Origin of the sequence: Petrimonas mucosa (assembly GCF_900095795.1) — a bacterium.
GTDB classification, from domain to species: Bacteria; Bacteroidota; Bacteroidia; order Bacteroidales; family Dysgonomonadaceae; genus Petrimonas; species Petrimonas mucosa.
In genome coordinates this window covers 1,482,398-1,597,740 of sequence record NZ_LT608328.1, presented here as the reverse complement: position 1 = coordinate 1,597,740, position 115,343 = coordinate 1,482,398, and the positions used below count along the sequence as shown (strand labels likewise).

At 46.1% G+C, this 115,343-nt stretch carries 98 protein-coding genes and 6 pseudogenes (2 of these 104 running past the window's edge); 37 read left to right on the top strand and 67 right to left on the bottom strand.

The window, feature by feature from the left end; translation table 11 throughout:
- The 4 genes from ING2E5A_RS06375 to ING2E5A_RS06360 all read left to right on the top strand — a co-directional run.
- Positions 1-20 carry the final stretch of an RrF2 family transcriptional regulator gene (locus ING2E5A_RS06375; protein WP_071136697.1) on the top strand. Its footprint begins 412 nt before the window's first position, so only the last 20 of its 432 coding nucleotides appear in the window; its start codon lies off the left edge, out of view; its stop codon occupies positions 18-20.
- A 331-nt stretch (positions 21-351) separates the two neighbouring features.
- Positions 352-942, top strand: coding sequence for a YceI family protein (locus tag ING2E5A_RS06370; RefSeq protein WP_083373224.1), 591 nt, complete (start codon positions 352-354; stop codon positions 940-942).
- Positions 943-991: 49 nt separating this feature from the next.
- Positions 992-2,332, top strand: a complete 1,341-nt coding sequence (locus ING2E5A_RS06365) for a hypothetical protein (protein WP_071136695.1) — start codon at positions 992-994, stop codon at positions 2,330-2,332.
- 73 nt (positions 2,333-2,405) lie between these two features.
- Complete coding sequence (locus ING2E5A_RS06360) at positions 2,406-3,038, top strand: YceI family protein (RefSeq protein WP_071136694.1); 633 nt, start codon at positions 2,406-2,408, stop codon at positions 3,036-3,038.
- A gap of 3 nt (positions 3,039-3,041) precedes the next feature.
- Here the strand turns inward: ING2E5A_RS06360 and ING2E5A_RS06355 are convergent, their stop codons facing one another.
- The 3 genes and pseudogenes from ING2E5A_RS06355 to holB all read right to left on the bottom strand — a co-directional run bounded on the left by ING2E5A_RS06355 (position 3,042) and on the right by holB (position 5,918).
- Positions 3,042-3,506, bottom strand: coding sequence for a gliding motility lipoprotein GldH (locus ING2E5A_RS06355; protein WP_071136693.1), 465 nt, complete (start codon positions 3,504-3,506; stop codon positions 3,042-3,044).
- 25 nt (positions 3,507-3,531) lie between these two features.
- Positions 3,532-4,668, bottom strand: a pseudogene (locus ING2E5A_RS06350) (PSP1 domain-containing protein); the annotation flags it as partial.
- A gap of 140 nt (positions 4,669-4,808) precedes the next feature.
- On the bottom strand, positions 4,809-5,918 hold the full coding sequence (gene holB / locus ING2E5A_RS06345) for a DNA polymerase III subunit delta' (protein WP_071138230.1): 1,110 nt from the start codon (positions 5,916-5,918) through the stop codon (positions 4,809-4,811).
- Positions 5,919-6,117: 199 nt separating this feature from the next.
- On the opposite strand from holB, the gene ING2E5A_RS06340 reads away from it, so the two are divergent.
- Together ING2E5A_RS06340 and ING2E5A_RS06335 are read left to right on the top strand one after the other, a co-directional pair.
- Positions 6,118-6,765 (top strand): DUF47 domain-containing protein, encoded by a 648-nt coding sequence (locus ING2E5A_RS06340; RefSeq protein WP_071136691.1) that lies wholly within the window; start codon positions 6,118-6,120, stop codon positions 6,763-6,765.
- Between the two features lie 26 nt (positions 6,766-6,791).
- Positions 6,792-7,820, top strand: a complete 1,029-nt coding sequence (locus ING2E5A_RS06335; protein ID WP_071136690.1) for an inorganic phosphate transporter — start codon at positions 6,792-6,794, stop codon at positions 7,818-7,820.
- Here the strand turns inward: ING2E5A_RS06335 and ING2E5A_RS06330 are convergent.
- The 6 genes from ING2E5A_RS06330 to ING2E5A_RS06305 form a co-directional block, all read right to left on the bottom strand.
- Positions 7,817-8,767, bottom strand: coding sequence for a methylenetetrahydrofolate reductase (locus ING2E5A_RS06330; RefSeq protein ID WP_071138229.1), 951 nt, complete (start codon positions 8,765-8,767; stop codon positions 7,817-7,819). The two genes, ING2E5A_RS06335 and ING2E5A_RS06330, sit on opposite strands and share 4 nt — an antisense overlap.
- A 45-nt stretch (positions 8,768-8,812) precedes the next feature.
- Entirely contained in the window at positions 8,813-10,135 is a 1,323-nt protein-coding gene (rseP, locus tag ING2E5A_RS06325) for an RIP metalloprotease RseP (RefSeq protein ID WP_071136689.1), read from the bottom strand.
- A gap of 21 nt (positions 10,136-10,156) precedes the next feature.
- A complete protein-coding gene (locus ING2E5A_RS06320) occupies positions 10,157-11,335 on the bottom strand; it encodes a 1-deoxy-D-xylulose-5-phosphate reductoisomerase (protein WP_071136688.1) in 1,179 nt (392 codons plus the stop codon).
- Positions 11,336-11,415: 80 nt separating this feature from the next.
- Complete coding sequence (gene rimM / locus ING2E5A_RS06315) at positions 11,416-11,940, bottom strand: ribosome maturation factor RimM (protein ID WP_071136687.1); 525 nt, start codon at positions 11,938-11,940, stop codon at positions 11,416-11,418.
- A 4-nt stretch (positions 11,941-11,944) separates the two neighbouring features.
- Complete coding sequence (locus ING2E5A_RS06310; protein ID WP_071136686.1) at positions 11,945-12,538, bottom strand: DUF4290 domain-containing protein; 594 nt, start codon at positions 12,536-12,538, stop codon at positions 11,945-11,947.
- Between the two features lie 51 nt (positions 12,539-12,589).
- Positions 12,590-13,534 (bottom strand): glucosaminidase domain-containing protein, encoded by a 945-nt coding sequence (locus ING2E5A_RS06305; protein WP_071136685.1) that lies wholly within the window; start codon positions 13,532-13,534, stop codon positions 12,590-12,592.
- A gap of 36 nt (positions 13,535-13,570) precedes the next feature.
- Between ING2E5A_RS06305 and cdd the strand changes: the two genes are divergently transcribed.
- A complete protein-coding gene (gene cdd, locus ING2E5A_RS06300) occupies positions 13,571-14,053 on the top strand; it encodes a cytidine deaminase (RefSeq protein WP_071136684.1) in 483 nt (160 codons plus the stop codon).
- An 18-nt stretch (positions 14,054-14,071) separates the two neighbouring features.
- Here the strand turns inward: cdd and ING2E5A_RS06295 are convergent, their stop codons facing one another.
- The 4 genes from ING2E5A_RS06295 to prmA all read right to left on the bottom strand — a co-directional run bounded on the left by ING2E5A_RS06295 (position 14,072) and on the right by prmA (position 20,014).
- The gene (locus ING2E5A_RS06295) at positions 14,072-14,542 is read right to left on the bottom strand and encodes a DUF4348 domain-containing protein (RefSeq protein WP_071136683.1); all 471 of its coding nucleotides are present in this window, start codon (positions 14,540-14,542) and stop codon (positions 14,072-14,074) included.
- 26 nt (positions 14,543-14,568) lie between these two features.
- Entirely contained in the window at positions 14,569-17,238 is a 2,670-nt protein-coding gene (locus tag ING2E5A_RS06290) for a 4-alpha-glucanotransferase (protein ID WP_071136682.1), read from the bottom strand.
- Positions 17,239-17,412: 174 nt separating this feature from the next.
- Complete coding sequence (locus ING2E5A_RS06285; RefSeq protein ID WP_071136681.1) at positions 17,413-19,083, bottom strand: putative transporter; 1,671 nt, start codon at positions 19,081-19,083, stop codon at positions 17,413-17,415.
- Between the two features lie 94 nt (positions 19,084-19,177).
- Entirely contained in the window at positions 19,178-20,014 is an 837-nt protein-coding gene (prmA, locus tag ING2E5A_RS06280) for a 50S ribosomal protein L11 methyltransferase (RefSeq protein WP_071136680.1), read from the bottom strand.
- A 225-nt stretch (positions 20,015-20,239) separates the two neighbouring features.
- Between prmA and ING2E5A_RS06275 the strand changes: the two genes are divergently transcribed.
- From ING2E5A_RS06275 to ING2E5A_RS06250, 6 genes are all read left to right on the top strand, one after another.
- Positions 20,240-21,331, top strand: a complete 1,092-nt coding sequence (locus ING2E5A_RS06275) for a tetratricopeptide repeat protein (protein ID WP_071136679.1) — start codon at positions 20,240-20,242, stop codon at positions 21,329-21,331.
- 40 nt (positions 21,332-21,371) lie between these two features.
- Entirely contained in the window at positions 21,372-21,923 is a 552-nt protein-coding gene (locus ING2E5A_RS06270) for an RNA polymerase sigma factor (RefSeq protein ID WP_071136678.1), read from the top strand.
- A 67-nt stretch (positions 21,924-21,990) separates the two neighbouring features.
- A complete protein-coding gene (locus tag ING2E5A_RS06265; RefSeq protein WP_177223613.1) occupies positions 21,991-22,365 on the top strand; it encodes a hypothetical protein in 375 nt (124 codons plus the stop codon).
- A 17-nt stretch (positions 22,366-22,382) separates the two neighbouring features.
- Positions 22,383-22,826, top strand: a complete 444-nt coding sequence (locus ING2E5A_RS06260) for a hypothetical protein (RefSeq protein ID WP_071136676.1) — start codon at positions 22,383-22,385, stop codon at positions 22,824-22,826.
- 221 nt (positions 22,827-23,047) lie between these two features.
- Entirely contained in the window at positions 23,048-24,241 is a 1,194-nt protein-coding gene (locus ING2E5A_RS06255; RefSeq protein WP_071136675.1) for a pyridoxal phosphate-dependent aminotransferase, read from the top strand.
- A complete protein-coding gene (locus ING2E5A_RS06250; RefSeq protein ID WP_071136674.1) occupies positions 24,238-25,485 on the top strand; it encodes an ABC transporter permease in 1,248 nt (415 codons plus the stop codon). The genes ING2E5A_RS06255 and ING2E5A_RS06250 overlap by 4 nt, the downstream gene beginning before the upstream one ends.
- Positions 25,486-26,253: 768 nt before the next feature.
- Here the strand turns inward: ING2E5A_RS06250 and ING2E5A_RS06245 are convergent.
- The 4 genes from ING2E5A_RS06245 to ING2E5A_RS06230 all read right to left on the bottom strand — a co-directional run bounded on the left by ING2E5A_RS06245 (position 26,254) and on the right by ING2E5A_RS06230 (position 30,653).
- Complete coding sequence (locus ING2E5A_RS06245; protein ID WP_071136673.1) at positions 26,254-26,847, bottom strand: sigma-70 family RNA polymerase sigma factor; 594 nt, start codon at positions 26,845-26,847, stop codon at positions 26,254-26,256.
- Between the two features lie 184 nt (positions 26,848-27,031).
- Complete coding sequence (locus ING2E5A_RS06240) at positions 27,032-28,750, bottom strand: acyl-CoA dehydrogenase family protein (RefSeq protein ID WP_071136672.1); 1,719 nt, start codon at positions 28,748-28,750, stop codon at positions 27,032-27,034.
- A gap of 6 nt (positions 28,751-28,756) precedes the next feature.
- Positions 28,757-29,776: an electron transfer flavoprotein subunit alpha/FixB family protein gene (locus ING2E5A_RS06235; protein ID WP_071136671.1), complete on the bottom strand. Its 1,020-nt coding sequence runs from the start codon at positions 29,774-29,776 to the stop codon at positions 28,757-28,759.
- Positions 29,777-29,780: 4 nt separating this feature from the next.
- Entirely contained in the window at positions 29,781-30,653 is an 873-nt protein-coding gene (locus ING2E5A_RS06230) for an electron transfer flavoprotein subunit beta/FixA family protein (RefSeq protein WP_071136670.1), read from the bottom strand.
- 288 nt (positions 30,654-30,941) lie between these two features.
- Between ING2E5A_RS06230 and ING2E5A_RS06225 the strand changes: the two genes are divergently transcribed.
- The 10 genes from ING2E5A_RS06225 to ING2E5A_RS06185 all read left to right on the top strand — a co-directional run bounded on the left by ING2E5A_RS06225 (position 30,942) and on the right by ING2E5A_RS06185 (position 42,049).
- Positions 30,942-31,991, top strand: a complete 1,050-nt coding sequence (locus ING2E5A_RS06225; RefSeq protein ID WP_071136669.1) for a DUF6340 family protein — start codon at positions 30,942-30,944, stop codon at positions 31,989-31,991.
- A 277-nt stretch (positions 31,992-32,268) separates the two neighbouring features.
- Positions 32,269-34,338, top strand: a complete 2,070-nt coding sequence (gene rho, locus ING2E5A_RS06220) for a transcription termination factor Rho (protein WP_071136668.1) — start codon at positions 32,269-32,271, stop codon at positions 34,336-34,338.
- Between the two features lie 83 nt (positions 34,339-34,421).
- A complete protein-coding gene (locus tag ING2E5A_RS06215; RefSeq protein WP_071136667.1) occupies positions 34,422-35,033 on the top strand; it encodes a DUF3267 domain-containing protein in 612 nt (203 codons plus the stop codon).
- Positions 35,034-35,036: 3 nt separating this feature from the next.
- Complete coding sequence (locus ING2E5A_RS15290; RefSeq protein ID WP_154670049.1) at positions 35,037-35,186, top strand: hypothetical protein; 150 nt, start codon at positions 35,037-35,039, stop codon at positions 35,184-35,186.
- A 64-nt stretch (positions 35,187-35,250) separates the two neighbouring features.
- Complete coding sequence (locus ING2E5A_RS06210; protein WP_317039819.1) at positions 35,251-36,183, top strand: glutaminase; 933 nt, start codon at positions 35,251-35,253, stop codon at positions 36,181-36,183.
- Between the two features lie 131 nt (positions 36,184-36,314).
- Positions 36,315-37,205: a hypothetical protein gene (locus ING2E5A_RS06205; RefSeq protein WP_071136666.1), complete on the top strand. Its 891-nt coding sequence runs from the start codon at positions 36,315-36,317 to the stop codon at positions 37,203-37,205.
- Between the two features lie 164 nt (positions 37,206-37,369).
- Positions 37,370-38,776: a glucuronate isomerase gene (gene uxaC / locus ING2E5A_RS06200; RefSeq protein ID WP_071136665.1), complete on the top strand. Its 1,407-nt coding sequence runs from the start codon at positions 37,370-37,372 to the stop codon at positions 38,774-38,776.
- 52 nt (positions 38,777-38,828) lie between these two features.
- On the top strand, positions 38,829-39,866 hold the full coding sequence (locus tag ING2E5A_RS06195; protein ID WP_071136664.1) for a sugar kinase: 1,038 nt from the start codon (positions 38,829-38,831) through the stop codon (positions 39,864-39,866).
- A gap of 26 nt (positions 39,867-39,892) precedes the next feature.
- Entirely contained in the window at positions 39,893-40,567 is a 675-nt protein-coding gene (locus ING2E5A_RS06190) for a bifunctional 4-hydroxy-2-oxoglutarate aldolase/2-dehydro-3-deoxy-phosphogluconate aldolase (RefSeq protein ID WP_071136663.1), read from the top strand.
- Positions 40,568-40,588: 21 nt separating this feature from the next.
- Entirely contained in the window at positions 40,589-42,049 is a 1,461-nt protein-coding gene (locus ING2E5A_RS06185) for an MFS transporter (RefSeq protein ID WP_071136662.1), read from the top strand.
- A gap of 61 nt (positions 42,050-42,110) precedes the next feature.
- Here the strand turns inward: ING2E5A_RS06185 and ING2E5A_RS06180 are convergent, their stop codons facing one another.
- The 3 genes from ING2E5A_RS06180 to ING2E5A_RS06170 all read right to left on the bottom strand — a co-directional run bounded on the left by ING2E5A_RS06180 (position 42,111) and on the right by ING2E5A_RS06170 (position 45,946).
- Positions 42,111-43,490, bottom strand: a complete 1,380-nt coding sequence (locus ING2E5A_RS06180; RefSeq protein ID WP_071136661.1) for an MFS transporter — start codon at positions 43,488-43,490, stop codon at positions 42,111-42,113.
- A 4-nt stretch (positions 43,491-43,494) separates the two neighbouring features.
- Positions 43,495-44,016, bottom strand: coding sequence for a gamma carbonic anhydrase family protein (locus tag ING2E5A_RS06175; RefSeq protein WP_071136660.1), 522 nt, complete (start codon positions 44,014-44,016; stop codon positions 43,495-43,497).
- Positions 44,017-44,155: 139 nt separating this feature from the next.
- Entirely contained in the window at positions 44,156-45,946 is a 1,791-nt protein-coding gene (locus ING2E5A_RS06170) for an aminopeptidase P family protein (RefSeq protein WP_071136659.1), read from the bottom strand.
- Positions 45,947-46,027: 81 nt separating this feature from the next.
- On the opposite strand from ING2E5A_RS06170, the gene folB reads away from it, so the two are divergent.
- The 4 genes from folB to def all read left to right on the top strand — a co-directional run bounded on the left by folB (position 46,028) and on the right by def (position 48,272).
- Positions 46,028-46,399 carry a dihydroneopterin aldolase gene (folB, locus tag ING2E5A_RS06165; protein WP_071136658.1) on the top strand — a complete coding sequence of 124 codons (372 nt, stop codon included), beginning with the start codon at positions 46,028-46,030 and terminating at the stop codon, positions 46,397-46,399.
- Positions 46,400-46,473: 74 nt separating this feature from the next.
- Positions 46,474-47,262, top strand: a complete 789-nt coding sequence (gene lptB / locus ING2E5A_RS06160) for an LPS export ABC transporter ATP-binding protein (protein WP_071136657.1) — start codon at positions 46,474-46,476, stop codon at positions 47,260-47,262.
- Complete coding sequence (gene ruvX / locus ING2E5A_RS06155; RefSeq protein WP_071136656.1) at positions 47,259-47,705, top strand: Holliday junction resolvase RuvX; 447 nt, start codon at positions 47,259-47,261, stop codon at positions 47,703-47,705. Before lptB ends, ruvX begins: the two co-directional genes overlap by 4 nt.
- 9 nt (positions 47,706-47,714) lie before the next feature.
- Positions 47,715-48,272, top strand: a complete 558-nt coding sequence (gene def / locus ING2E5A_RS06150; protein WP_071136655.1) for a peptide deformylase — start codon at positions 47,715-47,717, stop codon at positions 48,270-48,272.
- Positions 48,273-48,277: 5 nt separating this feature from the next.
- Here the strand turns inward: def and pgl are convergent, their stop codons facing one another.
- The 4 genes from pgl to ING2E5A_RS06130 all read right to left on the bottom strand — a co-directional run bounded on the left by pgl (position 48,278) and on the right by ING2E5A_RS06130 (position 52,097).
- Complete coding sequence (gene pgl / locus ING2E5A_RS06145) at positions 48,278-48,997, bottom strand: 6-phosphogluconolactonase (RefSeq protein ID WP_071136654.1); 720 nt, start codon at positions 48,995-48,997, stop codon at positions 48,278-48,280.
- Between the two features lie 38 nt (positions 48,998-49,035).
- Positions 49,036-50,562 (bottom strand): glucose-6-phosphate dehydrogenase, encoded by a 1,527-nt coding sequence (gene zwf / locus ING2E5A_RS06140; protein WP_071136653.1) that lies wholly within the window; start codon positions 50,560-50,562, stop codon positions 49,036-49,038.
- A 72-nt stretch (positions 50,563-50,634) separates the two neighbouring features.
- Positions 50,635-51,402, bottom strand: coding sequence for a carboxylesterase family protein (locus ING2E5A_RS06135; protein WP_071136652.1), 768 nt, complete (start codon positions 51,400-51,402; stop codon positions 50,635-50,637).
- Positions 51,403-51,413: 11 nt separating this feature from the next.
- Entirely contained in the window at positions 51,414-52,097 is a 684-nt protein-coding gene (locus ING2E5A_RS06130) for a Crp/Fnr family transcriptional regulator (protein WP_071136651.1), read from the bottom strand.
- Positions 52,098-52,293: 196 nt separating this feature from the next.
- Between ING2E5A_RS06130 and ING2E5A_RS06125 the strand changes: the two genes are divergently transcribed.
- Together ING2E5A_RS06125 and ING2E5A_RS06120 are read left to right on the top strand one after the other, a co-directional pair.
- The gene (locus tag ING2E5A_RS06125) at positions 52,294-52,725 is read left to right on the top strand and encodes a DUF4372 domain-containing protein (protein ID WP_071136650.1); all 432 of its coding nucleotides are present in this window, start codon (positions 52,294-52,296) and stop codon (positions 52,723-52,725) included.
- Positions 52,722-53,579: an IS4 family transposase gene (locus ING2E5A_RS06120; protein WP_071136649.1), complete on the top strand. Its 858-nt coding sequence runs from the start codon at positions 52,722-52,724 to the stop codon at positions 53,577-53,579. Before ING2E5A_RS06125 ends, ING2E5A_RS06120 begins: the two co-directional genes overlap by 4 nt.
- Positions 53,580-53,704: 125 nt before the next feature.
- Here ING2E5A_RS06120 and ING2E5A_RS06115 read toward each other — a convergent pair.
- The 33 genes and pseudogenes from ING2E5A_RS06115 to tnpC (ING2E5A_RS05955) all read right to left on the bottom strand — a co-directional run.
- Positions 53,705-54,778: pseudogene (locus tag ING2E5A_RS06115) on the bottom strand (IS256 family transposase); the annotation flags it as partial.
- Positions 54,779-54,786: 8 nt separating this feature from the next.
- On the bottom strand, positions 54,787-55,503 hold the full coding sequence (locus ING2E5A_RS06110) for a transposase (protein WP_154670048.1): 717 nt from the start codon (positions 55,501-55,503) through the stop codon (positions 54,787-54,789).
- Between the two features lie 198 nt (positions 55,504-55,701).
- Entirely contained in the window at positions 55,702-57,219 is a 1,518-nt protein-coding gene (gene tnpC / locus ING2E5A_RS06105; RefSeq protein ID WP_071136646.1) for an IS66 family transposase, read from the bottom strand.
- Positions 57,220-57,270: 51 nt separating this feature from the next.
- Positions 57,271-57,633: an IS66 family insertion sequence element accessory protein TnpB gene (tnpB, locus tag ING2E5A_RS06100; RefSeq protein ID WP_071136645.1), complete on the bottom strand. Its 363-nt coding sequence runs from the start codon at positions 57,631-57,633 to the stop codon at positions 57,271-57,273.
- Between the two features lie 11 nt (positions 57,634-57,644).
- A complete protein-coding gene (gene tnpA / locus ING2E5A_RS06095; protein WP_083373258.1) occupies positions 57,645-57,995 on the bottom strand; it encodes an IS66 family insertion sequence element accessory protein TnpA in 351 nt (116 codons plus the stop codon).
- A 63-nt stretch (positions 57,996-58,058) separates the two neighbouring features.
- A pseudogene (locus ING2E5A_RS06090) lies at positions 58,059-58,673 on the bottom strand (IS5 family transposase); the annotation flags it as partial.
- A 252-nt stretch (positions 58,674-58,925) separates the two neighbouring features.
- The gene (locus tag ING2E5A_RS06085) at positions 58,926-59,837 is read right to left on the bottom strand and encodes an IS982 family transposase (RefSeq protein WP_071135762.1); all 912 of its coding nucleotides are present in this window, start codon (positions 59,835-59,837) and stop codon (positions 58,926-58,928) included.
- A 340-nt stretch (positions 59,838-60,177) separates the two neighbouring features.
- Positions 60,178-62,166 carry a carbohydrate binding domain-containing protein gene (locus ING2E5A_RS06080; protein WP_071136642.1) on the bottom strand — a complete coding sequence of 663 codons (1,989 nt, stop codon included), beginning with the start codon at positions 62,164-62,166 and terminating at the stop codon, positions 60,178-60,180.
- Positions 62,167-62,469: 303 nt separating this feature from the next.
- Positions 62,470-63,732, bottom strand: a complete 1,263-nt coding sequence (locus tag ING2E5A_RS06075; RefSeq protein ID WP_071136641.1) for an IS110 family RNA-guided transposase — start codon at positions 63,730-63,732, stop codon at positions 62,470-62,472.
- Between the two features lie 263 nt (positions 63,733-63,995).
- Positions 63,996-65,594 carry a beta-N-acetylhexosaminidase gene (locus tag ING2E5A_RS06070; RefSeq protein WP_071138226.1) on the bottom strand — a complete coding sequence of 533 codons (1,599 nt, stop codon included), beginning with the start codon at positions 65,592-65,594 and terminating at the stop codon, positions 63,996-63,998.
- 4 nt (positions 65,595-65,598) lie between these two features.
- A complete protein-coding gene (locus ING2E5A_RS06065) occupies positions 65,599-66,927 on the bottom strand; it encodes a glucuronyl esterase domain-containing protein (RefSeq protein WP_071138227.1) in 1,329 nt (442 codons plus the stop codon).
- Between the two features lie 169 nt (positions 66,928-67,096).
- Complete coding sequence (locus ING2E5A_RS06060) at positions 67,097-68,242, bottom strand: Gfo/Idh/MocA family protein (protein WP_231960453.1); 1,146 nt, start codon at positions 68,240-68,242, stop codon at positions 67,097-67,099.
- Between the two features lie 97 nt (positions 68,243-68,339).
- The gene (locus tag ING2E5A_RS06055) at positions 68,340-70,799 is read right to left on the bottom strand and encodes an alpha-ketoacid dehydrogenase subunit alpha/beta (RefSeq protein WP_071136640.1); all 2,460 of its coding nucleotides are present in this window, start codon (positions 70,797-70,799) and stop codon (positions 68,340-68,342) included.
- 115 nt (positions 70,800-70,914) lie between these two features.
- Positions 70,915-72,274, bottom strand: a pseudogene (gene lpdA / locus ING2E5A_RS06050) (dihydrolipoyl dehydrogenase).
- Between the two features lie 135 nt (positions 72,275-72,409).
- Positions 72,410-73,765: a dihydrolipoamide acetyltransferase family protein gene (locus tag ING2E5A_RS06045; protein WP_071136639.1), complete on the bottom strand. Its 1,356-nt coding sequence runs from the start codon at positions 73,763-73,765 to the stop codon at positions 72,410-72,412.
- Between the two features lie 84 nt (positions 73,766-73,849).
- Entirely contained in the window at positions 73,850-74,350 is a 501-nt protein-coding gene (locus ING2E5A_RS06040; protein ID WP_071136638.1) for a secondary thiamine-phosphate synthase enzyme YjbQ, read from the bottom strand.
- A 34-nt stretch (positions 74,351-74,384) separates the two neighbouring features.
- Positions 74,385-75,083 carry a triose-phosphate isomerase gene (locus ING2E5A_RS06035; protein WP_071136637.1) on the bottom strand — a complete coding sequence of 233 codons (699 nt, stop codon included), beginning with the start codon at positions 75,081-75,083 and terminating at the stop codon, positions 74,385-74,387.
- Between the two features lie 13 nt (positions 75,084-75,096).
- Complete coding sequence (locus ING2E5A_RS06030; protein ID WP_071136636.1) at positions 75,097-75,702, bottom strand: KpsF/GutQ family sugar-phosphate isomerase; 606 nt, start codon at positions 75,700-75,702, stop codon at positions 75,097-75,099.
- Between the two features lie 38 nt (positions 75,703-75,740).
- Positions 75,741-76,556 (bottom strand): class I fructose-bisphosphate aldolase, encoded by an 816-nt coding sequence (locus ING2E5A_RS06025; protein WP_071136635.1) that lies wholly within the window; start codon positions 76,554-76,556, stop codon positions 75,741-75,743.
- A 35-nt stretch (positions 76,557-76,591) separates the two neighbouring features.
- On the bottom strand, positions 76,592-77,635 hold the full coding sequence (locus tag ING2E5A_RS06020) for an amidohydrolase family protein (RefSeq protein WP_071136634.1): 1,044 nt from the start codon (positions 77,633-77,635) through the stop codon (positions 76,592-76,594).
- A gap of 6 nt (positions 77,636-77,641) precedes the next feature.
- A complete protein-coding gene (locus ING2E5A_RS06015; RefSeq protein ID WP_071136633.1) occupies positions 77,642-79,042 on the bottom strand; it encodes an L-arabinose isomerase family protein in 1,401 nt (466 codons plus the stop codon).
- 16 nt (positions 79,043-79,058) lie between these two features.
- Positions 79,059-80,780 carry an SLC5 family protein gene (locus ING2E5A_RS06010; RefSeq protein ID WP_071136632.1) on the bottom strand — a complete coding sequence of 574 codons (1,722 nt, stop codon included), beginning with the start codon at positions 80,778-80,780 and terminating at the stop codon, positions 79,059-79,061.
- Between the two features lie 4 nt (positions 80,781-80,784).
- Complete coding sequence (locus ING2E5A_RS06005) at positions 80,785-82,173, bottom strand: FGGY-family carbohydrate kinase (protein WP_083373221.1); 1,389 nt, start codon at positions 82,171-82,173, stop codon at positions 80,785-80,787.
- 11 nt (positions 82,174-82,184) lie between these two features.
- Positions 82,185-84,104 carry a calcineurin-like phosphoesterase C-terminal domain-containing protein gene (locus ING2E5A_RS06000; RefSeq protein ID WP_071136630.1) on the bottom strand — a complete coding sequence of 640 codons (1,920 nt, stop codon included), beginning with the start codon at positions 84,102-84,104 and terminating at the stop codon, positions 82,185-82,187.
- A gap of 311 nt (positions 84,105-84,415) precedes the next feature.
- Positions 84,416-86,149, bottom strand: coding sequence for a hypothetical protein (locus tag ING2E5A_RS05995; protein ID WP_231960452.1), 1,734 nt, complete (start codon positions 86,147-86,149; stop codon positions 84,416-84,418).
- A gap of 9 nt (positions 86,150-86,158) precedes the next feature.
- Positions 86,159-87,361 carry a Gfo/Idh/MocA family protein gene (locus tag ING2E5A_RS05990; RefSeq protein ID WP_071136628.1) on the bottom strand — a complete coding sequence of 401 codons (1,203 nt, stop codon included), beginning with the start codon at positions 87,359-87,361 and terminating at the stop codon, positions 86,159-86,161.
- A gap of 44 nt (positions 87,362-87,405) precedes the next feature.
- Positions 87,406-88,596: a DUF4998 domain-containing protein gene (locus ING2E5A_RS05985; protein WP_071136627.1), complete on the bottom strand. Its 1,191-nt coding sequence runs from the start codon at positions 88,594-88,596 to the stop codon at positions 87,406-87,408.
- Between the two features lie 11 nt (positions 88,597-88,607).
- Positions 88,608-89,786: a DUF5000 domain-containing lipoprotein gene (locus tag ING2E5A_RS05980; protein WP_071136626.1), complete on the bottom strand. Its 1,179-nt coding sequence runs from the start codon at positions 89,784-89,786 to the stop codon at positions 88,608-88,610.
- 35 nt (positions 89,787-89,821) lie between these two features.
- The gene (locus ING2E5A_RS05975) at positions 89,822-91,708 is read right to left on the bottom strand and encodes a RagB/SusD family nutrient uptake outer membrane protein (protein WP_071136625.1); all 1,887 of its coding nucleotides are present in this window, start codon (positions 91,706-91,708) and stop codon (positions 89,822-89,824) included.
- Between the two features lie 11 nt (positions 91,709-91,719).
- Positions 91,720-92,070, bottom strand: a pseudogene (locus ING2E5A_RS05970) (SusC/RagA family TonB-linked outer membrane protein); the annotation flags it as partial.
- Positions 92,071-92,082: 12 nt separating this feature from the next.
- Complete coding sequence (locus ING2E5A_RS05965) at positions 92,083-93,591, bottom strand: IS5 family transposase (protein WP_071136623.1); 1,509 nt, start codon at positions 93,589-93,591, stop codon at positions 92,083-92,085.
- A gap of 98 nt (positions 93,592-93,689) precedes the next feature.
- The gene (locus ING2E5A_RS05960; protein WP_071136622.1) at positions 93,690-96,527 is read right to left on the bottom strand and encodes a SusC/RagA family TonB-linked outer membrane protein; all 2,838 of its coding nucleotides are present in this window, start codon (positions 96,525-96,527) and stop codon (positions 93,690-93,692) included.
- Positions 96,528-96,973: 446 nt separating this feature from the next.
- Entirely contained in the window at positions 96,974-98,551 is a 1,578-nt protein-coding gene (gene tnpC, locus ING2E5A_RS05955) for an IS66 family transposase (protein ID WP_071136621.1), read from the bottom strand.
- Between the two features lie 374 nt (positions 98,552-98,925).
- Between tnpC (ING2E5A_RS05955) and ING2E5A_RS05945 the strand changes: the two genes are divergently transcribed.
- Entirely contained in the window at positions 98,926-99,687 is a 762-nt protein-coding gene (locus tag ING2E5A_RS05945) for a DeoR/GlpR family DNA-binding transcription regulator (protein ID WP_071136619.1), read from the top strand.
- 140 nt (positions 99,688-99,827) lie between these two features.
- Positions 99,828-100,037: pseudogene (locus ING2E5A_RS05940) on the top strand (IS982 family transposase); the annotation flags it as partial.
- Between the two features lie 103 nt (positions 100,038-100,140).
- Here the strand turns inward: ING2E5A_RS05940 and ING2E5A_RS05935 are convergent.
- The 3 genes from ING2E5A_RS05935 to ING2E5A_RS05925 all read right to left on the bottom strand — a co-directional run bounded on the left by ING2E5A_RS05935 (position 100,141) and on the right by ING2E5A_RS05925 (position 101,929).
- Complete coding sequence (locus ING2E5A_RS05935; protein ID WP_071135758.1) at positions 100,141-101,067, bottom strand: IS1595-like element ISPemu1 family transposase; 927 nt, start codon at positions 101,065-101,067, stop codon at positions 100,141-100,143.
- 46 nt (positions 101,068-101,113) lie between these two features.
- Positions 101,114-101,398, bottom strand: coding sequence for a hypothetical protein (locus ING2E5A_RS05930; RefSeq protein ID WP_154670046.1), 285 nt, complete (start codon positions 101,396-101,398; stop codon positions 101,114-101,116).
- A 93-nt stretch (positions 101,399-101,491) separates the two neighbouring features.
- Positions 101,492-101,929, bottom strand: coding sequence for a hypothetical protein (locus ING2E5A_RS05925; protein WP_154670045.1), 438 nt, complete (start codon positions 101,927-101,929; stop codon positions 101,492-101,494).
- A 293-nt stretch (positions 101,930-102,222) separates the two neighbouring features.
- Here ING2E5A_RS05925 and ING2E5A_RS05920 point away from each other — a divergent pair, with 293 nt between their 5' ends.
- From ING2E5A_RS05920 to ccsA, 6 genes are all read left to right on the top strand, one after another.
- Positions 102,223-103,428, top strand: coding sequence for an IS256 family transposase (locus ING2E5A_RS05920; protein ID WP_071136615.1), 1,206 nt, complete (start codon positions 102,223-102,225; stop codon positions 103,426-103,428).
- 229 nt (positions 103,429-103,657) lie between these two features.
- A complete protein-coding gene (locus ING2E5A_RS05915) occupies positions 103,658-104,611 on the top strand; it encodes an IS1595 family transposase (RefSeq protein ID WP_071136336.1) in 954 nt (317 codons plus the stop codon).
- 45 nt (positions 104,612-104,656) lie between these two features.
- On the top strand, positions 104,657-105,262 hold the full coding sequence (nrfH, locus tag ING2E5A_RS05910; RefSeq protein WP_071136614.1) for a cytochrome c nitrite reductase small subunit: 606 nt from the start codon (positions 104,657-104,659) through the stop codon (positions 105,260-105,262).
- A gap of 21 nt (positions 105,263-105,283) precedes the next feature.
- Positions 105,284-106,783, top strand: a complete 1,500-nt coding sequence (nrfA, locus tag ING2E5A_RS05905) for an ammonia-forming cytochrome c nitrite reductase (protein ID WP_071136613.1) — start codon at positions 105,284-105,286, stop codon at positions 106,781-106,783.
- Complete coding sequence (locus ING2E5A_RS05900; RefSeq protein ID WP_083373218.1) at positions 106,784-108,031, top strand: cytochrome c biogenesis protein ResB; 1,248 nt, start codon at positions 106,784-106,786, stop codon at positions 108,029-108,031.
- A gap of 2 nt (positions 108,032-108,033) precedes the next feature.
- Positions 108,034-108,828 (top strand): cytochrome c biogenesis protein CcsA, encoded by a 795-nt coding sequence (ccsA, locus tag ING2E5A_RS05895; RefSeq protein WP_071136612.1) that lies wholly within the window; start codon positions 108,034-108,036, stop codon positions 108,826-108,828.
- Here the strand turns inward: ccsA and trhO are convergent.
- From trhO to ING2E5A_RS05860, 7 genes are all read right to left on the bottom strand, one after another.
- A complete protein-coding gene (trhO, locus tag ING2E5A_RS05890; protein ID WP_071136611.1) occupies positions 108,813-109,820 on the bottom strand; it encodes an oxygen-dependent tRNA uridine(34) hydroxylase TrhO in 1,008 nt (335 codons plus the stop codon). The two genes, ccsA and trhO, sit on opposite strands and share 16 nt — an antisense overlap.
- Positions 109,821-109,899: 79 nt before the next feature.
- On the bottom strand, positions 109,900-110,655 hold the full coding sequence (gene truA, locus ING2E5A_RS05885) for a tRNA pseudouridine(38-40) synthase TruA (RefSeq protein WP_071136610.1): 756 nt from the start codon (positions 110,653-110,655) through the stop codon (positions 109,900-109,902).
- A 9-nt stretch (positions 110,656-110,664) separates the two neighbouring features.
- Positions 110,665-111,360, bottom strand: coding sequence for a DUF5715 family protein (locus ING2E5A_RS05880; protein WP_071138223.1), 696 nt, complete (start codon positions 111,358-111,360; stop codon positions 110,665-110,667).
- Between the two features lie 10 nt (positions 111,361-111,370).
- Positions 111,371-112,141: a 3'-5' exonuclease gene (locus ING2E5A_RS05875; protein ID WP_071136609.1), complete on the bottom strand. Its 771-nt coding sequence runs from the start codon at positions 112,139-112,141 to the stop codon at positions 111,371-111,373.
- 3 nt (positions 112,142-112,144) lie between these two features.
- On the bottom strand, positions 112,145-113,269 hold the full coding sequence (gene dnaN, locus ING2E5A_RS05870) for a DNA polymerase III subunit beta (protein ID WP_071136608.1): 1,125 nt from the start codon (positions 113,267-113,269) through the stop codon (positions 112,145-112,147).
- 142 nt (positions 113,270-113,411) lie between these two features.
- Positions 113,412-114,314, bottom strand: coding sequence for a site-specific tyrosine recombinase XerD (gene xerD, locus ING2E5A_RS05865; RefSeq protein WP_071136607.1), 903 nt, complete (start codon positions 114,312-114,314; stop codon positions 113,412-113,414).
- A protein-coding gene (locus ING2E5A_RS05860; protein ID WP_083373217.1) for a hybrid sensor histidine kinase/response regulator crosses the window boundary here: on the bottom strand, positions 114,311-115,343 show its final stretch. It continues 1,469 nt past the right edge of the window; 1,033 of the gene's 2,502 nt are visible here — the last part of the coding sequence; the start codon falls outside the window, past its right edge; its stop codon occupies positions 114,311-114,313. The genes xerD and ING2E5A_RS05860 overlap by 4 nt, the downstream gene beginning before the upstream one ends.

The window sequence follows — 115,343 nt, the reverse complement described above, 5'->3', positions numbered from 1 at the left end:
GTCCTGAAATATGTGAATAGTTTTTTCAATATCAACCCTACTAAACCTATAGGATATAAATGATATATCAGAGCTTCCTACTAATGTTATAGGATTAGTTTATATAACCTGATTAATTGAAAGAGTAACCGAGAATGCATACAATTCATTCCTACCAATGTTATAGGATTAGTTTATACAATTCAAGCAACTGAAACAGAAATTACAGCAGATCATCTAAAAACATAATGAGCTATCGGGCAACAATATCTATCGAAAGAGAAGTGGCAAAGGGCATTCCTACTAATGTTATAGGATTACTAATTATTAATATGCAACAACCTAACTTTTAAAACAATAAACGCAGAAGCAATGAAGAGTAACTTTTTATTCCGTTTTTCAACCATGTTGATGGCATCCGCCCTAATTCTATCGGCGGCAACAATTAACGCACAGACTTTAAAGATCAAGTCATCAACCATCACCATTTCGGGAACCACAAACGTTCACCCCTACACAACCACATCTACACAGGCATCGGGGGAGTTGACCGTCTCCAACAACCAACCCACCGCACTCAGTGTAACAATCCCGGTAAAGTCGATTATTAACGGGGAGAGACTGATGGATAAAAAGACGCACGAAACATTCAATGAACCCAAAAACCCGCTGATCAGCTTCACCATGTCTGAAGTGAAGTCGATCACAACCAGCGATGCCGGGATCAATGTAACGGTAAGCGGAGTACTGGCAATGGCCGGTGCGTCGAAGACGGTTACCCTCGAGGCAAAGGGCAAGGAGGTAAAACCGGGCACCTATACATTTGAAGGGAGCCTGCCCATCAAAATGAGCGACTACAAAATGAAAGCCCCGACAGCAATGATGGGGGTAATGAAAGTCGGCGACCAGGTTACGGTCAACTACAACGTAACCTTCGAGGGGCCGGCCGTCAGGTTCGACTAAAACTGAAACACCAGATAACGACAATTTAAACAAAATCAATTAGAAAAAAATGAAACAGAGAGGTTTACTTCTGGCAGCTGCCCTGTTAGCTTCAGGGATGATGTTTGCCCAATTGCGTCAGACTAATAAAGACGGAATCAATGTTTTTGAGACGCCCAAAACCGAAACCGAATACGAAGGTTTCAAGGTACAGTTGGGTGGCGCCCTTACACTTCCCTTCACCATGCTCGACCACAGCAATACCGTGACACGGGCGGATGGATACCAGTATGATTACGACAATCCTGCGCCAAACTCGCTGGTACCGTTAACCAGTGGCTTCGGTTTACCTCAAGCCAACCTCTACATCAAGTCGAACCTGTCGGACGGCATCTTCCTCAATTTTGAACTTTACCTAGCCTCAAGACATCACAACGAGACGTGGGTAAAGGGCGGTTTTCTGCAATTTGAAAAGATGGAATTCCTGCCGTGGGATTTCGTGGATGAGATCATGAAGTATACCACCATCAAAATGGGGCAATTCGATGTGAATTACGGCGATGCCCATTTCCGTCGTTCAGATGGCGGAATGACATTCTACAACCCCTTTATGGAGAACAACATCATGGATGAATTTGCCACCGAGATCGGTGCTGAAGTCGACGTTCATCTGGGCGATTTCATCCTTGTGGGAGCGGTAACCAATGGCAAATTGAACAACGATCTGACCAAAATTGACACCACCCGTGCACAGAACAGGTATTCAAACGGTGCACACAATCCTGCCTGGATCGGAAAACTGGCTTACGACAACCAGATCAACAACCAGTTCAGATTACGTGCAAGCGCCTCGGGATATTATACAGCCGGCTCAATGAGAAACACCCTTTTCGGGGGTGACCGTACCGGATCCAACTACTATGGAGTGATGTACAATGCGCCGCTCTCCAACTCCAACTTCACCAACGGACGTTTTAATCCCGGTTTTGGCGACAAGGTCGCTACCGTTATGGGCAATCTCTTCCTGAAGTACTCCCCCGTTGAAGGGGTGGCGCTCGAGTCATTTACCACACTGGAAAATGCTGGCGGTAGAGGGGCTAACGAACCCGACATGAGAAAGGCCAATCAGTTTGCTACCGACCTGGTTGTACGTTTCGGCAGCGATGAAAATTTCTACGTGGGTGGCCGTTACAACACCGTAAAAGCAGAGATGGGGGCAGCAGCGGGCGAACCCGGTCATTACGAGGCGGAGATCAACCGCGTAGCGATTGCAGCTGGGTGGTATATGACCAAGAATGTCATGACCAAGGTGGAATATGTAAACCAGAAATACAACGGCTTTCCGGCCGGTTCCATCCAGGACGGTGCAAGATTCAACGGCGTAATGCTGCAGGGATCCATCGCTTTCTGACAACAATGTTGAACAAGAAAACCGGGCCGGCAGCGGTTAGTCGGCTCCGGTTTTTCAAAAATCTGTGTTGATAATGAAAAGAGTAGTCACATATTTGATCATCGGAATTCTCTATACAGGGGTTCTTGTCGCCCAGACATCATCGGCAGTGGTGGAGGTAGAGGTGGACAGAAGCAGCATCCTATCCATAAACGGCAGCTCAAACGTTGTTGACTTCACGCTCAGCCAGGGGAGCGAAAACTTTATTCAAAAGAAACTGATTGTCACCGCATCGCAGCATAACCGGAAACTCTACCTGAGTGAAAACCGGCTGACAGTACCCGTAAAAAAATTCACCTCAAGTAACAAAATGGCCCTCAGGGATTTCAATAAACTGTTGCAATCCGACAAATTTCCGACGATGGATATCCGGCTGAACCATGTCGATCTGCCTGAAGCCGGCTCGACGACAGGTCTGGCGGTAGTGGATGTTACAATTACCGGGATCACTAAAAAATATCAATTTCCCATTAAAACCGAGAGGAGTGGTAAAGGGTATATTTTTGATGTAGAGAAGAGTATCAATATCCGTGATTTTGGGCTGGAACCTCCGGTGCAGATGATGGGCATGCTCAAGGTTAACGAGATGATCAACATTAACCTGAGGGTAAAATGCAACATCCAACCGGCGGAAAGTGCACAACTTAACCAGTTGCACAACAAATAAAAACTATTTTATCAGAATCCCCACTTTTTCAATCCCCTTTATCGTCCTCTCTTTCATTGCGTGAGTGACAATCAATTGGTAACTGCGCGCACTATCCAACGGAAGTGATCTCTTGTAAGGGAGAGAGAGCTGATAAAGCCCCGAACTCCCCCTGCCCAGCCATTTCCCTTGCGGGTCGGCCAAGGTTATCTCAACCGTGTCGGTGACAAACAGAGTGTCCGTCAGGTTCTGTTGAACGATAAACCAGATGTTCCGGTAGGGATACTGGCTGTTGTGAACAAGCTCCAGTACGATATCGCAACTTCTCCCGCTACCTGCAGGAAGAGAGTCGATCGAGAATTCAACCGGTACCTCTTTTGCCCAACTGTTGTTCCTGATCGGATAAAAACGGTGGTAAACCTCCCCCTTGCTGCATGCAAGCAGAAATAGAAAAACGACGAAGGAACCGATAAGCCGTTTAATTCTCATTTTGCTTTGGTGGTCTTCCTTTCTTGTTCCTGTTATCCGGTCGTCGACCTTTCCTCGATTTTCTCCTTTTCGTGGCTCCTCCTGCCTCTTTCTTGTCGAAACGGGTGATGCTTTGATCCCCCAGAAGGTCATTGTGGATATCCCCCTCCTTCACATCGCTGGTTTCTGTCTCGGGAGCCAGACGAGGCGGTTTCTTCCCTTTCTTGTTCCATTCGATGATCTGAAATGCTCTCTCTTTCGAGATTGTTTCAAGGTTCACCGGATTGTTCTTGTCGGTGGAATAGGTGATCTGACCCGACAGTATATCGGTCTTGAAGTGGTAATAATCGCAATCCCTGGTTTGCAACACGATCTCACGCGACGGCAACTTTCTGCTGGCTTCTACATATGCGTCCACCTCGTAGTTCATGCAGCACTTCAGCTTTCCACATTGTCCCGCCAGTTTTTGCGGGTTAAACGAGATATCCTGGTATCTGGCTGCCGATGTGGATACGGAGACGAAACTCGACATCCAGCTGCTGCAACACAACTCGCGACCACAGGGACCAACTCCTCCTATCCTGCCAGCCTCCTGACGCGCACCTATCTGCTTCATCTCGATCTTCACCCTGAACTCAGCCGCAAAATCCTTGATCAGCTGACGAAAGTCGACCCGCTCATCGGCAATATAGTAAAAGATCGCCTTACTACCATCACCTTGATATTCAACATCTCCGATCTTCATATTCAAGCCAAGTCCTTCGGCTATCTCCCGTGCTCGAATCATGGTGGGCTCCTCCTTGGCCTTGGCCAACTCATACTTCTCCATATCGGCCGGGCGCGCGATCCGGTAGACCCGCTTAGGTCCGCTGATGCTATCCTCGCGATAGTTGTTTTTCCGCATCTGAATCTCCACCAGTTTACCGGTGAGCGTCACCGTTCCGATATCGTGTCCCGGTGAGGCTTCGACAGCCACGATATCTCCTTTATTCAAATCGATCTTATTGCTGTTCAGGTAATACCCTTTCCGGGTATTCTTGAATTGAACCTCCACCATATTGGTCAGATCCTGCATCTCGGGATAGTCGTGCAGCCAATCGTAAACGTGCAGTTTGGTGGAGTGCCTGGGGCATCCCTTGCAAGAACCGTTGTTTCGTACGGTTGTTACTTTTTCGGGAACAATGTCCGCCAGTTTATCTGATAATTTTTCTCTGTCCATAATACAATTATTGTTTTTCGCTCAACTACGCATAGCCAAAAAGTTCGTCATTACGAGAAGCATTTTCCACCATTCATTAATTGGGTTGAGCTACTGATGAATCACTATTTTTTCAAGAGCATGGTGCTTTTTAAACATAGATCCAGGAAAATAATCCTGGCGTTTCCATTCTGTTCTATCTGCCGGTAAGCGAGCTGAAACTCATCGTCAAACGACTGGATATTCCCGGCATTGATAAACGGGGCAAAACGGTCGCCGAAACCCTTCTCCTCTTCGCGGAGATAGATCAGTTCCGGCTCGTTCAGGTTGCTGATGAAATACTCGCGGAAGAGGCGGAGGCAATAGAGCAGATAGCTTTTCTGCATCTCCCTGCCGATAGCGGCCAGCTCGCCGGCAACCGACTTGATTGCCTTGATGTTTCTCGATACCGACGCCCGCATCATCTCCTTAAACAACGAAAAGAAATAATTGTTGTCGTCGGCGGCCTTGATGATGCTCACAGCTTTTGCATAGCTTCCGTTTGCAATGTGGGCCACCTGTCGAGCCTCCGTCTCCTGCAGGCCGTGAACCGCCTGAAGGGAAGCGACCATCTCCTCTGGCTCTACCGCACGGATATTGAGCAGCTGGCAACGCGACCGGATGGTGAGCAACACCTGTTCCAGATCTTCGGAGACCAGCAGAAACAGGGTGTTTTCAGGCGGTTCCTCGATCAGTTTCAGCAACTTGTTGGCACAGGCATCGTGCATCTTTTCGGGCAGCCATATCACCATTATCTTGTAAGGAGCCTCGTAAACCTTCAGACTCAATTTGCGGATAATTTCATCGCTCTCTTTCGAATAGATGGTTCCCTGTGCATTCTCGGCATGGATGAAATTGAGCCAGTCGTTCAGACCGAAATAGGTCTGCCCGTTCAAGAACTCGCGCCATTCGGGCAAGTACTCATCGCTCACTTTCGATTTAACCACCGGAAAGACAAAGTGCAGGTCGGGATGCATCAGCTTGTCGAACTTTCTGCATGAGGCACACTCACCGCAGGAATCTTCTTCCCCCCTTTTCTCACAATTGAGGTAACGGGCATATGCAATTGCCAGTGGCAATTTTCCCACACCCTCCGGACCGTGAAACAGCCGGGCATGTGGAATGAAACCCCGCTGTACCGATTCTATCAGGTGTTTCTTAACATCGTGAAGACCTATGATGTCGCGAAAATACATGCGTTCTTCCTCTTGATTATACAAAAGTAATGAAAAAGAGCGAAACTGGAAAGTCTCTTTTTTTTCTTTTCCATCGTATACCCGTTTAAAAAAATTGGAGTAATTTTGCACAGTTTTTTGCAAACGATGATGCGCTGAACTAAAGAACCGTGACTGTTCCTCGGCCGTTTTCTGAAATTCATAAATATACAAAAGGACAATGAACAACCTATTCTTCAGTAGATTCACTCCGAAAGAACCCAAATTTTTTCCACTCCTGAAAGGGATTGTAGACGTAATGAAATCAGCATCGGAATTAATGCTGGAGTTTGTCGAAAAGGGCAATCACGCCAATGCGGCCGACTATTACAAGATGATCAAGGATGAGGAGCGCAAGGGTGATACCCTCTCCAACAAGATTTTTGACGAGTTAAATGCCACCTTTATCACACCTTTTGATCGGGAGGATATCCATAACCTGGCAACAAAAATGGACGATGTTACTGATTACATCAACAGTGCCGCAAAGAAGTACTTCCTATACAACCCGAATGAGATGCCGGCGGCAGCCAGGGAGATGGTCGGTCTGATTATCGAGGCAACCGTACAGATAGAAAATGCGGTGAATGAACTGGATGTGTTGAAGAAAAGCAGAAAACGGATATCTGAATATTGTCAGAAACTGCATCTGATCGAAAACCGGGCCGATGACGTATACGATCATTTCCTTATCGAACTCTTTGAAAACCAAAAGGATGGCATTGAGCTGATTAAATTGAAAGAGATCATGTTCGAGCTTGAAAAAGCGGTCGATACCACAGAAGGTGTCGGGAAAATCATTAAAACGATCATCGTTAAATACGCCTAAAAGAGTTACCCAGTTACATCAAGCTTATGACGTTATTGATCGTTATCATCATCCTCGCGCTGGTTTTTGACTATATAAACGGCTTCCACGATGCGGCCAACTCAATTGCCACCATCGTCTCCACCAAGGTGTTGACACCCTTTCAGGCCGTTTTGTGGGCAGCCACATTCAACTTCGTAGCCTTCTTCATTGCCAAATACCTTATCGGGGGGTTCGGAATTGCCGATACCGTTTCAAAAACGGTGATCGCAGAGTTCATCACTCTTCCCATCATTTTTTCAGGACTGGTTGCTGCCATCACATGGAACCTGTTGACCTGGTGGCTCGGAATACCTTCATCCTCCTCCCATACCCTCATCGGAGGATTCGCCGGAGCGGCCATTGCAAAATGGGCCTCTTTCACAGTCATCAAGCTCTCCGTGATCACAAAAATTGCCGCTTTCATATTTGTGGCCCCTTTGGTGGGCATGGTGGTTGCCATGATTCTTACGATAGGGCTTCAATGGTCGGCTAGACGGGCAAATCCCCACAAGGCGGATTCCTGGTTCAAACATTTCCAGCTGGTCTCGTCGGCGCTCTTCAGCATAGGGCACGGACTGAACGACTCCCAGAAGGTGATGGGAATCATTGCAGCGGCACTGATCGCCACCCACATCCAGCATCCGGAGATCGGAGCAGGTATCGAATCGGTAAGCGATCTGCCCAGCTGGGTAGCCTTTGCCTGCTTTACAGCCATATCGTTGGGTACAATGTCGGGGGGATGGAAGATCGTAAAGACCATGGGTACACGTATCACTAAAGTAACTCCGTTCGAAGGGGTCGTTGCGGAGACGGCAGGGGCCCTTACGCTCTACCTGACCGAGTTTCTGAAAATCCCGGTCAGCACCACCCATACCATCACCGGTGCAATCATCGGCGTCGGTTCGGTAAAACGGCTCTCGGCCGTCAGGTGGGGGGTTACCCAGAAGTTACTGGTGGCCTGGATACTGACCATTCCGGTCAGTGCACTGATTGCGGCGGCAGTCTATTTTACCGCGGGTAAACTGCTCTACTAATAGATCTCCCTGGCCACCCGATAGATGCTTTCGGTTGCGCCCAACGCATAGAAGTGGATTCCCGGCACGCCCCTCCGTACCAGCTCCCTGCACTGCAAGAGGCACCACTCTACCCCAACCTCAACGGCATCGGCGTCGGAATTGCATTGGCGCAGTTCCCGCGCAAGCTCTTCGGGAATTTCGGTTCTGAATATCTTGGGAAGGACATTCAACTGATTTTTCAGGTGGATGGGCTTGATTCCCGGTATGATGGGCACCCCAATCCCTTCGGCCCGGCAACGGTCGACAAACTCGAAATATTTCCGGTTATCGAAAAACATCTGCGTCACCAGATAGTCGGCCCCGTTCTGCACCTTCATCTTTGTGTAGAAGATCTCCGACTCCATATTGGGCGACTCCTCATGTTTCTCCGGATAACAGGCCATTCCATAGGAAAATGGAACTTCGGGAGGGGGGAATGAAGAGCCGTCGAGGGCAATTCCCTTGTTAAAATTATTCACCTGTTCCTGCAACCCTGTCGCATACTGGTGACAATCGAGCTTGCGCTGATCGGCATCGAGCTTCTTGGTATCGCCGCGCAACAGCAACAGGTCGGTAACGCCCAGAAAGGAGAGATCGATCAGCGCATACTCCGTCTCCTCCTTCGAAAAGCCCTGGGAGATGATGTGCGGTACCGCCCGGATGCCATACTTGTTCTGGATGGCTGCCGCGATGGCTACCGAACCGGGACGTCTTCTCACATTCATCTTTCTGATTATTCCCTTTTCGTCCTCCTTGTAGATATTCTCGCTATGATGCGTGGTGATGTTGATGTACTTCGGTCCAAACTCTTTCAGCCGGTCAATCGTATCAAACACCTGCCTGATACTGTTTCCCTTAAGCGGGGGAAGCAGCTCAAAAGAGAAAACCGGCTTCGGGTCTTGATATATGAGTTCTGAAATTTTCAACTTGTCAGACAATTTGAATGGTTAAAGACACAAACGGGGTAAACACTATTTGAAGATTGCCCTGACGATATCCATCCCATTGGCATAGAGGACCAGTCCGATGAGCAGAAACATTCCTGCAAGCTGGGCATACTCCAGGAACTTGTCACTCGGTTTCCTTCCGGAGATGGCCTCTACCAGCAAGAAGAGCACATGTCCGCCATCCAGTCCCGGAATGGGCAGGATATTCATGAAAGCAAGGATTACCGAAAGAAAGGCAGTCATCATCCAGAAAGAGTACCAGCTCCATTTCGCAGGGAAAAGGTTCCCGATGGTACCGAAACCGCCCAATGACGATGCTCCCTCCTTGGTAAAGATGTGTTTGAACTGGGCTACATATCCCTTCAGTGTACGCAGGCCATATTTCACGCCAGCCGGGAAGGAGCCGAAAAATGAGTAGTGGTCGGTCACCAGGTAGGTTGCAATGGTAAATCCAAGCACCGCAGTGCTGTCCAGCTTCGCCGAAGCAGTCTGGAGCATGCCATCCCTATAAAAGTCGATCTGGATCTCGCTTCCCCTGTTCTTTTGCAGTTCACCCCTGAAATCCTGGAAGGTGGGTGTCGGCACGCTGTTCACACTTACCAGGCTATCTCCTTTAGCCAACCCTATCTTTTCAGCTTCGGAGCCTCTCTGCACCATATCCACTACAGTGGGGAGATCATCCTTGTAACCGGCAAAGCCTTTCTTGTCGCGCATCAGCTGCTGGACGAAATCTGAAGGGATCACAATATCGATCTGCTCACCATCACGCAGCACCGTTACACTCCTGGCATCGATAACCTGCGCCGCAAAATTGTCCACAATGCCACCCCTGTCGATGATCTCCTTTCCGTCGGCCAACAAGAGGATGTCGCCATCCCTGAAACCTACCCTTTCGGCTGTTTCGCTGAACTCCATTCCCTGTTTCACATGGCTCATCGGGATATATGAATCGCCCCACCTGAAAACAATCATCGAGTAGATGAAGAAGGCCAGGATGATGTTGAAGAGTACCCCACCAATCATCACCAGTAACCGCTGCCAGCTTGGTTTTGAACGAAACTCCCAAGGTTTTACGGGCTGAGCCAGCTGCTCCTTGTCCATCGATTCATCGATCATACCCGCGATCTTCACATAGCCGCCCAACGGCAACCAGCCCACGCCATATTCCGTCTCGCTGTTTTTGGGTTTATACCGGAACAGTGCGAACCATGGATCGAAGAAAAGGTAAAACTTCTCAACACGAATCTTGAAGATCCGGGCAAAGATAAAATGTCCAAATTCGTGAATAACAACGAGAATAGACAGGCTTAATATCAGTTGTAATGCTTTAATAAAAAAAGTCTCCATTAATTTCTCAGCTAAAGTAGTTTAGTTTATACTGTTATAGTTTTTTGATCTCTCCCGCGCAACATTTCTGGCTTCGGCATCGGTTTGTATATAATCTTCAAGTGATGGGTGCCGGATAAAACCGGTTTTCGCCATTGTCTCTTCAATGAGGTCGCTCATTTGCAGGAACCCGATCTTGTCCTGCAGAAACAACTCAACAGCCACCTCATTTGCCGCGTTCATGATACAGGGCATGTTGCCTCCCGCTTCTATGGACCTGTAGGCCAGACCAAGATTCCGGAACTTTCCAGTATCCGGCTTCTCGAAGGTCAACGTGGAGAGTTCAAAGAAATCGATCGGCTTCACCTCCGACGGAATCCTCTCCGGATATGAGAAGGCATACTGGATAGGCATCCGCATGTCTGGCATGCTGAGTTGTGCCATAACCGACCTGTCCCTGAACTGCACCATGGAATGGATAATGGATTGAGGATGAACAACAACCTCTATTCCCGAGGGAACCACATCAAAAAGCCAACGCGCCTCGATCATCTCCAACCCCTTGTTCATGAGTGTGGAGGAGTCGATAGTCACCTTTGCACCCATGCTCCAGTTGGGGTGACATAGCGCCTGCTCCTTGGTCACCTGCTGCAGCTCTTTTATCGAACAGTTCCGAAAAGGGCCGCCCGATGCAGTCAGCAGTATCTTCTCTATTTCGTTGTCACCTTCGCCGTTCAGACACTGAAAGATGGCCGAATGTTCCGAATCGACCGGTAAAACGGCTGTCCTGTTTTCAAGTGCCAGCCTGGTAATCAACTCCCCGGCAATAACCAGTGTCTCCTTGTTGGCCAATGCTATTGTCTTTCGCGATTTGATGGCAGAAACGGTGGGCTTCAATCCGGAAAAACCGACCATCGCCGTCAACACGATATCGATCTCTGTATCCTGGACCACCTGCTCGATTGCATCGGCTCCCGCCCAAACCTTTACCGGCAGGTCAGACAGAGCAGCCTTCAATCCGGCATATTTCTCCTCATTGGCAATTACCACCACCTCAGGATTGAACCGGCGAACCTGCTCCTCCAGCCGCTCCACCTGGTTATTGGCAACCAGGGCATACGCTTCAAAACGGTCCGGGTGTCGGGCCACCACATCCAGTGCCTGGGTCCCGATGGAGCCGGTGGAGCCTAGAATGGCTATTTTTCGTTTTCGATAATTCATGAAATACAGAGATTGCAAAGTCGTACGCAAAGATAGGAAAAATTGGGGATCTGACAACCCGATCGGGATATGCGGACCGGCTACCCTACCCCGATCAGTCCTTCGGGGAGATCCATATGGATAATGCGTTGCCGCTCATCGATCCGGACTATGAAGTCCTCCGTGGCAGGTATCAGGTGCTCGCCCTCCTCCCCCTTAACGATAAAAAGCACGTTGATGGTTGCAAAATCAACACTCTCTATGATGCCCAGATCCTGTTCGTGCTGGTCGACAATCCTGTAACCGATAAAGAAGTCCCAATCGGCACTGCCATCCTCCAGACCCTCCTCCACCTGTTTGCGGAGCAGAAAAACCTGCAGGTTAGCATATCTTGACGCCCTGGATTCATCATCCAGATCCTCGAACTTTACCCGCGCCGCCGTATCTGAAATGTAGGTGATCTCCTCCACATGAAAGGGGACCAGAATGTGGTCGATATCGAGAAAGTAGAACTCGGTATCGATATCGGCATAAACCGGCTTATCGAACAGGATAGATATCTCGCCCCTTATTCCGTAGGGTTTCTGCAACCGTCCTACCTTGATGACTTCCTCCGGCCTGATCATTCTCCTATTTTCTCCGTTGCGACTTGATCGTTTTCAGCCGGCGTTTTGAGGCCGGATTTTTCACATCCGCAATCGAATAGTTTTCATAGTCCAACTGGATCTTGCCTCCCGAGAGTTCAACCAGGTCGGCAAGAATCTTCTCGTCGTCCACCTCCTTGTTCCACTGTGAGTAGGATTTTTTCATCTGTGTGGTCAACTGCGAGATCAGCAGATCCCTCTTCTCCCCATCTTCCATGTCGGCTGCAATGGCAATCATCCTTTCCAGCAATTTCCCGTAATGCCTGAATCTCATCGTCGGCCGGCTGTAGTTCAGTTTTTCGGGCGCAGTGGTCAGATCCTCCCGGGTTACCACCTCATAGGGATAATCGATATCGAGTTTAAAATCGGACATTATGGCCAGATGATCCCACAGGATGTGCTTGAAATCGTTCACGTCGCGCAGGTGCGGGAACATGCTTCCCATAATATCGACAACGGCATATGCACACCGTTTCCTCTCTTCCCTGTCCTCAAGCATGACACAGTGATCGACCATATTTTGGATATTTCTCCCGTATTCGGGCATGATCAGTTTTTTCTTCTGCGTGTTGTATATCATAATCGTTATGCTATTTTATTCTATTTTTGCTTTCTCTCTTTTCAATTCCCTCTACCTTAGTCTGAGCACATCTCCCTCCTCAGGAACATATTCGTAACTCTTCTTGTTCAACCGGTAGAGATTCCGGAGCTGGATTCCATATTTCTGGGAGATGCTGTACATCGACTCCCCAATCTGGACCACATGTTCAAAATAGGGCTTGTCGGCCCGCGCCTTTTTCTTCTGAAAATAGACAATATCGCCTTCACTCAGCGGAAAACCTTCCGGAACCTCGTTGAATTTAAGCAGGTCGCTCTCCTTGAAGCCAAATTCGCGGGCAATCCCGGCAAAGGTGTCTCCATTTACTGCTATCACATAGACAAGACCATGTGTTTTATAGGGCTGATGTGTCCAATTGGCCTGGGCTACCTCCCTATTGATGTTCTCCTCGCGCTGGCTCCGTGTAACCCCCTTGCGATAGTTCTTGTTATCGAACCGGTAGAGCTCATAATCCTCGATCAGCTTGATAAGCTTATTGGCATAGGCCTTGTCGGTTGCATAGCCCGTTTTCTGCAATCCCCGCGCCCATCCCTTGTAATCGGTTGCCGGCAGATCAAAAAGCTCCCGGTAACGCGCTCCGGTAGAAAGAAACTGCGCATGATCCTCATACGAATCCTCCACCCTGCGGTATTTCCTGAAACAGTCGTTGGGCGTATCGTCGGCCGCATATACACTCTCCCCGCGCCATCCGCGGTGACATTTAATTCCAAAGTGGTTGTTCGACCGCCTTGCCAGTTCGCTCATTCCTGCGCCCGACTCCAGCAACCCCTGTGCCAATGTGATAGAGGCAGGAATATTGTAATCGTTCATGTGACGTACGGCAATATCAGAGTAGTTCTCGATATATTCCTCATACACCCTCAAGCGGTTTTGTCCCCAGGCCCGTCCGGAAACAAATAAACAAATCAATAAGAGAGAAAGAACCGAAATATATCTATATTTGCAATGAAAATTCATTAAAGAGAACAATTTTCATGTTTCAATCAAAACAGGATGAAAGAAATTAATTTAACCACAAAGATAAGCGTTTATCTTTTAGAAGAATGTACCGAAACCGAAAAAAAACTGATTGATGCGGCAAAACAGGCTGCAGGGAATGCCTATGCACGTTATTCCGGCTTCAAGGTAGGGGCTGCACTGCTTCTGGAAAATGGAGAAGTCATCACGGGCAACAACCAGGAAAACGCAGCCTACCCGTCGGGGTTATGCGCGGAACGCACAGCCGTCTTTTTCGCCAATGCCAATTATCCCGACCGGAAGATCGTCGCCATTGCCATTGCCGCATGCCAAAACGGGAAATTCACCACCGAGGTCGTTACACCATGCGGGGCGTGCCGTCAGGTTCTGCTTGAAACTGAAAACCGGTACGCCAGTCCCATGAAAATCTTGATGTATAGCGAGAAGGGCATCTACGTAGTGTACGGGATAAAAAGCCTGTTGCCATTAAGTTTTGGAGACGAAATGCTAAAACGCTGAGGAAAGGGCAACTACCAATCACTCCATCAGCGTTACCAGGTACCATTTCCCGTCGATCAGCCTGAAATAATAGTCGGCATATATTCCGTTATCTACCCCCCGCAACGCAACGTGGGCGGTATCTTTCACAAACTCAACAGTCTGGGTATATTTGTCGTAATCGCGGGAAACAAAGGTACTGTCGTAACTGAGGTCGAGCAATTCCCAATCCTTTTTTTCGATCACCCCCTCGGTCGGAGCCAACGTAATCTGACTGGCATCGGTAGCCGAAACGGTAATGGGGAAGATAATCCGCTCCATCTGAAAGATTCTTTCCCGATTGAACTTGTCCAAAAACTGATAAAAGTCCTCCTCTTCCGCCTGATTTCTACTCTCCTGAGCGGTTGTACCAATCTCTCCCGCCTGTTCACGGTTACCGTTACCGTTACCGGAACAGTTCACAAAGAGAAAAAAGGGAATAATAAAGAGAACAACTGGGTCTATTTTCATCTTGCCAGAAAATTATAACATGAATACTATATTCTATTGACCATCGTTTTTATGGCCATATTTAACTCACTCTCCTTCAACAGGTCGTCCAGCGAAATATGCATCCGGTACCGCCAGTAGTGGTGTGGATTGGCCGGCACGTTGATACGCTCTTCGGCGGGATTTCCCCTGGAGAGTTTCTCCGAGATCGACATCCAGTCCTGCCAGGGCAGGATCACCCACATGGCAGATGCGTCGAGGTGCTGTTGAATAATCTGCCTGCACAATTCCGGTGAAGAGTCGCCCGGGGCATCACCTGCCCGATGCAGCACCTCGTTGAAAAATCGTTGGGTGGTCTTCCGGTCCTCCCTCCACCATAAGCGTACTGGCGACATGTCGTGGGTCGATGTGGTCGCGACCGAAAGGTAAGGCAAGGATCCGAGATCGGCAAATGTAAGGTTCGACACCTTCGGCATCCGCTGAATCTCCAGACTGAGTATCTGCAACTCCTCCATCACCGTGTGGACACAATCGGGAACCATACCCAGATCCTCACCGCATACCAGCATCGAAGTGGAGGAGATCAGCCGTGGCAGCTTCCTCATCGCCTGTTCCCTCCAGAAATCGTTGTGGCGCCGGTAGTAAAAATCGTCGTAAAGCCTGTTCAATGCAACTTTTACATTCTCGTCCAGATGGCTGTATGAATAGCTATGCTGCAGGGCTATACGCGGATGAAAGAGATTGTGATTCATCCGGTCCCTCACAAACAGCACCTCGTTGCATAACGCATAGAGTCCGTCGCGGATCTTCAAGCTTTTGGCGTCGCTCTCTCCTGAGAAAAGATGTTCAATCTTTCGTTGCGTATCCACCTCCCTCTTCAGGGAGAACTGCCGCCAACCGGATAGATCGAGGTACTTCCCTATCACCTCCGATGTAAATTCACCAAAAATCTCAGGCAAATAGGATTCATGGATGAATGGCTTTGTCATCCGCTCCTCGTCGAAAGGGATTCCGGCCCGGATCAACTCCTCCCGGGCGTAGGGCAATGCGGGACTGAAATGGCCCAACAACCCCTGGACAGAATGTGCCGGAATCTCCCAGATGCGGAAGAATCCCAGGATATGGTCGATACGGTAAGCAGCAAAATAGTCGGCCATCTTACGGAGCCTGCCCTTCCACCAGGCAAAACCATCCTGCTCCATCGCCTTCCAATTGTAGGTAGGAAATCCCCAGTTCTGTCCGGAAGGGGAAAAATCATCAGGAGGTGCACCTGTCTGGGTATCCATGTGAAAGAGGTATCCTGCCGTCCATGCCTCAACGCTGTAACGGTTTACCCCGATGGGGATGTCCCCCTTGAGCACTATCCCCTTGCCATATGCATACTCCCTCGCTTCGCACAGCTGTTTATCGAGCAGATATTGTACGAAACCGGTAAAGTCGACGCTCCTTCTCGCCTCGGGGTTATCGTTGACCAGCCGTAACGCCTTATCTTCATTGTAGACGGCAAATTGGCCCCATTCAGAAAATCGCGGAGTTTCATACCTGTCTCTCAGATAGCAGTATACCGAATAGGGGAAAAGCCAATTCCGGTTCTTTTCGTAGAAAGCCTGATATGAAGCCGACGAGAGCACCTCTCTCCTCTCCTGTTCGAACAGCTCTTCAAGATAACGCTGCTTCAGGCTCAACACCTTTTCATAATCGACCTCACTCAACAGGTTCAGTCTCCCGGCCTCCTCGAGGAGTGCGTCCATCAAAGCCCGATTCCTTAGCGGGAAGGCTGCAAGACCCAGGTAAACGGGATGTAATGCGTAGCTCGAAATGGCACTGTAGGGATAGGAGTCACGCCACGTCCGGGTGGCGGTGGTATCGTTGACAGGCAGTAACTGCACAAGCTGCTGACCGGTCAATCCAACCCAGTCGATCATCTTCTTCAGATCGAGAAAATCGCCAATTCCAAAACTACTGTCGCTTCGGAGGGAAAAGAGTGGAATTGCGGTTCCCGTTCCTTTAAACGAGAACCTGTCGTAACGGAATTGCAACCCCATCTCAACCTGCACGCAATTGTCGTTTTTTGCCGGCCAGGTGCAGAGACACCTGTTATCACCCTCCTCCCACGCTACAGGTTGACGGGAATCTCCATCCACAATTACAAACTTATATTGTATCATGTCGGGAAGGGTTGTGGCATCAAGAGCTATCTGCCATTCACACTTCCCAAGATAGTCGATCGGAAGAGCCCTCTTCAGGTCCCAGTTCCCCAACTGCTCCGCATCGCCCGAGAGGACCAGCGTCTCCCCCTTCTTCACAAAAGGAGCATGCACATTCAACATAAGGGTGTTGGGAGTAGTGTGGGGTACAATATCTGCCGTTGGGTGAAAAAAGATACTGTCGGTAAAGGCTGTAGCGTAGAGATAACTGTGCCGGGGCCTCTCTCTCCAGTAGTCCTGGACAAGGAATGTGGCAGAACCATCAACATGCAGCCGCCTGAGTCGGCCCCACTCCCGCCGGATTGTCCGCCCTTGCTCCTTCAGCAGATAGCAGTATTCAATCTCTCCGGCCATTCCCATCTCGATCGTGGTCGACCAGACATCTCCCTTGCAGGTTAATCTCAATGCGTCGGTTTCAGTCAGATTACCCAGTTCTGGAACCGATCCGGAGAGATAGAGCTCCTGACCCAGCCTGGTGTGATAATTGATCTGAAATGTTATGAAACACATGACACAACCTATTTAATCATTTACTCAACTCTGGTAACCAGCCGTCAGCACACCTTATGTTCCAACAGCAAGATAATCATCAGCTGTTTGGATGGAGAGATTCCGGGTAGCTCTGCGTCACTTCTCTTCTGGTAAACAGGCTGCAGCCTGGTCGCGAAAAGAGGCCGCGAACATCTACAGAAACAGCAGGATCATCAATTGCGCCGAAATCACCCTCAGGAACATGGTAAGCGGATAGACGGTAGCATAGCTTACCGCAGGAAAATCGTTTCCGGCTATGCCATTGGCATATGAGAGAGCCGGAGGATCGGTCATGCTCCCCGCAATCAGACCCATCAGCGTAAAGAAGTTGAGCTTATACACTTTTCTTCCGACAATACCCACGATAAGGAGCGGTACGACCGTGATGACGGCTCCATATGCGATCCATCTGTACCCGCCATTGACAACGGTTTCCACAAAGCCCTCACCGGCACCAAGGCCGACACATGCCAGAAATAGCGCGATACCTACTTCACGGAGCATCAGGTTTGCACTCATCGTGGTATAGGTGACCAGTCCATATTTTGGGCCGAACTTGCTAACCAGGATCGCCACAATCAGAGGACCGCCGGCCAATCCAAGCTTTACCGGTTGTGGAATACCTGGGAACATGAAGGGTATGCTTCCCACCAATACTCCCAGTGCGATTCCTATAAAAATGGATATCAGGTTGGGCTCACGCAGCCTTTTCAACGAGTTGCCGAGGAATTTCTCCACATTGGCGATAGATGCCTCGGATCCCACAACCGTTACCCGGTCGCCCAGCTGCAATTGCAGTCTCGGGTCTGCAACCAGGTCAACACCGGCCCGGTTGACACGGGTGATGTTTACCCCGAACAGATTTCTTAACCTCAGCTGGCCTACCGATTTACCGTTTATCCCCGATTTGGTCACATTGATCCTTCTCGAAACCAGAAGAGAGTCCAGTTTGTTCCAGGCCTCCCTGTCCATATCGATCTTCTGACCGATCAGGGCTTCGATCAGTTCAATGTTCTGCAGGTTCGAAACCACCAGGATCTTGTCGTTTTCATTCAAGAGGGTGTCGGGAAGCGGCACCGTTAATGTTCCGGAATCGTGTTGAAGCAACCTGGATATGACAAACTCCTTGTCCGTCAAGTTTTTTATCTCGTGAATGGTTTTTCCGAAAATCGCCGGATTGAGAACCTGGAGCGAAAACATCTGAGCTTCGGTCATTTTTGAAGCATCTCTATTGCTGATTGCTTCATTCTCCTTGGCAAAGTTGATTCTGAAAATCGTCCTGAAAAGGATAAGACTGAGAATAATACCCACAACACCAAGCGGATATGCCACTGCATACCCCATCGGGATAGATGGATCCTGGGAGCCGGTAACTTCATAATAGGTCTGCTGTGCCGCTCCCAGTCCAGGCGTGTTGGTCACCGCTCCCGACAATATCCCCACCATGGTGGAGATAGGCAGTCCGGTCACCACGTGGATCACATATGTGGTGATCACACCGAGCAATACCACCGACGAGGCCAGCAGGTTCAGGGTAATCCCCCCCTGCTTGAATGAGGAGAAGAAACTGGGACCAACCTGCATACCGATGGAGTAAATAAAAAGGATGAGACCAAATTCCTTTATGAAATGGAGGATGTGCTCATCAATACCCAACCCCAAATGACCCAAAAATATTCCGACAAAGAGGATCCACGTTATTCCAAGAGAAACACCGAAGACTTTGATTTTCCCCAGCAGTATTCCTGAGGAAATTACCAGCGCAAGCACGAAAATCGCGTGCGCTACACCCGATCCGAAGATCAAATCATTAATCCATTCCATAAAGAGAGATAACCTAAACTAATAAATAAACAAACGTTACAAAACGGGTCGCAAAGTTACAACTTATTTAGGGGGAAACCAAACGGTTGAAAATCTATTTTTCGCACACTACCGCAACCCAGTTGTCCATTTCCGAGAAATGGTGGTAAAGCAACCCCTGCTCTTCACATTTTTCTCGGATTGCAGGAATATCTTCACGGTAGAAACCGCTCAGCAACAACTTTCCCCCCCGATTCAGCACTTTTGCATACGCCGGAATATCCTGCAGAAGAATGTTGCGGTTGATGTTGGCGAAGATCACATCGAAGGTCTGGCTCCCCAAAAGTCGGGCATCCCCATGCAACACATCGATATTTTCTATCCCGTTCAACCGGACATTCTCCAACGCATTCCGGTATGCCCACTCATCCACGTCGATGGCGAGCAGGGGATCTGCACCGCACATGGAGGCCAATATGGCCAGCACCGCTGTGCCGCAGCCCATATCGAGTACCGATCTCTTCTGCAGATCCATCGACAGGATCTCTCGCAATATCAACCCTGTCGTTTGGTGGTGTCCGGTTCCGAACGCCATCTTGGGATCGATCAGAATGCGATAGCGATAGCTCCCTTCTGGATGATGAAACGAACTGTGAATGATACATTTATCCTCGAAAACGATGGGTTGGAAATAGTGTTTCTCCCACTCTTCGTTCCAGTTCTTATCCTCAATTACATTGTATGAATAAGCGATCTCCGCATCCAGAAAGAAGTCCTGCAACAGAAGGTCGATATCTTCCACGGAGAACTTCTCTTCGGGGAGATAAGCCAGCAACCCCGGCGAAGATTTAACAAAACTCTCAAAGCCCAGGTCGGCAAGTTGTGCCGCCAGCACGTCGGTAACCTCCTCGGTATCGGGCTTACAACTAAAAATTACTTCAACGTATTTCATTCGATTAGTTATTATTTCTTTCTGTATCGGGCAGCCATCCGGCTGAACGGGAAAGTGATGATTTCCGGTTGCAAAAATACAACTTTATCCAACAGGTCGACTTGTAAAAAAACATTTAAACGACAACTTGAATTGTTTACGATTGTTAGAACAACCGGCTTTTTTTTGTAAGAAAATGTTTAAATCTCTATTTTTGTTTTACATTTACTCTACAAAATGCAATTTATGAAGAAAATTCTTAGCATACTCTTTTCAGTCTCCATCTCTGTTTTAAGCAGTTTCGGACAGGTAAGCAACATCCAGTCGATCATCAACGAGGGAGTTGCACTACACGACTCGGCACAATACCAGAAGGCAATTGAGAAGTTTAAGCTGGCGCTGAAAATAAATCCCAATTCAACGCTCGCACTATATGAGATCTCCCTCTCTTACCTAGAACTGAAAGATTATGAGAATGCCTCAAAATTTAGTACCCAGGTAATCAATTCGAACGACAAGAACCTTTCGGTAGGCGCCTATGCTGTAAAAAGCGAGGCTTTGGCCGGAATGAAACAGATCGACAATGCAATAACCCTTCTGCAGGAGGGGTTGATAAAGAACGGTGACTCTTATCTGTTACATTTCAATATCGCACTCAACTATTATAAAAAGGGAAATACCGACAAGACCCTGGAGCATGTGAGCCGGGCCATCGAGCTTGACAAGACCAACAGCGGAGCCTTCCTGTTAAATGCCTATGCACTAAGGGACAAGGGGTATTGGGTGAGAAGCATCTACTCCTTCCAGCTCTTCTTGTTGCTGGAGCCGGATAGCAAGCGATCGAAGAATGCTTTTGAGGAGATGTTGCAGACCATGCTTGTAAATCCAGCAACCGAAATACCGGTGGAACGTTCATTTATCCAGCAACAGCTGATGCGCGATACCGTCAGCAGAGCTCCGCAGGAGACCCCGCCCCTTTCACCGGTCGACGGATTAAACAGAGACGCCATCTACAATGCCATAAAGAGATCGATGGATTCACTGAAAGCGGCAAAAAAGGAGACAGATACCTATCTTCTCTTCACGGAGGTAAACAGATCCATTCTCAATGCACTGCAGAAAGAGAAAGAGCAGGGTGCCCTGAGAAGCAGCAGTTTCTGGACTTTCGATTTTCCCTTTTTTAAAAGCATTCTCGACTCCAATCACTACGACACCTATTGCCGCTACATAAGCGTTTCCTACTTTCCCGAGTCGCTCCAGTGGTGGGAGAACAACAAAGCCGACGCCAAAAGTTTCATCCATTGGTTCGAAAATGGAGAGGATAATAGCAACGATTGAAAAAAAAAAGCTACCTTTGTCACTCAGTTTCAACCCTTTTATGGATAAATACAGCGAAGAACAGTTACTAGCGAGGTTACGCGATCCCAAGACTCAACGAGAGGCTTTCGCCACGCTTGTTGCAGAATACAGCGAAAGATTGTACTGGCAGATCCGGAAAATGGTATTGTCTCATGAGGACAGTAACGACATTCTTCAGGAGGTATTCATCAAGGCATGGACCAATATCGACAATTTCCGCGGAGAATCTAAATTGACCACCTGGCTCTACCGGATTGCCATCAACGAGAGCATCACTTTTCTTAACAAGAAACGCACCCAAAACAACATATCGGTTGATGACGAGAACTCGTTTCTGTTGTCCCGGCTCGAGGGGGATCAATATTTTAACGGAGATGAAGCACAGAAACTGCTTCAGCGCGCCATTCTGACGCTGCCGGATAAACAGCGGCTGGTATTTCAGATGAAATATTTCGACGAGATGAAATATGAAGAGATGTCTGAAATCCTCTCCACATCGGTAGGTGCCCTGAAAGCATCCTATCATCACGCCGTTAAAAAGATTGAAAATTTTTTAACAGACTCCAATTAAACCTTTATCCGGGGAGTGAGTCTATTCAACGTAGTACAGCGTAAAAAACAATGGTATGGAAAAAGGAATGAACAAATTAAGTGAAATCGACAAGAGCAATCCATTCACTGTACCCGAGGACTATTTTTCCAGGTTAAACGAACAGATCATGAACTGTTTGCCTGAAAAGGAGGCAATAGAGCCCCAAAAAGTGACCATGTGGGACAGGGTAAAGCCCTGGATCTATATGGCTGCGATGTTCCTTGGATTTTTCTTCGCCATTCAATTTCTGACCAAGGAGACCGGCAACCATGCCGGAGCCGGTCAGACTGCCATAAATTTCACCGACGACTACTGGTCGACCGTACAGATATCGGAGGAGGAGTTCTATCAATATCTGGAAGAGCAGCTGGTACGCGACGGTTACTACGATTACATATACAACCAGTTTTACATGAATTGACTGAAAGCATATCTCTTATGAAAAAGAACATTACACTTCTCTGTTTCGTCTTCCTGATCAGTCTTTTTTCATTCAGCACCCAGGCCCAGAGGCGTAAAATGAATATGGCCGACTACGAAAAGCGGAAGATGGAATACATTCGGAAAGAGGCGGGATTGACCCAGGAGGAGGCTGCCAAATATTTCCCGTTGTACAACGATCTGTCGAAGAAGAAATTTGAACTCCACAAACAACACAGGGATAAGGTGGAGATGATGAAACAGCGCAACAAGAACATGACCGACGAAGAGTACAGGCAACTCCTGGAGAACGACGTGGATCTCAAGCTAAAAGAGGCAGAGCTGGAGAAGCAGTATGCCGAGAAACTGGAGAAGATCCTCTCCCCCGAGAAGCTCTACAGGGCGCAACAGGCGGAACGAAAGTTTATGCAACAGGAGGTAATGAAGTTCAGGGGAAACTAGTGGAACGACATCGGTAACCTATTACCCCGTAGCTGCAAGGTTCCGGGGTTTTTTATTGCACCGGGAGCGGCAGGGGAATAGGCTACGGAGCAATAGTGAAGCTTAAAAAAGATTTTGATTTTTACAAAATAAAAGGAATCCGGTCAAAATTATTACCTTTGTATCCTGTTTAGCGGAAATTGATTGATTTTTTCCGTAGAATCAGTTTATAATTATATAATATGCTTCAAATCTCAGAGCGGGGTATACAGATGCCCGCCTCTCCCATCAGAAAACTGGCACCCCTTTCGGATCGTGCAAAAGCCAACGGAGTAAAAGTATATCACCTCAATATTGGCCAACCCGACCTGCCATCGCCTCAAGTGGCACTCGATGCCATTCGCTCCATCGACAGGAAGACGCTGGAGTATAGTCCCAGCGACGGGTTCCGTTTTTTTCGGGAAAACCTGGTGAATTATTACTCGAAATTTGATATCCATCTCGCCCCCGATGAGATTATCGTAACGGCGGGCGGTTCGGAAGCCGTACTTTACGCCTTTATGGCATGTCTCAATCCGGGCGACGAGATCATTGTCCCTGAACCGGCATATGCCAATTACATGGCTTTTGCGGTATCGGCAGGAGCCGTTATCAAAACCATTCCGACGAGCATCGAAACCGGATTCAAGCTTCCTGAAATCGAGAAATTTGAAGCGCTTATCAATCCGAAAACCAAAGGAATTCTCATCTGCAACCCGAACAATCCAACCGGATATGTCTATACGGCTGACGAGATGGAACAGATCAGGCTGTTGGTGAAGAGGCACAACCTCTACCTCTTCTCCGACGAGGTCTACCGGGAGTTTATCTACAGCGATGCTCCATACATCTCGGCCTGTCACCTGAAAGAGATTGAAGAGCATGTCGTGCTTATCGATTCCGTATCAAAACGGTACAGCGAGTGTGGAATACGGATCGGATGCCTGATAACAAAAAACAGGAAACTGCACGACACGGTAATGAAATTCTGCCAGGCACGGTTAAGTCCCCCGCTGGTCGGACAGATTGCCGCAAATGCTTCGCTGCAAGAAAACGGGAGCTATATGCAACGCAATTTTGACGAATACAGGTGCCGCCGCGATTTCCTGATCGACCGGCTCAACAAGATACCAGGAGTCTACTCTCCTCAACCCGAAGGAGCTTTCTATACACTGGCCAGCCTTCCCGTAGACGATGCCGATGCATTCTGTGCATGGTGCCTCTCCGATTTCCGATACAAGAACCAGACAATCTTCATGGCACCCGCATCGGGATTCTACGTCACTCCCGGTTTGGGGAAAAATGAGGTGCGTATAGCCTATGTGCTGAACAGGGAGGATTTGAACAATGCATTGATCGTTTTGGAGAAAGCACTGGAAGCCTACAACGAAAGATGAATACCGAATTTTTTATTGCCAAACGGATATACAAGGGAGACAAGAAGAACGAAAAGCGGGTCTCCTCGCCTGCGATAAAGATTGCCATCTCGGGGATAGCACTTGGACTGGCGATAATGATTGCCGCGGTCTGCATCATCATCGGATTTAAAAAAGAGATCCGCGAAAAGGTGATCGGATTTGGCTCGCATATCCAGATTACCAGCTTCGAGAGTAACAACTCCTATGAAGACCATCCCATCGCCTTCTCCGACACGCTGAAGAAACGGTTATTGAACAATCCGGCCATTGCCGGGGTGCACGGCTTCATCACCAAACCGGGAATTATCAAAACCGAGCAGGATTTTCTGGGTATCGTGCTGAAGGGGGTATCGGACGATTACGACTGGCACTTTTTCAAGAAAAACCTGATCGAGGGGAAGATCTTCAGTCCGACCGACAGCGCCGGATTCAATCCTGCCATCATCTCCAGGAACATCGCCAACAAACTTCACCTCTCGCTGGGTGACAGCTTCACCACATATTTCGTGCAGGAGCCGGTCCGAGCCAGAAGATTCACCATTACTGGAATTTACGAGACCAATTTTGAGGATTACGACAAGCTTTACGTGTTGACCGACGCCACGATCCTCTCCCGGTTGAACGGCTGGGAGGATGATATGGTTAGCGGCATCGAAGTGCTGGTGAGAGATTACGACCGGCTCGACCAGACAACCCAGGAGCTCTTTTTCGAAATGTCGGCCTATCAGGATCGGTTCGGGAGCAGGCTCTATACCCAATCGATAAAAGAGATCAACCCGATGATCTTCAACTGGCTCAATCTTCTGGATATGAATGTCTGGGTCATCCTGGTGCTGATGATTCTTGTCTCCGGCTTCACCATGATCTCGGGGTTGCTCATCATCATACTGGAACGGACCAACATGATCGGAATGCTGAAATCGATGGGAGCCAGCGATTTCAGTATCCGGAAAGTATTCCTCTACCTTTCGGCTTTCCTTATCGGGCAAGGGATGATTTGGGGCAATGTGATCGGGCTCCTTTTCTGTCTGCTGCAAAAACAATTTAACATTTTCAAACTGGACCCGTCGATCTACTACCTCACCGCGGTACCCATCGACCTGAATCCAGTCTTTCTGATCCTGTTGAACGCAGGCACACTGGTCGTATCCCTGATCATGATGATTGCACCCTCATATCTTGTGGCAAAGATTACTCCGGCAAAATCTATCCGGTTTGAATAGGCCCGAACAGTGCAAACTGTTGATAACCTGTTCAGAAGTTGTTCACAACTATGACCTGAAAAATTTGGATAGTGAATATGCGACAGTGTATATTTGTGGCGAAGAGATTCCCCAAAAAAGATATTAGGAGTTCTTTGGCATTATGTTCACAAGCGTATTTCGCCGTTTAGCGTGCTCCGCGGAGCTATCCGTGTTCAGTGCGATAAATGACGCTGCTATCTCGCACAAAAGATAGTTGTTAAGAAAAGTTGAGCCATCCTTGTCATGCATGACGTTTGAACAAACAGGTTCATTCTCGCTTCTCTCTGTTTGAAGATCCTCACGAATAGCTCCTATTTATCAGGCTGACAACAGGGAAATTGCGAAGAGGCATCAACATTCTTTTCAGACCTTTCGGAAGTATTGTCTTGTAAATGACGGAGACTTATCAAGTTAACGGTTACCATTTTTTGTGCTTCGAAGTTTGAAGCGTTAATCTGCCGGTTTTTGATACGACAATTTCAATCGAGGCATATGACAACCTGAGGTTGCACGAATGGGTTCACACTGTTTTTGACACCTTAGGATGTATTCACATTTTGAAGTACAACAGCATGCTTTACTTTCCGAAATTGAACATACGTTTTGACAGTCTGAAAGCAATTTTTGCAGCATAAGCTGGAATACAAATGTGCACAGAATACCTGGAACTCCTTCCGAACAAAAAAGGCTGGTTTTGTAAAACCGGCCTTTTTTGTTTATCTTCGGTCGCTGTCACAAGTTGGCGAGCTAGTTCATCGACAGCACCATCCGATGATCATCTGCCATTTTACGCATATTCAAGATCGCATAACGCATTCTCCCCAAAGCAGTATTGATGCTTACGCCGGTCTTGTCTGCAATCTCCTTGAAGCTCAGCTCCTGATAATAACGCATATCCAACACCTCCCGCTGAGAACCGGGCAGGTGTCTTACCAGTTTTTTCACATCATCCAACAGCTGCTCCCTCACCATGACCGTCTCGATATTATCTTCGCAGAGTCCGGCATTATTGAAGAGATCAAACTCATATTCATCGTTCGAGACCCAATTCTCAAGCCTCTCCTGACGAAAATAATCGACAATCAGGTTATGTGCAATACGCGTGATCCAGGCGCGAAATCTTCCGCTCTCGGTGTACCGTCCCTGTTTGATCGTGAAAATCGCCTTGATAAATGTATCCTGAAAAATATCGTCAGCCAGATCACGGTTGCGGACCCGGTAAAGAATATAACTGAAAAGGGGATGTTTGTGCCTGGAAAGCAGAACTTCAAACGCACGATCGTTACCTTCGGCAAAAGAGACGACCAACTCCTCGTCGGTCATCGACAAAAGAATTCCCATTACCAAAACTATTTAAATATTAATTTAAAACCGGTTGAGTAATGTCATTCCGATAGGCAACTTCTTTTAAGGTGTTTATTTCTGTCAGTTAAGCAAAGAAAATTATATTTTTTGTAATAACCAAGAGCGAATGGTAAAAAAGCGGAAAGAGTGATCACTTTCCGCTTTTTTCGGACCGGGAGATCTACTCCTCCAGGACCGGTTTATAATATCCCAGATCTTCCACCTGCAGTTCGCCTACAAAGTTAAAGTTCTTCACTACCTCAATCTCTCCATAGTGGATATAGACTTCGGCACTGCGGCGGAACATTTCTGGATCCTTGTTGGCATCCTGCAGGAGGAGATGTCCCATGATCACATGACCGGCACTCTCAACAAGCCGGCGGGCGTGAAAATCGAGGTACTCTTCATCTTTGGGTGCAGTAACCATCTCAACCATCTTTTCATACATCTCAACCATCTTGGCCAGCGTACGTTTCAATGTCTCCAATTCGGGCAACACAGGCATCGCCTCATACTCCCTGATCCGGTTCAGGTAGGTTCCGGTTGTGACGTGGCGTATGGCGGCAACAACCTGCAACTGGGTAGTACCCTCGTAGATATTGGTTATACGGGCATCACGATAGAGCCGTTCGCAGGTGTAATCCTTCATATATCCCGACCCGCCATGTATCTGGATGGCGTCGTAGGCATTCTGGTTTGCATACTCGCTGGTCATTCCCTTACCGAGCGGGGTGAAGGCATCCGCCAGTCGCGAATAGTATTTCATCTCATCCCGCTCTTCCGGAGTAAGTTTCCGTTCCCTGGAGATATCTTCCAGGATCTTGTACATATCCACGAAGCGGCAGGTCTCATACAGCATGGCACGTGAAGCGTCGGTTTTGGCTCGCATGTTGGCCAGCATTTCGTAAACGGGCGGCATCTCGATGATCGCTTTTCCAAACTGGCGTCGCTCACGGGCATAACTGTATGCTTCGCGGCAGGCAGCCTCGGATATGCCCACCGACTGGGCCATGATGCCTAGACGGGCACCATTCATCAGCGACATCACATATTTGATCAGCCCCATACGGCGGGAACCTACCAGCTCGGCCTTCGCATTCTTGAATACCAGTTCACAGGTTGGTGCCCCCTTGATACCCATCTTGTTCTCGATCCGCCGAACAGTAACACCTCCGCTCTTTTTATCGTAGATAAACATCGATAAACCGCGGGCATCCTTGGTGCCCTCCTCGGAACGGGCCAGAACCAGGTGGATATCGGCATCACCGTTGGTGATGAACCGCTTCACGCCATTCAGGTACCACTGGTTTTCCTGCTCGTTAAAGGTTGCTTTCAGCATAACCGCCTGCAGGTCGGATCCGGCATCCGGTTCCGTCAAGTCCATCGACATGGTCTCCCCTTTGGCCACCCGGGGAAGGTAACTCTTTTTCTGCTCTTCCGAAGCAAACTCATAGATGGTCTCGCCGCAGTCCTGCAACATCCAGATGTTCTGGAAACTGGCATCCGCACGGCTCACGATATCGGCCGAAATCATATAGGGGACCATCGGGAAATTCAACCCCCCGAATCGTCTTGGCAACGCCATACCCATCAATTCGGCCTTGTTCAGGGCATTCAGGTTCTCCTGGGTGGGTGAGGCGTATGTCACTCTACCGTTGGAGACGGTCGGCCCGGTATGATCTACCCGTTCGGCGTTCGGAGCAATGATCTCGCCACAGATCTCACCCACTACCTCCAAAATCCGGTCGTAGCTGTCCATCGCATCTTCAAAGTCCATCGGGGCGTAGTCATACGTATGTTTATCCACGTAGTTTCTCTCCTTGAGTTCCACAATTCGCTTCATCAGTGGATGGTTCAGATAATGCCTGAATTGTGGTGTGTCGGTATAAAAGTTTGCCATTTCTTCCTATTTTGAATTTTTCTTGTAATATTTGATCAGTTTCGGGATAACTTTCTCGATATCACCGGTGATGACATAATCGGCTATTGAGTTGATGGGAGCACCCGGATCGTTGTTGATGGAGATGATCAGCGAACTCTCCTGCATTCCGGCAATGTGTTGGATCTGTCCCGAGATTCCACATGCAATATAGAGTTTGGGGCGCACGGTTACACCGGTCTGCCCGATCTGACGTTCATGCTCGGCAAAACCGGCATCAACGGCTGCACGCGAAGCGCCTACCTCTGCCCCCAATACGTTGGCCAGATCGTAGAGCAGTTGAAAATTCTCTTTCGAACCCACACCATATCCTCCGGAAACGATGATAGGTGAATTCTTGATATTGACTTTCGACTTTTCCACGTGACGGTCGATAATGGAGACCACAAAATCGTCGGGAGAGACATACTCATTCACATCATGTTCAACCACCTCCCCTTTGTAGTTCGGATCGGCAATCTCTTTCTTCATTACTCCCTCACGCACAGTAGCCATTTGTGGACGATGATCGGGATTGATGATCCACGCCACTATATTGCCGCCAAAGGCGGGACGGATCTGGTAAAGCAGGTTTTCATACACTTTCCCGGCCTTCTTCTCTTCATGGTTCCCAATCTCGAGGGAGGTACAATCTGCCGTCAGTCCGCTTCCCAGAGCCGATGAGACACGCGGTCCCAGATCGCGGCCGATAATTGTTGCTCCCATCAGGCAAATCTGCGGTTTCTCCTTTTTAAAGAGATTGACCAGGATGGAAGTATGAGGTAAGGTGGTATATGGCGACAAGCGATCGTCTTTAAAGATGTGGAGCAGATCCACCCCATACGGAAAGACCTGTTTATCGACAGTATCGAGCGAAGCTCCCGCGGCAATGGCTTCGAGTTTGCAGCCCAGCTGTGTGGCAAGCGAGCGTCCTTTGGTAAGTAGTTCCAGGCTCACTTCCGCCACGGTGCCATCTTCTATTTCGAGGTATACGAATACGTTGTTCATTGTTTTAACCAATTGTGTGATTAGCAATTAATTCTTTGATCAGGTCTTCCAGTTCGGTATCGTCATCGGTCAGCCGCTTACTCTCCTTAGCCTGAAACACCACATTCTCTATCTTCTTCACCTTGGTGGGCGAACCCGACAATCCACATTGTACCGGATCGGCATCTACATCTGCGACACTCCACTCGGTCAGGTTCAGATAGGGACGTGAACTGTACAGGTCAATATAATCGATATTTTCACTTTGACGCTCGGTAACGGTTCTTGCATGTTTGTATTTCTGCAACAACTTGGCGTTCCTGGGGCGACAGGCCCTGGCCGTTCCGTTAACGGTGATCAGCAATGGCAAGGGAGCTTCCACTACCTCCACACCATTTTCCAGGCGACGTTTCACACGGATTCTCTTCCCGTCGATACTCTCGATCGCTTCGGCATAGGTAACCTGGGGAATTCCCAGCTTTTCCGCCACCTGTGGACCCACCTGCGCAGTATCGCCATCGATGGCCTGACGGCCTGAAATAATCAGGTCAAAATCACCCAACTTCCTGATAGCCATTGACAATGCATACGATGTAGCCAGCGTGTCGGCACCGGCAAAAGCACGATCGGTGAGCAAGACACCATCGTCGGCTCCCCTGAAAAGTCCTTCCCGCAGGATCTCCGCCGCCCGGGAGGGTCCCATGGTCAGCACGGTAATTTTTGTTCCAGGATATTGATCCTTGATTCCGAGAGCCTGCTCCAGCGCATTCAGATCCTCCGGATTGAAAATTGCCGGCAATGCCCCTCTGTTAACTGTTCCGTCGGCTTTCATCGCATCCTTCCCAACGTTGCGTGTATCGGGAACCTGCTTTGCCAACACAATAATGTTAAATGCCATTTCCTATATCTTTTTATGTTGATTTGGAGATGGCAAATTTACAGAAAGAATTCAGCTTCGCAAATTAAATCGGTGCCAACTATCGAAAAAAATGCACAAAACACCCCATTTTGTGTAATTCCTCTGCAACATGAAGAGTAGAAATATTTCTGAGTCTCCTTAATTGAATGAGGAAGAGTGATTGACGGCAAAAACAAAAAACAGATCGAACGGAGAAATTGAAACAGTTTCCAAATTAATTTGTATTTTTGATTCCAGAAACATAACAGACTCAGACTAGATTTTGACATGAAACATTTGCCATACTTTGCCATACTGTTTTTTTTACTGCTTTTCTTCAGCAGTTGTGCCGGTATCCAGTACCTGTCGATCGAGACGCGCGAACCGGCGCAGGTAACCCTCCCCGCCGAAGTGAATTCGGTATTGGTGGTGAACAACGTGGTCAAGCAGCCCGACGATATCGGACACAACATCAAACGGCTGGGGAAAAAGCAATTCGACAATATCAAGGTATCGGCCGACAGTGTTGCTATTTTTTATACCGAAGCATTGGCCCAGTTTTTGGATGAAGAGGAGTACTTTGGTGCAGTGAAATATTACCAGAAACCACTCAGAAGCGATACCGACTTTTGGAAGGAGCTTCCGATCCAACCCGAAACGATGAACGAGTTACGCAGGTCAACTGCCACAGATGCAATAATTTCACTCGACAAACTTCTTCTGCAAACCGAGTGGGTCGACTTTTTCCAACAGGAGGGGGTCAAGTATGCAGGCCTGACAGGAAAGATCCAGTCCGTCATTCGCGTCTATCTCCCGTCGATGGAGGGCAAGATCCCCTCTATCCAGTTCCACGACAGCCTGAAATGGGAAGGATACGACACCCGGGGTCGCCTGGTTTTTGCGGAACTGACACTCCCCACACAGGAAGAGGCATTAAAACAACTTGCCGTATATGCAGCCGAAAAGATGACAAAAGTCTTTTCGCCACATTGGGAACGACAGGACAGATGGTATTATACGCACTTCAACTCCAGAATGCGTGAAGGGGAGGTATATGCCAGGGGTAACCAGTGGTTGGAAGCCATCGAGAAATGGAACGAATTCTATACAAGGGAGAAGAAGATGCTGAATCGGGCCAAAGCAGCACACAACATTGCGTTGGCGTACGAGATGCTCGACGAGATGGAGAGCGCTTACGAGTGGGCTACTGTTGCAAACGACCTGTTCAGGCAATCAACATCACCAAGTTCACTGGAGCGTCGCCGGTCGGCCCTCTTCAAAAAAGAGATAGAACGTCGTCGTGACGCATCCCGGAAATTAAATATGCAGATACAATAGAGGAGAACTTAGGGCCGATAATCTCCGCAAACGGGATTTTTTAGCAAAAAAATTCTCCAGTTGCCCTTTGTTTTCAAAAAAAAGCATTACCTTTGCACCAGAATCTTCTATGATAAGTGAATATATTCTACGAATATTCACTCAGCATTTCAAAAAAATCATATTGAGTTTTTGATCGTTGTTCGGAATAACCTTGTTTCCTTCAAACATTATTGTTAAAACTCAGTTTCAATCATAAATATATCAAACCTAAACGTTTTTATTAACGAATAACTAAATGGCCTATAACATTATTGAGCTTAACGAAAAGCTGACTACTGAATTACGTGCTCTCGCCAAAGAACTGGGCATACGGAGACCCGATGCATACAAGAAAGAAGAGTTAATTTACAAAATCCTTGATGAGCAAGCCATCGCCGGCACTAAAAATCTGAGCGCAGCTCCTCATCCCAGGCCAACAAGCGGGAAAAGGTCCAAAGAAAACAGACCGACACAGACACAACAGAAGTCTGAGGCAAAAACTGAGTCGGCACTTCCCGCAGAAAAAGAGAAGAAAGAGTTGACGGAGGAGAAGGAGCAACCCCGGCAAAAACCGGAGGTAAAAGCAGCTGCTCAGCCTTCGAAGGAGCCCCCTGTCCAGAGCAACAAACCGGTCCAAAGTGCAAAACCGGTTCAAAGTACAAAACCGATCGAAGTAAAAAAACAGGAACCGAAACCGCAGCCTGTTGTGATTGCTTCACACCCTGCCATTATTCCAGACACCGTGGTAAAAGAGAGTGTTCCGGCAGAACAACCAAAAACCGAACCGGCACCGGCAACAGCAACAGCAACAGCAACAGCAACAGCACCGGCAACAGCAACAGCACCGGCAACAGCAACAGCACCGGCAACAGCAACAGCACCGGCAACAACAACAGCACCGGCAACAGCTCCTCCGGCTAAACCGACACAGCTGGTCTTTCGCTCATCCAAACACCGGGAAAGAGAGAAAACAAGCCAGGTTCCACCTATCACACTGCCCCCGGTAGTTCCCGAAGAACCGATTGAAGGAACACCCGAAGCGGAAGCAATCGAGAAAGCAGTAATTATCGACAAGATCGAGAAGAAGGCATCGCTGCTGCAGGAACTTATTACCCCGGCACCTCTCCAACCCCGTCAACAACCGCAGCAGGCAAAGAACAACCAGCAACAACAACCAGCTCCCCAGCAGAAGGAACCCGCCTACGAGTTTGACGGGATATTGAATGCCTCTGGCGTACTGGAGATCATGAGCGACGGTTATGGCTTCCTCCGTTCATCCGATTACAACTACATGTCCTCACCCGACGACATCTATGTCTCCCAATCGCAGATCCGGCTATTCGGACTGAAGACGGGCGATGTGGTGGAGGGCCCGATACGTCCACCCAAAGAGGGGGAAAAATTCTTTCCCCTGGTCAAGGTAGACAAGATCAACGGCCGCAAACCGGAAGAGGTGCGCGACCGCGTACCTTTCGATCACCTGAAACCGCTTTTCCCCAATGAGAAGTTCAACCTCACGAAAGGGTACAACGACAATCTCTCGTGCAGGATCGTAGATCTCTTCTCGCCCATCGGCAAGGGACAGCGTGGATTGATCGTGGCACAGCCAAAAACGGGAAAGACTATGCTGCTCAAGGATATCGCCAACGCCATTGCGGCCAACCACCCCGAGGTTTATATGATCATCCTGCTTATCGACGAACGTCCCGAGGAGGTTACCGACATGGAGCGCAGCGTCAACGCGGAAGTGATAGCCTCCACGTTCGACGAACCGGCAGAACGCCATGTCAAGATTGCCGATATCGTTCTTAACAAGGCACGCCGACTGGTGGAGTGCGGACACGACGTAGTGATCCTGCTCGACTCCATCACACGTCTTGCCCGGGCCTACAACACGGTGCAGCCGGCATCTGGAAAGGTGTTGTCGGGAGGTGTGGACGCCAATGCGCTGCAAAAACCGAAACGGTTCTTCGGAGCGGCAAGAAATATCGAGAACGGCGGATCGTTGACCATCATCGCCACGGCCCTTACCGATACCGGATCGAAGATGGACGATGTCATTTTCGAGGAGTTCAAGGGAACCGGCAATATGGAACTCCAGCTCGACAGGAAATTGTCCAACAAACGGATATTCCCGGCTGTAGACATCATGGCCTCCAGTACACGTCGAGACGACCTGTTGCTTTCGGAAGAGACGCTCAACCGGATGTGGATTTTGCGCAACTTCCTCTCCGACATGAACTCGACCGAAGCGATGGAATTTCTGCTCAATCGGTTGAAAAGAACAGCCAACAACGAAGAGTTCCTGATCTCGATGAACGATTAGAGAGCAAAACAATTTTATATATGGAGGGCAGTCGATGGTTATTGGCTGCTCTCTTTTTTTGCTACCTTTGCAAAAAAGAAGTCATGAAATTCACCGGACCAGAATATGAACAGAGTGTGAAGACCATCAGCATCGACAGGGCCAACCGGCTAGGTTTGCTGATCATGGTTCCAGTTTTTGTGGGCGTAACGGCCATCCATCTCCTGTTTTGGGGTACAGATCTGCTGGACTATTTCCGCACCCCGAAACTCGCCGCGAGGTGGTTTCATGACGGGCTCGGCTTCTCCATTGTCTGCATGGTCGGAATCGGACTGCACGAACTGATTCACGGCATCACCTGGGCCCTCTTCTCTCCAAGCGGCTTCCGTTCCGTCCGCTTTGGCGTGCTGAAGGAGTGGTTCACCCCCTATTGCCACTGTACCGAGCCGCTGAAAATCAACCACTACCGGCTGGGTGCCATCATGCCGGCCATTCTCCTGGGAGTGGTGCCTATCGCTGTCGGTATCGCTGTCGGGTACTACCGGGCGACGCTGTTCGGGATCTTCTTCACCGTGGCAGCCATTGGAGATTTCATGGTGCTGCAGCTGCTCAGGGGAGAGAAACCGGACGACTATGCCCAGGATCACCCCACCGAAGCGGGCTGTTACGTTTTCAGGCGAAAGGAGTCTCCTCTTCCCTCTTCAACAAAAAATTAACGCATGAATAGAAGAATATGGGGATCGCTTCTGCACTATTGCCGGTTTTTGTCGGGAATGGCACAATTCCCGGCAAAGGGTACAGGAATGGAGGAGCTGGTTAACACCTGGCTTGAATTGACGGAGTTGACCAAATCCAACAGCACGATTTGAAGATTGGCAAGAGGTTGCGGAAAAAAATGAGGTGATAAAGAGTAAATTTTAACAACCTGCACAAATGGCTCTACATGAAATGATGAACTATTCTCAGCTGTTTCTGGAAATTTTCAACGAACTTCAACAGATTGAAGATCGTGGCCGGGTAGCCGACTATATCCCCGAGCTGGCTCACATCAATCCCGACCATTTCGGCGTTCACCTGACCACCATCGACGGACGTCAGTATGCCTTCGGCGATTCCGAAGTCAGATTCTCCATCCAGAGCATTGCCAAGGTATTTACGTTCGTGCTTGCATACTCGCGGGTAAAGAGCAATATCTGGGAACGGATGGATATGGAGCCCGCCGGCACGCCGTTCAACTCGCTGATCCAGCTGGAATATGACAGGGGCATTCCCCGCAATCCCTTTATCAACGCAGGCTCCATGGTGGTGTGCGATATCCTGGCAGACCAACTTGCCTCTCCCCGAGAGAATGTACTGGCCTTTATCCGCTCTCTCTCCAGGAACAGCACTGTCGATTACAATCCCATCGTGGCACACTCAGAGAAGAGATCGGGATTTCGCAACTATGCGCTGGTCAACCTGATGAAATCATTCGGAAACATCAGGAATGAGATCGACAAGGTGATGGATCTCTACTTCAGCATCTGCTCCTTGGAAATGAGCTGCAGGGAACTTTCAGAGTCGTTCCTGTTCCTGGCCAACAACGGTATCGTACCTCACAGCGGCGAGTCGATCTTGTCGCCCAGCCGCACCAAGCGCACCAATGCACTCATGCAGACCTGCGGATTTTACGACGAGGCGGGTCAGTTCACCTTCAAGGTGGGACTACCCGGCAAGAGCGGTGTAGGAGGTGGCATCGTGGCCGTACATCCGGGAAAATACGCCATTGCCGTATGGAGTCCTCGCCTGAACAAAAAGGGAAATTCCTACAAAGGGATGCTCTTTCTGGAGGAGTTTACAACAAGGACGAAACTCTCTATCTTTTAGAGCTGCCGAGATGGAAAAGGCAACAATAAATCTTAAATTTACCAAAATCGCATTTATGCAATTGTCTTTTTATATGAAAAGAGGTATTTTTGTGCCCTGATAAGAATTTTTATTTTTTTAAGAAAAAAAGCATGCAAATAGATCTTAAGGAACGTACTCCGCAATTAATTGCCATCATCGGGGTCTTGTCTTTGATACTGATTATCGCAGTAGTCTATATTGTGAGTAAAAACAGACAGATCACCGTCATGGAGCAGCAGTTTGCCGTTGACAAACAGGAGCTCGAGGATGAGTACGAAGCTATTTCCATGCAGTATGAAGGTTTCAAGTTCAGTGTCCAGAACGATTCACTGCTTTACAAGCTGGAAAACGAACAGGCCAAGGTGCAGCGGTTGCAGGAGCAGCTGCGGATGACCGATGCGGCCAACAAGGCCGAAATCAAGCGGCTGAAAGATGAACTGGCAACCTTGCGCAAGGTGCTCAAGTCGTATGTTCAGCAAATCGATTCACTGCACCGTCTCAATACCGAACTGCAAGCCAAGAACGAACAGATTACCCGGCAATACCAGCAAACCAGCAGGACCCTCAGTCAGGTAGCACAGGAGAAGGAGCAGTTGAGTGAGAAGGTCACCCTCGCCTCCAGGCTCGATGCAACGGGAATAACTGTAAAGGCCGTGAACGACCGGGGCAGGGAGCAGAAGCGTCTGAGCCGGAGTTCACAATTTGTCGTCTCATTCCTGCTTGCCAAGAACATAACGGCCGAACCCGGCGAAAGGACCATCTATGTCCGCATAATGACGCCAGACGGCGGGGTGCTGACCAAGAATCCGGGCAGCACATTCCCTTACGAGAACGGCAACCTGCAATACTCCATGAAACGCATTGTGGAGTATGGTGGCGAAGAGACTCCCGTAACCATGTACTGGGATATCGAGGAGTTCCTCATGCCCGGAACATACAAAGCCGATATCTTTGCCGATGGCAGCCTTATCGGTTCCCGCAGCTTTTCGATGGAGGAGTAGTCTATACCAACAGAGAGATGCTTTAGATGCAATATCATCACCGGTATCTGCAACGATGATATTTTATCCTTATCTTCCTTGCCAACTTAAAATAAATGATTAATTTTGGGAAATAAATATCTTTTGCGAGACTGACTGTGCACGTAAACAAAAACACTACTCATATGAAAAGTTTTATCCATAAAGATTTTCTGCTGCAAACGGATGCAGCCAGGGAACTGTACCACGGACACGCAAAAAACCAGCCGATCATCGACTATCACTGTCATCTGGATCCAGCACATATCGCCAACGACAGGAAGTTCGACAACCTGGGACAGATCTGGCTCGAGGGCGACCATTACAAATGGCGCGCCATGAGAACCAACGGAGTTGATGAACGTTACTGCACAGGAAAGGATACCGGCGACTGGGAAAAATTCGAGAAATGGGCCGAAACCGTGCCATATACCATGCGCAATCCCCTCTATCACTGGACCCATCTGGAACTTAAAACGGCCTTCGGCGTGGAGGAGCTGCTGAGTCCGAAGACAGCCAGGAAAATCTACGACATCTGTACGGAAAAGCTCAGGACTCCCGAATTTTCCGCCCGTGGACTGATGAGAAGGTATAAGGTAGAGGTGGTATGCACAACCGACGATCCCATCGATACGCTTGAACACCATATCGCATTACGGGAGGAGGGTTTTGAAATCAAGGTCCTCCCTACCTGGCGGCCCGACAAGGCGATGGCCGTGGAGAAGCCGGCCGAATACAGGGCCTATATCGAAAAACTGTCCCAAATATCGGGAATCACAATCCTCAAATTCAACGATCTGATCGAGGCGCTTCGTAAACGGCACGACTTCTTTGCCTCTGTCGGGTGTAAGCTTTCCGACCACGGGATTGAGGAGTTCTACGCCGAACCCTATACCGCTGCCGAAATTGAGCAGATCTTCAACAAGGTGTACGGCGGAACCGAACTGACCGGCGAGGAGATTGTGAAGTTCAAGTCGGCCATGCTTTACGAGGGCGCGGTGATGGATTGGGAGAAAGGTTGGACCCAGCAGTTCCATTACGGCGCAATCCGCAACAACAACACCCGGTTATTCAAAAAGTTGGGACCTGACACCGGATTCGATTCTATCGGCGATTTCAACGTGGCAAAGAGCATGAGCCGCTTCTTCGACCAGCTGGACAGGAGCGACAAGCTGACCAAGACCATTCTCTACAACCTGAACCCGAAAGACAACGACATGCTGGCAACCATGATCGGCAACTTCCAGGACGGCTCCATAGCCGGAAAGATGCAGTTTGGCTCCGGCTGGTGGTTCCTCGATCAGAAAACGGGCATGGAGGCACAAATGAACTCCCTCTCGAATATGGGGTTGTTGAGCAGGCTTGTAGGTATGCTTACCGATTCGCGCAGTTTTCTCTCATATCCCCGTCATGAATATTTCCGCCGCATATTGTGCAATCTCATCGGAAATGATGTGGAGAACGGCCTCTTGCCCCGATCGGAAATGGAGTTCCTCGGACAGATGGTGGAAGACATCTCCTATCATAATGCAAAAAAATTCTTCAACTTCTGACGGATAACTGAAAATCGTGACAAGTGAATAATTAGATAAATCGGATAGACAGATGAAAAAAGTAGTGACTTTCGGGGAGATCATGCTGCGTTTAGCCACCCCAGGATATCTGCGGTTTGTTCAATCGGATCAGCTGACGGCCACTTTTGGAGGAGGCGAGGCCAATGTGGCGGTTTCGCTTGCCAATTACGGCATCCCGGTTGAGTACGTTACCCGATTGCCGCAGAACGAGATCGCCGACTGGTGCATCTCCGAGTTGCGGAAATATAATGTCGGTACCCAACAGATCATCCGCGGCGGCGACCGTGTCGGGATCTATTTCCTGGAAACTGGTGCTGTTGCACGACCATCAAAAGTTGTATACGACCGGGCTGGATCAGCGATCGCGGAGATTAAACCTGGCATGGTGAACTGGAGAGAGGTGCTGAAGGATGCCCAATGGTTCCACTGGACCGGAATCACGCCTGCCCTTTCTCAAGGAGCGGCAGATGCCTGCCTGGAGGCCATACGTGCTGCAAATGAGCTTGGCGTTACCGTCTCCTGCGACCTCAACTACCGGAAGAACCTCTGGAAATATGGGAAAACGGCTGCAGAGGTGATGCCGGAACTGGTGAGCGGCTGCGATATCATCCTCGGCAACGAGGAGGATGCGGAGAAGGTGTTCGGCATCAAGCCTGAAGGATTTCAGGCGGAGCATACCGGCGGCGAGGTGGATGCAGCCGAGTTCGAGTCGGTCTGCCGGCAACTGATGAGACGTTTTCCGAGAGCCAAAAAGGTGATCATCACGTTGCGAGGCTCCATCAACGCCAACCACAACACCTGGGGCGGATGTCTCTATTCCGACAAACTGTATCAATCACGCCGTTACGACATAACCCATATCGTGGACAGGGTTGGCGGGGGTGATTCGTTTATGGGAGGGTTGATCTACGGATTGATTACCTATCCGCAGGACGACCAGCGGGCACTCGATTTCGCAGTAGCCGCATCCTGTCTGAAACACACCATCTACGGCGATTTCAACCTGGTAACGGTCAAGGAGGTGGAGAGCCTGATGAAGGGTGATGGCAGTGGACGGGTAATAAGATAGTAGGAACAGAACAGCATAACAGCAATATGGCAAGATTTTCAAGAATAGAGGTGTACCGGGCCATGATGGACACAGGTATTGTTCCTGTCTTTTATCATGCCGATACCGAGATTGCGAAACAGGTGGTAAAGGCCTGTTATGAAGGAGGAATCCGGGTATTTGAATTCACCAATCGTGGCGACTTTGCACAGGAGGTATTTGCCGAACTGGTCAAGTGGGCAAGGAGAGAGTGCCCCGGGATGATCCTGGGAATAGGATCGATTGTGGATGCCCCTACGGCAGCCCTCTATATTCAACTGGGTGCAAACTTCGTTGTGGGGCCGCTGTTGAATCCCGACATCTTCAAGGTATGTAACCGGAGGCAAATCGCCTATTCACCGGGTTGTGCAACAACTACCGAGATCGGATATGCCCAGGAGCTTGGGGCCGAGATCGTGAAGCTCTTTCCGGGAGGCGATGTAGGTGGTCCATCCTTTGTAAAGAATATCAAGGGACCGATGCCATGGTCGAAGATCATGGTCACCGGCGGTGTTTCCCCCAGCGAGGAGAGCCTGTCGGCCTGGTTCAAGGCGGGGGTAACCTGTGTGGGCATGGGCTCAAACCTCTTCCCCAAAGAGGTCCTGGCCAACCGTGAATGGGGAAAGATAACCGAACTGTGCCGACTCTGCATCTCGGTCATCGCCAAATTTAAACAGTCATAGAACCCTAAAACAAATTAACATATGATTCACGAAAAACAACAAGCCGGAAAAATGACAAGTTTCCGATGGACCATCGTTGTCATGCTCTTTTTTGCAACGACAATCAACTATCTCGACCGACAGGTATTGTCGCTTACCTGGGATGAATTTATCAAACCCGAGTTTCATTGGAATGAGTCGCATTACGGCACCATTACTTCATTCTTTTCCATTTTTTATGCCATCTGCATGCTTTTCGCAGGTCGTTTCGTTGAGTGGATGGGAACCAAGAGAGGATTTCTCTGGGCGATAGGCGTATGGAGTGTCGGAGCCTGTCTGCACGCCGTCTGCGGAGTCATCACACAACATTATGTAGGTCTGCACAGTGCGGCCGAACTGGCAGCAGCCACCGGCGACGTGGCCGTCGTGATCGCCACGATAAGCATGTGGAGTTTTCTCGTAGCACGCGGAATTCTGGCGTTGGGTGAAGCCGGGAACTTCCCAGCCGCCATCAAGGCAACAGCCGAATATTTCCCCAAAAAAGACCGGGCCTATGCAACCTCGATCTTTAATGCCGGGGCGTCGATCGGCGCGCTCTTTGCCCCCCTTACCATTCCTCCGCTGGCCAAGCATTTTGGCTGGGAGATGGCTTTTATCATCATCGGAGCGCTGGGATTCATCTGGATGGGCTTCTGGGTATTCCTTTACGACAAGCCGGCCAAGAGCAAACGTGTGAATGCGCTTGAACTGGAATATATCGAGCAGGACAAACGGGAGAAAACGGAAGAGGAGAATAAGAAGAACGAAGAGAAGATGCCTTTCTGGAAATGTTTCTCCTATAAACAGACCTGGGCCTTTGCGGTAGGCAAATTCATGACCGACGGCGTCTGGTGGTTCTTCCTGTTCTGGACACCCTCCTACCTCAACATGCAGTTTAACATCAAGACATCCGAAGGCCTTGGTATGGCATTGATCTTCACCCTCTATGCCATTGTCACCGTCCTATCCATATTCGGCGGGAAATTGCCAACCATCTTTATCAATCGGAGCGGACAAAATCCATACGCTGCCCGGATGAAAGCCATGCTTATCTTTGCCTTCTTCCCGCTGGCAGTTCTGCTTGCCCAACCTCTCGGAATGGAGTTCGCACACCTTGGCAGGAATGCGGCCTGGATACCCGTGTTGCTGATCTCCATCGGCTGCGCCGCTCACCAGGCCTGGAGTGCCAACCTCTTCTCGACCATCGGCGACATGTTCCCGCAGGGAGCCATTGCAACCGTCACCGGAATTGGCGGCATGGCGGGCGGGATCGGATCGATGATCCTCCAGAAAGGAGCAGGTAACCTGTTCGTATATGCAGGTGAGACAAACATGACCTTCCTCAATTTCGAAGGAAAACCGGCCGGCTACTTCATTATCTTCTGCATCTGCGCGGTAGCTTACCTGATCGGATGGTGCATCATGAAGGCTCTGGTTCCCAAATACAAACTGATTACCGACTGATATCGGTCCCTGTGTAAACATTCAACCCCGTCAGCTCTCTCCTGGCGGGGTTTTCTTTTCCTTAACTGCGGTTTACATCCCCGCGCCTGAACGAGAAGTAGATTCCAGCCAGGCTGATCAGGGCAAAAGTTGCAAATCCCCACTTCATGGCTGTGAGAAAAATGGCATCATCCACCTCGGTCACCGCATGGTTTCCGAAATAGAACGCAAAGAAGAAGGTAACGATGGTCATCCCCGCAATCTGTCCGAAAATGCGCATCGACGAGGCAGTGCCCGAGGCCTGGCCGTACCGGCTCCTGTCCACCGAGCTCATGATGGTATTCATATTGGGCGAAGAGAAGAAGGCAAAGCCGAGACCTTCCCATATCAATACCAGCACAATCAGCCACAATGGTGTTTCCGCCGTAAAAAAAGAGATTGCGAACAACCCGACAGAACAGATTGCCATACCCGCTGTTGCAAAGTAGCGCGGCTGAATCCTGTCGGAAAGGCGTCCTACCACAGGCGAGAAGAGCGCCATCACAACCGGTTGGGCAATGATGACTGCTCCAGCGTCACGGGGAGAGAGCCCCTGAACCTTTTGGAGGTAGAGACTCAGGAAGAGGACAATGCCTGAGGTGGCCGTATAGTTGATCAGGGCAGCCACATTTGAAAAGCAGAACAGCTTGTTCCGCATAAAGAGATCTGTCTCGAACATCGGCGACGGTACACGTGTCTCGATCATCCAGAAGAGAAAGAGCATCACAATGCCTACGCCCGTAAGGATCCAGCCAGAAGTTGAAGGAATCTGTGATGATCCGTAGACCAATGCAACCAGCCCAGTCATGAAGACGGCCATTCCCGGAAAGTCGATCCGGCTACCGTTGCCACGCCCAATCTCCTCCTCTGCCAGAAAAGCGAAGGCGATGACTGTTGAAAAGATGCCCAGCACGGCTGCCACAAAGAAGAGGGAGTGCCAACCCAAAAGTTGCGTAAGGAACCCGCCAATAAACGGACCGGTTGCCAGTCCCGCATAAACCGACGAGACCGAAATCCCGATTACCTGTCCCCTGTTCCGTGCGGGAAAGTTAGCCACCAGGATTGCCTGTCCGGTCGTACTGGTGAAAGCAGACCCGATGCCTTGCACGAACCGTGCGACGATAAGCCAGGTGCCCGAGGGAGAGACGGCACACGCGAGTGATGCCAATGTAAAGAGAATCAGTCCCAGCTTAAAGAGCTTGACGTTGCCCGAAACGTCACCCAGCTTGCCTACCGGCAGGAGGAACATGCCTGTTGCCACCAGAAAGGCGGTGATGATCCAACTGAGCGAAACGGCATCAAGCGAAAAACTGGCCTCGATTGCCGGCAGGGCAATATTTATCGACGAAATTAAAAACGTTCCCATGAACGAAGTTATGGAAACGGTAATCAGCGTGGTGAATTGCTTCTTCGACCAGGTCATCTCTTCACTTCTCCGCCTTATACCACCCCGAATAGATCAGGTAGTTGGAGGCAATCTTCTGATTGATCTCCTTCGACTGCTCGGGATCCACCTTCTTCACAAACTTGGCCGGGACACCCGCATAGATACTTCCCGGCTCAACCTGCGTACCTCCCAGTACGAGTGCTCCGGCCGCCACGATAGCCCCCTCGCCCACCACGGCATGATCGAGCACGATGGCTCCCATCCCGATCAGGGCACCATTTTCAATTTTTGCGCCATGGATGACAGCATTGTGGCCTACCGACACATCGTCTCCCAGAATGGAAACCGATTTCTCATAAAGGGTATGAATCACTGCTCCATCCTGTACATTTACACGATCTCCCAGGCGGATGGAGTTGACGTCGCCTCGCAGTACGGCTCCATACCAGATACTGCAATCCTTGCCGATCACGACGTCGCCGATAACCACTGCTGTTTCAGCCAGAAAAGTATTGTCGCCAATTTCGGGAGTGAACCCGCGAACCGATTTTACTATTGCCATACCTGTTTCATATACCGTTCCCCCTTTGCGGGCTATAACCTCAAGTCCGCAACAGCAGAGACTAGCCTCACTAACACCCTACTGCGACTTAACTTTAAGCTCACGTCCGCAACAGGGGAACCGAAATCATCGTTTAAAATTAAATGGGTCGGGTTTTCTCCCTCAACCACTCTTTTTCTGTTTTGTTTAAGTGCTTCTTCAATTTATTGTAGACCATCTCGTGGTATGCATTGAGCCATCCGATCTCGTTCTTCGTCAGCAACTTCCTGACAATTGGCCTGGTATCGATAGGGCAGAGTGTGATGGTTTCGAAATTGTAAAAATTACCGAAATCCTCCGTCTTCCTGTACTCCCGTGTGACGACCAGGTTCTCGATCCGGATGCCGTACTGGTTAGCCCGATAGATGCCCGGTTCATTCGATGTAACCATCCCTGGCTTCAACAGTGTGGGATTCTCTTCCAAGCGGATGTTCTGTGGACCTTCGTGCACATTCAGAAAATGTCCGATGCCGTGCCCGGTACCGTGCCAATAGGTCTGGCAGTTGTCCCACAACGCCTTGCGTGCCAGGATATCGAGTTGCGAACCTCGGGTGCCTTCGGGATAGATGGCCGTTGCAATGGCGATATGTCCTTTCAGCACATTGGTATAATCCTCCTTCATCTGTCTGGTGAGCTTGCCCACGGCCACCGTGCGGGTGATATCGGTTGTACCGTCCATATACTGCCCGCCTGAATCGATCAACAGCAGACCTTCGGGCTTGACCTTCAGACAGGTGTCGGGATGAGCATGATAGTGGATAACTGCTCCGTTGCCGGCATATCCGGCAATGGTGGAGAAGCTTTCACCTACGAACAGCTCCTGCTGCGAACGGAATTCACGCAGTTTCTCCTCTACCGTCACCTCCGTTACAACACCTTCTGCCACCGCCTTCTCGAGCCACATGAAAAACTTCACCAGGGCTACCCCATCCTTGATCATGGCGTTGCGGAAACCGTCGAGTTCGGTCCCGTTCTTGACAGCCTTCATCAGATCTACTGGTGAAGGAACGTCAACGATCCGGCACGATGCCGGAATGGTCTGGTACAACTTGTAATTGATCTTGCTGCCGGTAATGCAGATGGTGCTCTTTTCCGGAAGATTGGCCACATAGTTGAAAACCTGTCCGTAATCATCGATCTTCACGCCTTGCTTCAACAGTGCACTTTTTGTAAAGTGATCCAGTTTAGCTTCATCCACAAAAAGGACGCTCTCCTTTTTCGAGACATAGCCGTATGCTACCGCTACCGGGTTATAATCGACATCACTGCCTCGCATGTTGAAAATCCAGGCCAGGGCATCCAGCGAGACAACTATCAATCCGTCGGCATCCAGCCGATCGAGCTCGCCAAGGATCCTTTCGATCTTGCTTTTGGTAGATTCCCCGGTGATCTCATCCGACAGGAGAAAAATCTTGTTCGCCGCTATTTCGGGGCGATCTTTCCATATAGCAGCAAACGGATCCAGCGTGGTCTCGAGCCGTATTCCCCTGGCATCCAGCACACTTTTCAGGGATTTGGCATCGGAAGCGGCATAGACCAGTCCGTCAATTCCCACGGTACCTCCGCTACCCACCTGTTCAACAACCCAGTCAGTCATGTCTGGTGTCCCAGGCTGCCCCATCTTGAAGAGATCAAAACCGGAACCTTCCAGTTCAGCTTCAGCCTGAAGGAAATATCTGGAATCTGTCCAGACCCCTGCCCTCTTCCTGGTTACGACGGCGGTTCCTGCAGAACCGGTAAATCCGCTTATCCATTTGCGCGACTCCCACTTTTTAGGTGGATACTCACTCAGGTGCGCATCAGTGCTGGGGACAATGAATGCATCCAGCTTTGCTGTCTCCATAAAAGCCCTTATGGCTGCTAATCTTTCGGGAACGGTTGTCTTGCTCATGATAGCTCTTTTTTTGTTTTATAAACCGCAAATTTAACAAATTGTTCTTACATTTGACACCATTAACAAAACGAATCCTTTATGCAAATCACCATCAAACTTAAAAAGATGCGTTTTTACGCTTACCACGGTCTGCTCCCGCAAGAGAGAATTACCGGCAACAATTTTGTTGTGGAGATAATCTTTACGGCAGATGTTGCCCGCTCCCTGGAGAGCGACAACGTGGACGACACCATCAACTATGCTGCCGTCTACAACCTGGTAAAGGCTGAAATGGCCAAGCCAAGCCGGTTGCTGGAACATGTTGCCGGGCGGATATTTTCCAAAATAAAAGCCAGTTTTCCTGAAATCACCTCGCTCAAGGTGGCCCTTGCAAAACTCAATCCCCCTGTAGGCGGCGAGGTGGATGCCTCCGAGGTGATCATTACGGACAACGGGCACCCGCAGTTGTAAAAAACCATAAATCCTCCTTCCAAAATCTCAAATCCTGAATGATTTATTATCTTTGCAGAAATTTTCGATAAGCGATGAGCGATGAGACGAGACAACCCGGATTGCCTGACAAGCAGTTGGTGTTACGTACCGACAACCTGGTAAAGAAATACGGTAAAAGGACAGTGGTAAGCCACGTTTCCATCCATCTGGAACAGGGTGAGATTGTCGGTTTGCTGGGCCCTAATGGTGCAGGAAAGACCACCACCTTTTATATGACCGTGGGACTGATTGTGCCCAATGAGGGGAGCATCTACCTGGGCGATCAGGATATAACCCGCTTTCCGGTCTACAAGCGGGCACAGCACGGCATCGGCTACCTGGCACAGGAGGCATCCATTTTCCGGAAGATGTCGGTGGAGGACAATATCAAGTCGGTATTGGAATTTACCGACAAGACTCCCGACGAGCGAAAGAAGAAACTGGAGGAGCTTATCGCCGAGTTCGGACTGGAAAAAGTGCGGAAAAACCAGGGGGACCGGCTCTCGGGGGGTGAACGTCGAAGGGCCGAAATCGCCCGCTGCCTGGCGATCGACCCCAAGTTCATCATGCTGGACGAACCCTTTGCAGGAGTTGATCCGATTGCCGTACAGGATATCCAGTCGATTGTAGCACAACTGAAATATAGAAATATCGGCATCCTGATTACCGACCACAATGTGGACGAAACGTTAAGCATCACCGACAGGGCCTACCTGCTCTTCGAGGGGAGGGTGTTGTTCCAGGGAACGGCTGAAGAGCTGGCCGACAATCCAGTGGTGAGGGAGAAGTACCTGGGTCGCGATTTTGAGTTGCGTCGTAAAAAATTTGAACTGTCGGTATGAGCAGGCTCCTTGCCATAGATTACGGAAAGAAGCGCACGGGCATTGCGGTGAGCGACCCGTTACAACTTATTGCCAATGGCTTGACAACAGTGAGTACAGCCGGACTCTTCGATTTTCTGCACAACTATTTTCAGAAGGAGAAGGTTGAACGGGTAATCATTGGCCTGCCCCGCCAAATGAACTACGAAGCTTCGGAGACCCTTCCGGAGATCGAACGGATTGCCGACCGGCTAAGAAAGCGCTATCCGGAGATCGAAGTGATCTGCTACGACGAACGGTTCACCTCAAAGATGGCTCAACAAAGCATGATAGAGGGTGGAGTGAAACGGAAAGACCGGAGGAACAAGGCGTTGATCGACGAGATCAGCGCCACCATCATCTTGCAGGGATATATGGAGAGCCGGGCATATAATGAAGAGAAAGAGAGAAGAATAAACCCATAAGTTCTGACAATGATATTACCCATATACATCTACGGACAACCCGTATTGAGAAAGGTGGCCAAGCCGATTGACACCGCAAACTATCCTAACCTGAAGGAGCTGATCGAGAACATGTACGAAACGATGTACAATGCCGATGGTATTGGACTGGCAGGTCCCCAGGTAGGCCTGGAAGACCGTATTTTCGTAGTCGACCTCGAACCGCTTGCAGACAGTGAACACCCTGAGTTCAAGGGATTCAAGAAGGTCTTCATCAACGCTGAAATCACCGAAAGAAGCGGTCAGCTCGAGTTGGTGGAGGAGGGATGCCTGAGCATACCGGGCATTCACGAGAAGGTGCCGCGCGAAGAGCGGATTCGCATAAAGTATCTCGATGAAGAGCTGCAGCCGCACGACGAAGTGTATACCGGCTTTATGGCCCGAGTCATCCAGCACGAATACGATCACCTCGACGGCATCATGTTCACCGACCGGATCTCACCGATGCGGAAAAGGATGGTGAAAAGCAAACTGGCCAATATGGAGAAGGGAAAGGTCAGTTGCCACTACCGGGTGAAGACGGTTTGACAACGCTACCTTTTCAACAGGCTGGCCGCCTCCTTGTCGAGAAACCAGATCAGATTGCCTGAAACCGGTTTCACCCGGGCTGCGGGGTATCTCTCTTTTACCTCCTTTCTACTCTCGACAATCTCCCTTACCTTTTCGGCCTTGGCCGAACCGGTTACCAGAAATGCCACACGCTGGGCGTGGTTGATCACCCTTCCCGACAGGCTTATCCGCTTTTGACCACTTTCGGGGTGCCTCCCCACAACACAGTAGCTGCTGTCGTTCCACAATTTTATCTCGTGCGGGAAGATCGATGCAGTATGGCCATCATCACCCAGCCCCAGGATGATCAGGTCGAACGAGGGAACTCCATCCACCATCTCTACCTCCATCCCCAGCAGCGTTGAATACCTTTCCGCCTCGGCAGCAGGATCATTCTCACCCTTGATGCGAAAAATATTCCTCTCCGGGATAGCCACACGATCGAGCAGATACTCCCTGGTCATCCTGTAATTGCTCTGCTCATCGGTGGGCGGAACGCAACGTTCATCTCCCCAAAAGAGGAAGAGACTCTTCCAGTCGATATCCTCCCCATGATACCGGGCCCAGTAATCAAACAGCGATTTCGGGGTAGATCCTCCCGACAATGCCACCGTCACTCTCTTCCGGTCCTTGAGGATCCCCTTCAGGTACTCCGTGAACGAACGGTTCAACTCCTCCCTTGTGGCAAATATTTCCAGTTGCATCGATTCAGATATTTACATTCAACAAATCCTATTCAGTTTCACAACTCACAGTAGATTCCGTCGTCCGACAGATTCTTGCAGGGGTAGCGCCAGGTCCCTGCCCCCTCGATCAGCTGGTCCGCACTCTCAGGTCCCCATGAACCGGAAGGATATCCGTAGAGGGGCGCATTGGGATCGCTGTTCCAATAGTCGAGGATAGGCTGCACAAATCTCCAGGTCAACTCTGCACCCTCTCCCGACATGTAAAGGGTATTGTCTCCGGTCATACAGTCCAGGATTAGCCGCTCGTATGCTTCGGGAATATAGTGATCCTTCAGATCGGAGTAATGGAAATCGACATTTACCGATCTCACCTCATAGCCGTTACCCGGCACCTTCATGCCGGTTTTCAGCAGGATTCCCTCATCGGGTTGAATTCGCATGATCAACTGGTTTCCGGCTTCAACGGCACCGTCTACCGACTTGAACAGTTGTGTTGGCGACGGCCTGAAATGGATAACAATCTCCGAAACCCTTGTCGGCAGCCGCTTCCCTGTTCTGATATAAAAGGGTACACCGCTCCAGCGCCAGTTGTCGATAAAGAACTTCATCGCAAAATAGGTCTCGGTGCGCGAATCCTTGTCTACACCCTCCTCATCGCGGTAACCGGCAAGGAATTTCCCCTTCACATGCGATTCGGTGTATTGCCCCCGGATAATGTTGTTGCGCAGATCCTCATCGCTTAGCGGACGCAACGAACGGAACACTTTCAGTTTCTCGTGGCGAATCTCTTCCGCTGTCACCTTTGCCGGCGGCTCCATGGCTACCAGCGATGCCACCTGAAGCAGGTGGTTCTGAACCATGTCGCGCATCGCCCCGGAGGTGTCGTAGTAACCTCCCCTACCCTCCACGCCAATACTTTCGGCAGCCGTGATCTCCACATGCTGGATATAGTTCCGGTTCCACAACGGTTCGAAGATTCCGTTTGAAAAACGGGTCACCAGCAGATTCTGGACAGTCTCCTTTCCCAGATAGTGATCGATGCGGTAGATCTGCTCCTCGCTGAAAAAATCGGTCAGCGACCTGTTCAACTCCATCGCCGATTCCAGGTCGTGTCCGAAAGGCTTTTCAATTATGATGCGGCGGAACCCCTTTTGCTGCAAGGTGAGCCCCTGTCCGTAGAGGTACTTGGGAATGATCGGGTAGAGCTGAGGCGGTGTGGAGAGATAGAAGATGTAGTTATGGTGGAGATCCAGCTTCCTGTTCAACTCCTTCAGCCTGTTTTTCACCAGTTCATAATCCTCGCTCTTCTGCGTGTCTATACTGAGATAAAAGAGCCTCTTCAGGAAGCTGTTTATCCTCTCTGCAGCTGCATTTTTAAAGTGGGAAAACTGCTTGATCCCCTCTTTCATCTTTCTCCGGAACTCGGCGTCGGTATATTTTGAACGGCTGACACCCAGCACGGCATACCCTTCGGGCAAGGAATCGTTCATATAGAGATCGAACACCGAAGGGACCAGCTTCCGGTAGGTAAGATCGCCTGAGGCACCAAATATCACCAGTGCCTGATTATCTATTTTTTTCATTGAAAAGAGTGTTTGCTACTGTGAGTAAACAAACAACCGGCTGAAAAGTTGCCTTTGTCGAGGCCCGACTCGCTACTTTCTCTTGTTGAAAAGCCACTCCATGAAATCCTTTTCATTGAATGCCGGCGTCCAGCTGTCGTGATTCACACCCGGGTACTCAATGTACTCCACGTTTACCCCGTTCCGTTTCAACACCTTGTAGGCTTCGCGGGAAAAGGCAACGGGGACAACGGTATCGGCATCGCCATGAAAAATACGCAGGTGCGTTTTGATGTCGACCCTCTCCAGCCGTCCGGTGTCCACTCCTCCGCAGATGGGGATTGCAGCGGCAAAAAGATCGGGGTAGCGGCATAGCATGTCGAATGTACCCATTCCTCCCATCGAAAGTCCGGCTATGTAGATCCGGTTCCGGTCCACCGGATAGTTCGCCAGCGCCTCGTCGAGCACCTCCTTTACCATCTTCAATGTCTTCGACATCGGCGGATCCGACGGAGTTGTTCCGGTTGCACCGGGTCGTCTGATTGGTGCCCAGAAGTCATTGGCAGGACATTGGGGGAAGATCACGAAAGCGGGATACTTCTCCCGGTTTACCGGATTGGTAAACATGTTTCCACCATGTCGAAGCTGGGCCTCATTGTCGTTGCCACGTTCACCCGCACCGTGGAGAAAAAGCACCAATGGATACTTCTTGCCCGGCATCACCGTTTCCGGAGTCAATTCCCTGTATAACAGCGTATCGTTATCACTGGAGAGATAGATCTTCTTCTGATACGCCTCCTGTTGTGCAAATGTGGCCAAAGTGGCCAGCGTCATTGTAAAAATCAGCAGTAACTGTCTCATATGGTTCAATTTTAAAACAAACGTTGCAATGCAATCCGGTCCCTTATGGTAATTTTACGTTGCTCCACACCGATTAACCCTTCGCTGGCCATCTGCATCATCACGTTGACCAGCGCGGGACGTGAAACACCAAATAGCCGTGACAACTCCTCCTTCGAGATCCTCAAATGGAATACCGGTTCACCCTTCGACTCCTTCAGAAGGTAATATCCCAATTTGGCCCGTATCGTCCGCAAGGTGGAGAGCCTCAATTTTTCCGACAGAAAAGCCACCTTGTTAGAGATGTAAGTCAGAAATGCTTTCATGAAATCTGGATACTTGCCCATCAGGAAGAGGACATTCTCCTTGGGGATCAACAACACCACACAATTGGTCTTTGCCTGTGCGGTAACCGGTGAGAGGTTATCGGTTGCAAAGAGGAATCCGGTTGCCAGGGGATTGGGAGCGCTGATCAGCTCCACTTTGACAAACTCCCCTTTTTCATCCGACATCACCGTCTCCACTTCTCCCTCTACAACAATGTAGAGCATCTCATAGACCGCTCCCTGTGTAACCAGCAGATCTCCTTTACCGTACCGCCTGACGCTGTAGCGGAGATCCTGCAGGAAATCCGTTCTCTCGTCCGCCGGAATAGAGCTGCACAACGGACATTGAAAAATGGAGGAGAAGGTACTGGCACGGGCAGGATGCTTCATACTGTTCTTAGCTTTGGGTCTTTACCCGACAAATATACCCATTTTTCACAATCCGTAATATATATTACACTCTTTTACAATTAAATTTATTTCTTTTCAGTACTGACCGACTAAAAAATGAAGAAAATATAGGGACTTAACCGAAGTCTCGTCCCTAAGTTGTAAATTTGGATTGTCAAAAACTAAATTTCCAACCATGGGCAAAGTTAGCGAAAATAAATTTGTCGGTCAGCCGATCTTAAGACAAATAGTGAATATTCTCCCGAGGGAAAAGTTCGATGAGCTGGTAATAAGGCTCGGCAGTGATAAATATTACAAGGCGTTTTTTTCCTGGGATCAATTGATCGTGATGCTCTTTGGCATTTTTTCCCGTTGCGACTCGATGGGTGAAGTCTGTGACGGCATGCGTGCCTTGGGTGGCAAGTTGAATTACCTGGGCATGGAGAGTTCGCCTGCAAAAAGCACTGCCGGAGATGCATTGCGTGACAGGGACGAGGAGCTGTTCCGTCTGTTCTACTTTGCACTGATCGCCCATTTTTCCCCGCTTTTGTCGGTCAGCCGCAAAAAAAGGGCCGTAAGCAGGGTGTCAGTTTCGAGGAGTTCTATGCCTTTGATTCGAGTACGGTGACGCTGTTTTCCGACGTGATGAAAGGCGTGGGCCGGAACCCTAAAGGCGACGGGAAAAAGAAAGGCGGCCTGAAAGTCCACATGCTGACCGACGTCCATGCTGACACGCCGCGATTCGTGAAGATAAGCGAGGCGAAAATGCACGACAAGAACTTCTTGCAATACCTGAATTTAAGTGAAGGCAGCATGGTGGTCTTCGACAAGGCATACAATTACTACCTGCAGTTCGCCAAATGGACGCGACAAGGCGTGAATTTCGTTTGTCGGCTGAAAGACAATGCAAGGTACGAGGTTCAGGAAGTCCTTCACGAGAAGAAGCTGGAAAAAGGGGAACATGCCGTTTACAAGGTGGAACATATCCACGTTCAATATATCGAGAAGGTCGAGACGGGGACCGAAGGCAAGAAAAAAAGGAAGAAAGTCAGACAGACGAGGACATTATGCCTTCGTTTAGTTTGGTACAGGGATGAACAGGGGCGTAAATACAAGTTCATCACCAATAATTGGGAAATAACAGACGAGGAAGTTGCCTTGATTTATAAAAATAGGTGGTCTATCGAAACGGGATTCAAAAAATTGAAGCAAAACTTCCAACTCACCTATTTTTATTCCGACACTGAAAACGGGATAAAGACCCAAGTATGGTGTACCCTGATCGCGTATTTGCTTTTACAGGTGATTCAGACCAAGTCGGAAAGCGAAAAGGCGTTTTCAACCATAGCCGCGTTGTTGAGGATGCATTTGATAAGCCATCTGGATTTGACGTGGGTGGTGACCGAAGGCAGGCGCACTTATCCCAGACGACTGAAAAGTCGCAATAAAAGTCCCACGGCCGCCCAATTATCACTGTTTTGAGGGGGGGGGGCACTTTTTGGAAATGAAAGACAGGATCTTTAATGGTTTACTTGTCAGGTATTTAAAAATAAGAACGGTACCATCCAATATTTTGTGTAAACGTCAAACTACAGGATTTAAGAGTTTTATACTTGAATCCTGTTTTCAAATATAGTTATAAACTGGTTAAAAATCAACCCCCAGTTCCAAATTGGCTGTGTCCATTTTTTTTCTATTTCAGAAACAGCCAAATATACAGCCTTTTTCAAAGCATCATCGTTTGGAAACGAAAGCTTGTTTTTGGTGTATTTTCTAATTTTCCCATTCAGATTTTCTATCAGATTGGTCGTGTAGATAATCTTTCTGATTTCAACAGGAAAGTCAAAAAAGGCCGTCAGTTCATCCCAATTTCTCCGCCATGAACGAATGGCATAAGGGTACTTTCCACCCCATTTCTGTTCAAAAGCATCCAGTTCCAGTGCAGCTGACTCTTTGGTGGGAGCGTTGTAAATATTCTTCAAATCAGATGAAAACTCTTTTTTCTCTTTCCAGACAACGTACCTGCAAGAGTTGCGTATTTGATGTACAACACAGATTTGAGTGGTTGCATCAGGGAAAACCGCTTTTATTGAGTCTGTGAATCCGTTCAAATTATCAGTTACGGTAATCAGAATATCATTTACTCCACGAGCTTTCAAGTCGGTTAAAACACCTGTCCAATACGATGCACTTTCATTCTTGCCAACCCACATGCCCAGCACTTCCTTGATGCCTTCCTTATTCAAGCCTACACATAAATAAACCGTTTTATTGACCACTTTACCCTGGTCTCTGACTTTAAAGACAATGCCATCCATCCAGACTATAAGATACTGATTCTCCAGCGGGCGATTCTGCCATTCTATCGCTGCTTGAGTTACTTTATTGGTTATAATGGATATGGCTGAAGTGGAAAGTGTTATGCCGTAAATCTCTTTCATCTCTTCTTCAATATCCGACACACTCATTCCTTTGGCGTAAAGGGATATGACCAGTTTCTCGATGGATAAACCTCGGCTCTGATGCTTGGGGACAACAGTTGGTTCAAACTCTCCCTGACGGTCACGAGGCACATCTATGACGGATTCGCCATAATGTGTCTGTATTTTCTTGGGATACTTGCCGTTACGGGAATTGCCGCTGTTGTTGCCTTCCGGGGAATGTTTCTCGTAGCCTAAATAGTCGAGCCTTAAAAAGCCCATTTTTCTCTGGTTTGTAAAATTTCACCTCCCCTGATGGGGTGAAGTTGCCTGTTCAGGAACACAATTATCTTTTCAAGGAAGAGCCAAAAAGATGACTTCCACTTGTTCATCATCCTTTTGAAGTTGAATCCGGCAGCTGCGAGCATAACATTGATCTCATCCCCGGTGATTCCCTTGTAGTAATTGCAGGAGAGACGGTGATCTTCTTTCAGGTGTCCGATTACAGGCTCAATACCTGCCCGCTTGCGGAAGTACTTTCTCTCTTTATTCTTCCTATAGGTGCTTAGAGCCTTTGAAAAGGATTTGGGGATGTGGATGAGTGTATCCCTGACTTTACTTCTTCCCCGGTACCCCCTGTCGCAGATACCGTTTCGGGGTTTTCTTTCCGTCAACTTCTCCACTTGCTCGATAGCCTTGTCTAGCGTGTGCCCGTCAAATTCATTTCTAAAACTCAGTGCTCCAACAATTACACCGCTACCGGTTCGTGTGATGGATACCTTGTTTCCAAACTCGTACAGTTTATGCTCTTTCCCCTTGCTGATGCATTGCACATCCACCTCGTGCAGTGAATAAACCTTGTTCTTGTCTTTCTTCTTCTGGGCCAGTACCCGCTTGTACAGGTCCAGTTCATTCCGGTAACCATCAACCATGGTACCCAGCTTCCTTTCCACATCGCGTACCAGCCGTCCGGCTATGGTTCTCACTTTCTTATCCGCTTTCCTGGCTTTACCGTATCCCGTCGGCTATGAGCGTGTTGCAGGAATGGGTAAAAATTAGCATATCCCTCTCCGGTCCACCTCCTATGGTTATTCTCTGTTTCAACCGGCACATTGAATCAATGGCGGTATGACAATATTGTATTCGATCGTTGATCGGGGGTATCGTGCATGTAAGGATCCGTCTTATCCAAGGATATTCTCTTTCCAATTGTGTGGGAGCAGCTCTTCCAGTTTATTCGCGTGATAATCGGGTATTCTGTTGAGGACATCAGTCATCCATCGCGTTGGATTCACGCCGGCTTCGCGACAACAGGCGAAGAAAGAATACATCATCGCGTTACGCTCGGCTCCCTCGTGGCTCCCGCAGAATAAATAGTTACGGCGTCCCAGGGCAAGTTTCCGGATTTTATTTTCAATCTCGTTATTGTCTATCTCGAATTTGCCGTCCGTCATCGTCCTTTCCAACCTGTCCCAAATTTTCAGAGTGTAGGCAACCGCGATTCCTATGGGAGATTTAGGCAAGACTTGCCCCCGCTGGTCTTCCAGCCATCGTTTCAGCTCTTCCATCACCGGTATTGATTGTTGTTCGCGCAGCCGGTGCCGTTCCTCGAATGGCATCTTTTCTTCGCGTGCCCGTTTCTCTACCCGGTAGAGTTTCGCGAACAAGTCAAGGGCTTGACGCGATCTCGATGGCGAGTTCTCCTTGGCGTGTTCAAATTTTCGCCGGCTATGGGCCATGCATGCCAAAAGTGTGATGTGCTCCGCGTCCTTATACTGGTCATACCCCGCGTACGCGTCAGTTTGGAGCGCGCCGCGGTACCCGTCAAGAAATCCGGCGGCGACATCCCCCGAGCGGGATTTTCCGTACCTGAAGCACGCCATGCCTTCCACGGGGGCATGAAACACCCACATGTACCCCTTGTGCGTGGCACCGGGCTTATCCGAGGTAAGAACAGGTATCGGGGACTCGTCCACCTGAAGGTAGTCGCGTTTCATTATTTCATGGATCAGTGTATCGTGTAACGGCTCAAGCAAGCGGCAGACGGCGGCGTACCAGCCCTTGAGCGTCGACTCGGCAACCGGTATCTTTTGCCGCTTGAATATCTCGGCCTGGCGATAGAACGGGAGGTGGTCGATGAATTTGCTCGCGCAGATATGGGAGAGAATGCCCGCCCCGGCATTTCCTTTCACGATGGGCAACGAGGGCATGGGGGCTACAGTAACGCAGCCTTCACCTTCCGTGCCCGGCACCACGTACTTGGGACGGATAATAACCCGCACGTAAACGTCGGCGGGCTTGTACTCCAGCAGCTCGGTGACAGACTCCCCTATCTTGACGGCTCCATCGGGGATAAGGTCAGGTTCAATCACCTCCTCTTCCCGTCGCAGGTGCTCGGGAAGACGGCTCCGGACAGGCTTTTCGCGTGTCTTTTCGCGTTCGTAAGTGATGGTTTCCTTGTTCGCTTCCGCTTTTGGCTGAATATCGCGAAGTGAATCCCGCGTGCCGGCAAAGAGGTCCAATTGCCCGTCATCGGTTTTTTCCGACCTGAAGCGTTCACTTCTCACACCGTAAAGCATCCGTTTTAGCTCGGAGAGTTGAAACCTCAGGTATTCGCAATCGGACTTGATGGACAGCAATTCGTTATATTCCCCGCGGGAAATAACAACCTGGTCATTCAATTCCGTATTGCTTGTTTTCATGGTGTAAAGATACAACTTATCAATGAGATGAACAAGCACGAAAGTCTTTATTCACGCGGTTTTTGGAGCAATATTGAATCTTTTCCGGCGGGTGGTTTTTTCCATGGAAATACCCTCGACCATCATGACCAAATCGCGCCAAAGAATACTGCATCCCTTGCCGGAAGAATGGACGCGGGGAAGGGAAAAGCGGCCGCTTTCCAGGCGCTTGTGGTACAGCACGAGCCCGCCCCGTTCCCAATGGAGCAGCTTGATGGTCGTCCTGGACCTGTTGACAAAGATGAACACTTCCCCGCCTAACGGGTCGCGTCCCAATTCCGATGAGACAAGCCCGCATAAACTGTCAAATCCTTTACGCAGGTCGGTGGGTGAGAGGCAGAGGTAAAAACGCTGGGATTCGTTAAGTGAGAACATCGTCCGGGAAATTAAAAAGTGAGCAGTTCCCCGAGTAGCGTGATGTCGGTTACCCCCTCGTCCACGCGAAGAGTTACCCCGCCGGGATAGGCGATCTCGAACCGGGGCATCCGCCGGGAGGACGGCTTGCCGATAACAGTTACCGGCTGCAAGAGGGATGGCTCCTTTGCAGGGGGTGTTTTTGAGGCTTCATGTTCCGGATGGACTTCAAGATACAATTTTCTCCATTTGTAAAACTGCCATTCACTCATGTTTTTGGACCGGTAAAAATCCGTGGCCCGCTGACCACTTTGAAAGTACTCTTCGATCAGGGAAAACGCTTCGTGTTGAGTAAAACGACGATTCATTTTGTTAGTGTTCATCTTTTTTTGACAAAGATCACGGTTTAATCGAAGCAATCCAATACGCCTATGACCGACGGCTTACGCTTTACCCTTGTTTCGTGGGTGATTTCGGAAGCGCTGATCGTAGGAAAGATCTTTCAGGATTCGCCTGTAACTCTGGCGCAAATCCAAACTGTTCCTGTCTGCTATCTTCCAGCACCTCTTGATAATCTTCTTTGCCAGTTTGTCATCCGTGGGGAAGATGATATTTTTCTCCTGGACAGTGGTGTCGATGTAAACGTCCTTGTCGTTCGAGTCTTTACCATTGATACGGATGCTCTCCCTTAAGATCAGCTCAATACCCTCTTTGCCGATGCGGTGACGGAAATGAACCAACTCAGACGCTTCACAAGGAACACGAGGTTGGAATTCCTGTTCACCACAAAAATACTGGTAGTAATTGTTTTCACTCCATTGTTCCACCACGCTTTCATCCGAGAGATCTCGGATGTGTTTCAGGATCAATAATCCCACCATCAGGCGAATGGGCTTCGCCGGACGTCCGTTATCGGGACAATACAGGGGTGAGAACTCTCTTTCAAACATCTCCCAATCAATTTTATTGGCCAGAATGAATAGCGGGTGCTTATGATTCAATGTGCTTTCCAGTGAAAAGAACAATGAGTGTTGTGAACGGTCTTGTTGTTTTGCCAGCATGATTTTCTGCAAGATTTATATCTCAAATTTACGAAAACTTGCAGATATAACCAAGGAAAATATCTATTATTTTACTGTATCATAGACGATTGAATACTTTTTAAGGGCTGACTAAATAAGCTTCCATCTCGCCTTCCAGCATTTGTTCCAATACCCGAGTGTGCAAGTCGGTTAAAAACTTGCTCACGTCTTCTTCCGTCTTAAATTGAGACAGAAACTCTTTGTTTAATAACGTGAGTTCGGGATAACATATTATCCCCAAATGGTTAATTGACTTGACTTTTCCACTTCAAATTTGATTGAAGGCTTTTTGGGAAAGAAACAATATGCCACCAATGCAGCAATTATGTTCATGATGAAATTATGTGTGGAACGATGCCTTGAATGTTCTATCTGGCAGATATTCTTCAGTTCATCATTGATGGACTCAATTACAGATCTTTTGCGTAAGAGAATCTTGTCGCGGAATGACATCAGGGAATTTTTCATATTTGAGCGTATACCGGTCACTAAATGAACTCCCTGGTCAAACAGCATCTCGAAGAGCTTTGTGCTGATGTAACCCTTGTCTGCATATAGTTTACCGAAAAGATCTTTGGTAAGAACATTGATTACGTCAGGGTTTCTATCGTCGACATTGCCTTTTGTGAGAGAGAAATTCAGCAATTCACCCTTTTCATTACAGACCAGATGAAGCTTGAATCCAAAAAACCAGCCCATCGTACTTTTCCCTCTTTGTGCCAGATCCCTGAATACTTTATTCGAGTGGATACGCTTGTTATGACATACTTTGATTGGAGTGCTATCCACATATGTAATGCCTGTGCATTCACCAAATCCAAAGAGTTTGAGCAACAGCATGAAAGGTACAATCACCCTGGGTTGCAACTCGACAAAACGGTTGTAGGAAACGGCATTTGGAAAATAGCTCTTCATGTGCTTGCAAATATAAAACAGGTAATAATTCTTGAAATTATGAAAGGTTCCACAGTGGAAGCAGACCATCACGGCAATAATCTCGCTCTGGGACATTTGCGTTTTCCTGTTTCTCCTTTTCGTTGTGTCACCTGCTTGAAGTTGGTGATTCCGGATTTCATTCTCATATTCTGCACAAAAATCGTCGGCAATACAAAATATTTCAATAACTTTGTCTGTTGTGATCATAGGGCTGATGTTTGTTATTTGTTTGATTAACAGCTATAAATATACAAATAATCTCCCTATATCACAACTTTTTTTATGCTTTTCTTATCCCGAACTCACGTTAATAACTCTTTGGGAATGTCCATAAAATTAAATGTTTACAAAATTAATCGTTTTTATATTAATCGCTAATCTTGTTTTTTCTTTTCGAATCCCCTCACACAAATTATAGAGGGGTTGGAAAAGAAAAAACTACAAGAATGTCTTCCTGTAGTTTTCATTTACACAATCTTATGGACAGTGTCATAAGAACCGATTGATTTTGATATTAGTCGGTTGATACTGATAACTTATTGTTTTCTCATAATTGTTTTCTCAAAATAAACATACCGCTTCCAATAGAAGGTAATCTAAAAATTACCTTATTGTTAACTACCGATGCATTTATTTGTCCTTGGATTCTGTCATGAATGGTATATCCTTTGGGTAATGTTATTTCAATTTCATTTTCTGAGTAATATGGATTTGCAAATAATAATATCAAATCATCATTGTATTCAAATCCACAAATTTTAATACTATCATTTTCAATGTAATCAAGCTGATTGTATCTTTTCCCATTTAGTATTACTTCCGTTAATGGTAGAATTTCATTTGGAAGTTTCTTTACTTCATCCCATCTTCTATGAAATAATCCTAAATTCTTTTTATCACGAGGATAACTTTCATAAAATAGGTCATAATATGAATAAAACAGAATCCCTTTCGCACCAGCTATAAGTGCCTGGAAAACCTGATTCCTTATTTCATCCAATGAAGGGAAATGTGATTCCCTATCGCTGTAATACACTGCCCAATCCATTGTTTGTAATACTGACCATACGCCTCTCGAATTATGCATGGCCTTTTCAGAAGCCTCCGTTCGAATAGAGGTTAAAAGTAAATTAGCACGCCCAACCGGATAAGGATCAGTTGCAATTATATCTGTTGAGTAATAGTATTTTTCTAATAGTGAAAAGCCATCATAATCATGTACTTGAAAAGCAGGGTGATTTTGATCATCCTGCTTAATTATATCGTATAGGACATTTATTTTTGGTAACCATTCAGGCTTAAGTTCATCGACAGTGTACCAGGCAAGTAAGGCCGGCTTATTTTTTAAATCGTTAATAAATTTACTTGCTGCGCTATTTGGTTCTTTAATATATTGTGTTTTTCCTTCATACATGTCTTTTAATGAATAAATCACATTTAGACCATGTTTGTATGCGGTATCCAAATATTCGGCAGCATTTAAACTATAGCCATAATCGTAAGACAAGATCGTGTTGTATCCAGCTTCTTTAATACGTTTCATATCCTCCTCATTTCCACCTTTAATATAAAAGCCTAAAGGAAATATTTTTTCGTTATTTTTTATTGTGTAACCCTCTTTGTCAATATAGACTGACGGCATTTTCTCTACAACCTCTATGTTGTGGGTTTGATTTAGTATAATTTCGTTTGAATCATTATAATAGTTCATATGCAAAACATATTTTCCAATTTTTAAATGTTTTGGATATGTGAATTGTAATTTATGTTCACCGGTTAAACTAGTTAATTTATATGTCTTGTTATATAAAACTTTGCCTTGGAGAGTACTCAATGTATAAGCAGCTTTATAGATAGTTTCTACAGGGTTATTGATGCGGACGAATGATGAGAACGATACATTAGCACCATCCGGGAGTAAACCTCTATAATTTGGATAAGTTAAAAAAGATTCTATTACGGGGCGTTTCTCTAGACGTAACTCGACCTCATCGAACCAAACTTTTCCAGTAACTCCTTTTCTCAATCCCAAACCTAAAACCATTTTTTTTGCGTTCGATGGTACTGTGTAAATAGCGCTATACTTCTTCCAATTAAAACCTCCAATATCTTTAGTTATTATATAAGAACCGGTTACAAATTTTTCATTTTCATCGAAAGTTTGCAAAAATAGCATCGCACCGTAATAATCTTGCTCAGCATCTTTAGCATCAAGGTTTTCAGCTTTAACCCATCCGCCGAAACTGTAGGTTTGACCTGGTTCAACTTCAAATTTCTGAGTAATAAACGGTGCATATGTGTTTCTATTTGGATTGTAATAATAAATACTTCTATTGCCCTTATAGACTTCAGACGAACTTAAAGAAGCGTATTTAGGAGGAATATTCCATTCTACTTCATCTAACTCAAATCCCCCATTTGTAAGTATATTATCACCAAAATTAAGTGTGCAGACATCTCCATCTTGAGCAAATGAAGTATAAGATATAAGACTAATAATAAGAATGGCGATTAACCTTGTCGATATATTTTTCATATGTAAATTAGTTGTTATATAAATATCTATTAATAAACGATTTAAATCATTTCAACATTTTGTATTTCTCCATTTTGACAAAACAAAAGACAGCACTCATCTTTAGGATAAATGCATCGGTTATCGGAAAGACAAACAGGCAAGAAGGGTTTAAAATTTCATATGCGTGCTCTTGGGCAACAACCTTGGGTGCTTACCTGTTGAGGTCAGTTTCATATTCGACTTGGACGCTTTGTCGCGCCGTGCGCCAGTAAAAATCGACCTTTGGCTCTTGTTTCCCGTTTATGTCAGGGGCGGTAGCTTTCAACTGCCGGAGGGGCTGACGGGATTGTGCGGGACAAGCTCGACGCAATATCCCATCTTTTCCAGCTCTGCCTTCAGATACCTTTTGCGCCTTGCTTCCACCCGGCTGTTCAAATAATCGGCTCCCAGTTCATCGTAAGGGACCTCGTCTTTCAAGACATGATACACCGATTTGAGGATGGAGTGTGCAACAGCCACAATGGCCCTTTTCTTGCCGCGTCGGGCTGCCAGGCGATGGTACCGGGCGTGGTAGAACGTGCCTTTTGTCCGCGACGCCGCCCATGCCGATTGGCTCAGGATGGATTTGGCCTGCTTGTTCCCGTGGGTGGTGCGTCCGTTTTTTTTTTTACCGGCACTCTCGTTGTTACCCGGTGAAACGCCCACCCAACTGCTTAGATGATTCTCATTGGGGAAGACATCCATATCCAGCCCGATCTCGGCGATAAGATCCTCCACGCTCTTGCGGTTCAATCCCGGGATCTCCCGCAGTCGTTCCAGGGCATTCTCATAAGGGGCAAGGGCATGTTTGATCTTTTCATCCAAATCCCGTATGAGAGACTCCAGGTGGTGGTTGTCCCCCCGGATAGTGCCCAGCAGGTAGATGTGGTGGTCGGTGATGTAACCGTTACAGGCTTCAAAAAGCTCCTCTTTGGTGGCTTCTATCTTTTTGTGGTATACCTCTTCAATATCGCCCATGGTAACTTCTTTCCCCTGACACAACTTGTCGATCAGTCTGGTTGCCGTTACTCCCGAGGTATCGCTTAACACGCTCGAAAGTTTCACATTGCAGTCTTCCAGGATGCGGATGATACGGTTCTTGTTCGAGGAGATATCCTGTACCAGTTTGCTCCGGTAACGCGTCAAATCCCGTAACTCCCGTTGTTCACGAGGGGGAATATAACTGGGTTTTAGCAAGCCGGCAAGCAATAACTTGCACAGCCACCTGCTGTCCTGCTTGTCCGTCTTATGCCCCGGGACGTTCTTCACGTGGCGGGCATTGACTATCCAGACCGTCAATCCCGAGGGCTCGAGGACATGATAGACAGGCTTCCAGTAGACTCCCGTACTCTCCATTACAACGTGGGTTACCCTGTTTTCCAATAACCAGTCTTTCAATTCTGTCAAAGAGCGCGTCACGGTCCCGAATTCACGGGTTTCCGTATTAAGTCCTTCGCCACTTATGGTGGCCACTAACATCTTCTTGTGGACATCAATCCCGCATCCCCGGGAGACGACCTGGTTGAATGACACTTGTGATTCCATAAATTATTCCGTTCAATGAGTACGGCAAATGTACGGAAATCCTCCATTTTCATTCCCTTGGATGTTTTAAATTCTCAACATGGATGTTTCATATTTTTGTTCACTGCTGCCCCGTTAAAATAGGAGATCTCTAAACAGATCGAGTTGTCCCTTATCAGACGAGATATTTAAATTTGGTTTATAAGATAATTCACGTATCGGTATATATTGCGAAGCATAACACACCATTCCGTAGTTGCATAGTGGCGTGACATTAGAATTTTTTATTTAGCTGGTTCTGCTGTCTTAAAAGGTTCAAAGGGGTTATAATAATATATGTCATCTTTTTCATATAAAACAAGATGTTTTTTTAAGCGGTCGTTAAAATCACTAATATTTTTTTTATTGTCACGAGTCCAGGTAGCTTCTGCTAATGCTGCTATTCTGGGAAATATCATGTAATCAAGTCGATTTTCAGTTGCAATACGTTCTGTCCACACATTTACCTGCATGCCCAGGATATTGCTATTGAGAGGGTAATTAACATCATAACCATAGGGATCGAAGTTGTAAATTTTATCATAGGAATTTACACGGGATCTATTTGCAGGAACACCGTGAACATGAAGGCTGTCTTGAGCGTAATCTAAATACATTGGAAGTCGGGGAGTCATCACGATCGGATATCCTTTATTTAATGATGTTTGTAATTGTTGTAATTTGTCTTGTCGCCAAAAATAAACAATCGTCTTATCAGGATTAAGGTTAAATTCTGCTATTTCGTCCCATGCGGCTAATCTGTTATTCATTTTGAATAGAGTGTCGGACATGCGTTGGAAAAAATAATTCTCTACTTCTGACATCTCTTTAAGCTTTTCCCTTTTCATTAGTGCCAGTATTGTCTCATCAGTATGCCATTTAGCATTCCCAAAGTGCACTTCATCTCCCCCCAGATGTATAATCTGCGAGGGAAACAAGGCGTCCACTTCTTTTAGAATATTAGTTAAGTAGGAGTAAACTTCTTCCTTGCCTGGGTGAAATGTGAAGTCAGGATGTTTTTGAGAACCGCCTCCACTGTACTCAGGATAAGCCCTGTTTGCTGCTGATGCGTGTCCTGGCATATCGATCTCGGGAATTATATCAATCTGTCTTTCCGAAGCATACTTCACAATTTCTTTTATTTCCTCCTGAGAATAATATTTTGCTGGAGTATGTGGATTGGTATGATTCCCAATACCTCCAACGTAGGCTAGTTTTGGGTATTGCAATATCTCTATTCTCCAACCGGGAGAATCAGTTAAATGCCAATGAAATTTATTCAATTTGTATAGCGCCATCCAATCGATTAACTGCTTTACTTTTTCTTTTCCGAAGAAATGGCGTGATTCATCGAGCATTAGTCCACGCCATTCATATGCCGGTGCGTCTTCTATGTTATAGCACTGGAGTTGCCATGTGCCATTAATAGGCTCCGTGAACCGAATAAGTTGTAAAAGCGTGATTATCCCGTTAAAGATTCCCTTTTTATGGCTGGCCTCTACTACTATCAGACCGGCATCCATACTGATGGAGTAGGATTCCTTTTCATTGGCTACAGGCTGTTTGGAATTCAGTTGGTTCAAGCGCAAGCTGATGGCAGATGCAGGTGCCTGTTCATAGTCACTTGTAAGCGTCAAAGGGAGGTTTTCATGTCTCAGTAATTCCTTTTGCAAATAGTATGCGACTTCATCCAACTCCATATCGTGTATAATAATAGTTGCCTTTGACAAGCTAAATTGCGCAGGGATAGTCTCATATCTCTGTGGACTCGGAATCAAAGGGATTTGTGCAACAGCACCAACAAAAATTAAGGACAGAAAAAGCAATAAAATTATTTTCTTCATAAATTCAATCTTTATCATTATTTTCTTTGTTATTAATAAAATTATTCTTACTAGTTTGAATATTATTCTGTTTAGCAAACTTGATGTATTGTTCCCAATCATAGGCGATGATATCATGCTTGCCTGTTCTGATATGGTAACTCACTATATCAATAAGTGGTGTGTCGGGTTGAGGCATAGAGGCTGCCGAGAGTCCCTGTATACCGTAGAGGTTATAAACCACCGATGCCTCTTTGGCCGATAGAAATTCACCTTTAGGATCTGCCCAGAGATCTTCTGTGGCACTGGCTATATAGAGAGGGCGTGGAGCGATCAGCGACAATACCATATGCTGATCCACAGGTAACATATCCTCCCTGTTGGAATATTTTTTGAAATTCCCGCAAAACCAATGAGGAAAAGCGGTGTTGATCACCTCAACCGTTTCACCGAAATTCCTTCTGGAGAGAGTAGATCCCATGGCTCCGGAATTGTTGGAGATGGCAGCGGCAAATCGCTGGTCAGTTGCTGCTGTCCAAAGGGTCACTTTTCCCAGCCGAGAGTGACCCACCAGGATCACTTTCTGATTGTCGATCTCTGCTTCTGTTTCCAGGTAATCCATCACACGCGACAATCCCCAGCTCCAGGCAGCGATGGTTCCCCATTCGTCGTTACAGGGCCGTTCCTGCCCCTTGGAATAGAACAGCGGATGAATACCGTCACTGAAATCATCCCTATCGGGATCAATATCCCCCCTGTATAATGTTACCACTCCGTAACCTGCCCCGATAATCTGCTCCAACGGCCATCTTCTCTTCATGGAGCCGCGTGATTGTTCATCAGCGCGATTTGTCAATATGTGAAGGTCTTTATTGATCGGCATCCATGAGGTGGGAATGATCACATTTGGGTCATCCGTGATGGTATGGTTCCCCCAGAAATTATATCCAAGGAAAATGGCCGATTTTTTTTTGCCGACAGGCAGGTATATCAGTAGGTCAGCGCTGAGTTCTTTCTTCCCTTTCACTAAAGTGAGGGTGACCTGCTTCCTTTTGGCCTTGCCGTTGAGTGCTGTTCCTTTTTTTTCTTTTACCGTTACAAACATGGTGTCCAACTCACCGGGTACCCTGCCATACAGATGATGGGTGCAACTGGCCAGAATTTCCGGTTTTCTGAAGATCTCCCAATCTTCCACGTTGTTGACCGTCGTTCCCCCGTGGGTTCTCAGTAAAGATGGTAGCGAGTAAGGACCTACGGCCGCTTCATCGTAGTTTACGTTCCACCGTTGTGCGTAGGTGGGGAACAAAAGCAGCAAAAGTGCGATTGTCAGTATAAATTGCTTTTGGAGGTTCATAAATTGCATTTTTGATTTCATATCTGTTTTTGTATGTTCAATCTTTAACTCTTGGCTGTACCTCCCGATTCAGTCAGAAAGTGAAGCACTTCGAAGTTTTTTAATCATCGGATATATATTACATCAATTTGATTACCTTTAATATAAATTGTTATAATAGTCTCTTTCATTATTCCGAACTCACATTCTTTTCATTAAAAAGAGGTATTTTTAACGTTTCTCCACCTTTTATAGCTGACTCATGTGCAATAATACCTGGTACAGTACATGCTAATGCTTCATAAATATCTATTTTAGGTTCTCTATCATTTAGAATCGAATCTATAAATTCATGGGTAATAAAACAATGAGATCCTCCATGACCACTGTCCATTCTGAGATTTTCTGGTAGCATTTCCGTTTTCCACCATAGGATTTGATCCTGCTTTTCAACAATATTTTTGTAGTTTTTAAAACCTCCATCATCTAATCCAATCTCATTTGAATTTTTAATAATTGTCATTTTGTTTTCTGAATCTTCAAAGTATAAACTCATTTTATCACCTTCCCAACAAGCAGTTTCAACATTTTTTAGCGCTCCTTTCCAATTGATAGTTACTGTAAGATTTGTATCGTTATTTGTTCTGAATAAAGCTTTCTCATTCCAAAAAGGATTATTGTAGCTATTATTCTTTAATTTGACACTATCATCTCCCCAACCCAAACAACTTACACTAACTAAACGCTCACCAGTTACACCTGTTAGAAAAGATATACAATGTGTGGGGTAATACATTGGCGGCAAGCCGTGTCTCCATGTTGGTTTACCATTTTCAAAAAAAAACTCTTCCATCCCTGGATGACTATATTCAGCTGTAGTGCTGAATATTTTACCAAATAATTTTTGATTATAAAATTTTCTTGCCGTTATAGTAATCTGTCGATAGAAACTTGTTTCAGCTAGCATATATTTCAATCCCGTTTTTTCAACCATAGATAGTACCTCAATGCAATCCTCTAGTTTTAAAGCAAGTGGTACAGCAGAAAGAACATGCTTTCCAGCTTTTAATGCCTTTATAACATGGTTTGCATGCATATGAGGTGGCGTTGCAATAAACACCGCATCTATTTCTTTATCTTTCAGCAATTCTTCTAATGATTCGTATGCACGATGACAATTATATACTTTCTGTAAATGCATTCTTCCATAAGCACTTAAATCACTAACAGCTTGTACAACGGAATTCGGATGAATATGAAACTGAAAACCAGCTCCAAACTGCGCACCGACAATTCCAATTCTTATTTTATTTTTTAAGATATGAGACATTTTCATTATAATTATTATTATCATACACTTTCAATTCAATAAAAATTGGATTTCTTTATTGAATCTGAGCACACATAAAATAAAGGTTAGTACTTCGCTTATATCAAATTCCCTTTTTTGCTCTCATGATTATCTCCCCGTCGGTGAAGTTTTGTCCGGGAATATAATCCCTGAGCGGCTGAATCCGTTCATGGATCATATCGAGGAACCAGCCGGGCTGCGGGAAGAAAAACTCTTCCAGTTCGTGTGCCGGTGTGATCCAGTTGCGGGAACCCAGCACACACACGGGGGCATCGAGATAATCGAATGCCAGCTGGCCGATGTTGGCTGCCAGATCATTCAGGAAGGAGCCACGGCTGGTAGCGTCACCGGCGACGATGATCTTCCCTGTTTTTTTCACTGAGGCAATTACTTTTTCATAGTTGAAGGGTACCAGCGAGCGTGCATCAATCACCTCGGCACTTATGCCGAAACGCTCTTCCAGTTCTTTTGCCGCCTTCAGGGCTGGATAGAGCGTATGTCCAATGGTCAGGAAAGTGACATCTTTCCCTACTTTCTTCACATCCGGTTCACCCAGCGGTATCTCATAGTATTCTGCGGGTACTCCTCCTTCGTGGAACTGTTCGCCGATATCGTAGATACGCTGGCTCTCGAAGAAGATCACCGGGTCGGTGCCCTGCAGGGCGGCGTTCATCAGCCCTTTGGCATCGTAAGGTGTTACCGGGAAGCAGACTTTGATTCCGGGTATATGTGCCACGAGTGAGGTCCAGTCCTGTGAATGTTGTGCGCCATATTTCGATCCTACGGAAACGCGTAATACCACGGGCATCTTCAACACATTGCCGCTCATGGCCTGCCACTTGGGCAGCTGGTTGAAGATCTCGTCTCCCGCCCGGCCGATAAAGTCGCAGTACATGATCTCCGGGATCACCCGCCCCCCGCACATGGCATAGCCGATGGCGGTACCCACGATGGAAGCCTCCGAGATGGGCGAGTTGAACAGACGGTGGTAGGGCAGCGCCTCGGTGAGCCCCCCGTAGACGGCGAAGGCGCCGCCCCAGTCGCGGTTCTCCTCGCCATAGGCGATGAGCGAGGCATCCTTGTAGAAACGGTCGATGATCGCCTCGAAGATGCCGTCGCGCAGCTGGTACTGCTTCATCTTGCCGAAAGGTTTCCCTTCCGCATCGAAGGCGAAACGCTCCTTGCCCGCGATCTTCTTCACGCGGGGATTTTCTGCCATGGGCATCAGCACGTCCGGCTCTGCATCGGAGAAGGAGTCGACCGATCCGTTGGAGAACATCATCCCGCCGATGATGTCCGCATTGTCCATCCGGGGCGACACTTCGTCGTTGATGGCCAGCAGGAACATCTCGTTCACCAGCTTCCGGATATCATCCGATATCAGGTCGAGCCCGGCCTGTGATACCACCCCGGCCTCGAGCAGCTGCGCCCCGTAGCTGCGGATGCAATCCTGTGCTTCCCATGCCTCCACCTCTTCCCGGGTGCGGTAGGATGACGCGTCGGAGGGTGAGTGGCCGCTATACCGGTAGGTGAGCACATCGAGCAGCACGGGACCTCGCTTTTCTTCAATCACCTTGCGTTTTCGTTTGTAGGCATCGATTACAGCCAGGGGATTGTAGCCATCGACCCGCTCGGCATGCATCTGGTCGGCATTCACGCCGGCGCCGATACGCGCTGCAATACCGTAGCCCATGGTCTCACCGGCTGTCTGCCCGCCCATGCCGTACTGGTTGTTCATGATGTTGATGATTACCGGAAGACCGCCCTGCATCTCTCCCTCCCAAAGTTCGCGAAACTGGTCCATGGCGGCGAAGGAGATCCCTTCCCATACCGGGCCGCAGACCATGGAGGCATCACCAATATTGGCCACCACCAGCCCCGGCTTGCGGTTCACTTTTTTGTACAATGCCGCACCCACGGCAATATCACCTGAACCACCCACGATGGCATTGTTGGGATAGACCCCGAAGGGGGTGAAAAAGGCATGCATGGAGCCGCCCAGGCCTCTGTTGAAGCCGGTCTTACGGGCAAAGATTTCCGCCAATGTGCCGTATACCAAAAATCTTTTTGCCAGCTCTTTTACCGGGCCGTTAAAATCTTTTTTTACGATTTCATAGACCGTTCCGTCGAAAAAGGTTTTCATGATCGTGGTAAGCTGATCGTCATCCAGCTTGTGAATCGCAGACATCCCCTTGGCAAGGATCTCCCCGTGTGAACGATGGCTTCCGAATATAAAATCATCCACCGTCAGTGTCCAGGCCATACCCACTGCAGCCGACTCCTGACCGATGGAGAGGTGCGCCGGACCGGGATGGTTATAGGATGTACCGTTGTATTCACCTTTAATTTTAATCAGGTTCAACATCGTTTCGAACTCGCGGATCAATACCATATCGTGGTAGATGGCTTTGAACTCTTCGTTGGTGAAATTCTCCTTTTCTTCCGTGACGCTCTTCTGGTACTGATTGACAGGAACAGGCTGAAACTCGACGAATCCTGCCTTACGGACTTCTGACGGGTCTATGATTTGTACTTTTGGCATTTGATATTGATTGTTTGATTGTTAGATTTATTGATTGTTTGTTAGATTACTAACTTCCATTCCGCTGGATGAGCAAAGTTTATTCCCAAAAAAACTGAAAGCTGAAAGCTGACCGCTAAAAACTAAAAACAACTTCTTTGAAGATCTCACTTACGGTGGGATGCGGGAACACGACCTCCTGTAGCTCCTTGAGTGTCAGCTCCTGTTCAATGGCCATACAGGCACCGTAGATAATTTCGCTGGACGGATTACCCAGCAAGTGCACACCGATGATCTCACCATGCTTCTCGCCCGTAAGCACTTTACACATGCCGCTGCCTCCCTCATTCTCGGCAACGAAACGGCCCGCAAAAGCCATCGGCAGCTTGGATACCTTGTAAGCTATATGCTTTGCTTTGGCCGACTCTTCCGTTTCACCTACACCGGCTACCTCGGGATTGGTGTAGACCACACCGGGGATAGCGTTGTAACGCATGAGATCATTTCGTCCGGTGAGGTTGTTCACCACCACCTCACCTTCACGGCTTGCCGTATGTGCCAGGAGAGAAAAACCGGTCACATCGCCGGCAGCGAAGACACCCGGCACATTGGTACGCATCTTCTCATCCACCTTGATGCCGTTACGCAGTAACTCCACCTGAAGGTTCTCCAGTCCAAAGCCCTGGGTGACCGGGCGGCGACCGACGCTGAGCAGAATCTTATCACCCTCCACAGTGTGGGTATTACCCTCTTTCTCGAACACTACCTTGTTACCTTCCACCTGCACCACTTTCGCATTCAGGTTGAACGCAATGCCTTTCTTCGTGTAGATATCCCGCAACATGGCAGAGATCTCGAAATCGAGACCGCCCAGAATTTCCGGGAGCATTTCCACGACCGTCACCTTTGATCCCAAACTGTTGAAAAAGCTGGCAAATTCCATCCCGATCACTCCGCCACCAATCACGACGAGCGATGCAGGCAGTGTTTCCATCTCCAGGATCTCCCGGTTGGTAAGGATGACATCTCCCGCTTCCTTCAAACCGGGGATGGGTGGTACAGAAGCCTCGGAACCGGTGCAGACAAGCAGGTTTTTCCCGATATATTTTTCGTTGTTGCAGGATACCTCTATCCCTTCCGCTGAACGGCCGTTGATATATGCATCCCCTTTCACCACGGTGACATGGTTTGATTTCATCTTGCTTTCTACGCCTGAAACCAGCTTACGCACTACTTTCTTCTTGCGGGAAAGCATTTTTTCGTAGTCGAAACGGATATGATCTCCATAAACGCCATATTTCTCACCGTGCAAGGCATTTTCGTACATCTTGGCACTGTAAAGCAATGTTTTAGTAGGGATGCATCCTTCGTTCAGACATACACCCCCCCATTGCTTTTTTCTCGAAAAGTACCACGTTCAGCCCTGCATGACCGGCTCTTTCCGCGGCAACATAACCTGCGGGGCCGCCTCCTATGATCAGTAAGTCTATCATAATTGTAAATATTTTTTTGTTGTCAAATGATTAATTTCTAGCGATTAGCGGTCAGTTGTCAGTTTCCAGCTTTCAGCTTTCAGTGATCAGCAGTCAGCGATTAATGATTAATGCTTAACTTATAATTTTATTGTCCTATCACCACTCCATCTCCAAAGTCTCAATTTCTGTAGCAATCTGTTTCAGGAAACGGGTAGCTTCGCCACCATCCAGTGACCGGTGATCGTAGGTCAGACTCAGGCCGATAAAAGGGACAAATGCATACACGCCGTCACCCAGGTCCTTGGGCCGGGGAACGATGGTATTGACCCCCAGAATGGCCGATTGAGGAAGGTTGATCACCGGTGTAAACATTTCAACACCGTAATTTCCCAGGTTCGACACGGTAAACGTTCCTGCTTCCGGAGAGAGAATATCGGGATTGATACTGCCGTTTCTGCAGGCGGCCGCCATCTCCTTGAATTGTGTGGCCAGACCCGAGATGGAGAGATCATCGGCATTGCGTACCACCGGAACCATCAAGCCGCGGTCTGTATCCACGGCCAGGCCCAGATGTACCTTGTGAAAATAGCGCTTGCTGTCGCCCAGAAAATGGGTATTCACACCGGGGTATTTTTTCAACGCCTTGATAACTGCAAAACAGACCATATCGTTCAGCGTGATATTGACGGTGAGCTTTCCTTCTTCAAGCGCGGCTTTGGCTTTTTTTCGTAGTTCGAGGATGCGTCTCGCATCAGCGCCCAGATGATGGGTTAGCTGTGCGGAGTTCTGTAGCGAGGCATGCATCGACCGGGCTATCAGCTTGCGGATATTGGATATTTTTTTATCTTCATAATCAATACCATAGATGGTGTTCACGGGTACCGCCAGATCGGCAGCTCTGGCGGTTCCTGCCAATCCGCTACCCGGGGCATACGGTTGTGTGCCCTGCTCGGCGGCAAGCTTTTTGGCCAGGGGCGTCATCCTGGGACGATTGATCAGGAAGGCCCGGACATCATGCTCGGTGATCCGCCCCTTCGGCCCTGTACCGGTGAGCTGGGAGACATCCACTGCCTCCTTTTCTGCTAATTTCCTGGCACGGGGGGACACGAACAGTTCTGATGACACGGAAGTATATACTGCCCGTGCAGGACTGTTATCTCCTGTGGGGTTGACCTCCCCCGTTTTGTCCTTACCTTTTGCTTCGTCCTGACCGGCGGGGTCAGCTTTTTGATCCGCCGGGTGGCTTCCGCTTACCTTCGATGAGTAATCCTCTCCAGGCTGTCCGATGACCATCATGTTCTCCAATACGGGTACTTCATCACCCTCTTCATAAAAACATGCCAGCACAACGCCCTCAGCAGGCGATTCTTCCTCGAAGGAGGCTTTGTCTGTTTCATAGGTGAACAGAACGTCTCCCTTCTTCACACTGTCCCCTTTTCTCTTTTTCAGCTCCGTGATGATACAACTCTCCACCGACTGCCCCTGTTTGGGCATGATTACTACATCTGCCATTTATTCTTTGTAAGTTAAACCAATTAAAAACTACACCTGACTTGAGAAAATCAGGTGTAAGCTAAAATGGTGAAATAAATTTCACTATTCACCAATAATCTGCACCTCACAAACTCTTTTTCGTTCACGTATCTGATCCCAGTCGATGAAATAGATAAAACCAAAGTCGCCCAACGAGAGATTACCATCAACCAATGGAATAGTTTCTGAACGTCCAAAAAATACCGAGCGTAGGTGCGCATCTGTATTTAGGCTTCCCTTGGGTTCCTCGTCAGGGAAAGTAAGGGCAAATTCGATGTGTTTGGGCCCGGGATGCAGGTACTGACCTTCGGTCCTGCAAGTTGGCACCAATTTTTCCATGATGTTGTTCAAATCCTGTTGCAGGTATTCCCTGCCAAAAAAGTTCAAATCGTGAGAGCATTCCTGGGTGATCACGGAACAGGTTGTGTGGGGTGAATAAACAACACATATTCCATTTTTTACACCTGATTCTTCCACGATTTTTTTCACACCCTCTGTTACATTGTGAAAATCGGGTCTGTGATCCTTAGACTGCAATTCAATTGTTCCTCTGTAAAGTTTCATTTTCTTCTTTTTTTTAATTTATAAATGCGTTTTGTTAATGTAATTCATCCCATGCAATTCGAACGGCCCGTATCATCTTCTCCAGCATTTCTTCCGGATTTTCCGCTTTCATAATACCGCTTGTAGTTCCGGTAGCGTCAGCACCGGCTTTCATTACGTTGTATACATCTTGTTCATTTTTTATGCCGGCTGCCTGCAGTACTTGTATTTCAGAATTTATTCTTTTGATAGCAGATGTGGTAGCGATTACATATTCCTTATCACTGGTTACACCCGTGCCGATGAGTTCGGTTGGTTCAACCACAATGATGTTAGGCGATAAATGAGCAATTGCTTCTGCTTCTTTGATGGAATCGGCACAGACAATAGTGGCCAGGCCTGTTTCATGGGCTCTCTTAATCGCTTTATACAAATCGGCTGTGGTCATTGGTTTTTCTGCATGGTTCAGCATTACGCCTACTGCTCCGGCTGCTTTTACAGCTTCAGGCAATATGGACCCAAGTCCTCTTCCTACAGTAATCGGATCCATATGTTGCGCGAAGATGAGCAGATGGCTGGTTTCCTTTGCCAACAGGTAAATATCCGACGGTTGAGGTGTTAGTATGATTCGCACGTCATACTTAGCCGATGCCTCATCAGCCGCTTTTGCCAGCTGCAACATTCGTTCACCGTACATAAATGCTTTGGGCCCAATTTCAAAGAATGGGGGTTTGATGGTTATTCCTTTATACATATTTCATTTATTGTTACTTGTTTAACCTGTTTCCGACAGCTCCGCCCGGGTGAATGAGTGCGAATTGCTCCAGCCGATATCCCGTTGTCTCCATCACCGCAACCAACATAGCGTCGAAGATGGCTATGGTTACCACAAAGCTTGAGGTTGCCATTACGTTTAGCGGGTCACTCTCACGTTCGATTTTCATTGGGATCACGATTTGTGACTGCCTTGCCAGTGGTGAGTTCATATTTTCCGTGATCCCAATCAATATCACCTCTTTTTTGTTGCAAACATCGATGATGGGAAGCAACTCAGCCGTCTTTCCACCACGTGAGACCATCACAACAGCATCCCCTTTCTTCATGCAGCCCATCCCACCATGGATGGCTTCCGCAGGAGAGAGAAACTGCGCATTTCGTTCAATGCAACACAGGGAGTGCGCAAATTTCTTTGCGGCAATTCCTGATGAACCACTTGCACAGGTAATTATCTTGGGACAGTTGCTCAATATTTCTACTGCGTCATAGAAGCGATCCTGGTCCAGATAATCAATAATATCAGCTATGGCTTTACTTTCAATACGGAGAGATTCTTTTGCCTTACTAATGATCTCCGATTTTGTTGAATTATGCATTTATATATTGAATCAATAAACATTTAAATATTAATTATCTAATCTTTGATGTTGTATTTAGCAATTGCTTTTATTGGATCAAGATTATTCTTTACTACATCACATAAAGCTCTTTGAAAAGCTATAGGATTGGCAACCTGAATAGCATTTCTTCCAAAGACCACACCCTTTGCCCCGTCTCTGATTTCATCTGAAGCCAGTTGAAGTGCTTCAAGCTGGGTTGGTTTTTTTTCTGCACCAAGTCCGAATACAGGAACAGGGCAACTTTCTGTGACCTCTTTGAATTTGTGTGTGTAAAATGTTTTAATCATGTCACATCCTAATTCACTAAGTATTCTGCAACTTGTGAAGACCTGTTCATGCATTTGCTCGTTAGTCAACTCACTTGAGTGGGTTGGGAAATATTCTCCAATTACAGGAATACCCAGTTTATCAGCAGCATTGACCAAATGACTGTATATCTTTACATTATCAGTGTCATTCTTCTCACTTCCAGTTTGTAAGGTGAGTGAAACCAAAACAATTTCAGCGCCATTTGCAACTGCATCATCCGCCATTTGAGCGATTGTCGTGTAAGCATTGTTGTAATCCCAGTGGAAACAATAGACCGAACTCCAGTTCAATCTCACAATAGGCATGGGGGCTCCCTTGTAATTAAATACGGGCCGAAGATGTTTCAACATCCCCGGACTTAATAGAACTCCATCTATTGATGAATCTATTTTCTCACCCGTTTCTTTCATATTGATCATCCCAGGGATAGGGCCATCAAACATTCCGTGATCTATTGCAACAATAACTGCATTCTCGCTTTTGTTAAATAATTTCTCAATTCTGAGCTGTTTCCCGTTCATAGTTTTAATTTTTATTTGTGAATTGTATAATATAATTATATGGATAATATTCTTCTGGCGTTATTAAAGAAAATATCTTCAATATCATTATCTTTCAAATGAGTCGCGACGGCTGCTTTCTGGAAAGCCATGATCTCTTCAAACAAAAAGAAAGACAACTGCCCGGCCTCTTCTCCTTCCACTTCCCTCATATGTTTATCATCTGAGATATCGCCATACAAACCCTTTGGTATGATATTGATATAAGTTCCACTCTCGCATATCCTCTTCATACGCATACGAGTGATAGGCAAATCACTCCCAAAAAGTATTCTCTTCACCCCAACTGACTTTATCAAATGTTCAAAGACAGACTGGTTTGTATTTGCACTGAAATCAAACAACACATTATTGGTCACAGATAAAACCTCAAATGCATTACCAATATCTTCGCGACAATAAGCACGACCTACATGGGCGATAATCAGTTTGATATCAGGATACTTTTTCTCAATTTCAATTATCTGCATCAAATTGATTGGATCTTTCAATCTGTTATCCCTGGGAATATGTAGCATAACAATCATCCCGCGTTTATTCAGCAGGGTCAATTGATGATGAGGTAGAAAATCAAAAATTGAGATCTCATTTTTCGGAATTCCTTGTGGTGCGAAGTTTAAATACACTTTTGTTCCATAAAAGCCACCACTAAGCAGTTGTTCTTCTAAAAAAAACTCATCCCATTCAGGTTTTGTTAAAAGCAACCCGTAGCATTGTGAATTGTTCCTGCAGCAGTTTTCAATATATTTATTTGCTAATTCAATATATTTCAGATTCATGGGATAAGCAAATATCAATGGAGATACTTTTTTACCCGGGAACATCAATTGGTATGTTTCTATTAAATCTTCAATCGGATTTTCTTCAGCCACACGCTCCGGCCACCGGGCCAACCTGGCATTATTCTCTTGGTTGATAAGGTGATGTTCTTTAATAAAGACATGTGTATGTATATCGATTATATCCTCAGGCAGAAAGTTTTTGATGATGGAGTGATATAAGTTGATATCCACGTTTTTGATTTCTATTACCTTCTTCATATTCTTTTAAATTATTTCAATTACATCCCAGTTCATAATTTCCCCAAATGTCTTTAAGGTCATCAGGTGTGTTCCATAAACGATGGCCATATGATGAATACCGCCAGCTTCACTATATTTTTTCAAAAATTCAGGAACAGGAATCGAAGGTTTCATCCATCCCCTTATACCATCGCCAAAAGATTCACCATAGTAGTCATCTAACATGACAACAGGAGCTGTTATCAAAGAAAAATTGCCACCCGATTTGGGTGCTAAACATACGAGTGTTGCTTCTCCACTTTTAAAACAGGCTGAGGGAGATAAATAACGATCGGCATCTGTGAAAAGCCATTCCATTTCTATTAGTTTGGCTTTATCTTCAATAATCTCAAAATTAATTTCACCCATATGACTAAGAAAAATTGTATCGTTTTCCCAATCAGGACAAAACATCTCCGCAAAAGAACATTCATTTAAGACTCTTGACAATGCTCCTGTTAATGCTGCAGTTAAAATATCACCTTCTCCAGCATAGCCGATTTTTCCGTTTTTCATTAATTTGCAAATCTCAAAAAAAGGCATCATTGGTAAACCGCTATTTTTCCTGACGGCTTTGAAATTAATTGTAAATCCGGTTAACCCGTAATTACTGATCCATCTCTTGAGCACTTGTCCTATTTGAGTAGACAAATAATGAGATTCATCGCATACCTGAGTCAAATCGTATTCTTTTATGTTATTCTGCATCTCCTCAAAGATATCGTGTTTATTTACAGTTGAATAATAACTCTCTAACTGCAAAGGAGATGTTTTTATTATTTGGATTCCATAGTCAGACGCTAACCTTTTGGGTTCAACGACAAAGTCTCCCATTCCCTCGAAGCTTTCTCCGATCTGCCCGACCCGGGAAGACTTGAACTCTTTGGCGATTCTGGCCCCTTTAACGTGTTGAATAATTCTAATTACAACATCTGATGAATCAATATGTCCAGCTTCAAGAAAAAAAGTCTTCCCCCTTTGCAGGAGCAAATTGCACATATCCTGAACCCCATGAATCCCGTGATTGTACATTAAAAGCGAAATGGAATCGAATTTCTTGTCCCTTGTCGTATCCATCACAACAATTGGTAATTCTGTCTTACAGAGAGAATCTATGCACTCCAGGGATGGGGAATATGCCAAATGCAATGTCACGATAGAGTCAACATTTTCATTTTCAAACTGATTAATAGCTGTTTCAAATTCACGAGAAACCCCGCAGATATCTACTGATACCACATCGATTCCGCGTTGAGTAAGTAGATCAGTAACTCTCTTGAGAAATAAGTTCAGTTCAATTTTCACTTCCGGGATTATCTCATCGTACATATTTAAATAGAGCGGCAATAAACCAACCTTAAGTTTCATTTTATCTTGTGAATACATAATAAATTTCAATTCGTTAAAAGAATATTATCACCAAACATGCTACCAGAAGGACAAAAATCAGCCACCATAAAATGACGCTCTTGTACCATTTATTGCCCAGATCCTCGAAAATATTTATCTTCTTCCAATTGATTGTCAAATCATCAGTCACCTGCTCTGCTCTCGGCTTTTCTGTCAGCAAGCTCACCACTACACAAACAATCACACACAACAGCCAGCTTACAATAGCTTGCATCTGGAAAGGAGTTAACCATGAGGGTGCAGCGGCATCGTACTGAATATAGATTTTCAACAGTATGCTGAAGATGAATCCTACAGTGATGGACACAATAGCCCCCTTTCCGTTGATCCTCCTAAAAAGTATTCCCAAAACAAAGATTGCAGCAAAAGGGGGTGCGAAAAACGCATACAATGTCTGGATGTACACAAACAAACTGCCACCTAATTTTCCTATGAAGCCAGCCAGCACAATCGCCACTATGATGATAACAAAAGAGGACCATCTCCCAATTCTTACATAATGCGAATCAAGTTCGTTCTTTCTGAACATTCGTTTGTACACATCCAGTGTAAATACGGTCGAGGTAGAATTCAGTACGGCACTCACCGTGGATTGCACGGCACCAAATAAGGATGCAATAAATAATCCACGAAGACCTGCGGGCACCAATGTCTGAAGCAACACGATATATCCTTTGTCCGCCTCAGGTCTGATTTCAGGCCATGGAAGATTCAGGACATCAGGATATCGGGCAAACAGGATCAAACCCGGCAATACCACAATAACCGGTAACAATACTTTCAGGTAACCGGCAAAAACGATACCCATCCGCGCGTGATAACTGCTTTTAGCTGCCAACACTCTTTGAATCATAAATTGATTCAATGCGTTGTACCAGATACTAATTGTAAAAACCCCCAAAATAAGATTTGGCCACGGAGAAACTTGATGTGAGACCGGCTGGATTAGAGATAACCTGGAATAGTGATCTGTGCCAACCATATTGTGGATGTTTTTTTCAACAACCTCTTTCCAGATACCTGTCTGAGCACTATTTCTTTCAAGCATAACCTTAAAACCGCTTACCAGGGAGTGATCTTCACCGGAGAGCATATACAGGCCGAGAATTGTCACCAATAACCCACCTACAACCATCACAACAACGGTAAAGACATCCATCCAGGCTATCGACTTAAGACCACCATAGATTGACCATACTCCCGCAATCAGGCCAATAATAATGATTGAAGTCCACAAGTTGATATTAAACAATTGCTGAATTACAATACCACCACCATAAAGTACGGCTGCAAGAAAGGCGATAATATTGCTCACAATTGTAACAACTGCAAAAAACTGGCGCACAGACAAATTGAATCTTTTCTCCAGAAATTCAGGTGTACTGAACACTTTTGCAGACATCAGAAATGGGATGAACACCCATATCAAGAGTGAGAAGGAAGCTACATTTGCCCACTCAGACATTGCAACGCAGATACCATATACAAATGCAGCACCAACCATACCGATAAAATGTTCGGTGCTGATGTTTGATGCAATATAGGAACTTCCAACAACGTACCATGGCAATGTCCGACCAGCAAGGAAATAATCGGAAGAATCTTGCTTTTTTTTCTTCCCGAAATAGTAACCAATTAAGGAAAGCAGCAAGATGTATAATGCAAATGATAGATAATCAAAGAAAACCAGATTGAAATGTGATAGCTTTTCCATATCATCAAGAGTTTGGTGTTAGTTGTGTGGATGTAATATGCAATTTCCTGTAAGCGTCAGATTCATTTTCGAATAGACCAACACCCATTCCGGCTAACATCACTGCTCCTATGCAACCTGCAAATTCACAATTATTTAAAGAAATTGGCATATCGAGGTAATTGGATAAAACCTGGGGCCAAAACTTGCTTTTTGAATATCCACCTACCATGGTTATTTGATTTACTCTGTTGCTGGAATGTTGAAAATGAGATATTTTATCCTCCATGATCGCACAAACAGATCCGATCATTGATTTGTATATTTCCTTTACATTGAAACTTTCCATCAGATAGTCAATATATGCTTCTGGAAAAATATCCTTTTGCAGGATATTGAAAAGGCATTTATTTTCTCTAAGATTCCAAGACTTGATCTCTTCGTCAAATTTTGACAATCCAAACTTCGTTCTTTTCGACAAGATATCGAGATATTCATTTATAATGTTTCCCAGGCCTGCATAAGAAAACATTGCTCCCCAGGGACCATCGGGAAATAAAAAGGGATCAACAAGTAAATCTTCTTTCAGCGCTTTATCGCGGTTATCAACCGGACAAAACCCCACCCAGGATGTTCCACATGATAGAAGTAAATCTCCAACTTGTGTCATGCCTGTTCCTCTGGCTGCAGACGGGTGGTCAAACGACCCCGCAATTACAGGGGTCCCAGCCGGTAAGTGTGTTTCGTCTGCGGCCTGTTTTGTGACAAAACCGATGGGTGTCCCACTCTTGACGATCTCGGGCAAGCTCTCTTTTTTAATATCCAGATAATCAAGGAAGGGTTGATGATATTGCATCTTTTTTTGATCCAGGAGATAGCTATTTGTTGCTGTAGAGGTATCAATAAACCAATTGTTAGTCAATCTGTAATTGTAATAAACGAAGTCTGTAACCCGATAGGTTGCTGAATGATAAACTTCCGGTTCATTCTCTTTCATCCAGGAAAAATAGACTAATGGAAAGGATGATATTCTGGGCCACCCGGTGATAGCGTATATATAGTGAGAGGAAAATGGAGTTAAAAGAGTTTCGAATGAGGAATTCGCTCTCTCATCAAGCCAGCTTACTGCGTTCGTTAATGGTTTTCTGGATCCATCCAGTAGCAAAGCATTCCCGCTTGCACCACTAATGCAGATCGCCAATACGCTCGCTCCTTCGGGCTTTTTCAATAATAAAGTTCTAAGCAATGAACAAATACTCTCGTACCTCTCATCGACACTGAATTCTACTCGATTTGAACTACCATATATATAGATATTAGACTTCTTTATGTGAGATAATATCTTACCACTCTGCGAAATCAAAATACATTTTGTAACACTCGTTCCAATATCTATACCAACAAAACAATTCATATGTAGTTTATTTATTTCATGGAATAAGTAAAAGCTTTGGGTCGCTCCATTATTTCGGAATAGATATTTCCAAAGCGGTCTTTTACTGTTATTTGAAGTGAAGAGGTGGCGCTGGCTGCTTTCGCTTTAAACATGTGAGAGGTATTATGGGTGGCAAAGTTTGGTTCGGCTCCGTCATTAAGTCTAAGCGCCGTGTAGGAAATGATGTGCAGAGGGTCATGAGTTTTCACCCGTTTCACCTCAAGCATGTTCTCGTTCTCTTTCACCTCTACCTCCCACTCATCATCGTATCCGAACACATTGATCAATACCTCGTTTAGGTTTCCGGGAGTGGCATACTCTTTCGCATAGGGAGCCAGCAACACGTCACTAGAGTTCGGTGCATGTGTTGCGGCAGTGATATGTACCGTGTTCAGGTCATATGCCCTGAACTGATAGGTTCTATCATACCCGATGCTTTTGTAATACCATTCGATCTCCCTATTATTCAATTCCCATACACTGTAACCACCGGGACTACCATCTTTACAGATATGATTGCCGGCATAACCGTTCGATCCGGTCCACCACCAGGTGGCACATACTGCACCGATGTTGTGTTCCATCAATGTGGAGGATGCATTTACGGCATAATTGATATGGGAGTGACCAGTAAGAAGATGTACATTGGAAAATCCCGAAAGGTCTGATACCAGGAGATCTCCATTCTCCATTGTGATTTTTGGCTGGTAACTACCATTGTTGTCCACTTTCACACGTCCGTGCAAGGGAGCATGCATACCGATCACGATCGGTGTGTCCTTGTCCTCAATCGTAGCAAGGTGCCTTTTCAACCACACCCTTTGTCGCTGTACAATAGTTTTGTTGTAATTTCGCTGTCCCACGACCCCCTGAGCACCACCCAAATTTATGTATTCGATGTTGTCTAAGACAATATAGTGTATCTTTCCCAGGTTGAATGCGTAATATGTAGGTCCCACAATGTCTTTGAAAGTCTGTTCTGATGCCCAGTCCCCTGAGATGTAAGGATCATTGTCGTGATTGCCCATCACGTTGAATATGGGGCAGTTAATCTTGTTCATCATGGTGAGATATTCAGGCAATGCGAAAGAATTATCATACCAGTATCGATCCCAGCTCATGTCCCCGAGTGTCAACCCGTAAACTTTCACCCCTTTCGATTGGTAATCCCGGATAATGTTGTTTACGTCAACTAGAAAGCCGCTGGTGAACTGTTCCAAGTCATTTGTCCGGTTTGCCAGGTGCCAATCAGCCATAGCCAGTACTACGTGGTTTGAATTGTCTACCTTGATCAGGGAGAAATCTATCTGTTCCACCTTACTTCCTCCTGCAAGCCGCTGATAAAATTGTGGTAGATTTTTATTGTTAGGGACCTCATAGTTACCGGGTACAGAGATGAAGATATACCCGCTCTGTTTGTCAGAAGGAAGGTAGTAAATACCGTTCTCGTCGGTTATGGTGACCTCGTACCCATCAGAAACCACTACCCCGGGAATACCCTCATCATCACAATAGACCACCCCCTTTACCGTCATCCCCTGTATATCGGGAATGGCATTGTCGGGGATGTCATTATCAGCTATAATAATGATCTGGATAGTACCTAGTGTGAGTGTTTGGCTATCCCTGGTGACCGAAAGACTATATGTACCTGACGATAGGTTAACCGGCAGCTTGAAGAGTGCCGATTGACTCGTTACTGAAAGCACCTTCGTCGAGAATTTGCTGTTTTCATCATTAAAAACAACAAAATTTATCAGGTCTCCTACTTCAAATCCTTTCCCTGTAAGGGTGATCTCCCCATTTTTCCTGATTTCCAGGCTAGTAGGGAGTGAGATTCCTGTGATGCGAAACTCGGTTTTTTCAGTCTCAGGAATTTTCTCATCCCCACAACCGTGTAGTGTCACCATAAATAGGGAGACTAGAAAAGCCAGGCACAGGTATATTCTTTTTCCTTGTAGTATAATAGTTGTATTTTTGTTGATTTCCATATGATTTATATGCAATTAAACACTTAGGTATAGGTGTTTAAAGCATCCTATTATATTTACCACATATATAACTGATATTCTTCTACTTATAGATTATTTTAATATTCATATCATTATTTTTTGTATATGATAGGTAGTTTGATCTTACTTATTTCACCTACAATTTTCTGGTTAAATCAGGGTGCAACTAATCCTCTAAACAGACATGTTTAACTACAATGTCAGTAATGTTACTGTATTTGTTGTTTAAATTCTATCAACCACGTTTTAAGATTGATAATATCATCATGGACCGAAGCTATGTCAGAGAAATTCGATATCCAATGTGGTGAAATTCGAACTTCATCAATTTTTTTTAAAGCCAGATCAACTTTTTCTTGAAATTCAAGTGTTTCTAAAACATTAGCATAACGATCTTTTTCAACCATCCCGTAACGTACTTCTTTTTGACCTTCCTCAACTGTTTCATAAATAAATTTCATGTTATCAGCGTTTGGTTCTCCATACATTGCCTTACAATAATCATATAAAATATTTTCCAATGGTGTTTTTGGATTCCACATTTTACGTCCCACTACATACATGTTTATCCTAGATGGTAAACCGTGAAAACATAGTTCTGAAGAAATCCAGTCAACTTGAACACTTGCTTCTTCGGGTAAGTCTGTATAATATTTATCTAATGTTTTAGTATAAATATTCGGCCCATAAGTCATCTCAAAATCACTTAAATACCATCCCCAGATACCTACTTTACGGCCAGAATTTTGAATCTGTTCAGCCCGCTCTTTATTATACCACCTTTCAATAGCTATTGCTACATCTTTACTAGCATACTTTTCAGATGAAATTCCGTTATACAAATCTTTGTTAAACCATGCATCACAAGTAACCTGAACATTTGGATTGTATTTTTTATATTCATTCCAGATAAACATGGTTGCCGTTAATGGCGTCTCATAACCTCCTTCTGTCCCTTCATCTACCCAGTGAGTGATTATGTGATCTACTTTTTCCCCGTAACGTTTAGCCAGTTCTTTGTAAAATTCTTGTCTTTTAGGTCTCGTTCTAATATCGTCCCATTTGTTGCCATCTGCTGGCGATCCCCAAATATACTGGCTAACTCTCATCCCCTCATTATGTGCTTCGTCAATTAGCGTTTTTAATACGTTTTCAATATCATCAATTGTTTTATCTTTCGGTAATCCACCACGATATCCTCCTTGCCATTCACCGGTTGAAGCATTATATGTGATTAATTCCATTAATTGTAAGGAGTTAAATCCACAAGATCTTAAAAATGATGGATAACGTGATAAACGTTCCGAGTTCCAATTTTCATAATTAATCATTGGATTATCAGGGATGGCTCTCCCCGTAGGACAGAGCGTAGCCTCACGTATCGAAAAAAATGGCTTCCTTATTTCTTCAAATACAGGACAATATATTCTCCAATTATTTCCAGTAAGGTTACAATTCAATTTACTAAATAAATAATGAATCCCAGATTCAACACCATCCGCATCTTTACCAACAACAAAAATAAAATCCCCACCATTGTGAGATGAGAATGCTTTTATCATGTGTGATTCCGAATGAGAATTGCTCAATCCCATTAAATCCAATCCAAAAATATCAGAAAGGGGGTGATTATCAAGTGTCTCAAGAATAATATAAGCTTTATTCTTCTCAAAAGATGATAAAGCATTCAATTCAATTAAATCACTCTCCAACTCTCTATCCATAAAAAAAGAACTCAATAATTTCTTTCCTCTTTCAATTTCAATTCCTTCAACTGAAGAATATATTACTGGAATCTTCTTTTTTGACGCAACATGTAATGCACTACTTTGCATTTTACAAGAGCAAAGAGAAAATGATATAATATAAATTAAGATATATATTGATGATCTAATCATAACGTCAATTTGGGTAAATTTATTTTTCTTTTTTTGTAATTTCACATTCATGAATTATTTATCAAAAGAAGGTATTTTTAACAGTTCACCACCTTTAATAGCAGATTGATGTGCCACAATTCCAGGAGCAGTCATTGCAAGAGCCTGATATATATCCACTTCTGGCGTTCTGTCATTAATAATTGAATCAATAAACTCATGCGTGATAAAAGTATGTGAGCCTTCATGTCCGCTGTTGTAACGCAATGATTCAGGCAACATATCTGTTTCCCACCACTTAGGAATTGTAAACTGCTCCACTGTATTAGCTTTCACATTAAAGCCGCCTTCATCTTTAACGATCTTCTCACCAGCCTTTACCAATACTGTATTGGATCCTGCTCCATGAGACATTACAACACTCATCGCATCACCATGCCATTCTCCACGCTCCGCACTTCTTAAAGCTCCTTTCCAATTTACCTCCATATGAAAAGACAGTCCTTTATTCGTTTTGAATAGTGCTGACTCATTCCAGAACGGATTATTATATTGGTTATCTCTCAGAACAGGATCATTATCTCCCCAACCAATACAAGTAACCTCGGTTAGTCGTTCTTTTGTAAGACCCACAACAAAACCAGTGCAGTGTGTAGGATATAACATTGGCGGCAATCCATAACGCCAGGTTTTTTTGCCATTCTCAATATACAATGATTCGAGTCCTGGATGATTATATTGAGCAGCATAACTCATAATATTCCCAAAAGCACCTTCCTTATAGAATTTTTTCACGGAAATCATACTTTGTCTCCATACACTTGTCTCTGCCATCATGTATGTTAACCCTGTTCTTTTAACCTCATTCAGTATATCATCACATTCCTCAAGCGTCATTGCAGCAGGCACAGCGCATAATACATGTTTGCCCGCTTTTAAGGAAGCAATCACATGTCTTGCATGATCGGGTGCACCTGTAGCAATGAAAACGGCATCAATTTTTGGATCTTTAATGAGTTTTTCGAGACTTGGATAACTTTTATCACACTTATATACAGTCTTCAATTTCTGTAGCCTCTCCGGAATAAGATCTGAAACTGCTTCTACAATACAATCAGGATGATCATGAAAGTGAAATCCAGCACCGAATCGACCACCAATAATTCCAATTCTTACCTTGTTTTTTGTCAATTTACTTTGGGAAAAAGCAAGTCTCGGTGCCACAGTCATCGCTGTGGCACCTATTACTGCAGATTGCATAAATTTACGTCTGTTCATTACTTTATTTGTTTAATAATTAAATAATATACTTTAAAATTGTGTCATCTTACATCTCCCCAGAACGTAAGTTCAGTTATATTAATTCTAGGGAAGTATGCTGTTGAGCCACTATAAACTGACAACACTACTATACGAATATATCGTATCTCCGTGTTTGTCTGATTTAAATTGAAATACTCACCTTGAGAGGCATAAGCCAGATCTTCGGGTGTTGGGGCAATATTATCAGCTAAACCGGATGGCCTGTGTGAGTTGAATTCACCAAGAAAAATCCAATCTTCAAATGCCGATGATGCATTAGGATTTTGAGATCCCCATACTTGAAAATGTTTAAGATGTCCATATTTGTACAGAAAAGACGGATTATAATGGGAAAATAATCTCATTTTCTTCAATATAGCTAATTGACCAATATCGAAAGTAATACTTGCTGGAAGTACCGCATCCTCCCAAACATATCCGAAATCAGCATTTGTATTACCGTCCCACATTCGTTCAATTGGATAAGTACCGAACTGTTTATAGGGAAAGAATTCGTTATTCCATCTTAAAAACCAACTACTATCGACAATACTGTCAAGTGTTACGGTTTTAAAATCTGTGAAAAATGTATCAACCGAATTTTCATCAGGAAAGTAGAAAGTTCTGTATTGAATTTCCGAATAATATTTATAATCAGGAATAATCGTATAACTTTCGGTATTCTTCACGAACAATTTTTTCAGTTTACCATCAAAATCTTTATATACTACCTCTACTCCAGCCATATTATTATAAGGCTCACCCCAATGTATAACCCTATAAGAGGAACGTTCGATTACTCTGTCAGTTAAAGTTGACATGTAGTAATCACCATAAGATGAGCCCTCTGCTGTTGCCGCGATCGACTTATTACCTAATGCATCAAAAGTAAATACTTCGAAAGAGTATGCACCTTCGGGAAGAGCAATGGAAACATTTATACGATCGAGATTTGGTGGGATATTGTATTCCATCGAATCTTCTCGATTATTCCAATAGATCTTAGCGTATACCGCTTTATTGTCAACCCCAGGTATCCACGAAAGTGTTACACTATTTAATCCGGAACGAGCCACAAGAGAATCAGCTTTACTTACATAAATTATTTCGCCACCTTCAAGATACTCCAAGTAAGTAGAATTCATATCTTTGCAACGCAAAAATGTAATGACAGATAAAAATGCGATAATATAATATTCAATATTTCTCATAATTTTTCAATTTAATTCTGATTACCCCAAAAAATTAGTTCAGTGAATTGTACATAATCTACACTGCCAAAATTCTTAGTAGTTTTCCACCTAAGATAACGATATCTGGGAGTTCCGACAGGAAACTCAAAGTCGAGACCAGCTTCTGCTGTTGCACGATCCTCTGCGCTTAAAGTGCCAACAGGTAGCCCCGATGGTTTAACAGCCTTAAATTCTGATATGAATGTCCATTTACTCCAGTCAGCGTCCAATTCATTGGCTCCCCAAATCTCCCAAATCTCAGGAGACCCAAAATTGAAATAACTATTTGTTCTCATCCAATATTTATAACGACTTATTTCAGTAGGTTTCCCAAAGTCAAACGTAAAAGATTGTGGTAATTTTGATGCTGGAGAATTTAATAATGTGCCTGCGTAGTTTGTTGCTGCTGGATCCCCATAAATTCCATCAAAAAGATAACTGTATGTATAATTATTATAAAACTTATTATAATCATTGAATAGTGAATATATAGGTGTTGGAGGTGGAATTTGAGTCTCGAATAATGGTTTTAAATACATTATTAAAGTATCCGATCTATTGTTCCACCTGTCCTTTACAAATACACCAAACTCTGCTAAAACAGAATCTTGTCCTCTCGCAGCAAAAGCACCTTGATCCTTATTCGTATATAGTGTTTCCAGGGGTTGCCATTCATTATCATTATTTATCATTATGGTAAGTACCACGTCAGCTCTTGTAGGATTGGTGAAAGATACCATTACACCTCCAAAAGTTTCCTGCATTACAAACGACTCCCTAATTAATTTTACAGGAGGTGTTAATGGATTTATCTTTACTTTGACAGGTTCAGATTCTTGCTCACTTCGATTGACACAATACAATTCTATTTCAATTTCTTTTGTATCTCCAATCCCATTAATCAGAAGAGTATCCGTATACGCGGAGGATATTACATTTCGTATGTTGCCTTCAGGATACTCATAAACTGCCTTCACATATAAAATATTTTCACTTTCAGGAAGGGTATATTTTAATCTTGCCCCCCCGGGTATATTCTTTACTTGTACATTTTCAACCGGAGACGGAATTGATTCGTCTTCATAAAGCGGACCGGGATATTCTTCTTTACATCCAGTAAATATAAGAGAAAATATAACAAGGAGAAATAATAATATTTTTGGTTTCATAATTTAACTTTTTAAACTTATTCACACCTGCATTTTTACCATCCTGGATTTTGTACCAGATTTTTATTCACAATTAAATCTAATTCTCTAATTGGCCATAAATAATCTTTCAGTTTGAATGTCCTTTTAAACAAATTATTTACCTTGTAATAATTTACGGCGTCAGATTCAGTAATGCTCCAACCTTGAACTATGTAATTTAATTCACTAATTCCCTTTTTCCATCTCATCAAATCCCAATATCTTTGACCTTCAAAGGCTAGTTCAATACCTCTTTCCTGATGAATAATCTCTCTAAGTCCTTCTTTCGTAGTGTATTTTTTGCTATTAACCGAAAATAATTCCCAGGAATCTTGTACTGAACCTAGACCTGCCCTCTCTCGTACAAGATTGATATAATCATACACCTCATTACTGGGGCCGTAATATTCATTCATTGCTTCGGCGTATAGCAGGTACAAATCAGCCAATCTAATCTCAGGAAAGGGATAACTAACAATACTATAGTTTACTGTTGATGAATATACATTGTCGGGATTCACAAGCTTTTTAGCCCAGTAACCTGTTTGACTGTATTGACCAGATTGAATACGACCTGAATATTGTCCCAATTTAGCTTCTACATGCCAACTATCATCTTCTGACAGTTTACCTTGTCCGTACCAGATAGAACCATCAAAACCTAAACTGGCATAAAATCTTGACTCCCTGTCAAAATGCAACTGAACGGTCTCGTAACCTTCCTTAATATAGTATTTATCATTGGCAGTAGCTTTTTTAAGTGTATAACGTCCCGCATAATCCCATGTTATATCTTCATCAATCGGTACACCATTCTTGGTGTAAAAAGTTTCAGCAAGTTTTAAAGTTGGAGCCAACGTGGATCCCGTTGAGGCTAAACCTATCGTACTACCATCCAGTCTGGCTTGTGCCTGTTTTTGATTCTCATTTGTTAAATTATTAGGGTTTCCCCAGATAATCTCAGGATTCCATTTGGAAGTTATTGCATATCTAAGATTCAATTTATAATTTGTTTGATCAGACAATGACTTTCCCAAAGGATTGTATTCTTTAAAGAAATATAGCTTATGACCACTTTCATGAGCAGCATTTATAGCAGCCATAGCAGCTTCAGCTGCAATCTTCCATTTCTCTGCCTCATAAGTAGCACTAAATAATGGAGATCCATCCTTATTCTTGAAGTTCAAATAATCGGCATTACCATTAAAAAGAGGACTCGCAGCCATTATGAGTACTCTTGCTTTGAGCGCTAAAGCAATGGGTTGAGTTATTCTTCCTAATTCTGTTGCTTCCGCTTCAATTCTTGGTGGTAGATTAACAACTGCTTCATCTAGTAACTCAACAACATAATTAATACAGTCATCAAAATGATCACGTTTTACTTTTGCACCTTCAATACTGACGGATATTGGCAGATTATCTCTTACAATGGGAATAGGTCCATACATTCTCATTAAATAAAAATGATAATAGGCTTTCAGGAACTTCACTTCTGCGATCCACCTATCACGTTCATACTCCTCTAAATCTGGAACTTTGGCAATATTTTCAAGAAATATATTGCAATCTCTTATTGCCATATACAAAGCTGGTGATGCTGTTAATCCTGACCATGGATTGAATAATGGATTAACAACATTCTGAAAACCTCTCACTATTTGGGGAGCCTGCCATGATTGCTGCAATCCCCATACTTCATCGGCACACATAAATGCTGGATCATATATATAATCACCATTTTTTGGAATATAAGAATAACATGTAAAGAGGTATTTCTCAGCTGTATTTCGCATTGTGAATGCATTTTCTATTGTTGCAATATTATCGGGAACTACATCAAGAAAATTCTCGCAAGATATAAATACGAGCATTAATATAACAGATATTAGTTTATTTTTCATAAATTTTTAATTTAAAAAGTAACTTGTGCCCCAAAATTCATTACCTTCTGTATTGGGTAATTCAACCCATTGCTACCCATTTCAACATCCCAGAGCTTAAATTTACTGAATGTGAGAAGATTAGAACCACTTACATAGAGTCTAAAATTTTCAATATCTAATTTGTTTGTTATTCTATTTGGTATGGTATAACCGATTTCAACGGATTTCAATCTAAGAAAACTCCCATCCCTCATAAACCATGTACTCCTTTGCTCATTATTGGAATTCGCTATTGTGCTCAATCTTGGCCATATTGCATATATATTTCTATTCTCCTCAGACCAATAACTGTCAGCATAAGCTTTAATTAGGGTCTGCTTATTAATTCCCAATCAGGCACACAATTTCATTTGTGGCCCGAGTGGATAAATGTTTATATTTCTCACTATCATTAACTTCTGTAGTAACGAGACAAAATAAGGTAAGGGAATATCCCTCATATGCCGGATCAGATTCATCACAAAAATGATAGCCCCTATCCAACTCCTTGACGTCGAGGAGAGTCTGGCCCGGATATCATTTAAACCATATCCACGCTTGCCCTGTCCAAACTTCCCTTCAACCTGGTTGCGTTCCGCCGTCTCTCGTCGCTCTTTACGTTTTTGGTATCTGCTCTTGATCTCTTTTGCCGGCTTTCGTCCCAGTGGCTCCCCGGTGAAGCGGATTCCTTTCTCTTTCAAAAACCGCCTGTTCTCCCGGGTAAGATATATCTTATCCACCTGAACCAGCTCCGGATATTTCCCAGTCAACTTCCTGAAGCGTTCAACCTGTGACTGAAGATCCTGCCCCTCGTTGAAGGCATCCCAGTCAAAATGATCCACCCTGGCATATCCATCCAGCAGGCTGATGTTGATCTTGGCGCCAAACTCCGTCTTGGCCTTGGCTTTACCACGGACGATGGGGCGAACATGTGGCTGATGAATGTTCACTATGCGATCTTCTACTTGATGGCTCTTCTTCTTATACATCGTCTCCTGTTGTTCCAGCAGATGCTGGATGACAAAAAAATACTTTAGTTGCCGCCGGTCGAGGGGAATCGGTTTATCCTTTATGGTGTCCAGTATCCCGTTGATAGTCCGCACATCCCGTTTCAGGTAGTTGATCTGCTTGCGTATCGCTTTTCGTAACACGTTGGCTGGTTTTCTCTTCATTTTCGACACATTCAAAAAATCCTTGCGTGCAACCCTTCTGTATGTACGGGGTTTATCTTTAATACCCAGTTTCAAACACAACTCATCGATCAGCTCTTCTGCCTTCTGGCGGCTCTCGTTCAGCAGATCCAGATCGGTGGGATACTTGATATCCGCATCACAGACCGTTGCATCCATTTGGAGCTTCCCCTTGTTCCCGGGATGCGGATCGGGATCGTCATCATTATCATCTTCTTCATCCTTCGCATCCTTGTCAACCACTTCTTGATTTGCCCCGGCTTTTAGCTTCAACCCTTTTCTTATCAAGTCGTCCGTCAATGATTCAAAGACATCAAGGTCGATTCGCTTTCTGATGGAGACCAGCAGTGACGGTGTCATCACCTGTTCATAGGTGAAAGCTTCGAGACCAAGAAAATACTGCATGTAGGGGTTCTCCTGTATCATCTCTATTACTCCACGGTCGTCACTCTTCATGATGTGCTTGATGATGATTACTCCCAGCACAAGCCTGGCATCTTTGGTGGGGGCACCCCGGTTGCTTTTGAAGTTCTTGTAATAAAGCCGGGCGAACTCTTCCCAGGGAACTATTTTTGAAAGAATAACCCACCGGTTATTCTCATCCAGTTTTGCCTCAAAGGGCATCTTGAACTCTGAAATTGAAAGCTGCCTGGAGCTCTTGTATCGTATCATAAAATGCAAGGTTTATGAAGTAAAAATACTCAATTTCTTGCAGTTATGCAAATTTTTTACCAACTAATTTACTGATATACAACACAAATGCCAATTATTCAGCAAACCCTAATTACTTGATTTCCATTTACAAATGGCGCGGTAGAACTATTATAATTAATCCAAAATGATGACAAGGCCGATCCTTGAAAGAAGAATGAGAAGTCAAGATTTCGAATACCTGTTGATACCCCAAATCCATAAATAATTTCTGGTTGTGTCGGATACCCGATTGGGACTCTATCAAGTGTGGTTATTTGTCCATCACCGTTTACATCTCTGTATTTAATATCACCCGGACCATATATTCCAAAATTCTGGACCGGCGAATTAGCCACATCACTTTCGTCTATGAACAAGCGTTCGGCAATATATCCCCATTCTTGTGACAATGAGAATCCAATTTTAGAAAGATTTTTTTCATCATATTCCGGTTCCTCAATCTTTTCATATTTACTTGTAGCATATGTAAAATTGCATCTTCCTGTTATCCAGGCATCCTTATTAAACATATATGAATAATCGAGAGAGAGATCAACGCCACTTGATGATGCTTCTCCAACATTTGCCCTCATTGGAGCGGAAAGACCCATTGTTGTTGGAATATTTGCTCTGGTCATTAATATATTTTCTCGGTATTCATTGAAATATTCCATCTGAATATCAAATTGATTGAACAACCCTAACTCTAATGCCAAATTTGTTTTTTTGGATGTTTCCCATGTAATATCTCTATTATCATATCTTGTGACGAAAATACCATTTTGCCCATATGCATAATCTCTTCCAAATTTAGCCCCATGTGAAGCATCGTTCATTGAGACAGATGACAAATAAAAAAATCTATCTTCAGCAGTTCCAATAGCATCATTTCCAACAAGTCCGTATGTTGCTCTTAACTTCAGTTTATTAATATATGGTTCCATTGGCTTCCAAAACTCTTCATTTGATATCGTCCAGGCAGCACCTGCAGAGGGGAAGAAACCGAATCTTTTATCTTTGTAAAAGCGTTCAGATCCATTATACCCAAAATTATATTCCAAGAAATAACGGTTATCATAAGAGTAGGTACCTCTACCGGACAAACCTATATTTCTATAGGGCAGTGATTTTACCAAGGAGGAGGCATTGCCCTCAAGATAATTACGCATGATAAATACAAGCATTCCGTTAAAATTATGTTTCCGGTCAATCACCTTGACATAATTTAATGCTGATTCCAAATAGGTCGTAGATTTAACAATCTTGTCACCCTCGCTATATCCCAGATACTCTGTACCTGTGTTAGGATTAATAAGTGATAGCTTATAGGAATCAGAATATTTATCATAGGTACTCACCTCGTATAAAAAAGGCACATAACTTCTTGAAACATCAAAATAGGACTCTCTGTTCGTGTTAAATAAACCTCTCAGAGCTAAACCTTCTGTTAGGAATGACAAATCTTGCTTTAATTCAAACTGAGCCAGCATTAGCGATTTTGAGTATTCTTTATACCCTTTAATTAAATCCGCATATGGATTAATATAACTACCCATGGAGCTTCCTCCAAACATTATATGCCCAACATGCAGATGATCTTCATCTACAGGAAAAAAAGCCGGGAACTTCACAGGATTGCTTCGCATTACTCTTTCATACATTTGAGATCCACTATATATAGGCCCCTTATAATCATCGAATGTCCCATACAATCTCACACCAATTTCAGTGGTCTCAGTTGGATTAATATTTATGTTTGAACGCAATGCATAGCTCTTTAAGTCAATATTGCTATTAAAATTATTTCTGCTGTCTACCTTTAGTATGCCGTTATCTTGATTGAATGTACCTGCAATATAATAGCGGGCAATTTTCCCTCCACCTGATAAATTGAAATTCAAGCGATGATTGAGTGCATTGTCTTTAAAAACCTCTTTTCGCCAGTCTGTAGCAGGATAGACCAATGGATTTGTCCCGGCAATGGTATTGTCAATTTTACTATCTGAATTGGGTTGAAAACCAAGTGGATCGCGGGTTACAACTGCTTCATTTTCCAATCGCATATAAGTTATAGGATCCGCTAACTGAAGATTTCTAGTTGGTGATGAAAGTGAACTCTCATAACGTAAATTCACTTTTATGGATCCTTCTTTTCCCTCTTTTGTGGTTACCAGAATTACGCCATTCGCACCTCGTGCACCATACAACGCGGTAGCGGTAGCATCCTTCATAATCGAAAAACTTAAAATATCATCCGGCTGAAGTCTTGCCAATTCTGTTGAATTTAATTCTATCCCATCAATAAGAATCAACGGATCCTTTTTATAACCAAATGTAGTGACACCTCTAATAAAAAACTCTGCATTATCCCGCCCAGGCTCACCACTTCTCTGATATGATATAATTCCCGCCAATCTTCCTGCTAATGAGGTGGTTAAATTGCTGGATGGAATTTTAAGATCTTTCGGAGTAATGGTACTAACAGAGCCTATCACATCTGTTTTCTTCTGCTTACCAAACGCAACAACAAGTACCTCATCCAGTTCATCTACCTTTTCCTCTAGTACCACATCTATTACTGATTGATCCTTAATTTCAATTATTTTCGATTCTAGTCCTACAAATGAAAATAATAGTTTATCTGTCGATTTGGCTTCAATTGAGTATAGGCCATCCAAATCTGTTATTACTCCTTTGGATGAACCGATAATTGTTATTGTTACCCCAGGGAGTGGAATTCCAGCACCGTCTACAACTTTTCCTTTAATAACTTTATTTTGCTGGATAATATTATGGTATTTTGTGTTAATTTCGCCGTATCTTCTATTTGCTTTAAGATGTAGGCAATTTAGCAATTGCATGAATAAAAAAATTAGAAAAATTAATTTTTTTAGCAGATTCATTTTCCTTTTCATGTTAATAAAATGTTGTGTTTTTATGTATGGTTGTTTAAAGAAGCAAAAGCATAATAAAATGTTATGTGTGAAATTTATTGCATTTATTAGCAGAATGAGGCAGGTGATTATCCCACTTGAACAATTTCTTCTTACGCTAAATTCAATTCACGGATCCATTTTAACCTCCTTTCGTAATTATAGTGCAATTATAATTATAATAATTCATATACGATCAAGAACAGTAGTTAAATAATAGTTAATAATGGTTAATTATAAATTTTATTATCATTTTAAATTGATTTTCAGCTATTTAAAACGTTCAATATATTACATAATGATTCATATGTAATCACTATTGAATGCTTTAATTTTTTCAAGAGTTCAAAATTTTGTAACTACTCAGGTACCCCCTGTCATAGACAGAGAGTCCTGACTACTCGTCAATAACTATGCTATACTCGAAACTACGCTTTAGCAAGGGATGCAATAACCCGAAGGACCTCAAAGGGGTTCTGTCCGTTCTTGACCGCTGTTTGGATGACGGAGGCAACGGTAGCATAGTTCCCGGCTCCTTCCTCGGAGCGGAAGCACCCGCTGACTTTCAATTTGGTCTTGGCCGGTCTCAATGCCTTCTCGGAGTCATTATTCGTGGGAGGAACAGCGGGATTGGTGAGGAAGGTAAAGATATAGTCCCGGTGTTTGGTAATGCCTTTTTTGAGTTTATCAAGTTCATTATTCTCCCCGTCTTCTTTCGTGTAAACCGAAGGTCTTTCGAGCAGCTTGTCCAGTCTTTCTTCCATATCTTTCCTGACCGCTTCTCCAATGTCATTTTCATTGCGATGATGGACGGAGTCCCGCAGCAGGTCGAGCATGTCAAGGCTCCATGGATCATCCGGAAAGGCCTGCATCGTGTAGGTAAGGTTCCGCAACAGATGGGCAATGCATATCTGGTGATCCTCCATCCCCACGTCTCCCATGAAGTAGGCCGGAAGTCGGTCAGTGACCCATACCATATTACCTTGCTCTTCCCCGGTAAAGTGCTTGTTGATCACATGGTGGCTTCTGCTGCTGTCAAAGGCGAGGAAGGTGGCTACGGCATTCTGGAAAGCCCAGAGCCAGTTATTTTTCCCGTTCACGTTGATTCCGGTTTCGTCCGCCCCGGCAACCTTTCCTTCTGCAACTTTCTGACGGATCATTTCGTAGGGCGTTTTGGAGAATTTCCGCATGGCCTTCAGCATGTTCGATACGGAGCCTTCACTGATGTGGAGTCCGAAGATGGTCTCGTACAGATGGGTGAGTCGCTTGAACGGAACATTTTGGTAAGTGCTGAGGTAGGATGTCATCGCCATGATGTTGGGGCCGAAGGATACGGGAGCATTCACCTCTTCCGGAAACTGCCCCTTGCTGCAATGCCCGCAGGAGCACTTGACCTGCATCGTCATGTGGTTGACAACCGTGGCCGCAATCGGAAGCGGAATGTCCACCACCTGGCGTGTGGCGCTGACGATCGCAGCGTCCATCTCCAACGGCTTTCCACATTCCGGACACACGGAGACGGGGTACCACTGTTGGGTTTCCGTTACATTTTCGGATTGGAGCAGGGTGCTCCCCGAATGGCCTTTCTGCCCACCGGACTTCCTGCCGGAAGGCTTGCGCTGGGACTGTGTATGCCGGATGCCAATTGGATTCCCGGAGGGCGGGACGCTACTGTTCGTGCTATTCTTTATGACGGGTTTCCTGCCACTCCCGAGTTCGGCAACATGGGATGCAAACTCGGCAATACGAGCCTCTTTAACTTTTATTTCACTGTCACGGACAGAAAGAATAAGATCCATCCGCGCAAGTTCCCTGTCCTTCTCCTCAAGGGTTTTGACAAGAGCCCTGTTGATCTTCGCCTGCACCAGCAGCCGCTCTGCCAGTTCTGTGGAGTCAAGCTCTTCGCAAAGGCCGAGTTCCCGAAGGATCTGCCTGCGCCGCCGGGAGAGCTTTACCCGGTCTGCCTCGACACTCTTTCCAAGTCCTGTATTAAAGTTCTTTTTCATACCTCCACAAAGATCGGGAAAATAATGGATCTGTGCAAATTTAATGATTTGTGCACCAGCGGATTAAAGGATGTTTCCAGACATTTTGGCAAGACCTGCACCCCTTCTTTCGGAGGGTCATTCCAAAATTTTTTGAGGGCCTGCAATGCCCTCCAAATAGCCCACAATAAGCTGATATATAACAACTTCAATGCAGGGACAGCGGCATGAGGAAAAATTCAAAAAAATTACAACAGGATGTTGACAACCCTGCGGCATTCTTCATCATTGGTCAGGAAAAGGGAACCTAAGTAGTTACAAATAATGTCCAATTCCTTTTTTAGATGATTGTTTTTGATTAATTTTGCTTGAAAAGGAAAATGTATAACAACAGTATGAATTACGAATTAAGAAAGAAAATTATAATTGATCTTCTAAACGAAAAAGAAATTATTACGATTTCTGAAATTTCTAAACGGTGTAACGTTTCTAAAATTACAGTTCGTCGTGATTTTCTATTTTTAGAGCAAGAAGGAAAACTTAAAAGAACTCATGGGGGAGCAGTAATTGCTAAAAATGGTCAAAACCTCTTTACATTTAACGTAAAAGTGAATCAAAATATCATAAAAAAAGAGGAAATTTGCAGAATTGCGGCAAACCATATCCAAGAGAATGATATAATTTTCATTGACTGTGGGACGACACTTTTCCACATGATAAATTATATAAAGAAGTTTAAATCTTTAATAGTTATTACAACATCACTCCCAATCATTTCAGAACTACTTGATTTCCCAAATATCAAATTAATTATTATAGGTGGAGAGGTTGAACATTCTCGAAAAGCTATTTATGGTCCGGTTGCTAATAAGAATATTAACCTTTATCATGCCGATAAAGCATTTATTGGTGCTGATGGCGTTTCATTAAAAAATGGACTTAGTTCATATGATGAAATGGAAGCTTCCATAACGCTGAAAATGGCAGAAAATTCAAGTGAAGTCTTTTTACTTTGTGATTCTTCAAAAATTGAGAAAAACTCATTTTATCGATTTGCCGACTTCTCAAAGATTGATCATCTCATTACTAATCGAGATATTTCAGATCATCATTTAAGAGAATATCGAGATATGGGAATTGACGTAATAATAGAATAACCTATTTGACGTTATTCGTTTACTTTCATTTACGCTCTAACGTGAGTTCGGGATAAGAAAATCATAAAAAAAGTTGTGATATAGGGAGATTATTTGTATATTTATAGCTGATAATCAAACAAATAACAAACATCAACCCTATGATCACAACAGACAAAGTTATTGAAATATTTTGTATTGCCGACGATTTTTGTGCAGAATATGAGAATGAAATCCGGAATCACCAACTTCAAGCAGGTGACATAACGAAAAGGAGAAACAGGAAAACGCAAATGTCCCAGAGCGAGATTATTGCCGTGATGGTCTGCTTCCACTGTGGAACCTTTCATAATTTCAAGAATTATTACCTGTTGAGTCCGCTCTGAAAAACCTTTTTTTCAAATTGCTGAAAAAACGATTTCGCCGGACAGTTTTGATTGTTCTTGTTGAAAATAAATTTGTCGGTATAGGCGGTTAGACCGCTGTAGTTATATTACTTCTATTTAACCTTATAGGTTCACTGAAGACCATCTTCCTAAGGAGTAAATCGAAGATTGACCCCATCATTGACCTCCTGTTATACCTGAAATGGTACTCATCGAGATAACCTTGCAGCCGCTGCTTTGAGCAATGGTGGTGTATCCCTCGCAACCATCCCTGGATGTTCATTATGTGAATATGCAGTTGCTGCATTCCCTTTCCCTTGTCTGAAGGTATTTGTTCTAAGTTTGGATAGTCCTTTTTCAATGGCAAATATCCTTTCCAAACGTCAGTAATAACGTGCGCTTCTTTGCTAATATATGTCTCAAAAAACGGTCTGAATTCTTTGCTTGAAGCACGATCAATTACTTGTGCATAAGCACGCCCAACACTACCTTTATCTTCCAGAATTTCAAGTGCAACTATAACTAACTTCTTTTTGCTCTCGCCACTACGCCCCACTTTCCCTTCCTCGTATTCGCCAATCAGAAATTCATCCACTTGAACTTTGCCGCATAATTGGTTTTTACGGCTGCTCGTCATTGCTTGTTGGATTTTCCACTTAAATTCCCAAACTGTTTTCTGCCGCAATCCAAACTCTTCTGACAATTCCATGGAAGACATTCCTTTCTTTTTTGTACTGATCTTAAAGCATATGTGAAACGCTATTAGTAATGGAAATTTTATCTTGTCAAACATCGTTCCTGCCGTTGGACTTTCATCGTAATTACAATTGGCGCAACGGCGTGAATATGACTTTTTGCCTTTTCCATACTTCAGATGACCGCATTTCTTGCATTTGTACGGACTTTCAGATGACCATTTTATTGCAGACAAATAACGAAAACAATCTTCGTCGCTCTGAAAATACCTATTAAATTCTATTGAATTCACCCCCGTATACTTTTCTCTAAATCCCATGCTACAAAGGTAGCAGTTATTTCTAAATTAACAGCGACTTAAGCGCCTATACCGATAAATAAAAGAGTGTTCCGGGATAGAAACCGGCCACCCAACTTGTTGGCTTTACAGTCTTCAATTCTCCATTTTTATTGATTGAGTTGGGCTGTACCCCATCCGGTAAATTTTCCATCATCGTTCTATATTGCTGGACAGACTTACGAAGTGTCTCTTCCATCCATGGTTTGTTAACCTCGTAATCTGACTGTTTGATATTTAGCGCATTGCATCCGACAACACCCCACAAGAAAAAAACTGATAAAACAGCAAATAAAAAAACTATCTTTCTCATATTGTTATTGTTATTGTATTTAGAGTGAATATTCGATTGATAAACGGTGAAACGTTACATATAATATAGTGATGATTAGATCACCAATCAAAACTATCTATTTTGGTTGAAATCGGGTGCAAGTTGATAACTGTTCATCAGTTTCCCGAAAAATGAGTCATCAATAGCTCCCTCGAAATGATCCACAATTGTTTTACTCAATACCGTGTTGCTATGATTGAAACGTACAGATTCGTTAATTTTGAGGAGACCGATTTTATTAAGCAGATCTGCCCTCACTTCACCATTGTAAACGGGCGGATGAATCACAGAATTTGAAAAAAATGTGCCGACAGTTGCATAAGGAGAATAGACTTCTCCCTGTTCCCCTTTTATGATGGGCAGAAACTCACAACCAGAGAAAATCACTTTACCGGACAGAGGTCTTTTTTCAGATCCATAAAAATTAGAAACCGTACAGTTATCGAAGATTAGATTTGCAAGATTCCCGTTGTTGCGCAATGCAATATTGTCACAGTTGTTGAACCTCACTGAAGGATAGAGCGAGTATTCTGAAAGATCAATATTGCTGTTTCCGATTTCAAAATGATATTGATTATCCTCAGTCGACAAATCTTCTAACTCAACGTTTGAGAAAATGTATGAAGCATTGGTTCGCAGGACAGGACACTGTCCATAAGATTGTGTAAATGAAAACTACAGGAAGACATTCTTGTAGTTTTTTCTTTTCCAACCCCTCTATAATTTGTGTGAGGGGATTCGAAAAGAAAAAACAAGATTAGCGATTAATATAAAAACGATTAATTTTGTAAACATTTAATTTTATGGACATTCCCAAAGAGTTATTAAACAAAGAGTTTCTGTCTCAATTTAAGACGGAAGAAGACGTGAGCAAGTTTTTAACCGACTTGCACACTCGGGTATTGGAACAAATGCTGGAAGGCGAGATGGAAGCTTATTTAGGCTACGAGAAACATTCCCCGGAAGGCAACAACAGCGGCAATTCCCGTAACGGCAAGTATCCCAAGAAAATACAGACACATTATGGCGAATCCGTCATAGATGTGCCTCGTGACCGTCAGGGAGAGTTTGAACCAACTGTTGTCCCCAAGCATCAGAGCCGAGGTTTATCCATCGAGAAACTGGTCATATCCCTTTACGCCAAAGGAATGAGTGTGTCGGATATTGAAGAAGAGATGAAAGAGATTTACGGCATAACACTTTCCACTTCAGCCATATCCATTATAACCAATAAAGTAACTCAAGCAGCGATAGAATGGCAGAATCGCCCGCTGGAGAATCAGTATCTTATAGTCTGGATGGATGGCATTGTCTTTAAAGTCAGAGACCAGGGTAAAGTGGTCAATAAAACGGTTTATTTATGTGTAGGCTTGAATAAGGAAGGCATCAAGGAAGTGCTGGGCATGTGGGTTGGCAAGAATGAAAGTGCATCGTATTGGACAGGTGTTTTAACCGACTTGAAAGCTCGTGGAGTAAATGATATTCTGATTACCGTAACTGATAATTTGAACGGATTCACAGACTCAATAAAAGCGGTTTTCCCTGATGCAACCACTCAAATCTGTGTTGTACATCAAATACGCAACTCTTGCAGGTACGTTGTCTGGAAAGAGAAAAAAGAGTTTTCATCTGATTTGAAGAATATTTACAACGCTCCCACCAAAGAGTCAGCTGCACTGGAACTGGATGCTTTTGAACAGAAATGGGGTGGAAAGTACCCTTATGCCATTCGTTCATGGCGGAGAAATTGGGATGAACTGACGGCCTTTTTTGACTTTCCTGTTGAAATCAGAAAGATTATCTACACGACCAATCTGATAGAAAATCTGAATGGGAAAATTAGAAAATACACCAAAAACAAGCTTTCGTTTCCAAACGATGATGCTTTGAAAAAGGCTGTATATTTGGCTGTTTCTGAAATAGAAAAAAAATGGACACAGCCAATTTGGAACTGGGGGTTGATTTTTAACCAGTTTATAACTATATTTGAAAACAGGATTCAAGTATAAAACTCTTAAATCCTGTAGTTTGACGTTTACACAAAATATTGGATGGTACCAAAAATAAGGACCGATTGATTTTGATTTTAGTCGGTTGATACTGATTTCTTTTAATGATTATCCGCAGTTATTCCTAAAGAATTTAACGGGAAAAAGTTATAAATAAGTTTCAAAAACACTTGCACAATTCACTGATATTCATTATATTTACATCGCTAACGATATAAAGATTCAAACTATGAATATCCTGGATTTTGCTATAAATTACCCCGATGAGGAATCCTGTCGGAAAAAATTCAAAGAACAAAGAGACCAAATGGGAGTAACCTGTCGTCATTGTAATTGTAAAGAACATTATTGGCTGGAAAACAAGCAGGCCTATGAATGCAAGCGTTGTCGCGCACGCCAAACCTTGCGTTCAGGCACCGTCATGCAGCACTCCAACCTGCCTTACCGTTACTGGTTCGTGGCCATGCACCTGCTCACGGCGACCAAGGGCTCCTTTTCCGCGGCGGAGCTGCAGCGCCAGCTGGGGCACAAGCGTTACCAGCCCATATGGGAAATGGTCAATAAACTGCGTGACGTGATGGGCAAACGCGATGATGAGTACACCCTCGAGGGAGCCATCGAGTTGGACGACGCCTTCTTTTCCACCGAAATATCCCTTGAAGAGAGGGACAAACCGTTGAAGCGCGGCCGCGGGAGCCAAAAAAAGACCAAAGTGCTGGTAATGGCTGAAAGCAAAACGGTTGAAAACCCCAAGCCGGGTAAGAAACCCAAGAAGGTTAGATACCTGAAAATGAAAGTGATCAGTGACTTGAAGTCCGGTACAATTACAAGGAATGTCAAAGAGCACGTTGAAAGCACGGCGGATCTGACCACCGATGACTCAACATCTTACACTAAATTGAAAGAGCATGTTCATTCACATACGGCATCTGTTATTCCACACCAGGATCTTTCCAAGGTGCTGCCCTGGGTGCATACCGCGATCAGCAATGCCAAACGACAGCTCCTGGGCGTGTATTACAAGATAAAACCAGAATACTTGCAATATTACCTCAACCAGTTCTGTTATAAATTCAACAGGCGTTACTTCGGGGAAAACCAGTTTGAAAGACTGTTGATAGCCGCTGTAACGTATGCTCCTGATTTCAAGTCAAGAATTTACAATAGGAACTATTGCGGATAATCATTTTTCTTTTTTATCTGAGCGGTAATCTCAAACTGAATTATCATGGGAAAACTGACACAAATCTGGAATGAGGTAAAACCCCGCGGGGGATGGAGATATCCGGCAATCATCATCTCCGGGGCATTTGTGGGGCTCTTCATCTATACTTTTTTCGCCTCCCGTGCCTACAGCTACCTTTCCGACAATCCCCGAACCTGCGTCAACTGTCACGTGATGAGTCCCTACTACGCCACCTGGACCCACAGTTCACACGCCCGGAATGTCACCTGCAACGATTGTCATGTTCCGCACAACAATGTGGTGAACAAGTATCTCTTCAAAGCCAAGGATGGCCTCCGCCACTCCGCCGTTTTTACCCTTCGGGGTGAGAAAACAGCCCTGCAAACCATTGAGGCCAGTTCAGAAGTGATCATGGAGAACTGTATCCGGTGCCATACACAGCTCAATCAGGAGTTCGTGACGACCGGAAGGATGGGTTACCGGGAGACGAGAGCAAATGGCGGAAATGCCTGCTGGGACTGTCACCGGGATGTTCCCCACACCCGAAGCCGCTCGGAAGTATCCACACCCCATTCGCATGTACCGATGCCCGATACCCGGGTACCGGACTGGTTAAGCACGGCAATCACCAACCATCAAGTGAAGTAACAAACCCCAAATATTATCACCATGAGCAACAATGAAAACAGAAAGATGAAGTCGTGGGTAGCCTGGCTTCTGTTTTTCGTTACAGTTGGCATCGTCTTCCTGCTGGGTATGCTTGCCGCATCGATCACCCAGCGAAGAGCCGAAGTGGCATCGATCCTCAACAACAAGAAGGTGAATATCACCGGTATTGAATCGCGGAACGAAATCTTCGCCCAGAATTACCCGAGGGAGTATGAATCGTGGATCAGGACCGCCGACACCACCTTTCAGAGCGAATTCAATGGAAGCAGTGTGGCGGATGTACTGGAACAACGGCCCGAGATGGTGATCCTATGGGCGGGATATGCCTTCTCGAAGGATTACGGAACACCCCGGGGCCATATGCATGCCATCGAGGATATCCACCACACGCTACGTACGGGAGCACCGCTCTCTCCGGACGAAGGACCGCAGCCGGCAACCTGCTGGACCTGTAAAAGCCCGGACGTTCCCCGTCTGATGGATTCTCTTGGAATAGCTGAATTTTACAAGGGCACATGGGCTTCGCTGGGAGATGAGGTGGTGAATCCCATCGGATGCGCCGATTGTCACGAAGCGGAGAACATGAACCTGAAAATCAGTCGCCCGGGATTGATTGAAGGGCTGAAGAACAGCGGCAGGAACATCGACAACATCCCGCAGCAGGAGATGCGTTCGCTGGCCTGCGCCCAATGTCACGTGGAGTACTATTTCACTCCCGACGGCAAATACCTGATCTTTCCCTGGCACAACGGGCTGACCGTCGAGGGTAGTGAAAGGTATTACGACAGCATCCGGTTTGCCGACTATACACACAAGCTCAGCCGGGCACCCATCATCAAGGCACAGCATCCCGATTACGAGATCTATAAGACCGGCATTCACGCTCAGCGGGGCGTTTCGTGCGCCGATTGCCATATGCCGTACATATCGGAAGGAGGGGTCAAGTACTCCAACCATCAGATAAGAAGTCCGCTGGCAAGCATCAACAGCACCTGCCAGGTCTGTCACCGTGAAAGCGAGGAGACCTTGCGCAATGCCGTCTACGAGCGCCAACGCAGTGCCAACGAAATCCGCAACCTGGTTGAGAAAGAACTTGCGGCCGCCCATATCGAGGCCAAGTTTGCCTGGGAGAGGGGGGCTACCGAAGCAGAGATGGAGGAGGCGTTGCAACTTATCCGGCAATCTCAATGGCGTTGGGACTACGCTGTGGCTTCGCACGGCGGATCGTTCCACTCGCCGGTAGAGTTCCAGCGGATTCTCGCCATGAGTCTCGACCGGGCGCATAAAGCCCGATTTGCCATTTCGAAAGTATTGGCTCAACTGGGGCATACCGGTGATGTTCCCATGCCCGACATCTCTACCAAGGAGAAGGCACAGGCCTACATCGGACTGGAGATGACGCAGGAGCGGGAAGCAAAAAAGGAGTTCGTGGAAACGGTGGTGCCCGAATGGCTGAAAAAAGCCAGAGCCAACAACCGCCTGGTCAGCAGAAATTATTGAATGAAGCCCATCGGAAAAATATGGGAGCGGCCATGGGGTTACACCGAAGGATTTATCGTGGCCGGCGGTATTGCGTTGGCAGGCATCCTGCTGCAGCTCCAGTTTGGTAATCTCGGTCCCTCCGACTACAGTTTTCCGGTAAACCTGATTGTGGGGATCCTCTTTGTGGCAGGGCTTCTTTGCTGCCACTTCCTGCTGAGAGCGAACCACGTTATACGATGGCTTTCGGGGACAACATCAACCGTGCCTGCGTTGCTCATGCTGCTGACATTTGTGGTGGTGATGGGATTGACGCCCCAGTATTCCGGAGAGCTGCCCCGGGAAGAACTGCCCGACACACTTTTCAGCCGGATCGGATGGTACCGGATGACCACCTCATGGGCATTTGTACTCCTCTGCTTTTACATCCTGACGATTCTGGGCCTGACACTGCTGAAGAAGAGCCGTGAGGTGCAATCGTGGCGACTGGCCGGCTTCTACCTCAATCACCTGGGGTTGTTTCTGGCACTACTCGCCGGTTTGCTGGGAAGCGGAGATATCCGGCGTTTCACCGTTCAGGTCAACGAAGGCGAGGTGGAGTGGCGCGACCTGCCCCTCGCCATCGAACTGGAAAGATTCGAGATCGAGGAGTATCCCCCCAGACTGGTTGTCATCGATAACCGTACGGGGAAGATCCTGCCAGTAGACCGCCCCGAATCCTATATGTTTGAAGCAACCGGCAGGTGGACAGAGCTAAACGGAAACCGCATCGAAATAGTGGAGTACCTTCCTCAGGCAGTCCCGGTAGACGACCCGGCATCGGTTACCTTTGTTCCCATGCAGATGGATGGAGCAGCCACGGCGCTGAAGGTACGGGTAATCAATCCATCGCTCGGCAAGCCGGTCGAGGGCTGGGTGAGCAACGGAAGCTACCGGTTTCCCTATCGGACGCTGCCTATCGATGAAGCCACCAGCCTGGCAATGCCCATGCAGGAAGTGAAACGGTACACTTCATGGGTAACCGTCTATACGGAGGCCGGGGAACAGAAAAAGGGTGGTATCGAAGTAAACAGGCCGCTTTCGATTGGGGGATGGACCATCTACCAGTACGGATACGACGAAAGTATGGGCAAATACTCCAGGCAAAGCGTTTTCGAACTGGTCCGCGATCCCTGGTTGCCGTTGGTCTACACCGGTATCTTCATGCTGTTGGCCGGGGCACTCTTCCTGTTTGTTGCCGGCCCCAAAAAACCGATAATCGAGAGTTGAACATGTCGTGGAATTTTTTCATATTTTTTGCTGCACCGGCGATCCTCTCCTGGGGCATAGCATCGGGGGTGGCATTGCGCAGCCATAAAAAGTGGTTAGCCACCGGATTGATGGTATTGGGACTGGGTATATTTTTCGCATTTATCCTCGGATTGTGGTTGTCGCTCGAGCGGCCACCCCTGCGGACAATGGGAGAGACCCGTTTGTGGTACTCTTTTTTCCTGCCGTTAGCAGGATTAATCACTTATCAACGGTGGGGATACCGGTGGATACTGTCGTTCAGCACCCTCCTATCGGCACTCTTTATCGTTGTAAACATCGCCCGGCCGGAGATCCACAATAAAGTGTTGATGCCTGCCCTGCAAAGCCCTTGGTTTGCGCCTCACGTGATTATCTACATCTTTTCCTACGCCATTCTTGGAGCCGTAACATTGATAGCTCTCTTCTACCTTTTCAGGGGGGAGAAGCTGCAGGAGAGGGATCGCATCATGGAGACAACCGATAACCTGGTGTATGTTGGCGTCGCATTTCTAACAATAGGCATGCTGATGGGGGCAATCTGGGCAAAAGAGGCTTGGGGACACTACTGGAGTTGGGATCCGAAGGAGACATGGGCGGCGGCCACCTGGCTGGGCTATCTGCTCTATATCCATTACCGGCTCCGGAAAAGATCGAAAGAGAGCACCTCGATGCTGATCCTTATCGGCACATTCATCCTGCTTCAGGTCTGCTGGTACGGAGTCAATTACCTCCCCTCGGCACAAGGTAGAAGCGTCCACACCTATTCGGCCCGATAACTCCTTGCCAAGCCTATCCTTCCTGACCTTCGGGCCTGCTGCTCTTCGGCGGGAAGATGGTGCTCTTCCATACAGGCGTCGCTGCAGCAGCCCTCATACTTGCTTCTGCACCCGTCACACTGGATAAAGAGCAGGTGACACCCGTCGTTATTGCAGTTGGTGTGGTTATCGCATGGGGCTCCACATTGATGGCATTTTGCAATCACATCGTCGGTAATCCGCTCGCCCATGCGCCCATCGAATACAAAATTCTTGCCCACAAACTTCAAGGGGAGATTCTGCTCCCTGGCTCTCCTGACATACTCAATCACGCCACCCTCCACGTGGAAGAGATTGGGAAACCCTTTGTGGCGCAGGTAGGCCGACGCCTTTTCACACCGGATGCCTCCGGTGCAGTACATCACGATCTTCTTATCCTTATGCTCCTTCAGCATCTCCGCAGCCATGGGCAGCTGTTCGCGGAACGTGTTGGAAGGTATCTCCAACGCATTTTCAAAATGGCCCACCTCATATTCGTAATGGTTGCGCATATCCACAAAGAGAGTATCCTCCCGGCCAATCATCCTGTTCACCTCGTCGGCCTTCAGGTACTGCCCCACGTTCGACGCATCGAAAGAGGGGTCGGTGATACCGTCCGCAACGATCTTGGGCCTAACCTTGCACTTCAGCACCCAAAACGATTTGCCGTCATCGTCGATCGCGATATTGAGCCGGATGCCGTTGAGTTCGGGCGATAGCCCGTAGAGCGTCTCTTTGAATGTGCCGAAATTATTCTCGGGCACACTAATCTGCGCATTGATCCCTTCATGGGCAATGTAGATCCGCCCGAAAACATTCAGCTCGCTGAACTTCAGGTAAACCTCGTCGCGGAAAGCTTTCGGATCTGTTATTGTGAAGTATTTATACAGGGAGACGGTGATGCGCGGCACTGTTTCTGCAAACAGCCGGGCCTTCAGTTCCCGTTTGGAAATTCGGTTGTGTAACAGTTGCATGGTGAACCCTCCTTTTGATTTTTATCATGTAAAACATAGTTGCTGCAAATGTACAGATAAAAAACGGGTTTTACAGCAATTACTCAACCATCCAGATCTCCTCGGGGTATACCACGTCGTGGAGGAAGAGCGCATGTCCGGGTGCAGATTCACCGGCAGCCCGACGATCCTTGGCTTCAATTATTTTCCTGAAGCCGGCCTCGTCTAGCTTTCCGCGTCCGGCCAACAGCAGTGTCCCTACGATGGCCCGCACCATGTTCCGCAGGAAGCGGTTGGCCGTGATGGTAAAGGTGTAGTGTGAACCCGACTGCTCCCAGAATGCCTCCCGGATATGGCAGATGTTGCTCTTCACATCGGTATGGAGCCGGCTGAAACTGGTGAACTCTTCGTACTCTTTCAACACTTCACACAGTCTGTTCATGGCATCGATATCGGGTTCGAAAAAGAGCCGAAGGGCGAGGTCGGCCAGGAAGGGATCTTTTTCCGTGGTGAGATAATATTTGTACGTACGGGATATGGCCGAGAAACGGGCATGTGCATCGGGTCTCACCTCCCTGATTGCTTGCACCGATATATCGCGGGGCAGAAAACTGTTGAGGTTTCTCACCAGCTTCGTCGCATCCAGGTCGGTTCCCGGAAGATCGAAATGAGCCACCATCTTATGGGCATGTACTCCGGCATCGGTCCTGCCCGCCCCCACCACTTCCACCGGTTCGCGCAGGATGACCGAAAGGGCATGTTGCAATGCCTCCTGCACACTCAGTCCGTTAGGCTGTATTTGCCAGCCGACGTAATTCTTACCGTTGTATGAAAGTGTAATGAAATAGCGCTTCATCCCAATATCTCATTCCGTTCTTACCGTGATGTGGAAACAGGCCTGCTTCCGCTCGTGCTTCACGTAACAGCGCTGTTGACCCTTCAGATCGAAAAGAACCTGTGCCAGTACCAGCTTCAGCCTCTCCGGCGGAACCCGATGAGTGGAATCGGGCATTACCGGGTTGAAGAGCTTCCACGATATGTCGAAGGTGGTTCCATAACGGTGTGCCGAATTCTCGCTGGCGTTGATATTTCCTCTTGTCAGCCTCGAGAGGTCCTCGTCGGTACGAAGGAGACTGCTCACGTAAAGCCTGTATAGAGGCAGCTCCTTGCTGTATAGCGAATCTCTGAAGTTCTGGGCGATATCTATGAATAGTTGTGCGGCTGAGGGGACCAGAAAGGGTATAGAGTGGGTCAGCTCGTACATCTTGTAGAGTTCCAGCTCATTCGGCAGGCGAACCAGCTCATTTGCCAGCTTCAATGTGTCGTCTCGGGAGGCCAGTGGCGAAATGCCTGCCGCCAAGGCTGCTTTCAGGTGAAGATCCTGCAGATCGTTGAACTCCCTGTTGTAGTTTCCAGTAAACCGTCTCTTCCGCTCCAGGGGGATTCCCCGGGCAGTTTTCGGCAGTTCACTCCCTTCGGCGTTTCCGCTGGTTTTGTCCCTGCCACAGCAGACGATCAGGAAAAGAGATAACAACAACACTCCCCGTCGGAAAGATCTCATGCCCGTCACGCTATCCGTTCAGCTCCCTAAGCCTGATTTTTGTCAACACCTGCTTGGTATTCAGCGGAAAGTCCCCCTCCATCATCCATGAGTAATAACTGGGTTCATCGCGCAGTACCTGTGCCACCGGCTTGCCCTTGTGCTTGCCAAAATTGAACACCTCCACTCCCTTCTCATCATAGATGATCCTGCCGGCAAAATCGACATTGTTGTTAAAACTGGAATACTCTTTCGACAAGAAGGCGATATCGTTCTGCAAATCGGGATACCGGTCGAGCTGCGATTTCAACACTTCGTAAGTGGCAATGGTATCGGCCTCCGCCGAGTGTGCATTCTCCAGCTCCTTATCGCAATAGAACCTGTAGGCCGCTTCCAGCGTACGTTGTTCCTTCTTATGAAAGATGATCTGAACATCCACGAATTTCCTCTTGCTCATATCGAAATCGATACCCGCCCTGAGAAACTCCTCGGCAAGCATCGGCACATCGAAGCGGCTGGAGTTGTAACCTGCCAGATCGCAACCCTCCAGCATCTCTGCCAACGATTTTGCCACCTGTCTGAATGTGGGGCAGTCCTTCACGTCATCGTCGGTAATGCCGTGAATAGCCGTTGCCTGGGCAGGGATGGGCATCTCGGGATTGATTAGCCGCGATTTCAGCTCCTCTTTCCCGTTAGGATGGATCTTCAGCAGTGAAATCTCCACGATCCGGTCTTTTGTAATGTTTATCCCTGTGGTCTCCAGATCGAAAAATACCAGTGGGTTTTTGAGGTTCAGTTTCATCTATCAATCGTTTAACATCATCGGCATCAGCAGCGTAAGCATATCTTCGTTCTCCTCGTTTTCGGCAGGAAGAATGATTCCGGCGCGGGAGGGGTCGGAAAGTTCGATTTTCACGTCGGCCGACGGAATATTGTTGAGCATGTCGATCAGGAATACCGCCTTGAATCCGATATTCATCACGCTTCCGTTGTACTGGCATGGAATCACCTCTTCGGCGGAGGTCAGGAAATCGATATCTTGTGCCGAGACAACAATCTTATCTTCCGAGAGTTGCAGTTTCACCAGACTGCTTGCCGGGTTTGAAAAGACGCTTACCCGCTTCAATGCGTTCAGCAATGCAAGCCTGTCGAGTGTAACATGATTGGGGTTGTTCTGCGGGATAACCGAGTTGTAGTTGGGATACCGTCCTTCAACGAAACGGCAGATCATCACAAAATTCGACATCGTGATGTAGGCGTTGTTTTCATCGAACTTCAGTTCAACCGTTCCGCTCTCTTTCGGCAGCAGGGTTCTCAGCAGGTTTGCCGGCTTCTTGGGCAGAATAAAGGATGACCTGCCATCACCTTTCACATCCTTGTGAATTACACGCACAAGCTTGTGTCCGTCCGATGCTACGAAAGTGAGGTCATCGGCGGTGATATCGAAATAGATACCGTTCATTACCGGACGGAGCTCATCATCGGCAGTGGCGAATACGGTTCTGTTGATTCCGTTGAAAAGTGTTTCGGCAGGGATATTGAGTACGATGGCCGAATCCTTCAACTCTTTCGGTTTGGGATATTCATCGCCTTTCAACCCTACAAAATTGTACTTTCCGTTGTGATAGTAGATAAATACCTCAAGTGTTTCGTCGTTCACGTCAAACGTGAGGGGCTGATCGGGGAGTTCCCTCAACGGATCCAGCAGGTTCTTGGAATTGACGGCCAAGCTTCCTGCACCCTCCGAACTGTTCACTTCTACCTTGGTCTCCAACCGGGTCTCATTGTCGGCAGCTGTAATGGTCAACACATTCCCGTCCAGTTCCAGAAGAAAACAATCCAAAATGGGCAATGTATTTTTTGAATTGATAACTCTGCTGATCGCTTGCAGATGGCTCAACAGTGTGGCACTTGATACTACAAATTTCATAGGGAGTGATTTTATTTTTTTAAAATTTGATCTTCTTATAATTTAGCAAATATACAAAATTATCCGTTCAGGAAAGTCATGACTGAGCAAATTTTCCTCGATTTGTCGATAAGCATCGATACGGAGAGAATCCCCCCACCGGTCATGTTTTCCTGTTGCGCGGGTGGTGCTCAATAATTTCCTGCCTGAGGAAGTTCCGGTCGATATGGGTATATATCTCAGTAGTCGTGATCTTTTCATGTCCCAGCATCTCCTGGATTACCCTGATATTGGCCCCCCTCTCCAGCAGATGGGTGGCAAACGAGTGTCGGAATACGTGCGGGCTGATCTCCTTCTTGATGCCGGCCGCCTCTGCATACTGCCTGATGTAGTAAAAGACCGTCACGCGAGAGATCGCACTTCCTCTTGAACTTAAAAAGAGAACATCCTCATACCCCCTCTTCACCGTTTGCCGACTGCGATGCAACAGGTAGTTGTTGATTTTCAGGATGGCCGTCTCAGAAATAGGGACCAGCCGCTGCTTGCTCCCCTTCCCCTGCACGCGAATAAATCCCTCATCGAAGAAGAGGTCTGAAAACCTCAGGTTTGTCAGCTCCGACACACGCAGGCCACAACTGTAGAGTGTCTCGATAATGGCATAATTGCGGGTACCTTCGGCAGTAGAGAGATCGATCTGGGAGAGGATGGCGTCGATCTCTTCAACCGACAGCACCACCGGCAGTTTCAATCCCACCTTAGGACTCTCCAGTAATTGGCTAGGATCCTCCTCGATATAACCATCCAGCATCAAAAACTGAAAAAATGATTTGACACCCGACAGGATACGGGCCACAGAACGGGCCTTTATACCTGTATCGTACAACCCGGCCAGAAACTCCTCCAGGTGTTGGAAGCTGATTTCGGAAAGGGAAAGATTCCGGCTTTCGGCAAAATCGAGCAGCTTCTGCAAGTCGGCCATGTAGGCATCGATGGTATTTGAAGACAACCCTTTCTCCAGAAGCAGGTAACGCTTGTATTTTCCAACAGGTGAGTTTCGCTGCATCACTTACCGTTCTCCATTTTTCTGACCATCTCCCTCGCCTCATCAATATAGCTGCCGATGCGTTCGGTCACCCGCCACTTCTCCTCGTCGCCGACCGGCTCCTTGCGTTCCAGTCGACGCAATCGTTCAGACAACAGCTCGTCGCCAATTATCATAAAGAGCGGAAGAATCTTGTGGGCGATATGTGACACACTATCCTGATCGTTGTTCCTGATGGAGCTTTTCAATTGTTCCAGGCTATTTCCGGTGTCGACAACAAAGGTCCTGAGTATCAGCAGGAGGCTCTCGGGATCATCCTTTACCTCCTTGAACAACATCTCAATGCCTGCAGGTTTCTCCCCTTTCATATTCCTGCTCGCAGACTCGCCATTCAAGTATCTGTCGATTACCGAGAAGAGTTGAGCGGAGGTAAACGGCTTGTTCAGGAAATCGGTGAAGCCGGACTGTCTGAAATCGGCAGACGAGAGATCCGACCGGGCAGAGAGCGCTATGATCGGAGCCGACTTCAACCGGTCCACTCCCGACTCGCGGATCTTCTTCACCAGCATGAACCCACTTAAATGGGGCATCTGGATATCCATAAAGATCAGATCGAAAAGCTGGCTCTTCACGATCTCCAGCACCCTGAAGGGATCGACTTCGGTAACAACATTGATCCTCTTCAACCGGAGCATTCCAGACATCATCGTCAACTGGACCGGATCATCATCCACTACCAGCACCGAAATAGCCTCCTTCTCCGCATCGGGATCACCCTCATCCTGAACCGGCTCCTTCATCCGGGTAGGCTCGAGGGGTATAATCACGTCAAACTGCGAACCTGCCCCCTTTTCCGACTGCAGGTTGACCTCGCCTCCCAACTCCTCTACCAGTCCCCTGGTTATGGCCAGACCGAGACCGCTGCCCTCAACATGCTGGTCGATCCTCTCCGGCCTGATCTGCGTGAATTCCTGAAAGATGTACTCCTGGTAGTCCTTATCGATTCCCGGTCCGGTATCCTTCACCGAGAACTCCAGGATTCTCCGGTCGCCT

What these genes read in the sequence shown, in the direction of transcription:
- ING2E5A_RS06370 (WP_083373224.1), top strand. Translation starts at nt 352, where the DNA reads ATGAAGAGTAACTTTTTATTCCGTTTTTCAACCATGTTGATGGCATCC.
- ING2E5A_RS06365 (WP_071136695.1), top strand. Translation starts at nt 992, where the DNA reads ATGAAACAGAGAGGTTTACTTCTGGCAGCTGCCCTGTTAGCTTCAGGG.
- ING2E5A_RS06360 (WP_071136694.1), top strand. Translation starts at nt 2,406, where the DNA reads ATGAAAAGAGTAGTCACATATTTGATCATCGGAATTCTCTATACAGGG.
- ING2E5A_RS06355 (WP_071136693.1), bottom strand. Translation starts at nt 3,506, where the DNA reads ATGAGAATTAAACGGCTTATCGGTTCCTTCGTCGTTTTTCTATTTCTG.
- holB (WP_071138230.1), bottom strand. Translation starts at nt 5,918, where the DNA reads ATGTATTTTCGCGACATCATAGGTCTTCACGATGTTAAGAAACACCTG.
- ING2E5A_RS06340 (WP_071136691.1), top strand. Translation starts at nt 6,118, where the DNA reads ATGAACAACCTATTCTTCAGTAGATTCACTCCGAAAGAACCCAAATTT.
- ING2E5A_RS06335 (WP_071136690.1), top strand. Translation starts at nt 6,792, where the DNA reads ATGACGTTATTGATCGTTATCATCATCCTCGCGCTGGTTTTTGACTAT.
- rseP (WP_071136689.1), bottom strand. Translation starts at nt 10,135, where the DNA reads ATGGAGACTTTTTTTATTAAAGCATTACAACTGATATTAAGCCTGTCT.
- ING2E5A_RS06320 (WP_071136688.1), bottom strand. Translation starts at nt 11,335, where the DNA reads ATGAATTATCGAAAACGAAAAATAGCCATTCTAGGCTCCACCGGCTCC.
- rimM (WP_071136687.1), bottom strand. Translation starts at nt 11,940, where the DNA reads ATGATCAGGCCGGAGGAAGTCATCAAGGTAGGACGGTTGCAGAAACCC.
- ING2E5A_RS06310 (WP_071136686.1), bottom strand. Translation starts at nt 12,538, where the DNA reads ATGATATACAACACGCAGAAGAAAAAACTGATCATGCCCGAATACGGG.
- ING2E5A_RS06305 (WP_071136685.1), bottom strand. Translation starts at nt 13,534, where the DNA reads ATGAATTTTCATTGCAAATATAGATATATTTCGGTTCTTTCTCTCTTA.
- cdd (WP_071136684.1), top strand. Translation starts at nt 13,571, where the DNA reads ATGAAAGAAATTAATTTAACCACAAAGATAAGCGTTTATCTTTTAGAA.
- ING2E5A_RS06295 (WP_071136683.1), bottom strand. Translation starts at nt 14,542, where the DNA reads ATGAAAATAGACCCAGTTGTTCTCTTTATTATTCCCTTTTTTCTCTTT.
- ING2E5A_RS06290 (WP_071136682.1), bottom strand. Translation starts at nt 17,238, where the DNA reads ATGTGTTTCATAACATTTCAGATCAATTATCACACCAGGCTGGGTCAG.
- ING2E5A_RS06285 (WP_071136681.1), bottom strand. Translation starts at nt 19,083, where the DNA reads ATGGAATGGATTAATGATTTGATCTTCGGATCGGGTGTAGCGCACGCG.
- prmA (WP_071136680.1), bottom strand. Translation starts at nt 20,014, where the DNA reads ATGAAATACGTTGAAGTAATTTTTAGTTGTAAGCCCGATACCGAGGAG.
- ING2E5A_RS06275 (WP_071136679.1), top strand. Translation starts at nt 20,240, where the DNA reads ATGAAGAAAATTCTTAGCATACTCTTTTCAGTCTCCATCTCTGTTTTA.
- ING2E5A_RS06270 (WP_071136678.1), top strand. Translation starts at nt 21,372, where the DNA reads ATGGATAAATACAGCGAAGAACAGTTACTAGCGAGGTTACGCGATCCC.
- ING2E5A_RS06265 (WP_177223613.1), top strand. Translation starts at nt 21,991, where the DNA reads ATGAACAAATTAAGTGAAATCGACAAGAGCAATCCATTCACTGTACCC.
- ING2E5A_RS06260 (WP_071136676.1), top strand. Translation starts at nt 22,383, where the DNA reads ATGAAAAAGAACATTACACTTCTCTGTTTCGTCTTCCTGATCAGTCTT.
- ING2E5A_RS06255 (WP_071136675.1), top strand. Translation starts at nt 23,048, where the DNA reads ATGCTTCAAATCTCAGAGCGGGGTATACAGATGCCCGCCTCTCCCATC.
- ING2E5A_RS06250 (WP_071136674.1), top strand. Translation starts at nt 24,238, where the DNA reads ATGAATACCGAATTTTTTATTGCCAAACGGATATACAAGGGAGACAAG.
- ING2E5A_RS06245 (WP_071136673.1), bottom strand. Translation starts at nt 26,847, where the DNA reads ATGGGAATTCTTTTGTCGATGACCGACGAGGAGTTGGTCGTCTCTTTT.
- ING2E5A_RS06240 (WP_071136672.1), bottom strand. Translation starts at nt 28,750, where the DNA reads ATGGCAAACTTTTATACCGACACACCACAATTCAGGCATTATCTGAAC.
- ING2E5A_RS06235 (WP_071136671.1), bottom strand. Translation starts at nt 29,776, where the DNA reads ATGAACAACGTATTCGTATACCTCGAAATAGAAGATGGCACCGTGGCG.
- ING2E5A_RS06230 (WP_071136670.1), bottom strand. Translation starts at nt 30,653, where the DNA reads ATGGCATTTAACATTATTGTGTTGGCAAAGCAGGTTCCCGATACACGC.
- ING2E5A_RS06225 (WP_071136669.1), top strand. Translation starts at nt 30,942, where the DNA reads ATGAAACATTTGCCATACTTTGCCATACTGTTTTTTTTACTGCTTTTC.
- rho (WP_071136668.1), top strand. Translation starts at nt 32,269, where the DNA reads ATGGCCTATAACATTATTGAGCTTAACGAAAAGCTGACTACTGAATTA.
- ING2E5A_RS06215 (WP_071136667.1), top strand. Translation starts at nt 34,422, where the DNA reads ATGAAATTCACCGGACCAGAATATGAACAGAGTGTGAAGACCATCAGC.
- ING2E5A_RS15290 (WP_154670049.1), top strand. Translation starts at nt 35,037, where the DNA reads ATGAATAGAAGAATATGGGGATCGCTTCTGCACTATTGCCGGTTTTTG.
- ING2E5A_RS06210 (WP_317039819.1), top strand. Translation starts at nt 35,251, where the DNA reads ATGGCTCTACATGAAATGATGAACTATTCTCAGCTGTTTCTGGAAATT.
- ING2E5A_RS06205 (WP_071136666.1), top strand. Translation starts at nt 36,315, where the DNA reads ATGCAAATAGATCTTAAGGAACGTACTCCGCAATTAATTGCCATCATC.
- uxaC (WP_071136665.1), top strand. Translation starts at nt 37,370, where the DNA reads ATGAAAAGTTTTATCCATAAAGATTTTCTGCTGCAAACGGATGCAGCC.
- ING2E5A_RS06195 (WP_071136664.1), top strand. Translation starts at nt 38,829, where the DNA reads ATGAAAAAAGTAGTGACTTTCGGGGAGATCATGCTGCGTTTAGCCACC.
- ING2E5A_RS06190 (WP_071136663.1), top strand. Translation starts at nt 39,893, where the DNA reads ATGGCAAGATTTTCAAGAATAGAGGTGTACCGGGCCATGATGGACACA.
- ING2E5A_RS06185 (WP_071136662.1), top strand. Translation starts at nt 40,589, where the DNA reads ATGATTCACGAAAAACAACAAGCCGGAAAAATGACAAGTTTCCGATGG.
- ING2E5A_RS06180 (WP_071136661.1), bottom strand. Translation starts at nt 43,490, where the DNA reads ATGACCTGGTCGAAGAAGCAATTCACCACGCTGATTACCGTTTCCATA.
- ING2E5A_RS06175 (WP_071136660.1), bottom strand. Translation starts at nt 44,016, where the DNA reads ATGGCAATAGTAAAATCGGTTCGCGGGTTCACTCCCGAAATTGGCGAC.
- ING2E5A_RS06170 (WP_071136659.1), bottom strand. Translation starts at nt 45,946, where the DNA reads ATGAGCAAGACAACCGTTCCCGAAAGATTAGCAGCCATAAGGGCTTTT.
- folB (WP_071136658.1), top strand. Translation starts at nt 46,028, where the DNA reads ATGCAAATCACCATCAAACTTAAAAAGATGCGTTTTTACGCTTACCAC.
- lptB (WP_071136657.1), top strand. Translation starts at nt 46,474, where the DNA reads ATGAGCGATGAGACGAGACAACCCGGATTGCCTGACAAGCAGTTGGTG.
- ruvX (WP_071136656.1), top strand. Translation starts at nt 47,259, where the DNA reads ATGAGCAGGCTCCTTGCCATAGATTACGGAAAGAAGCGCACGGGCATT.
- def (WP_071136655.1), top strand. Translation starts at nt 47,715, where the DNA reads ATGATATTACCCATATACATCTACGGACAACCCGTATTGAGAAAGGTG.
- pgl (WP_071136654.1), bottom strand. Translation starts at nt 48,997, where the DNA reads ATGCAACTGGAAATATTTGCCACAAGGGAGGAGTTGAACCGTTCGTTC.
- zwf (WP_071136653.1), bottom strand. Translation starts at nt 50,562, where the DNA reads ATGAAAAAAATAGATAATCAGGCACTGGTGATATTTGGTGCCTCAGGC.
- ING2E5A_RS06135 (WP_071136652.1), bottom strand. Translation starts at nt 51,402, where the DNA reads ATGAGACAGTTACTGCTGATTTTTACAATGACGCTGGCCACTTTGGCC.
- ING2E5A_RS06130 (WP_071136651.1), bottom strand. Translation starts at nt 52,097, where the DNA reads ATGAAGCATCCTGCCCGTGCCAGTACCTTCTCCTCCATTTTTCAATGT.
- ING2E5A_RS06125 (WP_071136650.1), top strand. Translation starts at nt 52,294, where the DNA reads ATGGGCAAAGTTAGCGAAAATAAATTTGTCGGTCAGCCGATCTTAAGA.
- tnpC (WP_071136646.1), bottom strand. Translation starts at nt 57,219, where the DNA reads ATGAAAACAAGCAATACGGAATTGAATGACCAGGTTGTTATTTCCCGC.
- tnpB (WP_071136645.1), bottom strand. Translation starts at nt 57,633, where the DNA reads ATGTTCTCACTTAACGAATCCCAGCGTTTTTACCTCTGCCTCTCACCC.
- tnpA (WP_083373258.1), bottom strand. Translation starts at nt 57,995, where the DNA reads ATGAACACTAACAAAATGAATCGTCGTTTTACTCAACACGAAGCGTTT.
- ING2E5A_RS06085 (WP_071135762.1), bottom strand. Translation starts at nt 59,837, where the DNA reads ATGATCACAACAGACAAAGTTATTGAAATATTTTGTATTGCCGACGAT.
- ING2E5A_RS06080 (WP_071136642.1), bottom strand. Translation starts at nt 62,166, where the DNA reads ATGAAAAATATATCGACAAGGTTAATCGCCATTCTTATTATTAGTCTT.
- ING2E5A_RS06075 (WP_071136641.1), bottom strand. Translation starts at nt 63,732, where the DNA reads ATGGAATCACAAGTGTCATTCAACCAGGTCGTCTCCCGGGGATGCGGG.
- ING2E5A_RS06070 (WP_071138226.1), bottom strand. Translation starts at nt 65,594, where the DNA reads ATGAAGAAAATAATTTTATTGCTTTTTCTGTCCTTAATTTTTGTTGGT.
- ING2E5A_RS06065 (WP_071138227.1), bottom strand. Translation starts at nt 66,927, where the DNA reads ATGAACCTCCAAAAGCAATTTATACTGACAATCGCACTTTTGCTGCTT.
- ING2E5A_RS06060 (WP_231960453.1), bottom strand. Translation starts at nt 68,242, where the DNA reads ATGAAAATGTCTCATATCTTAAAAAATAAAATAAGAATTGGAATTGTC.
- ING2E5A_RS06055 (WP_071136640.1), bottom strand. Translation starts at nt 70,799, where the DNA reads ATGCCAAAAGTACAAATCATAGACCCGTCAGAAGTCCGTAAGGCAGGA.
- ING2E5A_RS06045 (WP_071136639.1), bottom strand. Translation starts at nt 73,765, where the DNA reads ATGGCAGATGTAGTAATCATGCCCAAACAGGGGCAGTCGGTGGAGAGT.
- ING2E5A_RS06040 (WP_071136638.1), bottom strand. Translation starts at nt 74,350, where the DNA reads ATGAAACTTTACAGAGGAACAATTGAATTGCAGTCTAAGGATCACAGA.
- ING2E5A_RS06035 (WP_071136637.1), bottom strand. Translation starts at nt 75,083, where the DNA reads ATGTATAAAGGAATAACCATCAAACCCCCATTCTTTGAAATTGGGCCC.
- ING2E5A_RS06030 (WP_071136636.1), bottom strand. Translation starts at nt 75,702, where the DNA reads ATGCATAATTCAACAAAATCGGAGATCATTAGTAAGGCAAAAGAATCT.
- ING2E5A_RS06025 (WP_071136635.1), bottom strand. Translation starts at nt 76,556, where the DNA reads ATGAACGGGAAACAGCTCAGAATTGAGAAATTATTTAACAAAAGCGAG.
- ING2E5A_RS06020 (WP_071136634.1), bottom strand. Translation starts at nt 77,635, where the DNA reads ATGAAGAAGGTAATAGAAATCAAAAACGTGGATATCAACTTATATCAC.
- ING2E5A_RS06015 (WP_071136633.1), bottom strand. Translation starts at nt 79,042, where the DNA reads ATGTATTCACAAGATAAAATGAAACTTAAGGTTGGTTTATTGCCGCTC.
- ING2E5A_RS06010 (WP_071136632.1), bottom strand. Translation starts at nt 80,780, where the DNA reads ATGGAAAAGCTATCACATTTCAATCTGGTTTTCTTTGATTATCTATCA.
- ING2E5A_RS06005 (WP_083373221.1), bottom strand. Translation starts at nt 82,173, where the DNA reads ATGAATTGTTTTGTTGGTATAGATATTGGAACGAGTGTTACAAAATGT.
- ING2E5A_RS06000 (WP_071136630.1), bottom strand. Translation starts at nt 84,104, where the DNA reads ATGGTGACACTACACGGTTGTGGGGATGAGAAAATTCCTGAGACTGAA.
- ING2E5A_RS05990 (WP_071136628.1), bottom strand. Translation starts at nt 87,361, where the DNA reads ATGAACAGACGTAAATTTATGCAATCTGCAGTAATAGGTGCCACAGCG.
- ING2E5A_RS05985 (WP_071136627.1), bottom strand. Translation starts at nt 88,596, where the DNA reads ATGAGAAATATTGAATATTATATTATCGCATTTTTATCTGTCATTACA.
- ING2E5A_RS05980 (WP_071136626.1), bottom strand. Translation starts at nt 89,786, where the DNA reads ATGAAACCAAAAATATTATTATTTCTCCTTGTTATATTTTCTCTTATA.
- ING2E5A_RS05975 (WP_071136625.1), bottom strand. Translation starts at nt 91,708, where the DNA reads ATGAAAAATAAACTAATATCTGTTATATTAATGCTCGTATTTATATCT.
- ING2E5A_RS05965 (WP_071136623.1), bottom strand. Translation starts at nt 93,591, where the DNA reads ATGATACGATACAAGAGCTCCAGGCAGCTTTCAATTTCAGAGTTCAAG.
- ING2E5A_RS05960 (WP_071136622.1), bottom strand. Translation starts at nt 96,527, where the DNA reads ATGAAAAGGAAAATGAATCTGCTAAAAAAATTAATTTTTCTAATTTTT.
- tnpC (WP_071136621.1), bottom strand. Translation starts at nt 98,551, where the DNA reads ATGAAAAAGAACTTTAATACAGGACTTGGAAAGAGTGTCGAGGCAGAC.
- ING2E5A_RS05945 (WP_071136619.1), top strand. Translation starts at nt 98,926, where the DNA reads ATGAATTACGAATTAAGAAAGAAAATTATAATTGATCTTCTAAACGAA.
- ING2E5A_RS05935 (WP_071135758.1), bottom strand. Translation starts at nt 101,067, where the DNA reads ATGGGATTTAGAGAAAAGTATACGGGGGTGAATTCAATAGAATTTAAT.
- ING2E5A_RS05930 (WP_154670046.1), bottom strand. Translation starts at nt 101,398, where the DNA reads ATGAGAAAGATAGTTTTTTTATTTGCTGTTTTATCAGTTTTTTTCTTG.
- ING2E5A_RS05920 (WP_071136615.1), top strand. Translation starts at nt 102,223, where the DNA reads ATGGACATTCCCAAAGAGTTATTAAACAAAGAGTTTCTGTCTCAATTT.
- ING2E5A_RS05915 (WP_071136336.1), top strand. Translation starts at nt 103,658, where the DNA reads ATGAATATCCTGGATTTTGCTATAAATTACCCCGATGAGGAATCCTGT.
- nrfH (WP_071136614.1), top strand. Translation starts at nt 104,657, where the DNA reads ATGGGAAAACTGACACAAATCTGGAATGAGGTAAAACCCCGCGGGGGA.
- nrfA (WP_071136613.1), top strand. Translation starts at nt 105,284, where the DNA reads ATGAGCAACAATGAAAACAGAAAGATGAAGTCGTGGGTAGCCTGGCTT.
- ING2E5A_RS05900 (WP_083373218.1), top strand. Translation starts at nt 106,784, where the DNA reads ATGAAGCCCATCGGAAAAATATGGGAGCGGCCATGGGGTTACACCGAA.
- ccsA (WP_071136612.1), top strand. Translation starts at nt 108,034, where the DNA reads ATGTCGTGGAATTTTTTCATATTTTTTGCTGCACCGGCGATCCTCTCC.
- trhO (WP_071136611.1), bottom strand. Translation starts at nt 109,820, where the DNA reads ATGCAACTGTTACACAACCGAATTTCCAAACGGGAACTGAAGGCCCGG.
- truA (WP_071136610.1), bottom strand. Translation starts at nt 110,655, where the DNA reads ATGAAGCGCTATTTCATTACACTTTCATACAACGGTAAGAATTACGTC.
- ING2E5A_RS05880 (WP_071138223.1), bottom strand. Translation starts at nt 111,360, where the DNA reads ATGAGATCTTTCCGACGGGGAGTGTTGTTGTTATCTCTTTTCCTGATC.
- ING2E5A_RS05875 (WP_071136609.1), bottom strand. Translation starts at nt 112,141, where the DNA reads ATGAAACTGAACCTCAAAAACCCACTGGTATTTTTCGATCTGGAGACC.
- dnaN (WP_071136608.1), bottom strand. Translation starts at nt 113,269, where the DNA reads ATGAAATTTGTAGTATCAAGTGCCACACTGTTGAGCCATCTGCAAGCG.